Source organism: Arthrobacter sp. Soil_C_60 (genome assembly GCF_057656375.1).
This window is the reverse complement of the sequence record NZ_JBDGKM010000008.1, coordinates 1-110677: the sequence shown is the minus strand read 5'-3', so window position 1 is coordinate 110677 and position 110677 is coordinate 1. Positions and strand designations below refer to the sequence as shown.

Annotated in this window: 109 protein-coding genes, 2 tRNA genes and 1 pseudogene (1 of these 112 cut by a window edge); 56 read left to right on the top strand and 56 right to left on the bottom strand. The window is 64.6% G+C overall.

Features of this window, described 5'->3' with window-relative positions:
- Window positions 1-350, top strand: the 3' end of a protein-coding gene (locus AC3A4M_RS16165; RefSeq protein WP_498736900.1) for an NAD-dependent epimerase/dehydratase family protein. Its footprint begins 685 nt before the window's first position; 350 of the gene's 1035 nt are visible here — the last part of the coding sequence; the start codon falls outside the window, past its left edge; the stop codon is at window positions 348-350.
- Window positions 351-370: 20 nt separating this feature from the next.
- On the opposite strand, the gene AC3A4M_RS16160 is transcribed toward AC3A4M_RS16165, so the two are convergent.
- Window positions 371-2068 (bottom strand): BCCT family transporter, encoded by a 1698-nt coding sequence (locus AC3A4M_RS16160; RefSeq protein ID WP_498736898.1) that lies wholly within the window; start codon window positions 2066-2068, stop codon window positions 371-373.
- 107 nt (window positions 2069-2175) lie between these two features.
- Here AC3A4M_RS16160 and AC3A4M_RS16155 point away from each other — a divergent pair, with 107 nt between their 5' ends.
- On the top strand, window positions 2176-2784 hold the full coding sequence (locus tag AC3A4M_RS16155) for a cob(I)yrinic acid a,c-diamide adenosyltransferase (protein WP_498736896.1): 609 nt from the start codon (window positions 2176-2178) through the stop codon (window positions 2782-2784).
- Here AC3A4M_RS16155 and AC3A4M_RS16150 read toward each other — a convergent pair.
- Genes AC3A4M_RS16150 through AC3A4M_RS16135 form a run of 4 tightly spaced genes read right to left on the bottom strand, consistent with a single transcriptional unit; the run spans window position 2781 to window position 9218 of the window.
- Window positions 2781-5948 carry an alpha-mannosidase gene (locus AC3A4M_RS16150; RefSeq protein ID WP_498736894.1) on the bottom strand — a complete coding sequence of 1056 codons (3168 nt, stop codon included), beginning with the start codon at window positions 5946-5948 and terminating at the stop codon, window positions 2781-2783. The two genes, AC3A4M_RS16155 and AC3A4M_RS16150, sit on opposite strands and share 4 nt — an antisense overlap.
- Window positions 5949-5977: 29 nt before the next feature.
- Complete coding sequence (locus AC3A4M_RS16145; protein ID WP_498736892.1) at window positions 5978-6910, bottom strand: carbohydrate ABC transporter permease; 933 nt, start codon at window positions 6908-6910, stop codon at window positions 5978-5980.
- Window positions 6911-6913: 3 nt separating this feature from the next.
- Window positions 6914-7834, bottom strand: a complete 921-nt coding sequence (locus AC3A4M_RS16140) for a carbohydrate ABC transporter permease (protein WP_498736891.1) — start codon at window positions 7832-7834, stop codon at window positions 6914-6916.
- Between the two features lie 4 nt (window positions 7835-7838).
- Window positions 7839-9218, bottom strand: coding sequence for an extracellular solute-binding protein (locus AC3A4M_RS16135; protein ID WP_498736889.1), 1380 nt, complete (start codon window positions 9216-9218; stop codon window positions 7839-7841).
- A gap of 207 nt (window positions 9219-9425) precedes the next feature.
- On the opposite strand from AC3A4M_RS16135, the gene AC3A4M_RS16130 reads away from it, so the two are divergent.
- The 7 genes from AC3A4M_RS16130 to AC3A4M_RS16100 all read left to right on the top strand — a co-directional run bounded on the left by AC3A4M_RS16130 (window position 9426) and on the right by AC3A4M_RS16100 (window position 19202).
- Window positions 9426-10868, top strand: a complete 1443-nt coding sequence (locus AC3A4M_RS16130; RefSeq protein ID WP_498736888.1) for a DUF3375 domain-containing protein — start codon at window positions 9426-9428, stop codon at window positions 10866-10868.
- Window positions 10865-11488, top strand: a complete 624-nt coding sequence (locus tag AC3A4M_RS16125) for a DUF4194 domain-containing protein (RefSeq protein WP_498736887.1) — start codon at window positions 10865-10867, stop codon at window positions 11486-11488. Before AC3A4M_RS16130 ends, AC3A4M_RS16125 begins: the two co-directional genes overlap by 4 nt.
- On the top strand, window positions 11485-12819 hold the full coding sequence (locus AC3A4M_RS16120; RefSeq protein WP_498736885.1) for an ATP-binding protein: 1335 nt from the start codon (window positions 11485-11487) through the stop codon (window positions 12817-12819). Before AC3A4M_RS16125 ends, AC3A4M_RS16120 begins: the two co-directional genes overlap by 4 nt.
- The gene (locus AC3A4M_RS16115; RefSeq protein WP_498736884.1) at window positions 12806-14887 is read left to right on the top strand and encodes an ATP-binding protein; all 2082 of its coding nucleotides are present in this window, start codon (window positions 12806-12808) and stop codon (window positions 14885-14887) included. The genes AC3A4M_RS16120 and AC3A4M_RS16115 overlap by 14 nt, the downstream gene beginning before the upstream one ends.
- Entirely contained in the window at window positions 14877-16076 is a 1200-nt protein-coding gene (locus AC3A4M_RS16110) for a Wadjet anti-phage system protein JetD domain-containing protein (RefSeq protein WP_498736882.1), read from the top strand. Before AC3A4M_RS16115 ends, AC3A4M_RS16110 begins: the two co-directional genes overlap by 11 nt.
- Before the next feature lie 143 nt (window positions 16077-16219).
- Window positions 16220-17728: a sodium/proline symporter PutP gene (gene putP, locus AC3A4M_RS16105; protein ID WP_498736880.1), complete on the top strand. Its 1509-nt coding sequence runs from the start codon at window positions 16220-16222 to the stop codon at window positions 17726-17728.
- Window positions 17729-17918: 190 nt separating this feature from the next.
- Window positions 17919-19202 (top strand): MFS transporter, encoded by a 1284-nt coding sequence (locus tag AC3A4M_RS16100; protein WP_498736879.1) that lies wholly within the window; start codon window positions 17919-17921, stop codon window positions 19200-19202.
- Window positions 19203-19322: 120 nt separating this feature from the next.
- On the opposite strand, the gene AC3A4M_RS16095 is transcribed toward AC3A4M_RS16100, so the two are convergent.
- From AC3A4M_RS16095 to AC3A4M_RS16085, 3 genes are read right to left on the bottom strand one after another with little or no spacing between them, the layout of a single operon-like run.
- Window positions 19323-20669 carry an MFS transporter gene (locus AC3A4M_RS16095; RefSeq protein WP_498736877.1) on the bottom strand — a complete coding sequence of 449 codons (1347 nt, stop codon included), beginning with the start codon at window positions 20667-20669 and terminating at the stop codon, window positions 19323-19325.
- Window positions 20670-20726: 57 nt separating this feature from the next.
- On the bottom strand, window positions 20727-21740 hold the full coding sequence (locus AC3A4M_RS16090; protein WP_498736875.1) for a PDR/VanB family oxidoreductase: 1014 nt from the start codon (window positions 21738-21740) through the stop codon (window positions 20727-20729).
- A 33-nt stretch (window positions 21741-21773) separates the two neighbouring features.
- On the bottom strand, window positions 21774-22868 hold the full coding sequence (locus AC3A4M_RS16085) for an aromatic ring-hydroxylating oxygenase subunit alpha (RefSeq protein ID WP_498736873.1): 1095 nt from the start codon (window positions 22866-22868) through the stop codon (window positions 21774-21776).
- Between the two features lie 196 nt (window positions 22869-23064).
- Here AC3A4M_RS16085 and AC3A4M_RS16080 point away from each other — a divergent pair, with 196 nt between their 5' ends.
- Entirely contained in the window at window positions 23065-23676 is a 612-nt protein-coding gene (locus AC3A4M_RS16080; RefSeq protein ID WP_498736872.1) for a PadR family transcriptional regulator, read from the top strand.
- Window positions 23677-23727: 51 nt separating this feature from the next.
- Here the strand turns inward: AC3A4M_RS16080 and AC3A4M_RS16075 are convergent, their stop codons facing one another.
- Both AC3A4M_RS16075 and AC3A4M_RS16070 read right to left on the bottom strand, forming a co-directional pair.
- On the bottom strand, window positions 23728-25284 hold the full coding sequence (locus AC3A4M_RS16075) for an acyl-CoA synthetase (RefSeq protein ID WP_498736870.1): 1557 nt from the start codon (window positions 25282-25284) through the stop codon (window positions 23728-23730).
- A gap of 229 nt (window positions 25285-25513) precedes the next feature.
- The gene (locus tag AC3A4M_RS16070; protein ID WP_498736869.1) at window positions 25514-26494 is read right to left on the bottom strand and encodes an ABC transporter substrate-binding protein; all 981 of its coding nucleotides are present in this window, start codon (window positions 26492-26494) and stop codon (window positions 25514-25516) included.
- Between the two features lie 254 nt (window positions 26495-26748).
- On the opposite strand from AC3A4M_RS16070, the gene AC3A4M_RS16065 reads away from it, so the two are divergent.
- Window positions 26749-27354 carry a flavin reductase family protein gene (locus AC3A4M_RS16065; RefSeq protein WP_498736867.1) on the top strand — a complete coding sequence of 202 codons (606 nt, stop codon included), beginning with the start codon at window positions 26749-26751 and terminating at the stop codon, window positions 27352-27354.
- Here AC3A4M_RS16065 and AC3A4M_RS16060 read toward each other — a convergent pair.
- Window positions 27351-27572, bottom strand: a complete 222-nt coding sequence (locus AC3A4M_RS16060) for a PLD nuclease N-terminal domain-containing protein (protein WP_498636607.1) — start codon at window positions 27570-27572, stop codon at window positions 27351-27353. The genes AC3A4M_RS16065 and AC3A4M_RS16060 overlap by 4 nt on opposite strands.
- A 78-nt stretch (window positions 27573-27650) precedes the next feature.
- Here AC3A4M_RS16060 and AC3A4M_RS16055 point away from each other — a divergent pair, with 78 nt between their 5' ends.
- The gene (locus tag AC3A4M_RS16055; protein ID WP_498736864.1) at window positions 27651-27989 is read left to right on the top strand and encodes an antibiotic biosynthesis monooxygenase family protein; all 339 of its coding nucleotides are present in this window, start codon (window positions 27651-27653) and stop codon (window positions 27987-27989) included.
- Window positions 27990-28010: 21 nt separating this feature from the next.
- On the opposite strand, the gene AC3A4M_RS16050 is transcribed toward AC3A4M_RS16055, so the two are convergent.
- Entirely contained in the window at window positions 28011-28724 is a 714-nt protein-coding gene (locus tag AC3A4M_RS16050; RefSeq protein WP_498736863.1) for an NUDIX hydrolase, read from the bottom strand.
- Between the two features lie 98 nt (window positions 28725-28822).
- Here AC3A4M_RS16050 and AC3A4M_RS16045 point away from each other — a divergent pair, with 98 nt between their 5' ends.
- Window positions 28823-29518, top strand: coding sequence for an FMN-binding negative transcriptional regulator (locus AC3A4M_RS16045; RefSeq protein ID WP_498736861.1), 696 nt, complete (start codon window positions 28823-28825; stop codon window positions 29516-29518).
- A 59-nt stretch (window positions 29519-29577) separates the two neighbouring features.
- On the opposite strand, the gene catA is transcribed toward AC3A4M_RS16045, so the two are convergent.
- A complete protein-coding gene (gene catA, locus AC3A4M_RS16040) occupies window positions 29578-30426 on the bottom strand; it encodes a catechol 1,2-dioxygenase (RefSeq protein WP_498729529.1) in 849 nt (282 codons plus the stop codon).
- Window positions 30427-30744: 318 nt separating this feature from the next.
- On the opposite strand from catA, the gene benA reads away from it, so the two are divergent.
- Genes benA through AC3A4M_RS16015 form a run of 5 tightly spaced genes read left to right on the top strand, consistent with a single transcriptional unit; the run spans window position 30745 to window position 37331 of the window.
- Window positions 30745-32160 (top strand): benzoate 1,2-dioxygenase large subunit, encoded by a 1416-nt coding sequence (benA, locus tag AC3A4M_RS16035; protein ID WP_498736859.1) that lies wholly within the window; start codon window positions 30745-30747, stop codon window positions 32158-32160.
- Window positions 32161-32184: 24 nt separating this feature from the next.
- Complete coding sequence (gene benB / locus AC3A4M_RS16030) at window positions 32185-32718, top strand: benzoate 1,2-dioxygenase small subunit (RefSeq protein ID WP_498729531.1); 534 nt, start codon at window positions 32185-32187, stop codon at window positions 32716-32718.
- Window positions 32719-32746: 28 nt separating this feature from the next.
- Window positions 32747-33781: a benzoate 1,2-dioxygenase electron transfer component BenC gene (gene benC / locus AC3A4M_RS16025; protein ID WP_074700716.1), complete on the top strand. Its 1035-nt coding sequence runs from the start codon at window positions 32747-32749 to the stop codon at window positions 33779-33781.
- The gene (locus tag AC3A4M_RS16020) at window positions 33778-34602 is read left to right on the top strand and encodes a 1,6-dihydroxycyclohexa-2,4-diene-1-carboxylate dehydrogenase (RefSeq protein ID WP_498736856.1); all 825 of its coding nucleotides are present in this window, start codon (window positions 33778-33780) and stop codon (window positions 34600-34602) included. The genes benC and AC3A4M_RS16020 overlap by 4 nt, the downstream gene beginning before the upstream one ends.
- 53 nt (window positions 34603-34655) lie before the next feature.
- Window positions 34656-37331, top strand: a complete 2676-nt coding sequence (locus tag AC3A4M_RS16015; RefSeq protein ID WP_498736854.1) for a helix-turn-helix transcriptional regulator — start codon at window positions 34656-34658, stop codon at window positions 37329-37331.
- Window positions 37332-37403: 72 nt separating this feature from the next.
- Here the strand turns inward: AC3A4M_RS16015 and catC are convergent, their stop codons facing one another.
- From catC to AC3A4M_RS16000, 3 genes are read right to left on the bottom strand one after another with little or no spacing between them, the layout of a single operon-like run.
- Complete coding sequence (gene catC / locus AC3A4M_RS16010; protein WP_498729537.1) at window positions 37404-37682, bottom strand: muconolactone Delta-isomerase; 279 nt, start codon at window positions 37680-37682, stop codon at window positions 37404-37406.
- 28 nt (window positions 37683-37710) lie between these two features.
- Window positions 37711-38817 (bottom strand): enolase C-terminal domain-like protein, encoded by a 1107-nt coding sequence (locus tag AC3A4M_RS16005; RefSeq protein WP_498736852.1) that lies wholly within the window; start codon window positions 38815-38817, stop codon window positions 37711-37713.
- 3 nt (window positions 38818-38820) lie between these two features.
- A complete protein-coding gene (locus tag AC3A4M_RS16000) occupies window positions 38821-39711 on the bottom strand; it encodes a LysR substrate-binding domain-containing protein (protein ID WP_498736851.1) in 891 nt (296 codons plus the stop codon).
- Between the two features lie 119 nt (window positions 39712-39830).
- Between AC3A4M_RS16000 and AC3A4M_RS15995 the strand changes: the two genes are divergently transcribed.
- The 4 genes from AC3A4M_RS15995 to AC3A4M_RS15980 all read left to right on the top strand — a co-directional run bounded on the left by AC3A4M_RS15995 (window position 39831) and on the right by AC3A4M_RS15980 (window position 42433).
- Window positions 39831-40682 carry a dienelactone hydrolase family protein gene (locus AC3A4M_RS15995; protein WP_498736849.1) on the top strand — a complete coding sequence of 284 codons (852 nt, stop codon included), beginning with the start codon at window positions 39831-39833 and terminating at the stop codon, window positions 40680-40682.
- Window positions 40683-40758: 76 nt separating this feature from the next.
- Window positions 40759-41052, top strand: a complete 294-nt coding sequence (locus tag AC3A4M_RS15990; RefSeq protein WP_498729543.1) for a DUF503 domain-containing protein — start codon at window positions 40759-40761, stop codon at window positions 41050-41052.
- A gap of 85 nt (window positions 41053-41137) precedes the next feature.
- Window positions 41138-41560, top strand: a complete 423-nt coding sequence (locus AC3A4M_RS15985; protein ID WP_498736847.1) for a hotdog fold thioesterase — start codon at window positions 41138-41140, stop codon at window positions 41558-41560.
- 42 nt (window positions 41561-41602) lie between these two features.
- Window positions 41603-42433 (top strand): aldo/keto reductase, encoded by an 831-nt coding sequence (locus tag AC3A4M_RS15980; protein WP_498736845.1) that lies wholly within the window; start codon window positions 41603-41605, stop codon window positions 42431-42433.
- A gap of 8 nt (window positions 42434-42441) precedes the next feature.
- Here the strand turns inward: AC3A4M_RS15980 and AC3A4M_RS15975 are convergent, their stop codons facing one another.
- Window positions 42442-43263: an alpha/beta fold hydrolase gene (locus AC3A4M_RS15975; RefSeq protein WP_498736844.1), complete on the bottom strand. Its 822-nt coding sequence runs from the start codon at window positions 43261-43263 to the stop codon at window positions 42442-42444.
- A 367-nt stretch (window positions 43264-43630) separates the two neighbouring features.
- Between AC3A4M_RS15975 and AC3A4M_RS15970 the strand changes: the two are divergent.
- A pseudogene (locus AC3A4M_RS15970) lies at window positions 43631-44987 on the top strand (MFS transporter).
- A gap of 66 nt (window positions 44988-45053) precedes the next feature.
- Here AC3A4M_RS15970 and AC3A4M_RS15965 read toward each other — a convergent pair.
- Entirely contained in the window at window positions 45054-46151 is a 1098-nt protein-coding gene (locus AC3A4M_RS15965; protein ID WP_498736842.1) for a fatty acid desaturase family protein, read from the bottom strand.
- A 315-nt stretch (window positions 46152-46466) separates the two neighbouring features.
- Between AC3A4M_RS15965 and AC3A4M_RS15960 the strand changes: the two genes are divergently transcribed.
- The 4 genes from AC3A4M_RS15960 to AC3A4M_RS15945 all read left to right on the top strand — a co-directional run bounded on the left by AC3A4M_RS15960 (window position 46467) and on the right by AC3A4M_RS15945 (window position 49099).
- A complete protein-coding gene (locus AC3A4M_RS15960; RefSeq protein ID WP_074700699.1) occupies window positions 46467-46673 on the top strand; it encodes a cold-shock protein in 207 nt (68 codons plus the stop codon).
- Between the two features lie 136 nt (window positions 46674-46809).
- Window positions 46810-47415: a hypothetical protein gene (locus AC3A4M_RS15955; RefSeq protein WP_498736839.1), complete on the top strand. Its 606-nt coding sequence runs from the start codon at window positions 46810-46812 to the stop codon at window positions 47413-47415.
- 48 nt (window positions 47416-47463) lie between these two features.
- Window positions 47464-48150, top strand: a complete 687-nt coding sequence (locus AC3A4M_RS15950; RefSeq protein ID WP_498736836.1) for a PspA/IM30 family protein — start codon at window positions 47464-47466, stop codon at window positions 48148-48150.
- Between the two features lie 100 nt (window positions 48151-48250).
- Entirely contained in the window at window positions 48251-49099 is an 849-nt protein-coding gene (locus AC3A4M_RS15945) for a GntR family transcriptional regulator (RefSeq protein WP_498736835.1), read from the top strand.
- A gap of 48 nt (window positions 49100-49147) precedes the next feature.
- Here the strand turns inward: AC3A4M_RS15945 and AC3A4M_RS15940 are convergent, their stop codons facing one another.
- From AC3A4M_RS15940 to AC3A4M_RS15930, 3 genes are read right to left on the bottom strand one after another with little or no spacing between them, the layout of a single operon-like run.
- Window positions 49148-50584, bottom strand: a complete 1437-nt coding sequence (locus AC3A4M_RS15940; protein ID WP_498736834.1) for an amidase — start codon at window positions 50582-50584, stop codon at window positions 49148-49150.
- Between the two features lie 5 nt (window positions 50585-50589).
- Window positions 50590-51342, bottom strand: coding sequence for a maleate cis-trans isomerase family protein (locus AC3A4M_RS15935; protein ID WP_498736832.1), 753 nt, complete (start codon window positions 51340-51342; stop codon window positions 50590-50592).
- 31 nt (window positions 51343-51373) lie between these two features.
- Window positions 51374-52138 carry a maleate cis-trans isomerase family protein gene (locus AC3A4M_RS15930; protein ID WP_498736831.1) on the bottom strand — a complete coding sequence of 255 codons (765 nt, stop codon included), beginning with the start codon at window positions 52136-52138 and terminating at the stop codon, window positions 51374-51376.
- Between the two features lie 127 nt (window positions 52139-52265).
- On the opposite strand from AC3A4M_RS15930, the gene AC3A4M_RS15925 reads away from it, so the two are divergent.
- Entirely contained in the window at window positions 52266-52775 is a 510-nt protein-coding gene (locus AC3A4M_RS15925; RefSeq protein ID WP_498736830.1) for a DUF3830 family protein, read from the top strand.
- 322 nt (window positions 52776-53097) lie between these two features.
- Complete coding sequence (locus tag AC3A4M_RS15920; protein WP_498736829.1) at window positions 53098-53685, top strand: hypothetical protein; 588 nt, start codon at window positions 53098-53100, stop codon at window positions 53683-53685.
- Window positions 53686-53879: 194 nt separating this feature from the next.
- Here the strand turns inward: AC3A4M_RS15920 and AC3A4M_RS15915 are convergent, their stop codons facing one another.
- From AC3A4M_RS15915 to AC3A4M_RS15905, 3 genes are all read right to left on the bottom strand, one after another.
- On the bottom strand, window positions 53880-54773 hold the full coding sequence (locus tag AC3A4M_RS15915; RefSeq protein ID WP_498736827.1) for a ribonuclease Z: 894 nt from the start codon (window positions 54771-54773) through the stop codon (window positions 53880-53882).
- Between the two features lie 38 nt (window positions 54774-54811).
- Window positions 54812-55279, bottom strand: a complete 468-nt coding sequence (locus tag AC3A4M_RS15910) for a GatB/YqeY domain-containing protein (protein ID WP_498736826.1) — start codon at window positions 55277-55279, stop codon at window positions 54812-54814.
- Between the two features lie 441 nt (window positions 55280-55720).
- Window positions 55721-56161, bottom strand: a complete 441-nt coding sequence (locus AC3A4M_RS15905) for an ester cyclase (RefSeq protein WP_498736824.1) — start codon at window positions 56159-56161, stop codon at window positions 55721-55723.
- A 251-nt stretch (window positions 56162-56412) separates the two neighbouring features.
- Here AC3A4M_RS15905 and AC3A4M_RS15900 point away from each other — a divergent pair, with 251 nt between their 5' ends.
- The 3 genes from AC3A4M_RS15900 (at window position 56413) to AC3A4M_RS15890 (ending at window position 57938) form a co-directional block, all read left to right on the top strand.
- Window positions 56413-56691 carry a YciI family protein gene (locus AC3A4M_RS15900; protein WP_498736822.1) on the top strand — a complete coding sequence of 93 codons (279 nt, stop codon included), beginning with the start codon at window positions 56413-56415 and terminating at the stop codon, window positions 56689-56691.
- A 153-nt stretch (window positions 56692-56844) separates the two neighbouring features.
- A complete protein-coding gene (locus AC3A4M_RS15895) occupies window positions 56845-57321 on the top strand; it encodes a PGPGW domain-containing protein (RefSeq protein ID WP_498736821.1) in 477 nt (158 codons plus the stop codon).
- A gap of 410 nt (window positions 57322-57731) precedes the next feature.
- Window positions 57732-57938 carry a hypothetical protein gene (locus tag AC3A4M_RS15890; protein WP_498736819.1) on the top strand — a complete coding sequence of 69 codons (207 nt, stop codon included), beginning with the start codon at window positions 57732-57734 and terminating at the stop codon, window positions 57936-57938.
- A 558-nt stretch (window positions 57939-58496) separates the two neighbouring features.
- Here AC3A4M_RS15890 and AC3A4M_RS15885 read toward each other — a convergent pair.
- Window positions 58497-58569, bottom strand: a tRNA-Ala gene (locus AC3A4M_RS15885).
- 157 nt (window positions 58570-58726) lie between these two features.
- Between AC3A4M_RS15885 and AC3A4M_RS15880 the strand changes: the two genes are divergently transcribed.
- Together AC3A4M_RS15880 and AC3A4M_RS15875 are read left to right on the top strand one after the other, a co-directional pair.
- Entirely contained in the window at window positions 58727-59233 is a 507-nt protein-coding gene (locus AC3A4M_RS15880; protein ID WP_498736817.1) for a hypothetical protein, read from the top strand.
- Window positions 59234-59512: 279 nt separating this feature from the next.
- Window positions 59513-59983 carry an Lrp/AsnC family transcriptional regulator gene (locus AC3A4M_RS15875; protein WP_498736815.1) on the top strand — a complete coding sequence of 157 codons (471 nt, stop codon included), beginning with the start codon at window positions 59513-59515 and terminating at the stop codon, window positions 59981-59983.
- Between the two features lie 36 nt (window positions 59984-60019).
- On the opposite strand, the gene AC3A4M_RS15870 is transcribed toward AC3A4M_RS15875, so the two are convergent.
- From AC3A4M_RS15870 to AC3A4M_RS15855, 4 genes are all read right to left on the bottom strand, one after another.
- Window positions 60020-60517 (bottom strand): DUF456 domain-containing protein, encoded by a 498-nt coding sequence (locus AC3A4M_RS15870; protein WP_074700665.1) that lies wholly within the window; start codon window positions 60515-60517, stop codon window positions 60020-60022.
- Window positions 60518-60526: 9 nt separating this feature from the next.
- Window positions 60527-61093 (bottom strand): DedA family protein, encoded by a 567-nt coding sequence (locus AC3A4M_RS15865; RefSeq protein ID WP_498736813.1) that lies wholly within the window; start codon window positions 61091-61093, stop codon window positions 60527-60529.
- Window positions 61094-61215: 122 nt separating this feature from the next.
- On the bottom strand, window positions 61216-62484 hold the full coding sequence (locus tag AC3A4M_RS15860) for an MFS transporter (RefSeq protein ID WP_498737080.1): 1269 nt from the start codon (window positions 62482-62484) through the stop codon (window positions 61216-61218).
- A 152-nt stretch (window positions 62485-62636) separates the two neighbouring features.
- Window positions 62637-63443, bottom strand: coding sequence for an SGNH/GDSL hydrolase family protein (locus AC3A4M_RS15855; RefSeq protein WP_498736811.1), 807 nt, complete (start codon window positions 63441-63443; stop codon window positions 62637-62639).
- Window positions 63444-63531: 88 nt separating this feature from the next.
- On the opposite strand from AC3A4M_RS15855, the gene AC3A4M_RS15850 reads away from it, so the two are divergent.
- Window positions 63532-64392 carry an SDR family oxidoreductase gene (locus AC3A4M_RS15850; RefSeq protein WP_498736809.1) on the top strand — a complete coding sequence of 287 codons (861 nt, stop codon included), beginning with the start codon at window positions 63532-63534 and terminating at the stop codon, window positions 64390-64392.
- Window positions 64393-64412: 20 nt separating this feature from the next.
- On the opposite strand, the gene AC3A4M_RS15845 is transcribed toward AC3A4M_RS15850, so the two are convergent.
- Window positions 64413-65258: an HpcH/HpaI aldolase/citrate lyase family protein gene (locus AC3A4M_RS15845; protein ID WP_498729598.1), complete on the bottom strand. Its 846-nt coding sequence runs from the start codon at window positions 65256-65258 to the stop codon at window positions 64413-64415.
- 139 nt (window positions 65259-65397) lie between these two features.
- Between AC3A4M_RS15845 and AC3A4M_RS15840 the strand changes: the two genes are divergently transcribed.
- The 3 genes from AC3A4M_RS15840 (at window position 65398) to AC3A4M_RS15830 (ending at window position 67449) form a co-directional block, all read left to right on the top strand.
- The gene (locus AC3A4M_RS15840) at window positions 65398-65772 is read left to right on the top strand and encodes a helix-turn-helix domain-containing protein (RefSeq protein ID WP_498736807.1); all 375 of its coding nucleotides are present in this window, start codon (window positions 65398-65400) and stop codon (window positions 65770-65772) included.
- Between the two features lie 121 nt (window positions 65773-65893).
- Window positions 65894-66454 carry an NAD(P)H-dependent oxidoreductase gene (locus AC3A4M_RS15835; protein WP_498736805.1) on the top strand — a complete coding sequence of 187 codons (561 nt, stop codon included), beginning with the start codon at window positions 65894-65896 and terminating at the stop codon, window positions 66452-66454.
- Window positions 66455-66615: 161 nt separating this feature from the next.
- Complete coding sequence (locus AC3A4M_RS15830) at window positions 66616-67449, top strand: aldo/keto reductase (protein ID WP_498736803.1); 834 nt, start codon at window positions 66616-66618, stop codon at window positions 67447-67449.
- Between the two features lie 69 nt (window positions 67450-67518).
- Here the strand turns inward: AC3A4M_RS15830 and AC3A4M_RS15825 are convergent, their stop codons facing one another.
- From AC3A4M_RS15825 to AC3A4M_RS15805, 5 genes are all read right to left on the bottom strand, one after another.
- Entirely contained in the window at window positions 67519-68514 is a 996-nt protein-coding gene (locus tag AC3A4M_RS15825) for an ABC transporter substrate-binding protein (protein WP_498736801.1), read from the bottom strand.
- 64 nt (window positions 68515-68578) lie between these two features.
- On the bottom strand, window positions 68579-69034 hold the full coding sequence (locus AC3A4M_RS15820) for a MaoC family dehydratase (RefSeq protein ID WP_074700654.1): 456 nt from the start codon (window positions 69032-69034) through the stop codon (window positions 68579-68581).
- Between the two features lie 43 nt (window positions 69035-69077).
- Window positions 69078-70286: an acyl-CoA dehydrogenase family protein gene (locus AC3A4M_RS15815; protein WP_498736799.1), complete on the bottom strand. Its 1209-nt coding sequence runs from the start codon at window positions 70284-70286 to the stop codon at window positions 69078-69080.
- On the bottom strand, window positions 70283-71188 hold the full coding sequence (locus AC3A4M_RS15810; RefSeq protein WP_498736797.1) for an amidohydrolase family protein: 906 nt from the start codon (window positions 71186-71188) through the stop codon (window positions 70283-70285). Before AC3A4M_RS15810 ends, AC3A4M_RS15815 begins: the two co-directional genes overlap by 4 nt.
- Window positions 71189-71190: 2 nt before the next feature.
- Window positions 71191-72126 (bottom strand): SDR family NAD(P)-dependent oxidoreductase, encoded by a 936-nt coding sequence (locus AC3A4M_RS15805; protein ID WP_498736796.1) that lies wholly within the window; start codon window positions 72124-72126, stop codon window positions 71191-71193.
- Window positions 72127-72250: 124 nt separating this feature from the next.
- Between AC3A4M_RS15805 and AC3A4M_RS15800 the strand changes: the two genes are divergently transcribed.
- Window positions 72251-72739, top strand: a complete 489-nt coding sequence (locus tag AC3A4M_RS15800; protein ID WP_498729612.1) for a MarR family winged helix-turn-helix transcriptional regulator — start codon at window positions 72251-72253, stop codon at window positions 72737-72739.
- Window positions 72740-72810: 71 nt separating this feature from the next.
- Here AC3A4M_RS15800 and AC3A4M_RS15795 read toward each other — a convergent pair whose 3' ends face one another.
- The 4 genes from AC3A4M_RS15795 to AC3A4M_RS15780 are packed head-to-tail and all read right to left on the bottom strand — an operon-like array spanning window position 72811 to window position 76280.
- Window positions 72811-73701 carry an ABC transporter ATP-binding protein gene (locus AC3A4M_RS15795; RefSeq protein ID WP_498729614.1) on the bottom strand — a complete coding sequence of 297 codons (891 nt, stop codon included), beginning with the start codon at window positions 73699-73701 and terminating at the stop codon, window positions 72811-72813.
- Window positions 73691-74464: an ABC transporter permease gene (locus AC3A4M_RS15790; RefSeq protein ID WP_498729616.1), complete on the bottom strand. Its 774-nt coding sequence runs from the start codon at window positions 74462-74464 to the stop codon at window positions 73691-73693. Before AC3A4M_RS15790 ends, AC3A4M_RS15795 begins: the two co-directional genes overlap by 11 nt.
- Window positions 74461-75303 (bottom strand): ABC transporter permease, encoded by an 843-nt coding sequence (locus tag AC3A4M_RS15785; RefSeq protein WP_498736793.1) that lies wholly within the window; start codon window positions 75301-75303, stop codon window positions 74461-74463. The genes AC3A4M_RS15790 and AC3A4M_RS15785 overlap by 4 nt, the downstream gene beginning before the upstream one ends.
- The gene (locus AC3A4M_RS15780) at window positions 75300-76280 is read right to left on the bottom strand and encodes an ABC transporter substrate-binding protein (RefSeq protein WP_498736791.1); all 981 of its coding nucleotides are present in this window, start codon (window positions 76278-76280) and stop codon (window positions 75300-75302) included. The genes AC3A4M_RS15785 and AC3A4M_RS15780 overlap by 4 nt, the downstream gene beginning before the upstream one ends.
- 698 nt (window positions 76281-76978) lie before the next feature.
- Between AC3A4M_RS15780 and AC3A4M_RS15775 the strand changes: the two genes are divergently transcribed.
- The gene (locus AC3A4M_RS15775) at window positions 76979-77818 is read left to right on the top strand and encodes a GerMN domain-containing protein (protein WP_498736789.1); all 840 of its coding nucleotides are present in this window, start codon (window positions 76979-76981) and stop codon (window positions 77816-77818) included.
- A 397-nt stretch (window positions 77819-78215) separates the two neighbouring features.
- Here AC3A4M_RS15775 and AC3A4M_RS15770 read toward each other — a convergent pair whose 3' ends face one another.
- Complete coding sequence (locus AC3A4M_RS15770; RefSeq protein WP_498736787.1) at window positions 78216-79187, bottom strand: lantibiotic dehydratase C-terminal domain-containing protein; 972 nt, start codon at window positions 79185-79187, stop codon at window positions 78216-78218.
- Window positions 79188-79286: 99 nt separating this feature from the next.
- Window positions 79287-79421, bottom strand: coding sequence for a hypothetical protein (locus AC3A4M_RS15765; protein WP_498736785.1), 135 nt, complete (start codon window positions 79419-79421; stop codon window positions 79287-79289).
- Between the two features lie 284 nt (window positions 79422-79705).
- On the opposite strand from AC3A4M_RS15765, the gene AC3A4M_RS15760 reads away from it, so the two are divergent.
- Window positions 79706-80695 carry a helix-turn-helix transcriptional regulator gene (locus AC3A4M_RS15760; RefSeq protein ID WP_498736783.1) on the top strand — a complete coding sequence of 330 codons (990 nt, stop codon included), beginning with the start codon at window positions 79706-79708 and terminating at the stop codon, window positions 80693-80695.
- 111 nt (window positions 80696-80806) lie between these two features.
- Entirely contained in the window at window positions 80807-82060 is a 1254-nt protein-coding gene (locus tag AC3A4M_RS15755; RefSeq protein ID WP_498736781.1) for an aminotransferase-like domain-containing protein, read from the top strand.
- A 6-nt stretch (window positions 82061-82066) separates the two neighbouring features.
- Here the strand turns inward: AC3A4M_RS15755 and AC3A4M_RS15750 are convergent, their stop codons facing one another.
- The 6 genes from AC3A4M_RS15750 to AC3A4M_RS15725 form a co-directional block, all read right to left on the bottom strand.
- Window positions 82067-82282 (bottom strand): hypothetical protein, encoded by a 216-nt coding sequence (locus AC3A4M_RS15750; protein ID WP_139006979.1) that lies wholly within the window; start codon window positions 82280-82282, stop codon window positions 82067-82069.
- A gap of 45 nt (window positions 82283-82327) precedes the next feature.
- Window positions 82328-82816, bottom strand: a complete 489-nt coding sequence (gene rraA / locus AC3A4M_RS15745) for a ribonuclease E activity regulator RraA (protein ID WP_498736779.1) — start codon at window positions 82814-82816, stop codon at window positions 82328-82330.
- Between the two features lie 107 nt (window positions 82817-82923).
- Window positions 82924-84492: a dihydrolipoamide acetyltransferase family protein gene (locus AC3A4M_RS15740; protein WP_498736777.1), complete on the bottom strand. Its 1569-nt coding sequence runs from the start codon at window positions 84490-84492 to the stop codon at window positions 82924-82926.
- A gap of 15 nt (window positions 84493-84507) precedes the next feature.
- Window positions 84508-85482, bottom strand: a complete 975-nt coding sequence (locus tag AC3A4M_RS15735; RefSeq protein WP_101632544.1) for an alpha-ketoacid dehydrogenase subunit beta — start codon at window positions 85480-85482, stop codon at window positions 84508-84510.
- The gene (pdhA, locus tag AC3A4M_RS15730) at window positions 85482-86654 is read right to left on the bottom strand and encodes a pyruvate dehydrogenase (acetyl-transferring) E1 component subunit alpha (protein ID WP_498736775.1); all 1173 of its coding nucleotides are present in this window, start codon (window positions 86652-86654) and stop codon (window positions 85482-85484) included. Before pdhA ends, AC3A4M_RS15735 begins: the two co-directional genes overlap by 1 nt.
- Before the next feature lie 149 nt (window positions 86655-86803).
- Window positions 86804-87955: a histidinol-phosphate transaminase gene (locus tag AC3A4M_RS15725; protein WP_498736773.1), complete on the bottom strand. Its 1152-nt coding sequence runs from the start codon at window positions 87953-87955 to the stop codon at window positions 86804-86806.
- An 84-nt stretch (window positions 87956-88039) separates the two neighbouring features.
- Here AC3A4M_RS15725 and AC3A4M_RS15720 point away from each other — a divergent pair, with 84 nt between their 5' ends.
- The 4 genes from AC3A4M_RS15720 (at window position 88040) to AC3A4M_RS15705 (ending at window position 93815) form a co-directional block, all read left to right on the top strand.
- Window positions 88040-88444, top strand: coding sequence for a phage holin family protein (locus tag AC3A4M_RS15720; RefSeq protein WP_498736771.1), 405 nt, complete (start codon window positions 88040-88042; stop codon window positions 88442-88444).
- 135 nt (window positions 88445-88579) lie between these two features.
- On the top strand, window positions 88580-89989 hold the full coding sequence (locus AC3A4M_RS15715; protein ID WP_498736769.1) for an MFS transporter: 1410 nt from the start codon (window positions 88580-88582) through the stop codon (window positions 89987-89989).
- On the top strand, window positions 89989-92175 hold the full coding sequence (locus AC3A4M_RS15710) for a molybdopterin oxidoreductase family protein (protein WP_498736767.1): 2187 nt from the start codon (window positions 89989-89991) through the stop codon (window positions 92173-92175). The genes AC3A4M_RS15715 and AC3A4M_RS15710 overlap by 1 nt, the downstream gene beginning before the upstream one ends.
- A 20-nt stretch (window positions 92176-92195) precedes the next feature.
- Window positions 92196-93815: an FAD-dependent oxidoreductase gene (locus tag AC3A4M_RS15705; protein WP_498737078.1), complete on the top strand. Its 1620-nt coding sequence runs from the start codon at window positions 92196-92198 to the stop codon at window positions 93813-93815.
- On the opposite strand, the gene AC3A4M_RS15700 is transcribed toward AC3A4M_RS15705, so the two are convergent.
- Together AC3A4M_RS15700 and AC3A4M_RS15695 are read right to left on the bottom strand one after the other, a co-directional pair.
- Window positions 93786-95249 carry a hypothetical protein gene (locus tag AC3A4M_RS15700; RefSeq protein ID WP_498736766.1) on the bottom strand — a complete coding sequence of 488 codons (1464 nt, stop codon included), beginning with the start codon at window positions 95247-95249 and terminating at the stop codon, window positions 93786-93788. The genes AC3A4M_RS15705 and AC3A4M_RS15700 overlap by 30 nt on opposite strands.
- Entirely contained in the window at window positions 95246-95551 is a 306-nt protein-coding gene (locus tag AC3A4M_RS15695) for a hypothetical protein (protein WP_498736764.1), read from the bottom strand. Before AC3A4M_RS15695 ends, AC3A4M_RS15700 begins: the two co-directional genes overlap by 4 nt.
- 204 nt (window positions 95552-95755) lie before the next feature.
- On the opposite strand from AC3A4M_RS15695, the gene purB reads away from it, so the two are divergent.
- The 4 genes from purB to AC3A4M_RS15675 all read left to right on the top strand — a co-directional run bounded on the left by purB (window position 95756) and on the right by AC3A4M_RS15675 (window position 99284).
- Complete coding sequence (purB, locus tag AC3A4M_RS15690; RefSeq protein WP_498736762.1) at window positions 95756-97168, top strand: adenylosuccinate lyase; 1413 nt, start codon at window positions 95756-95758, stop codon at window positions 97166-97168.
- Window positions 97169-97354: 186 nt separating this feature from the next.
- A complete protein-coding gene (locus tag AC3A4M_RS15685; protein ID WP_498736761.1) occupies window positions 97355-98530 on the top strand; it encodes a metallophosphoesterase family protein in 1176 nt (391 codons plus the stop codon).
- A gap of 127 nt (window positions 98531-98657) precedes the next feature.
- A tRNA-Met gene (locus AC3A4M_RS15680) sits at window positions 98658-98731 on the top strand.
- Between the two features lie 118 nt (window positions 98732-98849).
- A complete protein-coding gene (locus AC3A4M_RS15675) occupies window positions 98850-99284 on the top strand; it encodes an acyl-CoA thioesterase (RefSeq protein ID WP_498736760.1) in 435 nt (144 codons plus the stop codon).
- A 66-nt stretch (window positions 99285-99350) separates the two neighbouring features.
- Here AC3A4M_RS15675 and AC3A4M_RS15670 read toward each other — a convergent pair whose 3' ends face one another.
- Window positions 99351-99740 (bottom strand): DUF2695 domain-containing protein, encoded by a 390-nt coding sequence (locus AC3A4M_RS15670; protein ID WP_498736758.1) that lies wholly within the window; start codon window positions 99738-99740, stop codon window positions 99351-99353.
- 258 nt (window positions 99741-99998) lie between these two features.
- Here AC3A4M_RS15670 and AC3A4M_RS15665 point away from each other — a divergent pair, with 258 nt between their 5' ends.
- A complete protein-coding gene (locus AC3A4M_RS15665; RefSeq protein ID WP_498736757.1) occupies window positions 99999-100418 on the top strand; it encodes a hypothetical protein in 420 nt (139 codons plus the stop codon).
- A gap of 15 nt (window positions 100419-100433) precedes the next feature.
- Here the strand turns inward: AC3A4M_RS15665 and AC3A4M_RS15660 are convergent, their stop codons facing one another.
- Together AC3A4M_RS15660 and AC3A4M_RS15655 are read right to left on the bottom strand one after the other, a co-directional pair.
- A complete protein-coding gene (locus AC3A4M_RS15660; protein ID WP_498737076.1) occupies window positions 100434-101597 on the bottom strand; it encodes a pyridoxal phosphate-dependent aminotransferase in 1164 nt (387 codons plus the stop codon).
- 65 nt (window positions 101598-101662) lie between these two features.
- Window positions 101663-102088 carry a universal stress protein gene (locus AC3A4M_RS15655; protein WP_498737075.1) on the bottom strand — a complete coding sequence of 142 codons (426 nt, stop codon included), beginning with the start codon at window positions 102086-102088 and terminating at the stop codon, window positions 101663-101665.
- Between the two features lie 156 nt (window positions 102089-102244).
- On the opposite strand from AC3A4M_RS15655, the gene AC3A4M_RS15650 reads away from it, so the two are divergent.
- Both AC3A4M_RS15650 and AC3A4M_RS15645 read left to right on the top strand, forming a co-directional pair.
- Window positions 102245-103423 carry an L-talarate/galactarate dehydratase gene (locus AC3A4M_RS15650; protein ID WP_498736755.1) on the top strand — a complete coding sequence of 393 codons (1179 nt, stop codon included), beginning with the start codon at window positions 102245-102247 and terminating at the stop codon, window positions 103421-103423.
- Window positions 103424-103463: 40 nt separating this feature from the next.
- Entirely contained in the window at window positions 103464-104186 is a 723-nt protein-coding gene (locus AC3A4M_RS15645) for a FadR/GntR family transcriptional regulator (RefSeq protein WP_498736754.1), read from the top strand.
- A gap of 130 nt (window positions 104187-104316) precedes the next feature.
- Here AC3A4M_RS15645 and AC3A4M_RS15640 read toward each other — a convergent pair whose 3' ends face one another.
- From AC3A4M_RS15640 to AC3A4M_RS15625, 4 genes are read right to left on the bottom strand one after another with little or no spacing between them, the layout of a single operon-like run.
- A complete protein-coding gene (locus tag AC3A4M_RS15640) occupies window positions 104317-104718 on the bottom strand; it encodes a universal stress protein (protein ID WP_498736753.1) in 402 nt (133 codons plus the stop codon).
- Window positions 104715-106256, bottom strand: coding sequence for a tripartite tricarboxylate transporter permease (locus AC3A4M_RS15635; RefSeq protein ID WP_498736752.1), 1542 nt, complete (start codon window positions 106254-106256; stop codon window positions 104715-104717). Before AC3A4M_RS15635 ends, AC3A4M_RS15640 begins: the two co-directional genes overlap by 4 nt.
- A gap of 9 nt (window positions 106257-106265) precedes the next feature.
- Window positions 106266-106835, bottom strand: a complete 570-nt coding sequence (locus AC3A4M_RS15630) for a tripartite tricarboxylate transporter TctB family protein (RefSeq protein WP_498736750.1) — start codon at window positions 106833-106835, stop codon at window positions 106266-106268.
- The gene (locus tag AC3A4M_RS15625; RefSeq protein ID WP_498736748.1) at window positions 106832-107848 is read right to left on the bottom strand and encodes a Bug family tripartite tricarboxylate transporter substrate binding protein; all 1017 of its coding nucleotides are present in this window, start codon (window positions 107846-107848) and stop codon (window positions 106832-106834) included. Before AC3A4M_RS15625 ends, AC3A4M_RS15630 begins: the two co-directional genes overlap by 4 nt.
- 154 nt (window positions 107849-108002) lie before the next feature.
- Here AC3A4M_RS15625 and AC3A4M_RS15620 point away from each other — a divergent pair, with 154 nt between their 5' ends.
- The 3 genes from AC3A4M_RS15620 to AC3A4M_RS15610 all read left to right on the top strand — a co-directional run.
- Window positions 108003-108881, top strand: coding sequence for a LysR family transcriptional regulator (locus AC3A4M_RS15620; protein WP_498729659.1), 879 nt, complete (start codon window positions 108003-108005; stop codon window positions 108879-108881).
- A gap of 167 nt (window positions 108882-109048) precedes the next feature.
- The gene (gene kdgD, locus AC3A4M_RS15615) at window positions 109049-109963 is read left to right on the top strand and encodes a 5-dehydro-4-deoxyglucarate dehydratase (protein WP_498736746.1); all 915 of its coding nucleotides are present in this window, start codon (window positions 109049-109051) and stop codon (window positions 109961-109963) included.
- A gap of 10 nt (window positions 109964-109973) precedes the next feature.
- The coding region (locus AC3A4M_RS15610) for an aldehyde dehydrogenase family protein (protein ID WP_498736744.1) at window positions 109974-110677 on the top strand (704 nt) is incomplete at its 3' end.

Genomic DNA, 110677 nt, shown 5'->3' with positions numbered 1-110677 from the left:
CCTACTGGCGGGTGGTTGACCAGCGCGCAGGCGGCGCGTTCAATGTCGCGGCGGATCCGGTGTTTACGTCCGAACTGCTCGGCGGAATGCTCGGCGCCCGGAGGGTGCTGAACGTCCCGGTGGGACTGATCCGTGCCGCCGTCGGCCTCTCCTGGGCCGTGCGCCTGCAGGCGTCGGACCCCGGCTGGATCGACATGGCCCGGAATGCTCCCATCATGAAGACGGACCGGGTCAGAACCGAGCTCGGCTGGACCCCGCGGTACAGTTCCATCGAAGCGCTACAGTCGGTGCTTGACGGACTTGCTGCCGGCCAGGGCGTTACCGGCTCCCCGCCGCTGCACCCGCGGTAGTCGCAATGTTGAGGCAGCCGTTACTTGTCGTCTGGTTCCCTTTTCGTTGGGCTGTCAACGATATCGATGGAGCCGGTTTCTACGGGTTGGCCAAAGGGAACCGTGGTCGGTACGGCAGTTGCGCCCCGGACCGGCCCCATCCGGCGTTGCCGCAACGGATCCTTCCGAAGATCAGCGTAGAGGGCGACGCAGAGGCCCATGATGATCAGCACAAACGGAGTCGCCGCCAAAATGGTGAACGTTTGCAGCGCGCCCAGCCCGCCGACAAACAGCAGGACAGCCGCCACCGCGCCGGTAAGGATCGCCCACATGATGACCAGCGGTTTCCAGGGTTCCTTCTTGCCCCGCGAGGACAAGGTGCCAAGCACTAGTGAGCCCGCGTCGGCGCCACTAACGAAGAAGACGGCCGTCAACACCATGACCACAATCGCAGCTCCCGTAAAGAACGGGTACTGCTGCAGCAGCGCAAAGAATCCCGCCGCCTCGCTGCCGGTCCCGGCTATGTCCAGCCCGCCCAGCTGGGCGTTGATGCCAGCACCGCCGAAGATGGTGAACCAGATGATGCTGACTGCAGTGGGAACCAGCAGCACGCCGAGGACAAATTCCTTGATGGTGCGGCCACGCGAGATCCGGGCGATGAAGGTGCCCACGAACGGCGTCCACGAAATCCACCAGGCCCAGTAGAAGATGGTCCAGCTTGCCAGCCAATCCCCGCCGCCGAAGACCGCAGAGTGGAAGCTCATCGACATGAGGCTGGACAGATAGGTACCGATGGAGTTCGGTAGCAGGTCGAGGATGAACACCGTAGGCCCGACGACGAAAACGAATACCAGCAGGACAGCGGCCAGGATCATGTTGGTGTTGCTCAGCCACTTGATGCCCCTGGACACCCCACTGGCGGCAGAGAAGACCACGCCTACCGTCAGGACACAGATAATGAGGATGGGCAGCGCGGCGCCTGGGTTGTCGTCGAACTCGCCCGTCCTCAGCAAGGTCAGTCCCGCGGCAATCTGCAAGGCACCCAGCCCCAGCGAGGTGGCCGAACCGAACTTCGTGCAGATGATGGCGAGGATGTCGATCGGCTTACCCCAGCCCTTCTCGATCCGCTCTTTGCCCAGCAGGGAGTGGAACGGCGAGCTCATCAGGTTGCCGCGGCCCATCCTGTAGGTGGAATAGGCCAGTGCGAGGCCCACCACGGAGTAGATGGCCCATGGATGCAGTCCCCAGTGGAACAAGGTGTAGGCCATGGCCTCGCTTGCGGCGGCGTCGCTGCCCCCTTCCGCGCCCACAAACGGCGGAGGCGAGGCGAGGTGTGTGACCGGTTCGTAGACGCCGAAGAACATCAGGCCAATGCCCATGCCTGCGCTGAACATCATGGCGATCCAGGAAAGCGTCGAAAACTCCGGTCCCTCCCCTTCCCGGGCGAGCGGGATGTTGCCGTACCGCCCGAATGCAAGGACCAGGGAAAAGGCAACGAATCCGGTGGCGGCCAGGATGAAGAGCCAGCCGAAGGTACTGGTGATCCAGCCGAGGGCCGCGCCAGCAGCCTCGTCTATGGCCTCTGTGAAAAAGATGCCGAGAATACAGACGGCGACGACGATCACCAAGGAGACGCCGAAAACAGTTTTGTCTATGCCGGCCCATCCATGGGCCGGAGTGTCGGAGACCGCATCACCCAATTGCGCTTCCGGTGATTTACCCGCTTGATGTTCACGCATGGAAACCCTCGCTGGTCCGTGTTGTTCTGCCTTGCTGCAACGGGACTAAGCCCTGTTCAACGCTTGCCACTTCTGCCCCGGAATCTATCGTTAGTATAGTTGCAGCCATGAACGAGCTAGGCTACACGCACAGCGGCGACTCCGGCCAAACGGACTTCGGCGGACATGGCACGATTCCCAAGACGGATGTGAGGGTCGTCGCGTACGTGGAGTGCGATGCGGCGAACGCCTCAATCGCCGTGACGCTGGCCGGAGGCACCCTGCCGCCGCATCTGGTAGCAACGCTGGTCAGCGTGCAGAATGACCTGTTCGACCTGGCCACGGATCTCAGCATTCCGACCAACAGTCCCACGCCGGCCATGGCCCGGATCATTCCCGGCCATACTGAGCGGATCGAGCGCGCCATTGAGCATTTCGAGCAGAGAGCCGGTGACCTGAGCGGCATGCTCCTGCCCGGCGGAACCTTGGCCGGAGCACACTTGTACCAGTCCCGCTCCGTTGTCCGGCGCGCCGAAGTTGCCGTCTGGCGTGCCGTCGAAGAACACCCGGACACGGTTAACGTGGAGTGCGCCCGCTACATGAACCGCCTCTCCGGCCTGTTGTTCGTGATGGCGCGCGGGGCCAACGCCGAACATGGCGACGTGATGTGGGTGCCGGAATCTTCCGTCTCGATGCCGGCCGAAAACCCGGAAGAGACCGGTGGTGAAAGCCTCTAGCGGCGAAACCGGAGGGTAGCCAGCTGGAAGGGTCTGAGCCGCAACCGGGCTCCGGAGCCCACGTCATTGAGCCAGCCCGCCGGAACCTCGCGCTCCAGCAGGTCAGTGGCGGCCACGCCGTCGTAATCAAAGTCGGGCTGCAGTACTGCTTCGGCCCGGGCGCCGTGCGCCTCGTACAAGCGGATCACCACATCGCCGCTGCGGTCTTCGGCCAGCTTGACCGCTTCGATGACCACGGCGGGATTATCGACGGCGAACAGCGGCTCCAGCCCGCTGCTGCCGGCATCGGTATGGGCACCGGTATCGGCCCCCCGTGCTTCGGTACCCACATCCCGGCCGCCGTTCGCTTCCGCGCCGGCCCCTGTTTCGCCGGTGGTGCGCAGCGGGAGGTTCAGCCGATACCCCTCCGCCACGGCTTCGGGTATCCCGGCGTTCGGCCGCAGCGAGAAGCGGAAGGAATGCCGCCCTTGGTCCGCCCCCGGATCCGGGAACAGCGGCGCGCGCAGCAGCGACGCCCGGACGGAAGTGTACGTGCCGGCACCGTCGGCGAGCGCGGCGCGGCCGATGTCGTAACCGTAGGTGGCGTCATTGGCCAGGGCCACGCCGTAGCCGGGCTCTGCGACGTGGATCCAGCGGTGAGCCACCGTTTCAAAGCGGGCGGCGTCCCAGGATGTGTTGCTGTGGGTGGGCCGGTAGATGTGTCCGAACTGGATTTCCGAGGCGGCGCGGTCCGCGTGCACGTCCAGCGGGAACCCCAGCTTGAGAAGTTTCTGTTGCTCGTGCCAGTCCACCTCAATTTCAAGTTCGACGGCGCTTCCGTCCTGGCTCAGCCGGATCTGCTCGGTCAGGACGGAGTTCCCGAAGGAATGGCGGATCCGCAGCCCGGGCGTCCCGTCCGTCTCCAGCGGTTCCACAAAGTCCGCCTTGCGCAGCTCTGCCACCGTCGCCTTGTAGTGCTCGTCGAGGTCCCACGCATCCCACTGGTTGGGCGTGTCGCGGAAGACCTGGAACAGGTTGCCCGCCAGCCCGGCCGGGACCAGTTGCCGTCCAGCCCCGCGGTCCAGCAGCGAGGTGAGCAGTCCGGCGTCGTCAATAATCAGTTCCAGCACTTCACTGCGCAGGGTCCACCCGCCCTCGCCATGTTCCAGCCTGACCGGCACAGGTTTTCTGGGCGCACCGCCGCCCAGCCCGGGCACCCCGGCTATCGGATAGGGACCGGCATTGACGCTGAGCCGGCCGCTGTCCCGATTGACGACGGCGGCGAGGGCCTCCGCGATCAGTCTTTCCAGCGTTTCGGCCACCTGCGCGTAGTTGCGCTCGGCCTCCTGATGGACCCAGGCGATCGATGAGCCGGGCAGGATGTCGTGGAACTGCTGCAACAGCACCGTCTGCCAGGCGCGCTCCAGCTCGTCATAGGGGTACGGCGTACCTTTGCGGATGGCCGCGGTGGTGGCCCAGAGCTCGGCCTCGCGCAGCAGATGCTCGCTGCGCCGGTTGCCACGCTTGGTCCGCGCCTGCGAAGTATAGGTGCCGCGGTGGAACTCCAGGTACAGCTCGCCCGAAAAGACCGGCGGCTCCGGATACTCCGCCTCGGCCGCGCGGAAGAACGTTTCCGGGCCGGAGATCTGCACCCGCGGCGAACCCTCGAGATCTGCCGTTCGGTAGGCCGCCGCGAGCATCTCGCGGGTGGGCCCGCCGCCGCCGTCGCCCCAGCCGAAGGGCAGCAGCGAGGTGTTGGCCGGGCCCATTTCGCGGTAATTCCGTTGGGCATGGGCCAGCTGTGCCGCGGAGATGTCCGAGCTGTAGGTATCCGCAGGGGGGAAGTGCGTGAAGATCCGCGTGCCGTCGATCCCTTCCCACTGGAACGTGTGGTGCGGGAAGCGGTTGGTGTCGTTCCAGGAGATCTTCTGCGTCAGGAACCAGCGGGAACCGGCGGCCTTGACGATCTGCGGCAGCGCGCCGGAGTAGCCGAAGGAATCCGGCAGCCACACGTCCAGCGGCTCCACCCCGAAGTTCTCCAGGAAGAAACGCTTGCCGGCAACGAACTGCCGCGCCAAAGCCTCCCCGCCGGCCATGTTGGTGTCCGGTTCCACCCACATGCCGCCGGCGGGCACAAAGCGGCCGCCGCGCACGGCTGCGGCCACCCGCTCGAACAGTTCCGGATAGTGCTCCTTCAGCCACGCGTACTGCTGGGCCGACGAAGCGGTGAAGACGAAATCCGGGTGCTCCTCGATCAGGTCCAGCACGTTGGAAAATGTCCGGGCCACTTTGCGTACAGTCTCACGTACGGGCCAGAGCCAGGCGCTGTCGATGTGGGCATGGCCGACGGCATGGATCCGGTGCGCGCTGGCATACGCCGGGGCCTGAAGCACTTCGGCCAGGCAGGCCCTCGCTGCCGGGGCCGTCGAGGCGAGGTCCTGCGGATCGGCGGCATTGAGGGCCCGTTCCAGTGCACGCAGGATCTCATGCCGGCGCGGCAGGTCCTCGGGCAGCTCGCGCATCAGCCCGTCCAGCGTCCGGAAGTCCTGCGTCAGTTCCCACACCTGCATATCCAGCAGTTCCAGGTCCGCCCGGGCCAGCACATTCTGCGGCTCGCTGCCGGCGGTGGCCTTGTCCCCCAGCGGCGTGGGCGCGAAGAGGAATCCGTCCGCGACGTTGGGGTTCGACGCCGCCTCCACATAAAACTCGATCCTGCCATCAGCTCCAGGAGCCAGCGGGACATACATGTTCAGCGGTTCAATGCCTTTGATGATGCTGCCGTCCGGGCGATAGGCCATCCCTTCGGCCTGGAAGCCGGGCAGCAGGGAGGTGCAGCCGAGGTCGATTACGGCCTCCAGCCGCGCGGCGCCCTCGCCCTCCCCTACGGGCAGCCCAACGGAACCTTCCCCGCGGAGGCGGGTGCCGCCGTCGTACTTTGCGGTCCAATCCGCGGGAACCTCGCCGGTGAACCGGAACCAGGTGGTCCCCCATGGCAACCCCCAGGGCCGGCCCACGGCAAAGGGCTCGAACTGCTGCAGCATCGCCTCCGTGCAGGGAACCGGCTCGTCCGGGCAGGCCCATGCCTCGACCCGCAGCGGTACAGCCTCCCGGTAGAGTTGTGCTGCGAGCCGCTCCGTCATGAACCGCTGGATCCGTGCCTCGACCAGTAACCGGTTGTCGTGCATAAACACTCCTTAAGGACTATTGCGACGAACTACCCCTTCATCGCACCGGCCATGGCGAACGAGCCGCCGATGCCGCGCGCGACCAGCACGTAAAGCAGGATCACCGGAATCGAATAAAGGATGGAAAAGGCGGCAAGCTGTCCGTACGCCACGGTGCCATACTGGCCGAAGAAGCGGAAGATGCTTACGGCGGCTGGCTGCTTGCCGGAGGACAGCAGCAGGATGAACGGCACAAAGAAATTTCCCCAGGCCTGGATGAAGACGAAAATGAAGACCACGGCCAGTCCCGGTCGCATCAGCGGCACCACCACATGGGCCAGCGCTTTCATCGAGGACGCGCCGTCCATCCAGGCGGCCTCCTCCAGGCTGATGGGGACCGAATCCATGAAGTTCTTGGTCATCCAGATGGCCATCGGCAGGAATGTCGCGGCCATAAAAAACGTGGTGGCCGGCAACGAGTCCAGCAGATTCAGCTGCACAAACAGGCCGTAGACCGGAACCATGATGGCGGTAATCGGCAGGCACGTGCCGAACAGCACCGTATAAAGGAACGGTTTGTTGAAGCGCAACTGGTACCGGGACAGCGGGTACGCCGCCAGCACGGCCGCAACCACAGTGAGGGCGGCGGCCCCGGCCGACAGCAGCAGGCTGTTCAGCAGCGGCACAAACGCCAGTTCCGGAGTCAGCACCGCCGCGAAGTTATCCAACGTGAAGGCCTTCGGCAGCTCGGTGGTGTAGCCTGCCTCGGGATCCAGCGACGCCAGCACCAGCCAGCTCAGCGGGATCAGGAAACACAGCCCCAGCAGGATCAGCACCGCATTGGCCAGCGTCTTCGACGCGGACCTGCGGGCGGAGGAAACGGACAAGCCGGAACGCGGACGCCGCTCCCGTCCCGGGCCAGGGGCCGGCGAAGCGGCGGCCGCGGTTGCCGGAGCCGGCGTTGTTGCTGGTGTCGGGGACATCGCTCACTTCTCCTTCAGCAGACGGATGTACGCCACGGAGAACACTGCGCCGATCAGGATCATCACGACGGCGATTGCCGTGCCGTAGCCGATGTTGCTGTACCGGAAGGCTTCCTCGTAGGCCATGACCGGCAGCGTGGCACTGCGCCGGGACGGACCGCCGGCGGTCATCACGTAGATCAGGGTGAAAACCGCCAGGGTCTGCAGGGTGATCAGCATCAGGTTCGTGGCGATGCTGCGCCGGATCATCGGCAGCGTGATGTACCAGAGCCGCAGCGCCCCGCCGGCGCCGTCGATCATCGCGGACTCGCTGATTTCCTGCGGCACATCGTTCAGCGCCGCCTGGTAGACCATCATGGAGAACGCGGTTCCCCGCCAGATGTTGGCCAGAATGATTGCCAGCATGGGATGTTCGAAGAGCCAGTCCACCGGCGCGATCCCGACGGTGGCCGTCAATTGGTTGAGGGTGCCTTCGCGGAAGAAGAACGCGTAGGCCACGAAGGCGGCCACGATTTCCGGCAGCACCCACGCCGCCACCACACAGACCCCGACGACGGCGGCAACCGCCTTGGTTGCCTTGTTCATCAGTAACGCTGTTCCCAGCCCGAGCAGGTTCTGCCCCACAATGGCCGAGGCGAACACAAACAGCACGGTCAGCCACAGGGACTGCGGAAAGTTCGGGTCGCGGAACAGGTCCGCATAGTTTTCGACCCCGATGAACTGCGGGTCCTTGGCATTTTTGCCCGTCAGCGCGGCATTGGTGAAGGACCCGTAGACGGAGAAGATGATCGGCCCGGCCAGGAAAATCCCCAGCAGTGCAATCGCCGGGGCCAGAGGCAGCAACTTCAGCCACAGCGCACCGGTCCTGCCGCTGTTCCCGTGCCCCGGTCCGTTGCCCGGCCGGAGCTCGGCCCGGGCGGTCATGTGGTCACTCTTCGACGACGTTGTCAGCTCCGACGATGTCCCGCACGGCGGCGTCATAGTCCGCCGCGGCCTCCTCCGGACTGCGCTCCCCGGTGATGACGGCTTCCGTCGCCTGCTGCGCCGCCGTCGAGATTTCCGGGTAGTCGCTGGTGGCGGGGCGGTAATGCGTCACGTCCACAACCTCGGAGACGTCGGCCACGAACGGGTTCGACTCCAGATAGGTTGGGTCTTCGGCGATATCCGAACGGACGGCGATCTGCGAGTTGTCGACCGTGTACTTCAGCAGGTTTTCCTGGCTCATCGCCGTCTTGAGGAACTCGAAAGCCAGGTCCGGGTTCTGGGAGCTGGCTCCGATGGCCAGTGTCCAGCCGCCGGACATGCTGACCGCGCCGGGCTCCTGGCCGTTCTGCGTGGGGAACGGCGCCACGCCCATCACGTCACCGGAGTCGGCCCATTCAAACATGCCTCCCTCCTGCCAGAAACTCGGCGAGTAGGAGCCCTCGACCACAGCGCCCATCCTGTCCTGGGGCAGATACTCGCCGAAGACAGCCTGCCAGATGTTCGGATCCAGCGCCTGGGCCGGGGTCAGCGCGAGTTCCTCGTCGTAGAGCGTCTTCAGGAAGGCCAGCGAATCCACAAAGCCTTGTGAACCGACCACCCATTTCTGCTGGTCCTCGTTGTAGAGCCGGCTGTCCGTGCCGTACAGCAGTTCGTAGAAACTCTGCATGACGGTGCCCTCGCCGGTGCCCGTGCCTGCGTACATATTGAAGGGGACAACGTCCGGCTGGGACTCCTTGATCTGGCGTGCGGCCGCCAGGATGTCATCCCAGGTCTTCGGTGCCCAGGGCACCTCCACCCCTGCGGCTTCCAGGACGTTCTTGTTGTACCAGATCACCCGGGTGTCGGTGCCGAGCGGGACTGCGTAAGTGGCGCCGTCGTCGGCCACGCCCGCCGCTTTGGCGCCTTCGTTGAAGCGTTCCCAGTCCGGCCATTCTGCGAGATAGGGATCAAGGTTGAGCAGGTACCCGGCGTCGACGTCGGAGCGCACCTTGAACGTATCTTCATAGAACACGTCCGGCGCGGTATCCGGCGAGCGCTGCGAGAGCGCCAGCCGGGTGGCGTAATCCTCGTCGCTGCCCTCGACCGGCTCCAGTTGGACAGTGACGTTTTCGTTCCCGGCTTCGAACTGGGTCTTGACGCCCTGCATCAATGTGTCCAGCGGCGAACCTTCACCCGACTTCTGGTACACAATGCGCAGCGTGGCCTCGTCGCCAGCGCCCGCATCCCCTCCCCCGCCGCCGGCCGAACAGCCGGTCAGCACCAGCAGGCCGGCTGCAATCAGTGACAGCGATGATTTGACGGAGGTGCTCCTGGTGCCACGCATGGTTCTCCTTTGATCCGCAGGCTGGATGCCGGTCACGATCTCAAGGGCAGCGAAGCCTGATGCGCACGATGGCTCGATGCTACCTCCATCGAATGGAGTAACCAATGGCTGGGGCCGAAACGTGATCTTGCTTCGGGGAACGGGCAAAGTGTCGTCGGCAGCACGTAGCATTGTGCCAGCACTCAACGCTTCAGACCCGGGGACCGCATGGACTACTACGCGCTCAACTCGCTGCGTGAGAATCACGCCGGCTGGGCCCTGCTGCGCGCCCAGAATGCCCCGCTGGCCCTGGCCTTTTTCATCGCCGCGTTCACCGGCCCGAACCAGCGCAATATCGGCCGCCAGGCACTGATCGACACCCTGGACGACGTCCTCTTCGGGCTCCGTGATTCCCTGGGGGAGGACAAGTTTCCCCGCCCGGCGGCCGAGTACCTGGACGACTGGGCCGCGCCGGAAAAAGCCTGGCTGCGCAAGTACTACATCGCCGGCCAGGATGAGCCGGTCTATGACCTGACCGCCACTGCCGAGGATGTAGTCCGCTGGGTGGAGAACCTCCGCGGCCGGGATTTTGTGGCCACGCAGTCCCGGCTGACCGGCATCTTCCAGCTGCTCAAGACCCTGGTCCAGGAATCCGAAACGGACCCGGAAGTCCGTCTGGCCGAACTGCAGAAACAGCGGGACGGGATCGACGCCGAAATGCAGCGGATCCGGGAGGGCCACATCAAGGTGATGAGCGGCCCCGAGGCGCTGGACCACTTCCAGCAGCTGACCGCCCTGGCCAAGGACCTGCTCGCCGATTTCCGCGAGGTAGAGCAGAACTTCCGCTCGCTGGACCGGCAGGTCCGCGAGCAGATCGCCACCTGGGACGGCACCCAGGGCGAACTGCTGGAGTCCATCTTCGCCAACCAGCAGGACATTTCCGGTTCCATCCAGGGCCGGACCTTCCAAGGCTTCTGGGACTACCTCATGTCGCCCCAGCTCCGGACCGAGCTGCAGGAGCTGCTGGAACGTGCCATGCAGATCGAGGCGCTGGCCCGGCTGGACAACATCGACGCCGTCGCCAATCTGCACCGCGACTGGCTCCCCGCCGTCGAGCAGACCCAGGCGACAGTCCGCCAGCTCTCGCAGCAGATGCGCCGCCTGCTCGATGACAAGGTGTTCCTCGAAAACAAGCGCATCATGCAGCTGCTCCGCAGCATCGAAGGCAACGCACTGGCCGTCCGCAACCAGCCGCCGTCGGGCACGTTTATCGAGGTCGATGCGCAGGCCGTCGATGTGGTGCTGCCCTTCGAACGCCCGCTGTATGAACCGAGTACCCGCGTGCAGCTGGACGACGAGGTTTTCACCGCCGAGGATGCGGAGGTGGATTCCGGCGCGCTCTTCGAACAGTTCCACGTGGACAAGGAGCGGTTGCAGGACAATATCGCCATGGTGCTGGAGGAGTCGGGGCAGGCCACCTTGGCCGACGTTGCCGATGCCTTCCCACTCAGCCAAGGCCTGGCGGAAATCGTCGCCTACTTCCAGTTGGCCTCGGACTCCCCGTGGGCGAGCATCAACCCGGAAACCAGCCAGCAATTGTCCTGGACGTTGCCCGACGGCAGCATCCGCGAGGCAACAGTTGAACAGATCATCTTTATGAGGCCTTCATGACCACTGAATCCAACGAAACGGGCCGGACCCACCCGGAGGAACTTCCCGCCGTCGTCAGCAAACTCTTCAAGGGCGTGGTGTACGCCGAATCGGATGAGAAAATCTGGCAATCGCTGCTGCCGCTGGCCTCGCATGTCCGGGATTACGTGGCGGTACTGGGCCTGGATCTGGTGCTGGACGAGTCCGAAGGCTATGCCTTTCTGACCTCGCGCCAGGATGTGGACCCGGACCTCCCCCGGCTGGTACCGCGCCGCCAGCTGACCTTCAACGTCAGCCTGCTGCTGGCCCTTCTGCGGGCGCGCCTGGCCGAGTTCGACCAGCAGACCGGCGAAACCCGCCTGATCATGACGGACCAGGACATCGCGGACATGGTCTCGGTGTTCCTGCCCGAGTCCAGCAACGAGGCCCGCATCCTGGACCAGCTGGCATCGAACATCAAGAAAGTCGTGGATTTGGGCTTCCTGCGCAAACTCCGCGGCCAGAACGGCACCTACGAAGTGGCGCGCATCCTCAAGGCCTACGTGGACGCGCAATGGCTGGAAGAATTCGACGCCCGGCTCGCGGACTACCGCGCTTCGCTGGACGGCTCCCCCGCCCAGGCTGAAAGGACCAGCGCATGACCGCCGAGCTGCAGACCAGCCTGTTCAATCTCGAAGATCTCAACAACGACGGCGGCAGGCCGGCTCCGGGGTTCCGCCTGCACCGCCTGGAACTGCTCAACTGGGGCACCTTCCATCAAGGCGTGCGCACGTTCCGGCTGGGCGGGGAGAACAGCCTGCTGACCGGCGACATCGGCTCCGGCAAGTCCACGGTGGTGGATGCGATCACTACCCTGCTGCTGCCGGCGAACCGGATTGAATACAACAAGGCCGCCGGCGCGCAGAAAAAAGAGCGCAGCCTGATGTCCTATGTCCGCGGCTTCCACAAGAGCGCCCGCAGCGGCACCGGGGATCATTCCAAGCCGGTGGCACTGCGCGGGCCCGGCTTCTATTCGGTGGTGCTTGGCGTCTTCCACAACGAGTTCCTGGGCAAATCGGTCACGCTGGCCATCACGCTCTGGGCCACGCAGGAGGCCGGGCAGCCCAACCGTTTCTACTCCTTGGCCGAGGGCGAGCAGACCATCGTTACGGACTTCGCGGACTTCGGCAAGGATCCGGCCAAACTCAAGAAGAAACTGCGCGCCGCCGGCGTCACCGTCCACGATTCCTTCGACCCGTACGCGGCCGCCTTCAAACGGCAGTTCGGCATCACCAGCAGCCAGGCCATGGACCTGTTCCACCGGACGGTCTCCATGAAGCAGGTGGAGAACATCACGCATTTCGTCCGCACCAACATGCTGGAAGAAGACAACGTGGGCTCCCGGATCAAGAATCTGATCCACCACTTCGATGACCTGAAGAAGGCCCATGACGCGGTGCTGCGGGCCAAGGACCAGATCCAGCTGCTCACCCCCATCCGCGACGGTGCGGCCAAACATGCGGAACTCGAGGAACGCGACCGGCAGGGCCGGGCGCAGCGGGACCAGCTGCATCCCTGGTTCACCGCGCAAAAACTCGAGCTGAGCCTGGAACACCAGCAGGAGCTGGCCCGTACAGGCACCCGGCTGGAGGAAGAGGGACAGAAGCTCGCCGCCGAAGTTACCCGTCTGCGGCACGAGCTGGCCGGAATCCAGGAGGACATGGAACACCAACGGCGGCGGCCGGCTGGCAGCGATCGACGCCGAGATCACGCGGCTGGAAGCGGAATCCCGGGCGCAGCGGGCACGCTTCGAGAACTACTCGCACGCCGCCGAAGCGCTCGGTCTCAAGGTTCCCGAAGACCGGGTCCTGTTCGACGGCAACGCGGCGCAGCTGGACGGCGTCGAGCGGCAGCTGGCCACGCGGGCCAGCGAACTGCAGGAACAGCGCACGGATCTGTCCAAAAAGCGGGACGCCGGGATGGTCCGCGCTGAGGATCTGAGGGCAGAGCTCAAGAGCCTGCAGTCACGGCAGAACCTGCTGCCCCGCCCGCAGCTTGAGCTTCGGCGCCGGCTCTGCGAAGGCACCGGAATCCCCGATTCCGCCCTGCCCTTTGCCGGGGAACTGCTGCGGCTGCGCGACGGCGAGTCCGCCTGGGAGGGCGCCGCGGAGCGGACCTTGCATGGCTTCGCGCTCTCCCTGCTGGTGCCCGCGGAGCACTACCCCGCGGTGAGCGGCTGGGTGGACGCGAACAATCTGCGGGCCCGGCTGGTGTACCTCAAAGTCGGCCAAACCCCTGCAATACAGGCCGCAGAGCCCGGCACACTGGCGTCGAAAATCAGCATCAAACCGGGCACACCGTTCCGCGAGTTCCTGCTCAACGAGCTGAACCACCGCTTCGACCACATGTGCTGCGAATCGTTGGAGGATTTCCGCCGCTTCCCGAAGGCGCTGACCATCAACGGCCAGCTCAAGGGTGGCCGCGGCCGGCACGAGAAGGACGACAGGCGGGACCTGCAGGACCGGCGGAACTACGTGCTGGGCTGGGACAACCACGCCAAGATCAGCCGGTTCCACACTGAACTCGAGGAAGCCCAGGGCCAGATCCGCAGCGCCGATGCCGGACTCAGCAAAGTCGACGCGGCACTCGGGGAGCTGGGCCAGCAACAGCAGCAGCTTGGCACCATCCGCGGCGTCAAGGAGTTCGCCGAGCTCAGCTGGCAGCTCACGGCACGCCGGATCGAGGAGCTCAAGGCAGAGAAAGCTGCACTCGAGGCCGCCAACGACGTCCTCCAGCAGCTTGCTGCCCGCGAGCGGGAAACCAGCGAACGGCTGGAGCGGCAGGACAAAAAGTCCAACGACCTGCAAAAACGCATCGGCGCCAACGAGAACGCCGCCAAAGAGATAGCCGAAGCGATCACTGAGTGCCGGGCCATTCTGGCCGAGACACCGCTGACCAACGACGCCGGCCTGCTGGCCGAGTTGGAAAAGCTCGCCGCCGTTGCCCTCGGCGACGAGGCAGCACTGACTTACAAAAATACCGACCGCACCGAAAGCACCGTACGTTCACGCCTCACCGCCACCATCGATGCCCTGAACAAACAGATCGCCCATTCCGCGGAACGCACGGTTGGGCTGATGCAGGCATTCCGCAACAAGTATCCGAACGAAACCACGGAGATCGACGCCGCGCTGGATGCCGCGGGCGAATACAACCGGCTGCTGGACCAGCTGGTCAGCAATGACCTGCCGCGGTTCGAGGAACATTTCAAGGACTCGCTGAACCAGAACACCATCCACGAGGTGGTGGCCTTCAACGCCTTCCTCGAATCCAGGCGGCAGGACATCATAAGCCGCATCGGGGAGATCAACCGTTCCCTGGCCACCATCGAGTACAACCCCGGCCGGCATATCCAGCTTGAACACCAGAACACCGCGGACGCGGACGTGCGCGAATTCGGCATCGATCTGCGTGCCTGTTCCGAAGGCACGCTCGGCAATGATGACCAGTACTCGGAGCAGAAGTTCCTGCAGGTGGAAAAGCTGGTGAACCGCTTCCGCGGCCGCGAGGGGCTGACCAGCCTGGACGAACGCTGGACCGCCAAGGTGACTGACGTGCGGAACTGGTTCACCTTCTCCGCCTCGGAAAAATGGACCGAGACCGGCGAAGAGCACGAGCACTTCACGGACTCCGGCGGCAAATCCGGTGGCCAGAAGGAAAAGCTGGCCTACACCATCCTCGCGGCGGCTCTGGCCTTCCAGTTCGGGCTGGGCTCCGCTCTCAAGGCCGGTGCCTCCGCGGGGAGCAACCGGAGTTTCCGTTTCGTGGTCATCGACGAAGCATTCGGCCGCGGCTCCGACGAATCCGCCCGCTACGGCTTGGAACTGTTCCGGCGGATGCAGCTGCAGCTACTCATCGTCACGCCGCTGCAGAAAATCCATGTCATCGAACCGCACGTCTCCAATGTGGGTTTTGTGGCCAACCCGAACGGGGACGATTCCCAGCTGCGGAACATGACCATCCAGGAGTACCGCGAGGAACGCGAGCGCCGTGCCGGCTGAGGCCTCAGCCCGGTGGACATCGCTCGATGATCTGCGCACTGCTTCGCAAAAGGCCTGGAACAAAGGTTCCCTGCTGCGGGAGTTGCTGCTGCCCACGGAAGCCTATCCCCGCCGTCGTGCTTTGAAACACCCGAGCGCTACCGAGCTGCGGGATGAGTACACCGCCGCACACGGCTGGGCCTCCGCACTGTATGCGGGCCTGTCCGGCCTGGCTGTGGAAACGGCCACAGTGGGCCGGACTACGGTTGGCGCCAACAGTGTTCCGGCCGCTGTGGTGTTCGAGTCGGCGCAGGACGAGATCGATTTCATCGGCAAGCGGCGGCAAGCCGGCGGGTTCCTGGGACTCGCGGCACAGCTCACCGAACTGGAGCCTGCCCTCCAGCAGTGGGCAACCAAACGGCCGCTGGTCCTGCTGGAGCTGGACACGGCCGCGCTCACCGCGGCGAAAGTTGCCCTCTGGCTGCGCGATCATCCGCAGCCGGGCATCTACCTACGCCAGCTCAGCCTGCCCGGGGTCCACACGAAATTCATCGAGAACCACCGGCGGACCATTGACGAGATGCTCTCCGTTCTTCGTCCCGCCGCTGTTATCGGCAGCGACGATCCGGATAGCGCCGGCCCCATACCGGGCACCCGGTTCGCCGCGCGGCACGGTTTTCTGTCCGCACCGGAGCTGGTGCGTTTCCGGATGCTTGACCCGCACCTGCCCCTGCTCGGAGCAGCCCGGGATCTGACCCTCACCGCTGCCGCTTTCTCCACACTCAACCTTCCGGTCCGGACCGTGATCGTGACCGAAAACCAGGTCAACTTCCTCGCACTGCCCGAACGGCCCGGTACCTTGGCGCTGTTCGGCGGAGGCTATGGCTTCTCCTCGCTCAGCGAGGCGGACTGGCTCCGGGATTGCGAAGTGCTCTATTGGGGTGACCTGGATACCCACGGCTTCCGGATCCTTGACCAGCTGCGGTCCAACCATCCGTATGTCCGCAGCGTCATGATGGATCTGGAGACGCTGCTGGCGCACAAGGATTTCTGGGGCACCGAAAGCAAGCCCTCGCGTGCCGTCCTGACCCGCTTATCCCCCGACGAAGCCGAGGTTTACGCCGCGCTGGGTAACCACACGTATGGAACCGCCGTCCGGCTGGAACAGGAGCAGATCCAGTGGGAATGGGTACGTGACCGGCTGACCTGACGGAGCTTCCGGCGTAGGGTGGCCGGTATTGGGAGCGGACGCTGGACAAGCTGCCGGGTAATCGTTATTGGCGTCACATGCAGGTCGCTGGAATACTGGACAGGCTCACTCACCCCCACCCGGTCACCCCGGAAGGACACCTCGTGAACGACCAGATATATCAGATCATCGCCATGGCGCTGTACATGGCAGGAATGCTAGGCATCGGGTGGTGGGCTTTCCGGCGCACCGACGACCTGGACGACTACATGCTCGCGGGCCGCGGCCTGCATCCCGGGGTAGCGGCACTGAGCGCCGGCGCTTCCGACATGTCCGGCTGGCTCCTGATGGGCCTGCCCGGCGCCCTCTATGTGGGCGGCCTGTTCGAAGCGTGGATCGCCATCGGCCTGACCATCGGAGCCTGGCTGAACTGGAAGTTCGTCGCTCCGCGGCTGCGCGCCTACACCGAGGTCTCCAACAACTCGATCACGGTGCCTAGCTTCTTCGATAACCGGCTCAAGGACAAGACCCATATCCTCCGGGTCGCTTCCGGCGTCATCATCCTGGCCTTCTTCACCTTCTACGTCTCCTCCGGCATGGTGGCCGGCGGCGTGTTCTTCGAGGCATCCTTCGGCTCCAGCTACCTGACCGGCATGCTGGTTGTCAGCGGCGTCACCGTGCTATACACGCTCTTCGGCGGTTTCATGGGCGCAACGTTCACGGATGTTGCCCAGGGCATCCTGATGTTCCTCGCCCTGCTGATTGTCCCGATCGTAGGCGTTTTCGCCACCGGCGGCATCGGCGCAACGTTCGACTCGATCCGCGAGGTGGATCCGGACTTCCTGAGCCTGTTCGCCGGCGGCACACTGGTGGCCGGCATCTCGGCGGCCGCATGGGGGCTGGGCTACTTCGGCCAGCCGCACATCATTGTCCGCTTCATGGCGATGCGCTCGGCTGCCGATGCCAAGGCCGGCCGCCGCATCGGTATCGGCTGGATGATCCTGACCGTACTCGGCGCCGTCGCAACGGCCCTCGTCGGCATCGCCTACTTCCAGCAGAATCCGGACGCCACGCTGGCGCACCCGGAATCCGTGTTCCTGGATCTGGCCCAGATCCTCTTCCACCCGTTCATCGCCGGCATGGTGCTCGCTGCCGTGCTGGCCGCGATCATGAGTACCCTCTCGTCACAGCTGATTGTCTGCTCGTCGGCACTGGTCGAGGACCTGTACAAGATCGTCAGCAAGAGGCAGGCCCCGGCCAAGGCGCAGGTGATGCTGGGCCGGATGGGCGTGCTGGTCGTCTCCCTCATCGCCATGGCCCTGGCCTGGAGCCAGAACGACACCATCCTTGGGCTGGTCGCCTTCGCCTGGGCCGGCTTCGGCGCCTCCTTCGGCCCGACTGTCATCCTCTCGCTTTACTGGCGCAAGCTCACCATGCCCGGGGCCCTGGCCGGCATGGTTGCCGGTGCGGTCACCGTCTTCTGGTGGGGCAATTCGGCGCTGACCGAGACCATGTACGAGATCGTTCCGGGCTTCATCCTGAACGTGATCGTCGCGGTGGTGGTCAGCCTGATCACCTACAAGCCCAATGCCGAGATCGAAGCGGAATTCGACGAAGCCGTGGGCCGGGCCAATGCGCCGGCACCGGCACCTGTGGCTGCCGCCGAGCGGTAACCGGGGGCAGCCGGCCGCTCCCGCTGAAGCGGCTTCCGGCCCTGAACCACAGCAAACGTCCGACGGCGGCACTCGCCCCCCCAAAGTGCCGCCGTCGGACGTTGTTTCCCACCAGCGACAACAAGTGATTTGATTTTCCCAATCACTTGGGCGGATACTGGTACTCCGCTCAACCATCCGAGGAACACCCATGTCCGTGCCGCGCGCTTTGCGCCCCTTTGCACACCACAACTACCGCGTGCTGATCGCTGCCCTGGCGATCTCCATTTTCGGCACCGGCATGTGGGCCGTCGGCATGGTGTACCAGGTCATCCATCTGGGCGGCGGTCCGGCCGAACTGTCCATCGTCGCCACCTGCTCGAGCGTCGGCCTGCTGGCTTTTGTGCTCCTGGGCGGCATCGCAGCCGACCGGCTGCCGCGGCGCCGGCTCATCCTGGCCGTGGAGGCAGTCAATCTGGCCGCCATCGGCGCGGTCAGCTTTTTGGCGCTCACGGACCGGCTGCAGCTGTGGCATCTGGCGGCGGCTGCCTTCCTGCTGGGCGTGGGTGCGGCGTTCTTCTTCCCGGCCTACTCGGCGATCCTGCCGCGGATCCTGCCGGCGGACGACCTGCTGGCAGCCAACGGCATGGAAGGAACCATCCGCCCGCTGCTGCAGCAGGCCGCCGGACCTGCCGCCGCGGGCATGGTGGTCGCCGCGTTCTCACCTGCCGCCGCCATCGGTTGGATCAGCTTCTGCCATCTCGCGGCCCTGGTGATCCTGTGCTTCCTCGGTGCCGAACCCGTCCCGGAAGGCGGCCACTCCGCACCTGCCAAGGGTTCCGTCCTGTCGGACCTGAAGGAAGGCGTCGCCTACACGGTAAAGACGCCCTGGCTGCTCTGGACGCTGCTGTGGGCCGTGGTCGCAACGCTCATTTTCATCGGCCCGATCGAGGTGCTGCTCCCCTTCGCCGTGGCTGCGCAGCTCGAGGGCGATGCCAGCACCTTCGGCTTCCTGCTGGGCATCTTCGGAGCAGGCGGGGCAGTCGGCGCCATGGTGACGGCCTCGCTGCCGCTCCCCCGCCGCTACCTGAGCGTGATGATCATGATGTGGGGTGCCGGCATCATGCCGCTGGCTATCCTCGGCTTCACCGACAGCTTCTGGGTCATGGCCGGCGCGTTGTTCATCATGGGTGCCACCGGCAGCGCGGGCATGGTGATCTGGGGAACCCTGCTCCAGCGCCGCGTCCCGTCCCACCTGCTCGGCCGCATCTCCAGTCTGGACTTCTTCGTGTCGCTGGCGCTGATGCCGGTGTCCATGGCGCTGGCCGGCCCGCTGGGCGAGATCATTCCGATCTGGCTGATCTTCCTGCTGGTCGGGCTGGCGTCGCCGGTGCTGTCCGTGATCGCGATTGTCTGCGGCCGGATGCTGCGGAACGAGATCGAGCACCCGTTGGAACGGACGCTGGCACCGGCAGACGAACCCGCGGAAGCGTAGGTCCAGCACCACTACCAATAACGACGACGACGGCGGCCCCTCACCTGGGTGCTGGCGAAGCCTGGACTTCGCCCGCCAAAGGTGGGGACCGCCGTCGTTATTGCCTGTTTGGTTGTTTGCCTACCTGGCGGAGGCGTCCGCCAGTTCGGGGCGGGCGGAGCTGCTCTCGCGGACCGGCCCGAGCAGGCGGACCGCGACGGCGGCAACCAGGACCACCGCGCCGACGCCCAGGTACAGCTGGACCGGGCTCCAGTCGGCGTCCAGCAGGAAGCCGGTGATCATCGGGGCAACGATGGCGCCGATGCGCCCGATGCCGATCGCCCAGCCCACGCCGGTGCTGCGGGTTCCGGTGGCGTACAGTGCCGGCGTGACGGTGTAGAGGCCGGCGATGCAGCCGTTGATGAGCATGCCGACGCCCACCCCGGCGACGAACGCGAGCACCAGGAAGCCGGCGGAGCTGATGAACAGCACCATGGACACCGCCGAGAGCACCGCGAAGCAGATAAACACGCCGCGGCTGCTCCATTTGGTGGCCAGCACCCCGTACAGGATGGAGCCGAAGGTGCCGCCGAGGGTCAGCATCAGGCCGCCCACCACGCCCTGCTCGGCGGTCATGCCGGCTTCGACCAGCAGGCGCGGCGTCCAGCTGTTGACGAAGTAGAAACCGAACATCGTGGCGAAGAACGCCAGCCAGATCAGCAGCGTGGTGCGCCGGTTCGCCGGGGCCAGCAGGTCGCCGACCTTGTTGCGTCCCTTCGCCCGCTCCGCCGCGCCGTGGGCGTCGCCGAGGTCCGTGACCGCAGGCTGGCCGATGCGGCGGGCAATCCGGTTCAGCCGCTCCACCACATTGCGCGGGCGCCGGATCAGCAGGAAGTCCACGGACTCGGGCAGGAGAACGGCCAGCAGTACAAGGGCCGCAGCGGTGGCAATGCCGCCGAAGACAAAGACCGAACGCCAGCCGTAGCTGCCCTGCAGCGACACGGCCGCCATGCCGCCCAGCGTGGCGCCGACGCCGTAGCCGGCGGTGTAGATGCCGATGCCCAGGCCGCGCCAACGGTCCGAGGAGTACTCGCTCGCAATGACGTTGGTGCAGGCCAGGATGCCGCCGACACCCAGCCCGGTGACCACCCGCCACAGCCCCAGTTCGACGGCGGAGTTGGCCAGCGCGGACAGGAACATGCCGCCTGCCGCCAGGGCCAGCGAAACCAGGATCATCGGACGGCGGCCGACGACGTCGGCAAAGGGTGCCAGCACCAGGGAGCCGATGGCCATGCCCACCAGCCCGGCGCTCAGCAACAGGCCAAGTTCGGTGCCGCTGAGGCCGAAATCGTTGGTCACGCTGGTGGCGGTGAAGGCCATGGCCATGACGTCGAAGCCGTCGAGTGCGTTCAGCAGGACGCACAGTCCGATGATCAGCCACTGGTAGGGAGACATGGCTGACTTATTGATCCGCTCGCGCAGTTCCATTCACTACTGTCTTTCTCGAAGTTTGCTCGAATTTGAAGGGCGTCCCGCTGGCTTGGGTCAGGAGACTTCGATGGTCACGACTGCCGGTCCCCGGTGCGGGTCTGCGTCCGACTTGGCTCCGGTTTTGGTGGTGACGGCGCGGGAGACGCAGCAGCACATTTTTGCCGCGGCGTGCTGCTGGCGTTCGGAGTAGAACACGTCGCGGTGGTCCACGGCGCCGTCGAGTTCCAGGATCCTGACCTCGCATAGGCCACATTCGCCCTTGCGGCAGTCGAACATCATGTCCACGCCGGCGTCCTCCAGGGTCTCCAGCATGGAGCGGCCCTGGCCGACCGTGGCCTCGACGCCGAGCCGCGGAATCCGGACGATGAACTCTTCCGGGTCGTACCAGCCGGAGTTCCCGAAGGTCTCGTAGCGCAGGTTCGGCAGGTTCAGCTCCCGCTCGGTCCAGCCGCGGCGGACCACGTCCATCAACCGGATGGGACCGCACATGTACAGTTCGGTATCCAGATCCGCCGACGCGACCAGTTCGTCCACCTTCAGCGAGGTACCTTCGTCATCGACGTGGACCACCATGTTGTCGCCGTGCAGTTCCTGCAGCTCGGGCAGGTACGCCATCGCCGCGCGGTTCCGCCCCGCATATACGAACGTGTAGTCGGCCTTCAGGTTCTTCAGCACGCGGCCCATGTTGATCATGGCCGTGATGCCGATGCCGCCGGCCAGCAGGATGTAGCGGCCGGCGCCCACGCGGAGCGGGAAGTTCTGCAGCGGCTGGGTGATCTCCAGGGTGTCGCCCGGCTTGAGCGTGTGCATGAAGAGCGAACCTCCGCGGGACTGCGGGGCCTTCATCACGCTGATGACCAGGCGCGTGCCATCCTCGCTGGACTCGACCACGGAGTAGGATCTCTTGTCCTGCTCGCCGTCGATCATGACCTTCAGGTCCACGTGCGAGCCCGGCTCCGCCTTCTTGGGAAGGGCGGGTTCCAGGACAATGCGCTGGATGTCGGTGGCGATGGCCCGGGCCTCGACAACAGTTGCCTGCTGCCAGACCTCGACGTTTGTTGCTGCCATTAGTTCATAACCTGTCTCACTTGTGGCCGGCCCCTACGCGGTGGGAACCAGGCGCCCTTCGGCTTCGAGCATGCGTTCGATCAGGCGGCGCACCCACATGCCGCCGGCGTCGATATTGAGGTTGTAGAACTCGTAGTCCGGGTTCGCGTCGATCGCCGCCTGCTGGGCCTTGAGCATTTCCTCGTCTTCACCGAACACCCCGTGCACGCCGTTGCGCAGCTGGGTGGTGATCAGCTGGCTCTCCAGCCGGTAGTTGCGCATAAACGCCCAGAAGTAGTGGCAGGACCGGTCGGTCTCCGGGGTGATGGTGTTCATGACAAAGCCGTTGACGCCCTGGCTGCGGTTGCCCTCCGGCGCGCCGGTACCGGCCTTGGCCACGCCGACGTCAATGTTGATGGTCGAGGGGGCCTGGAAGGTGATGATCTGCCACCGGTCCACCTTGCCCTCAAACCCGGGGAACTTGTCCCGCATGTTCTTCAGCCAGAACGGCGGCGCATCGATGTTGTGCATCCAGCGGGAGACCGTGACTTTGCTCCCGTCGTGGGTGACCACGAAATCGGATTCGCTGAGCTCCTCCTGGCCGATCGAGGACGAGTGCACAAACTCCTCGTGCGTCAGATCCATCAGGTTATCCAGCACCAGCTGGTAGTTGCAGTCGGCATGGATGGTTTCGCCGTCGCCGGCCCACTCCTCGGAGGACATCTGGTGCATGTCCGGCACCAGATCCGGATCCGCCTTGGTCGGATCGCCCAGCCACACCCAGACATAGCGGTAGCGCTCCACCACAGGGAAGGACGGCACCGTGGCGCTGGGGTTGATGGTCTCCTGCGCCGGCATGGACACGCACCGGCCGGCCGAGTTGTAGACGATGCCGTGGTACGGGCACTGGATCCCGTCCTTACCCATGGTCTTGCCCATCGACAGCGGCGCCAAACGGTGCCAGCACGCATCCGCCAAGGCCACAGCCTTGCCGTCCTCCGTGCGATACAGCGCCAGCGGACGGTTCGCGACGCGGCGCGACATCGGCTTCCGGGTCACCTCGTGGTCCCACGCCGCCACGTACCAGGCGTTCAACGGATGGCCCAGGACCTTGTTGGTCGTGGAACTGGTGGACTGCACTGCGGTCACGGTGATTCCTTCCGGTCACCGGGCATCCCATCTGCTACGACAGAAGGGACCCGGAATTGAATAAGTACAAGATGAATAAGAGTTGGGTCGGCACTATCCGGCTGATCCACTATCTATCTCCATAGTTAGTGCCGTGGGACACAGCATATCTATGGATATAGTGGTTTGCAACACACCGACGAGAAAAGGTTGACGCGTGAGTCTTCGCTACGCCCTGCTGGCGCTGCTGACAGTTGAGCCGATGACCGGCTACGACCTCTACAAGGAGTTCGAATCGTCGGTTGGCCACGTCTGGCATGCACCGGATTCGCAGATCTACCCGGAGCTGCGGCGGATGGAGAAGGACGGACTGCTCGAAGGCGAGGAGATCAGCTGGGGCCAGCGCGGCAAAAAGCGGCAGTACCACATTACGGAAGCCGGAGTGGAGGCCTTCCGGACCTGGATGAACGGAACTTTGGACTATGCGCGCGTGCGGGACCCCGCGCACCTGAAGGCCGCATACCTGGAGTGGGCGGAGCCGGACGCAGCCCGGGAGCAGATGCTGGCACATATCCGGCACCATGCGGAGTTGCTGCAGCAGTGGCACGACAAGGTGCGCGAAATCGAAGAAGGCGGCAGCCCCATGCTCAACCGGCGCCTGGCCAAGGTTCCGCCGGAGCAGCGCCGGAAGACAGCCGCGTTCAAGAAGTTCACCTACGAGGGCTTGATAGCGCGGGCCGAGCAGGAGATCGCCTGGGCCAACCGCGGCCTGGCCCTGATCGACGAGCTGTATGCGGAGCCGGAGACCCCGGACGCAGGGAAAAGCTGACCCTGCCCGGCCGGCAGGATCAGCTCCCCTTGCGTCACTCTCCTGACGGAATCAGCTGGAGTACTGTTTGCGCAGGTCGGCCTTGCGGATCTTGCCGCTGGCCGTCCGCGGCAGGTCCTCCACGACCACCATGCTCTTGGGAATCTTGTAGCGCGCCAGCCGGTCCCGCAGATGGTTCTGGACGTCTTCTTCCGACAGGTTGAAACCTTCCCGGACCGTCACGATGGCCCGCGGCACTTCCCCCCACTTCGGATCCGGAACACCGATCACCGCAACGCTGCTGACGGCTTCGAGCTCCACAATGATCTGCTCGACCTCGGCGGGGTAGATGTTTTCGCCGCCGGAAATGATCATGTCCTTGAGCCGGTCCGAAATGAACAGGTAGCCCTCTTCGTCCACATAGCCCATGTCCCCGGACTTGAACCAGACGTCATCTGCATAGCTCTCCGCCGTGGCATCCGGCCGGTTCCAGTACTCCTTGATGACGTTCGGTCCGGAAATCTGGATTTCGCCGACCTCGCGGGCGGGCAGGACCGTACCGGCAGGATCCGCAATGCGGATGTCGCTGAAGAAGTGGGGCAGTCCGGCCGACCCGGCCTTCTCGCGCGATTTGTTGGGAGCGAGGCTCGTGGCGCCCGGCGCGGTCTCCGTCATGCCGTAGCCGCCGGAGAAGGACAAGCCGCGCGATTCATAAGCTTCCAGCACCCGCATCGGCACCGCGGAGCCACCGCAGGTCAGCTTCTGCAGCGAGCTGATGTCCGTCTTGTCCCAGTCCGGATGCTCACAGAGCAACTGGTACGTGGTGGGCACGCCGCTGATGCTCGTCGCTTTGTACTGTTCGATCAACTGCAGGGTCCGGCCCGGTTCGAACTTGGGCTCCAGGACCACCGTGGCCCCCTTGAGCAGCGCCGGCAGCACGCCCATGCCGAGCGAGGCGACATGGAACATCGGGGCGATCATCAGGGCCACATCGGTGCTGGCCATGTCATAGTCCACCAGGACGTTGAAGCTGTTCCAGGTCATGTTGCCGTGCGTCAGCAGGGCGCCCTTGGGCCGGCCGGTTGTCCCCGACGTGTAGAGAATCATCGCCGGATCATCCAGCGAGACCTCCACATCACGGTGTTCGCCCGAGCCCGAAGCGATGGCATCTTCGAAAAGTTCGACGGCGGTGCCGGATTCGATCTCGTCATCCGGCGATACAGCGGCCGGCCCGTCCTCGACGACCAACCGGTGTGTCACCGCCGTTTCCCGGCCCCCGCGGACGGCAAGACCCTCGAGCGTGCGCGCATGGACCAGGATTTTGCTGCCGGAATCCTGCAGCGCGAACTGTATCTCCGGCGGCGCCAGACGGGTGTTGAGCGGGACGAAAATTGCCCCCAGGGTTCCGCAGGCGAAGAACGTCTCCAGGAAGGCTGCATGGTTTTCGCCCAGGTAAGCCACCCGGTCACCCTTCGCAACACCGCGGTCGGCAAAGGCACTGGCAAGGCGGTCCACGCGAAGCGCAAAGTCGTCATACGCCAACTGACCCGCACTGCTGATGATGGCGGTTTTGCCCGCAGACTTAACGCGGCGCTTGTGAATCCATGAACCCAACCCTTGGTTGTGCATCCTTACACGTACCCTTCGCAATGTTCCGAAACCGGAAACTTCCCTCAGCCAACAGATCCCGTGAGCGCAGTCACAGGAGGATACCCCCACGGTAGAACCAATTCGTTGAAAAAGTCAATAGTTGTGAAAACACCAGCGACTCCCTCCACGAGGCGCGGCAATGGGCACCAAAGCTGTCTGCTTCGATGCCCATTGAAGGGACTCCCGGCGAACCGGATGTGCGCTTCGGTTACCGCGGAAGCAGTGCCTCCATGTCCGGAATCTCCTCGATCAGACCGCCCTTGAGGGAGATATCAGCGATCTCCTGGATGGATTCCGCGTTCACTTCCTGCGCGAACTTCGGCAGGGTGAGCTCCTCGATGATGGCGGGATCAATCTGCGTGTACTCGGGGAGGATTGCACGCACCTTGTCCGGGTTCTCTTCGGCGAACGCCTGGGATTTCTTCATCGCGCCGATGAAGGCCTCAGTGACTTCCGGCTTCTGCTCGGCAATCTCGTCGGAGGTGAAGTAGACAGCCACCGTCAGGTCCTGCACCGGATGCGCGTAGTTGGAGAAAACCGGAACGGCCCCGTCCTGCCGGGCAAGTGTCAGGAACGGTTCCACTGCGGCGATGGCGTCGACGTTGCCCTGCTCCAGGGCCGCCCGCATATCCGGGAACGGCATTTCCACATAGTCCACTGTGGAAGGATCGCCGCCGGCCTCTTCGACGGCGGCGCTGATAGTGGAGTCGGAAATGTTGTTCAGCGTATTGACCGCGATCTTCTTGCCCTCCAGATCCGTGATCTCCTCGATCCCACTGTCCGGCTTGACCATCACGGCGGCGAAGTCCTCGTTTTCATCGCCTGTGGTGGACGAGCCGCTCGCGACCATCTGCATGGGCAGCCCCTTGGACCGGGCAACGATCAGGGAGGTGACATTGCTGAAGCCGAAGTCCATCTGGCCGCTGGTGATGGCCGGGACAATCGCCGCACCGCCCTGCGCCTGGGTCAGCTCAAGGTCCAGTCCGGCTTCTTCGAAGAAACCTTCCTTTTCACCGAGGTAGATTGGCGCGACGTCCACAATGGGGATGACGCCGACGTTGACCGGAGTCAGCTCTCCGGCGGCACCGGGCGATCCGCCGCCGCCCTCCTCGCCAGAGGGGCTGCCGCCGCCACAGGCGGTCACGGCCAGCACGGCTGTCAGGGCAAAGGCTGCACGAAGTTTCTTCACTTGCTTCTCCAAATCCCGGGTTCCCAACAAAGCATAGACACAGCCGAAGACTTCCACGTGTGCCCCGCATCACAATATCTATGGCCATAGTGCTGGTCAACGGTCCGTGGCGGATCTTGTCCGCATCGTGACGCACCCGCTCGGGAGAAAACCCCTACTCGTCGTCGTCGAACGTAGAAAACTGCGGTTCATGACACCACTGACCGGTCTCGAATCACTACGCCGGATGTGCGTGGCTGTGGTCTGATGAAACCATGCGAGTCGACTTCTCCCCTGATGACCTCGGCCCCCGGGACTTCTACAAGTTCCTGACCTCCGTGGTCATCCCGCGCCCCATCGCCTGGGTCTCAACGCTCAGCGCCGACGGCACTCCCAATCTTGCCCCGCACTCCTTCTTCACAGTCGCCTCCACCGATCCGCCGATCGTCCAGTTCACCCCAACGGCGCGAAAGGACTCGCTGAACAACGTGGAGGCCACGGGCGAATTCGTGGTCAACTTCGCCTCGGAAGACCTGTTCGCGGAGATCAACGGCACGGGCACCAATTTTCCGGCGGACATCAACGAGTTCGACGCCGTGGGGCTGGCGATGGAGCCGAGCCGCACCGTGCGTCCGGCGAGGGTCGCGGACTCGCCGGCAGCACTTGAATGCAAGCTGCACCGGATCATCCCGGTGGGCAATTCGTGGCTGGTCCTCGGGGAGGTGAGCCACGCCGTCGTCAATCAGGAGATGCTGGACGGCAGGCATCCGGAGGCACGCAGGTTGAAGCCCCTGGCCCGGCTGGGGCTCAACGAGTGGAGCCGGCTGGGACAAATCCTCACGATCGACCGGATCCCCTACCGCGACTGGCCGAAAAGCTAGACCTTCCTGCGGCCGAAAAGGAAGTAGGCAATGGGGCCCAGGAAATTAACGAACGTACCGGCCACCCAGGCTGCCTTCGGCCCGTTCACCTCCGCGGCGGAGCGGCTCTTCAGGTCCTTCAGTGCCACGGCCTGCAGTCCGAGCTGGATGCCGATCATCAGCGCACCCTTGGCCTTCTGACCGCTGTTGAGTTCCTTCCACGTTTTCTTCCGTGCCATTGTGCGCTCCTGTCATAAAGGGCCGTCATATAGGGCTGGACCCAGTCTATGGTCAGGGGTGCCGAGCATAATAGGCCCATGAGCATCGTGAAAATCAACGCCATTACCGTACCCGCCGACTCCGGAGACGAGCTGGCCAAGCGCTTCGCGGCCCGCGCCGGCGCCGTGGACAACCAGGACGGCTTCGAGGGTTTCGAACTGTTGCAGCCGACCGACGAGCGCAACACCTGGCTGGTCATTACCCGCTGGCGGGACGAGGAGTCCTTCGAGGCGTGGAAGAGCTCCAAGGCGTTCGGCCACGGCCACTCGCAGGAAGGCAGTGAAGGCGCCCCTGCGCAGAAGCCCGTGGGCATGTCCGCGGAGTTGTGGAGCTACAAGGTCTCCGGAGGCAGCGGGGGCAACACCGCCGGCGCCTGATTATTGCGGAAGCGGGCCTGGCTAGCTCCGCTCGTAGATCCAGTTCAGGCCGTTCATCGTCAGCCGGTGCCTGCCGGTCGCCTGTACCGCGAGAGTGTCTTGCTCGTATTCCGCGTCGCCGGCCCAGACGATCACCTGGCTGCCGCCGCTCGCCGCCAGCCGTCGGCTCTGGAAGGTCTCCGGTTTGCCCGAAGCCGCCCGCTCCAAGGCCGCGGCTACGGTCGAGTCCTGCAGCAGTAGGTGCAGTGTCACCCAGGTTGGCGTAACCAGTTGCATGGTTGCTGCCTGATGGCGGCGCAGGGCTTCGGCAGGGGTCAGCCAGGCGTAGTCCATCAGCTCGCCCTCGTTCAGCCTTATCTCCTGCCCGGGGGCGGGCGCGAGGAAGAACCAGGTCTTGAGCCGCTTCGTCGCCTCGGTCGGCGGGATCCAGCAGGACACGTGGACCAGTCTCTCCGGCGGAACCACTACGCCCGTCTCTTCCTGGGTTTCCCGCACCCCGGCACGGCGGGCAGCAGCCAGGTCGTGCGCCTCATCCCCCGGCCTGTCCGCGCCGCCGTCGTTATTGGCATCCGCGGAAGCACCAGCGTAGTCTTCCGGATCGACCCGGCCGCCCGGAAAAACCCAGGCGCCGGCGAAGGATCCGGTGTGCCGCGGCCGCTCGAGCAGCAGCACTTCCAGCCCGGCCAGGGAATCGCGCAGCAGCACCACCGTCGCCGCAGACCCCACTAAAGTCATTGCCGGCCCCTTCCTCTACCGCCACTGCGGCGGCAACTGTCGCTATCAGCTTTGACCGTATCGCAGACAATGCAGGAACAGCAGCGTACCCTCGATCCATGATGGTGCATTCCTGGGATGCGGCGAAGAACGACACCGAATGGCAGGACTGGCTGGCGCAGGGCCGCGATTTCGGCACGCTGGTCGCCAATAGTGCCGGCGGCGGGTTTCCGGAGGTGGTTCCAGCGCACTTCTTTTTCGATGACGACGGCCGCCTCATCATCCACCTGGCCCGGCCCAACCCTGTTTGGAAGGCCATTGCTGCCAACCCGAGCGTGGCCTTCAGCGTGATCGACGATTATGCCTACATCCCGGGAACCTGGGGGCTGCGGACCGGTGCGCCGGCCGATTCCGGCGTGCCCACCAGCTACTACAGCGCCGTCATCTTCCACGGCACAGCCTCCATCGTTTCCGACGCCGGGGAGAAGGCCGCGCTGCTCGCCGAGCAGATGCGCCGCTTCCAGCCCGAGGGCGGCTACGGCCCCATCGCGGCGGATGAAGGCCCTTACGCGCGGATGTTGCCAGCAATCCAGTTCGCCGTCATCGAGGTGGCGCAGGTCCTGGCGAAGTTTAAGTTCGACGACGACAAGGACCCGGAGTTCCAGCAAAGGATCATTCCGCGGCTGGAGTCACGCGGCCGACATCTGGACCGGTCGGCGCAGGCCCAGCTTGAGCGGAGAATGAGCCTACGGCTGGCGGGTGCTCCGGAGTCCGGGTCTGCCGTCGAGCCGGACACAACCGCTCCGCAGGCTTAAATGCAGCGGCACCGTGAACGGATCACTCCGTTCCCGGTGCCGCTCAGTCTGGGCCAGGTTTACTTAGCCGGGTCCAGCACGAAGTTGTAGGTGACTTCGCGGCCGGTGCCGTCCGCCTTGTCCTGCGGATCCAGGACCAGTTCAGGCTTCACGGCCGAGGCGATGTCATCCGAGAGGTGCTCGTCGCCCACGAAGTACAGCTGGGCGGTGATGAGCTGGTGGTCGGCAGCATGCACCTTGACGTGGATGTGCGCGGGACGCCAGGCGTGCCAGCCGGCGGCGGCGATCAGCTTGCCGCAGGCGCCGTCCGTCGGAATCTGGTACGGGGCGGGCTGCATGGTGTTGATCTGGTAGAAACCGTCGGCATCGGCAACCACGGTGCCGCGCAGGTTCCACTCGGGCAGACCCGGCGCGAACTGGGAGTAGAAGCCCTGGTCATCTGCGTGCCAGATCTCCACAATGCCGCCGGCCAGCGGTTCGCCGTCGACGTTGGTGATGCGGCCCTGGAACAGCAGCGGCGTGCCTGGCTCGTCGTCGCGCATCGGCAGAGTGGCCGGGGTCTGCTGTTTCGGGGAATCCGGAACGTAGTACGGGCCCTCGATGGTGCCCTTGCTGCCCTCGCGGTCTTCGCTGGCGACCTCTTCGACGGAGTGCTCCACCCACACGTCGAGGAACAGCGGCCATTCGCCGTCTTCGCCGACCTGGATCAGCCACGCCTTCAGCGCGTTGTACTCGTCGTAGGTGACCTTCTCTTCCAGGATCGTGTCATTGATCGCCCCGATCACGCGGGAAGCCAGCAGGTTGACGCGTTCCTTGCTGGTGTCAGCGGCGAACTTCTTGTTCTCGCGGAAGCGCTCGGTTGCATTGGCACCCGAGGCGGCGGCGGTGGCCTGAATTTCCTGTGTCATGTCGTTTCCTTCTTTTCCCTTGGCGGTACCGCTGCCGGTTGCGGCCCTGTTTCCCCAAGCCGCGCCCCGCACTGCTGGGTGAGCAGCGATACAGAAAAACGTGTTGTTGTAACCCTAACCACATTGTTTAGGACGGACAAATACGAAAAGCAGCAGTATTGATATGCAGATCGTTTCAATACCACCCTTGGCCAACCCTAGGGGCGCCCCTAGTGTGAGCTGCGCCTCCGGCTGGAAGAGTAGTCGCTAAATGTCAAGACCCCGCGTGACAGCGACCACATGGTTGCGTGGCCGCGGACATAGATGAAGGAGACGAAGATGACCCAAGCACTTAGCGATGTCAGCGCTACGTTGGACGATGCCGTCGTCGAGGATCACGAGAACGGGATCCACCGGGCCAAGCGCAAGATCTTCACCGACGAGGAGATCTTCGAGCTCGAGATGAAGCACATCTTCGAGGGTAACTGGGTGTACCTGGCGCACGAGAGCCAGATCCCGAACGTGGGCGATTACTTCACCACCTACATCGGCCGCACCCCGGTGGTCATTTCCCGCTCCAAGGACGGCGAGCTGAACTGCCTGGTCAACGCGTGCAGCCACCGCGGCGCGATGCTGTGCCGGCGCAAGACGGATAACCGGAACAACTTCACCTGCCCGTTCCACGGCTGGACGTTCAACAACAAGGGCAAGCTACTCAAGGTCAAGGACTCCCGCGACGCCGGCTACCCCGAGCAGTTCAACAAGGACGGCTCGCACGACCTAACCAAGGTCGCCCGCTTCGAGTCCTACCGCGGCTTCCTCTTCGGTTCCCTGAAGGAAGACGTCAAGCCGCTCGAGGAGCACCTGGGCGACTCCACCAAGATCATGGACATGCTGATCGACCAGTCCCCGGAGGGCCTGGAAGTGCTGCGCGGCGCTTCGACCTATACCTATGACGGGAACTGGAAGGTCCAGGCCGAGAACGGCGCCGATGGCTACCATGTCTCCGCCACGCACTGGAACTACGCCGCCACCACCTCACGGCGCGGGACCGGCGAATCGGCCAACGAGACCAAGGCCATGGACGCGGGCACCTGGGGCAAGCAGGGCGGCGGCTACTACTCCTTCGAGCACGGCCACCTGCTGCTGTGGATGTGGTGGGGCAATCCAGAGGACCGCCCGCTGTACGAGCGGCGCGAAGAGCTCGCGCAGGAGTTCGGCGCCGACAAGGCAGAGTTCATGGTGGGCGCTTCGCGCAACCTGTGCCTCTACCCGAACGTCTACATCATGGATCAGTTCTCCTCGCAGATCCGCCACTTCCGGCCGATCTCGGTGGACCAGACCGAGGTGACCATCTACTGCATCGCGCCGAAGGGCGAGTCCGACGCCGCCCGCGCGAACCGGATCCGCCAGTACGAGGACTTCTTCAACGCCTCCGGCATGGCCACCCCGGATGACCTGGAGGAGTTCCGCTCCTGCCAGAAGACCTACCTGGCCGAAACCGCTCCCTGGAACGACATGAGCCGCGGCGTGACCCACCAGCTGAACGGGCCGGACGAGCAGGCCAAGAAGATCGGCCTGAACCCGCTCTCCAGCGGCGCCAAGACAGAGGACGAAGGCCTCTACCCCGTCCAGCACAGCTACTGGGCCGAGACCATGCACACCGCCGTCGCCGCCGAGGAACGCGAGGTGGCTGAGCGCGCCGCGAACCCCGCCGCCGCACAGGCCGGCACGTCCACTGGCTGCGGACACTAGAGCGAGAGCGGAAGGAACACCACTATGAGCACCGAAACAACCACCATCAGCCTGAGTGCCGAGGAACAGGCGGTCGAACTCGAACGGATCCGCCAGTTCCTGTACCGGGAAGCCCGCTTCCTGGATGACCGCGAGTTCGAGAAGTGGCTCGACTGCTACCACCCCGACGCCGAGTTCTGGATGCCCGCCTGGGCCGATGACGACGAGCTGACGGAGGACCCGCAGCGCGAGATCTCCTTGATCTACTACTCCAACCGCGGCGGCCTGGAGGACCGGGTCTTCCGGATCCGCACCGACCGTTCCAGCGCCACCAGCCTGCCCGAACCGCGCACCGGCCACAACATCACCAACGTCGAAATCATCGAGCAGCGAGGCGATGTCATCGACATCCGCTTCAACTGGTTCACCCTGTACTACCGCTACAACAATGTGGACACCTACTTCGGCACCTCCTTCTACACGCTCGACTGCAGCGGCAGCCAGCCCGTCATCACCAAGAAGAAGGTCGTCCTGAAGAACGACTACATCCACCACGTCGTGGACATCTACCACATCTGATCTGAAGCATCCGGAAAGGAACACCCCCATGACCTACAAGGTTGCACTGAGCTTTGAAGACGGCGTCACCCGCTTCATCAACTGCGGTCCCAACGAGACCGTCGCGGACGCCTCCTACAAGGCGCGCATCAACATTCCGCTGGACTGCCGCGACGGCGCCTGCGGTACCTGCAAGTCCCTCTGCGAGTCAGGTACGTACGACGGCGGCGACTACATTGACGAGGCGCTCACCGACGACGAGGCGGACGCCGGCTACGCGCTGCCGTGCCAGATGACGCCGAAGAGCGACCTGGTGCTGCAAATCCCCACCACCTCGGACATGGCCAAGACCGGTGCCAGCACGCACACGGGCACGGTCACGGACATCAAGCGCTACTCGCCCACCACCATCGGCTTCAGCATGTCCGTCGGCGACCGCGCCGCGCTGGCCTACCTGCCCGGCCAGTACGTCAACATCCAGGTGCCCGGCCGCGGCGTCGAGCGTTCCTACTCCTTCAGCAACGGGCCGGACGTGGAAGAAATCTCCTTCCTCGTCAAGATCACCGACGGCGGCGCCATGTCTACCTACCTGAGCGATGAAGCCAAGGTCGGAGACACCCTGGAGTTCACCGGCCCCATGGGCAGCTTCTTCCTCCGCGAACCCAAGCGCCCGGCCCTGCTGCTCGGCGGCGGCACCGGCTTGGCCCCGCTGCTGGCCATGCTCGAAACCATGACGACGACGGCGCCCGGCCAGCCGGTACATCTCATTCTCGGCGTGACCACCGATGCGGATCTGGTGGAACTGGACAAGCTGCGCCACTACGCCGAGACGATCGAGGGCTTCACCTGGGACTACTGCGTGGCGGATCCGGACAGCGAGGCCCCGAACAAGGGCTACGTGACCGCACTGATCGAACCGACGCATGTCAACGACGGCGACGTCGACGTCTACCTTTGCGGCCCGCCTCCCATGGTCGAGGCCGTACGCGGCTACCTGAAGTCCGAAGGCATCACCCCGGCGAACTTCTACTCGGAAAAGTTCGCCCTGGCAGTCGCAGCGGACCTGGTCGGAGCCTCGGCATGACCGGTGCCCCGGAGGCAAGGCCCGCGGCTGCGCCCAAGGTGTTCCCGGGCCGGTTCGACGGCAAGATCGCCGTCGTTACCGGCGCCGCGCAAGGCATCGGGCTGGCCGTGGCCCGCCGGATCAGTGCGGAGGGCGCCGCCGTCGTGCTGGTGGACCGCGCCGAACTGGTCCATGAGGTGGCCGCGGAGCTCCGCGCCAACGGTGCCAAAGCCAGCAGCGTGACGGCCGATCTGGAACAGTTCGACGGTGCGGAGTCGGCGGTGGCCGAAGCCGTCGCCGCCTTCGGCCGGATCGATGTGCTGATCAACAATGTCGGCGGCACCATCTGGGCCAAGCCGTACGAGCACTACGCCGCCGAGGAGATCCAGAAGGAAATCCAACGCTCGCTGTTCCCCACCTTGTGGACGTGCCGTGCGGCTCTGCCACAGCTGATCGCGCAGGGCGCCGGCGTGATCGTCAACGTTTCCTCGGTGGCCACGCGCGGTGTTAACCGGGCGCCGTACGCGGCGGCCAAGGGCGGCGTCAATGCCCTGACCCAGTCGCTGGCGCTGGAAGCCGCACAGCATGGCGTCCGCGTTGTCGCCACGGCTCCGGGCGGCACCGAGGCCCCGGCCCGCAAAGTCAAACGCGGACCCGAACCGGAGCAGGAACAGGAAAAGGCCTGGTACCAGCAGATCGTCGACCAGACGGTGGACTCTTCGCTGCTCAAGCGCTACGGGACCTTGGACGAGCAGGCCGCGGCCATCATTTTCCTGGCCTCGGACGAAGCGTCTTACATTACGGGCACCATCCTGCCCGTGGCCGGCGGCGATCTGGGCTGATCGGCGCCATCGGCGCCATCGGGCCAAGCTCGAGCGGGCTAAGCTCGTAGGCGATGGTTTACCGGAATTACGACAGCCTTTTTGTCGGACGTTTGCAGGAGCTCTCCGTTCTCGAGGAGCTCCTGCAGGACGTTAAGCAGGGCAGGTCCAGGACTGCGGTCCTGTCCGGCCCCGGCGGTATCGGCAAGAGCGCGCTACTGGAAAAATTCCTGGCCGGCCATCCGGAACTGCAGGTCCTGCGTTCCGGCGGGTTCCAATGGGTCGAGTCCGCGCCCCGGTCCGCCCTGTCCCGCCTGGCACACGGCAGCGATCCGGCGGACCTGCTCGACCGGCTCCGGGAAGACGGACCGGCCGCCGTCGTTCTTGAAGATATCCAGTGGGTGGACGCCGAATCCGTCCACGAGCTGCTCCAGCTGGCGGAAGACCCGGCTTCGGGTCCGCTGCTGGTCCTGCTGACCCTTGACAGCACCGCCGCGATCGACCGCGCCACCGCGCGCCACCTGTCCGGCCACCGGATCACCCGGCTGCTGCTTGAGCCGCTGTCCCCCGGAGAAATCCGCGAACTGCACGAGCACCTCACAGGCCGGGAACTGTCCGGGCCGGCCGCGCAGCAGATCCGCCGCCACACCGGCGGCCTGCCCAGCTATGTCTGCGAGCTGCTGCCGGAACTGCCCGCGCGTGCCGCCGGGGACGGTCTCAGCCGGTTGCCGGCCTCGACCTCCGTCGCCGCCCAGGTAGCGCACCAGCTCGAAGAAGTTCCCGCCGCCGTCCGAGCACTGATCGAGGCAACGGCGATCATCGGCCAGTCCGGCGACCTCTTCGACATCGCCGCAATCGCAGGGGTTTCCGATCCCCTGGCCGTCATGGATGCCGCCGTAACGACAGGCCTGCTGCGGACCGAGTTCTCCGACAATGCACACCTGCTCGACTTCCGGCTGCCGCTCTTCCGGGCCGCGGTCTATGATCAGCTGTCCGGACTGCGGCGCGCCGAGCTGCACCGCCAGGCCGCCGAGGTACTGCCGGATGAGGCCCTGCATCTGTGGCATCTGGCGCGGTCCGCTCCGGCGGCGGACGACGAACTGGCGGACAAACTGGATGAATTTGCTTCCACGCAGGCCTCCATGGGAGCGTGGGCGGCTGCCGCCGACGCGCTGCTGGAGGCCAGCAGGCTCAGCACGCAGGCGCGCAACCGGCAGGGCCGGCTGGTGCGGGCGGCCGACGCGCTGGTCGGTGCTGGACGCCTGGTCCGGGCCATCCGACTGCTTCCGGCGCTTGAGAGCATGCCCGCCACGGCCGAGCGCGACGGGGTGCTGGGCTACCTCGCCATCTGCCGCGGCCGGGAGGCCGAGGCGCAGTTCCATCTGGACAATGCCTGGAAGCGCCGGCCGCCCGAGGACCGGGCGATCGGCGCCCAAATCGCCCAGCGCCAGGTCATTCACGCCTTGGCACGGTGGCGGGGCGCCGACATCATCGAATGGGCCACCCGTGCTGTGGATCTGGCCGCGCCGGGCAGCCCTACCGCTATCGAAACGGAGGCGATCATCGGTCTGGGGTTGGCGGCCTCCGGCCAGCCCGACGCCGCCCACCGGCACTATGAGCACGTGCTGGCCGATGCCCCTCCGGGCGCCCACAGCCAGCGGGTCCTGCTGGGCAGCGGCTGGGCCCGGCTCGCCCTAGACGATCCGGAAACCGCGCGCATGCAGCTGGAGGCCGCCGTGCCCACGGAGTACCGTTCCGGATCGCTGCGCATCTCGCTGTGGGCCAGCGCCTGGCTGGCGCGCACGCACTTCACGCTGGGCGACTGGGACGCCGCCCTCGCCACGGTCGGCGCGGCCACGGCGAAACTGGAGCGGGCACAACTTGATCTGTTGCGGCCTCTGCTCCACTGGACCGGCGCCCAGATCCATGCGCTCCGCGGCAACCCGGACCAAGCCAGAGAGCATCTCCGGCTCGGATCGGCCTCTGCGGAGAACTACGAAAGCATGCTGAGCCCTGCACTGCTGGCGCAGGCCCAGCTGCTGGAGGCCGGTACGGATTACCAGGGGGTTGTCCGGGTACTCGCGCCGCTGGCGCAGACGCACACCGCCCGGCGGTCCGAACCGTTCTTCTGGATCTGGCAGGATACGTATGCCAATGCCCTGGTGCTGCTCGACCGGCTGGACGAAGCCTCGGCGTTCCTCGCGCCGTACGAGAGCTTGGCCGCGGAGCGCCGGCACCGCACCTCGCTATCCCAGCTGAGAGCGGTACGCGGCCGCATCCATGCCGCGCGCGGCGACCTCGACGCCATGCGCCGCTCCTTCGAAGGCGCCTTGGGGCAGCTGGCTCCGCTGTCCGCTCCCTACCACCGTGCCCGCGTGCAGTACTCCTATGGCCAAAGCCTGCGGCGCGCGGGCAAACGGCGCGAATCAGCGGAGCAGTTAGCCGCTGCCCGCCAGGCCTTCGCCCTGCTCGGCGCGCAGGCCTATGTGGCTCGCTGCGACCGTGAACTGGCCGCCAGCGGCGTGGATGTCCAGCGCCGCGACGACGCGGATGGCAGTTCGTTGACGGCGCAGGAACACGCCGTGGCCCTGCTGGTCGCGCAGGGCAGGAGCAACCGCGAGGCGGCGCAGGAGCTGATCGTCTCGGTCAAAACGGTGGAGTACCACCTGACCCGGATCTACGCGAAGCTCCAGATCCGTTCGCGCACAGAACTGGCGGTGCGGTACCGGCCGGAAGGCCAACGCCCCTAGCTCCGGCAAGGCAACGCCCCCTGACTCCTGTGGGGAGCCAGGGGACGTCGGCCTGCCGCTAGCAGCGGCGTCCTACTTGATCGAGGACGGGTGCTTCGCCAGCGGAATCACGTCAATGTCCATGTACGGGAACAGCGGCAGCCCGGAGAGCAGTTCGTGCAGCTCATCGTTGCTTTCGACGTCGAACACTGAGTAGTTGGCGTACTCGCCGACAACGCGCCAGATGCTGGCCCAGCGTCCGTCCTGCTGGAGTTTCTGCGAGTACGCCTTCTCGGTGGCCTTGATCGAGGCGGCTTCCTCGGCGGGCATGTCGACGGGAATATTGACGTCCATTCGGACCAGATACAGCATGGGATTCCTTCGGTTGGGAACGGCTTGGTTACTTGTTGTCCTGGCGGTAATGCGCCAGCTTGGCTTCATCAATGGCGGCCCCCACGCCCGGGACCTGGCGGACGCTGATCTTGCCGTCCTTGATCTCGAGCGGCTCGGCCAGCAGGTCATCGCTCATGTCCAGGAAGTTGGACAGCTCGCCGGCGCGGCGCGAAGTGGCTTCGTGGGCGGCACCGAAGGTCACGGTGGCAACGGTGCCGATCTGGGTATCGATCTGGTTGCCCATAACGACGTCGACGCCGAGGCCCGTGCACAGGCCCAGGATCTGCTGGGCCTCGGTGAAACCGCTGCGGGCGGTCTTGATGCTGATCGCGTTGCAGCCGCCTGAGAGCAGCTCGCGGGAAACATCCCCCGCCGTCGGCACGCTTTCATCTCCCACCACGGGAATCGGGGACTTGTCCACCAGCCGGCGCCGGCTCATGGCTTCCTTGGCGTCGCACGGTTCCTCGAGCAGCGAGAGCCCCAGGCCGTCCGTCTGGCGCAGCACTTCCATCGCCTCGTTGGCGGTCCAGCCGCGGTTGGCGTCCAGGTACAGCTCGGTGTCCTGGCCCAGCCCCTCCCGCAGGACATGGCAGGCCTCGATGTCCAGCGCGAGCGGCCGGCGTCCGACCTTGAGCTTGAAGGTGTTGATGCCGTAGTCGCTGCGGAAGCGCAGGGCCTCGTCGAGCAGTTTCTGCGCGGGCTGGAAGCCGAGCATGTGGGAGACGTCCATGGCATCGGTGTAGCCGCCCAGCAGGGAACTGACCGGGGCGTTGGCCGCCTGGCCGATGACGTCCCAGAGCGCGATGTCCAGCCCGCCCTTGGCGGTCTGGTTGTGGATGGTCCGCGACAGGATGGCCTGGATCTTCTGCCGGTCCATCGGATCAAGACCGACGACGGCGGGTGCGAAGATTTTCGTGACCACCGAAACGATGGAGTCCTGTGTCTCGCCGTAGGTGTAGGGCCGCGGCGGGGTGTCGGCGGTGCCGACGATGCCCTCATCGGTGTGGACCCGGATCAGCACGTGGTCCGCCTCGGTGACCTGGCCGCTGGCAAACTTCAGCGGTTTGGCGTACGGAATGGAATAGGGAATGGCCTCGATGCGCTCGATTTTCACGGGTCAACGTTCCTTTACGGGCTGGGTGACGGATTGCAGAAGTTCGGTGAAGCGGGCGACCAGCGGCCGCGTGTCGGCGCCGCGCCAGGCCATAGCCAGGTCGACGATGGGCGCGTCCTTGAGCTCGCGGAAGACGGTGCCGCGGATGGAGAGGGTGCGTGTGGTGGTGGGGATCAGCGCCACCCCGGTGCCGGCAGCGACGAAGGAAAGCAGGGTGGACGTTTCGCGGGCTTCCTGTACAACGTTCGGGTAGAAGCCGGCTTTGCGGCAGGCATCGATGAAGGCCTCGTTGACCGCGGAATTCGCCGGGTAGCTGATGAACCGCTCCCCCGCGAGCTGTTCGAGTGAGACTACTTCGAAGGCGACCAGCGGAGAATCATCCGGCAGCGCCACCACCAGTTCGTCGTGTTCGAGGAACTTCAGCTCCAGGCCTGCGGAGCGCACCGGTGGCCGCAGAATCGCCACATCAAGACTGTGGTCTTCCAAGCCGTCCACCATCTGCGGCGTCAGCATCTCGCCGCGGACCTTGAGCTGGACCCCGGGCAGCTTGTCCTTGGCTTCCCGGACGATCTGCGGCATTAAGCGGTAGGTTGCGGAACCGGCAAAGCCGATCCGCAGGATGCCCTGCACACCCGTGCCCACCTGCGAGACATCGGATTCCAGTGTTTCCAGGTCTTCGAGGATCCGCCGCCCGCGCTCCAGGAGCATCTCACCGGCCGCAGTGAGCTCGACTTTGCGCGTGGTGCGGGTGAAAAGCAGCGTGCCCAATTGCTCTTCAAGCTGCTTGATTTGCTGGGAGAGAGGCGGCTGGGCCATACGCAGACGATCTGCCGCGCGGCCGAAATGCCGCTCCTCGGCGACGGCAATAAAATAACGCAGGTGCCGGGTTTCCACTACGCACCTCCGTTTCTTCTTCGCGTCCTGATGCCTACCACCGCATCCAGATTAGGACGCAGTCATTACTAATGAGAAATACATATTAGGCCATTATTCATATTCAGAACATCCTAATCGTGGCCAAGCTCGACCTGACCCGCCCTCCGCAACCAGCGCCGTCACGTCCAAACCCGCTGGTGCGGCAGTTGGCCCTTCTCCCCCGCGCGGAGCCGTGCGAAAGTGGCCGCATGGGAGAAATGGTCGAGCTCGGCACCGGCGAGAACGCTCTGCCGGTCTACCAGAGCAGCCCCGGCCTGGATATCAAAGGCGGCCTCATCGTCATCCACGAGGTGTGGGGCCTGAGCGATCATGTTAAGGAGGTAGCCGACCGCTTCGCCGCCCAAGGCTACTTTGTCATCGCCCCTGACCTGCTCTCGACTACGGGACTGGACGTCAACGTGGCCGCCCGACTGGGCGAGGCGATGGCGTATCCGGAAAAGCGCAGCGCCACGCAGCCCCGGATACGCCCTTTCCTGGCCCCGCTGCGATCGAAGAAGACAGCCGCCGGTATTGTCGCCAACGCGAAGCGCTGCTTCGACTACCTGAAAGGCAACACCGCCGTTGCCGGACGCATCGCAGTGACTGGTTTCAGCTTCGGCGGCACCTACGCCTGGTCGCTGGCGGTGCACGAACCGGAGCTGAAGGCCGCAGTACCCTTCTACGGCCACGCAAACTTCACCCTGGACGAGTTTCGCAACATCCACTGCCCGGTACTCGCGTTCTACGGCGAGCGCGACACGCGGCTGATCGAAAAACTGCCGGAAGTCGAGGCCGGCCTGCAGGAAGCTGGAATCAGCTTCCGTTCGGTCGTCTACTCAAATGCCGGCCATGCCTTCTTCAATGACCGCAACCCGAACGCCTATAACGAAGCCGCCGCAACCGATGCCTGGAACCGCTCCCTGGCGTTCCTCGACCGGCACCTGAACTGATTCCGCCGCGGGACCGCGCCTTCGGCTGCCCTAGGGAACCAGCGACAAATCATCCGAGCCAAGGCACCATGGGTATATGTGGATCGGCTGGATCGAATTCGACCTGCTCCTGGGAGACGTCCATTCCCTGAAGGAGAAACGCTCTGTAGTCCGGCCCGTCATTGCCGAAGTGCGCAAACGCTTCGACGTTTCCATCGCCGAAGTCGACCATCACAACCTGCACCGGCGCGCAGGGCTCGGCGTCGGACTCGTCGGAGCGGACCGCGCCCACATCGTCGAAGTGCTCGACGCCGCAGAGAATTACGTGGCCTACCGTCCCGGAGTGGACCTGCTCAGCGCACGCCGGCAGATCCTCTCCAGCGACGACTGACTTCTTGCAGCGTCCTCGATCGGGCTGTCTCTCCGATACGGTTGACTTCGAGACCCACGCCACTGTCATGGAGGAAACTGTGACCATGCCCGCAGCCAAAGATTACGAGACGGTCGAAGACCGGATCCGCCACCTCTACTCCTTCGATAAGTCCTCGCAGCATCTGGGCATCGAGGTGGTGGAAGCCGAAGCCGGCCGCGTGGTCATGTCCATGGCGGTGCAGGACAGCATGCTCAACGGCCACGGCATCCTGCATGGCGGCTATCTGTTTACCCTGGGCGACACTGTTTTCGCGTTCGTCTGCGAATCCCTCGGACACCCCTCCGTTTCCCGCCAGGCGGAAATCACCTACATCGCACCGGGAGCGGCCGGCTCGAAACTGCTCGCCACCGGCGTCGAGCGTACTCGCTACGGCCGCAACAACATCGTGGACATCACGATCGAGGACCAGGACGCGCAGCATTTGGCCGAACTGCGAGTCTTCGGCGTTCACGTACCCAAAAAGTAGCCCGCGAAAGAGCCTCTCCGTCTACCAGTGAAGGAAACCACCATGGCCACTGTGCCCGCGATCGAACTGAACAACTCCGTCTCCATCCCCCAGCTTGGCTTCGGTGTCTTCCAGGTGCCGCCGGCCGAAACCCAGCGCGCCGTCGAAGCAGCCCTTGAAGCGGGCTACCGCCATATCGATACGGCTGCGGCCTACCGCAACGAGTCCGGTGTCGGGGCCGCCCTCAAGGCCAGCGGCATTGCCCGCAAAGACCTGTTCATCACTACCAAGCTGCGCAACGGCGAGCAGTCCATGGCGCGTAAGGCGTTCGATAACAGCCTGCGCGAGCTCGGCCTGGACTATGTGGATCTGTACCTGATCCACTGGCCGGTTCCGGCGCAGAACCTCTATGTCCAGGTCTGGAAGGAACTGGAAAAGATCCAGGCCGACGGCGGCTCCCGCGCCGTCGGCGTCTCGAACTTCCTCCCGGAGCACCTGGAGACACTGCTCTCAGCAGCGGACCTTGTCCCGGCCGTCAATCAGATCGAAATCCACCCGACACTGCAGCAGGCGGAGACAGTGGAGCTGAGCCGCAAGCACGACATCGCCATCGAGGCCTACAGCCCGTTGGGACAAGGCGCGGACCTGAACCACGCTACGGTCACCGATTTGGCGGCCAAGCACAACGCGGCGCCGGCGCAGATTGTCCTGGCCTGGCATCTGGCGCAGGGCAATATCGTCATCCCCAAGACCGTGAGCCCGGAGCGCATGGCTGAGAACCTCGCTTCAGCCGAGCTGACGCTTGCCCCGGACGAGGTCAGCGCCATCACGGCGCTGGAAGCCGGCAACCGGATCGGGGCGGATCCGGCCACCGCGGCCTTCACCCAGATGTAGGGTTTCGGCTATCGGGACGGTTCCCCGGTTGAGGGCATCGGGTGGCGCATAAACGAGTTGAGGGCCGAGGCGACCTGGGCGGTGTGGGTGATGGCCAGCGAATGATCGGCGCCGTCCACCACGACGTCCTCGACATCCGGGAACCAGTCCAAAATGAGCCGGCGGACCTCGGCGAACCACGGTCCGCTGGCGGTGCCACCCACGTGCAGGACTGGGCATTTGATGCGGTTAGCATCCTCGGCCGAGAACTGCCAGGCTAGCAGCGCGGGCATGTCGACGTCGAAGAACGTGCGCGAGTCCCGGCTCATCTGCTCGACCGATCCGGGCAAGTATCGCTCGATGTCCGTGCGCCAGTGCGGGCCGATGACCTGCGTCAGGAATTCTTCGAGTGCCGCGTCGAGACCGCGGGCACGGCGGGCTGCGAAGAGCTGCTCGTTGGCGGTGCGGAATTCGGGAGCACTTGGGACGTGCACCGGTGGTGGTTCTACCAACGTCAGGCTGCGCACTTTCTCCGGCGCGTCCGCGGCAAGCTGCATCGCGACCGCCCCGCTGTAGGAAAACCCCACGACGTGTGCCTGCGGGATCCCTAACACTTCGAGCAGGGTGCAGCAGTCGGCCGCGTCCTGCGAGATCGATCCCGGGCCCGCAGCTGGGGTACTCTCTCCGTACCCGCGCCGGCGGTAGACAATCGTCCGGAACCGGTCGCGCAAACGGTCGGCCACGGGGAGCAACTCGTCCGCGGTGAGCGCGGTCTGGACGAAGACCACGGGCTCACCCGAGCCCGCGTCGAGAACCTCCAGCCGGGCAGCTCCAACTGCGGCCATACTCATCGCCGGGCCTTGACCCCGCTGATGAGAGTCGCGCGCACCCATCACGGTGTCTCCCTCCGGTCATCTCAGGTTAGTCTCCGGTCCGTCATCACTCCAGTGCCAGCGAAGGTGTCATCTGCGTGCACATTTAGTCGGCAAGAGTGCAGTTGGATCCATCTACAATCAGCGCAGCGTCGGCCAGTGCGACGTCAGTTCGGATTCGACCGTACTTGAGCCCTTGTACCGATGACTTTTGTAGAGAATGTCCGCATCGTTTTCTACGTTTCGTCCCTCTTGACGCGGCGGCGTTGCAAGCGGACAGTAAAACTGCGCGGCCGAACGCCACCGCTCGGCGCAGTCATCGGCCGCACAGGAACCGACAGCCGCCATGAAGAAGCTTTTCGCACAGAAACAGCGCGTGAGTACTGCTGCGCACCGGCCCGGGGCCGGTAGGCTCCGGGCCTTGAGGCCGCTGGGCCGGCACGACTTCCGGATCCTGATCACGGCCCTGTCCATCTCCATCTTCGGCAGCGGCATGTGGGCGGTGACCATGGTCTACCAGGTCATCGCCCTCGGCGGCGGGCCGGCAGAGCTGTCCCTTGTGGCCGCGCTGGCGGGTCTTGGGCTGGTCTCCTTTGTGCTCCTCGGCGGCATTGCGGCGGACCGGCTCCCCCGCAGGCTGATCCTCATCAGTGTGGAGGCGGTAAACCTGCTGGCGCTGGCCTCCGTCACGCTCCTGGCCCTGACCGGGCGGCTGCAGCTGTGGCAGGTGGCAGCCGCGGCGGCGATGCTGGGCATCGCGTCGGCCTTCTTCTTCCCGGCGTACTCCGCCATCCTGCCACGCATCTTGCCACCCGAGGAGCTTCTCGCCGCCAACGGCATGGAGGGCACCATCCGGCCGGTGCTGCAGCAGGCAGCCGGTGCTGCAGCAGGCAGCCGGTCCTGCGGTAGCGGGCATGATCATCGCGGCCACCAGTCCGGGGCACACCGCTGCCCTCATCGCTGCCGCACACACCATCGCCTTCACCATCCTGCTGCGTCTGCACTCGGATGACGGCGGCAAACCTTCCGTGCCCGCCCGACCCTCTGTGTGGGCTGACCTGCGCGAAGGAGTTGCCTACACTGTCCGCACCCCGTGGCTGTTGTGGACGCTGCTGTACGCCATTGTCCTGTTGCTGCTGCTGATGGGGCCGCTGGAAGTGCTGCTGCCGTTCGCCATCCGCCAACAGCTCGGCGGCGGGGCCCAGACGTTCGGATTCATGCTGGCGATGTTCGGCATCGGCGGCGCGGCCGGCGCGCTGACCGTGTCCAGCTTCCGGCTGCCCCGGCGTTATCTGACCCTGATGATGCTGCTGTGGGGTTTCGGAACCGTGCCGATGGGCATTCTCGGGCTGACCAACAGCTTCTGGCTCATGGCTGCAGCGCTTGCCACCTGTGGCTTCACCTGGGGGGTGGCGCAGGTCATCTGGGGAACGCTGTTGCAACGCCGGGTTCCGTCCCATCTGCTCGGCCGCGTTTCCAGTCTGGACTTCTTTGTCTCGCTGGCCCTAATGCCGGTGTCGATGGCTCTCGCCGGTCCGGTCGCCGAATTGGTGCCGATCTGGCTGATCTACGTGGTGGTTGCCGTGGCGTCACCTGTGCTCGCAATCGCTGCCATTCTTATTGCCCGGATGCCGCAGGATGAGATCGCGCATCCACTGGACACGCCCGAAGGAGCGACACAACGCCGGCAGGCGCCGTCGTAAGCCGCACTTAAGCCGAAAACGGCGGCGCCTGCCAGGCACCGCCGTCGTTGTTTGAAGGTCTGGAGGTTACCGCGGGCGGTAGGTGTTGACCATCGGGCAATCGAACGGATCCCGCGCCGACAGGCCCACCTTGTTCAGATAGTTGATCACGATGCCGTACGACTGCGGCAAGGTGGTCTCTGTGTAGGGGATCTTGTGCGTGGCGCAGTATTCGCGGACGATCTCGCTGGCGTGGGCCAGGTTGGGCCGCGGCATGCTCGGGAAGAGGTGGTGCTCTACCTGGTAGTTCAGCCCGCCCATGAGGCCGTTGACAAAACGGTTGCCCAGCGGGGTGCGGCCGATGATGTTGCGGCTGGTCAGGACCTGGCGGCTGAGGAAGTCCACCTTGGAGTCCTTCGGGATCAGCGGCATGCCCTTGTGGTTCGGCGCGAAGGACGCACCCATGTAGACGCCGAAGACGGCCAGCTGCACGCCGATGAACGCGAAGGCCATGCCGAGCGGCAGGAAGTAGAAAATGGCCGCGATGTACAGGGCCAGCCGGGCGAAGACCATGCTCAGTTCGCGCTTGCGGCCCTTGACCGTCTGGCGGGAGAACAGGTACCGGATGGAGGTGGCGTGCAGGTTCAGGCCCTCGAGCGTGAGCAGCGGGAAGAACAGGTACCCCTGGCGGCGGGTCATCCAGGCCATGAAGCCCTTGCGCTCGGCGACCTGTTCGGGCAGGAACGAAATGGTGTCCTGCTCGATGTCCGGATCCTTGCCCAACGTGTTGGGGTTGGCGTGGTGGCGGTTGTGCTTGTTCATCCACCACTGGTAGCTGATGCCGACAAAGACATTAGCCACCACTCGGCCGGCACGGTCATTCGCGGGGCCGGATTCGAACACCTGCCGGTGCGAGGCCTCGTGCGCGATGAACGCCAGCTGCGTGAACAGGACTCCCAGCACACCGGCGATGATCAGCTGGAACCAGCTGTCGCCCAGCAGCACAAAGCCCGTAGCGGCGCCTGCCAGCCCCAGGCAGAGGGCCACGAAGAGGGTGATGTAAAAAGACGTGCGACGGCGCAGAAGGCCGGCTTCGCGGATGGTCTTGATCAGATTCGAATAGCTGCTCGAGGCAGAGGTTCCGCGGGTTGTGCGGGTATTACCCGGTGACGTTGTTATGCTCATACGGCCTTCAGGGGGATTGGGTCCGACTTCCCAGCCGTGTGATAAACGGGCGTATGCCCTGCAGATACGTTTCATTGTAACCGGCGAAACTGGACGGCGGCTGAACGCCCGCGAAGCAGCGGTAGAAGCAGTGGTAATTGACCCCCTGAAACATCCTGTACAGTTATCCCTGTAGTTGTTGTGTTGCGCATTTGATTTTTAGCAACAGGTTCCTCCGCCGGAGTGACTTGTGCTTCTCTGAACGGCCGTAAAGAACACCGCTGCGAGGGGTCCCGAAAAGCGGGATCTCATTCAAGGCTCTAGAGGAGTACAAAAATGGCAACAGGAACTGTGAAATGGTTTAATTCCGAAAAGGGCTTCGGCTTCATCGCTCCGGACGATGGCTCTGCCGACGTTTTCGCTCACTACTCGGCTATCGAAGCCAATGGTGGCTACCGCGAACTGCGCGAAGAGCAGAAGGTCGAGTTCGAGACCACCCAGGGCCCCAAGGGCCTGCAGGCAGCGAACATCCGCGCCCTCTAAAGGTGGCTGCGGCTAACGCCGCACACTGATTTCCAAAACGGAGCCGGTTTCTTCTCACGAAGAGACCGGCTCCGTTTTTCGTTGCCCGGATCACGCCACTAGCAAGAAGCAGACCCGGGAGGGCAGAATGGTTGTTATGCTCCCAACCACCGTTGACCCCAGTGCCACCGAATTTGTGACCGAGGTAGTGCCGCAGATCCTGCTGATTGGCGGCGCCGTGGTAGTTGCCATGGGTCTGGCATTCGCCGTCACGTGCTGGCTGGTGGTGCGCCGGATCCGGCGTTCCGGCGTGGTGCAGCGCGGGGTGCGGAAGGGCAGCATGGCCGTCCGGTCGGTCGCCGCGGACGATGCCGGACGCAAACTGGCGCGGCTGAGAATGCAGCTGGAGCGATCCTCCGAGGCAACCGTCCGCTCGCTCGCTGCCGCCGATGGTCAGGGCCGGCCGCTGGGCGATCTGCCGGCGGTAGCTGCCAATCTTGCCCGCGCCGAACGCGCCTTGGACGAACAACTGCATCTCGCCCAGCGTGAACCGAATCCGCAGCTGCGCAAGACGCTGGTCCCGGGACTTGCCGAGCAGGTTGAACGGCTGTCCGGATTGTCCGCGGAGCTGCGCCAGTCGCTGCTGCAGAACGGACATACCGTCAGCACCTCGCAGATCGAGCGCGTCAGTACGCATCTGGCGATGGAAGTGGATGCCCTCCGGACTTGGAACACGGCCTACGGCTCGCGGCAGCTCCCCTGACCACGGCCCTGACCCTGCCCAGCTCCTCTCACCGCTAAGGATCCTGCCATGTCGATCGGACGACGCCTTTCCCGCATCATCCGGGCCAAACGGTCGGCTGCTAACCAGGAACCCGAGAACCCCATCAGCTCTCTCGATGGCGCCCACCAGCAACAGCTGGACCTGCTGGACCAGGCCCGCCGCAGCGTCGCGGACGTCGCCGCAAACCGCCGTCGCGTGGAGCTGCTGGCCGAGCAGGCCGCCGCTGAGGTGGCTTCGCTCAACCGCTCCGCTGAAGAAGCGGTGCAGGCAGGGAACGACGACGGCGCGCGGCAGGCTCTGCAGCGCAGCATCGCCGTGGGCAAGCGGCTGGAAACCTTGACGGCACAGCGCCAGCAGCTGGACGCTCAGGTGCGCGGGCTCGAACAGACTTTAATGCGGCTGGAGCACGGGATCGAGGACTCCAGGCTGCGCTACCAGTCCCTCAAGGCAGACCATAACGCGGCGCAGGCGGCCCTGGGAATGCGCGAAACCCTGACCGCGTCCGGCCAGCAGGCCGCCGCTGCCAACGCCGCCGCAAGGGAAGCGGAGCAGGAGGCCCGCCGGATGCAGGCCCAGGCCGCGGCCTACGAAGAGCTGGCCTGGTCGGACCCGAACTCGCCGCAGGTACTGCAGGCCTTCGAGGAACTGGAGACCAGGCTGGGCGCGGAAGAGGAACTCAGGCAGCTCAAGGAGCGCAGGAATCCCGGCCAATAGCATTCTTGATTGTTGACAATCCACATTTGCCAAGCCCGACGACCTAGAATGGTCGTGATGACATTAGCGAATGGTCAACAATCGACGGAGGGCTTCCAACATGCCTGGACTTGACGATCTGGCGGCGTTGGAGGAGCGTCCCACCGCTGTCCTGATCGCCAACCGGCTGCGGAACCGCATCATCAACGGCTCCTTTGAGCTGGGCGAGCAGGTCACCGAGGCTGCCATCGCCGCGAAGCTCAAAGTGTCCCGCGGGCCTGTGCGCGAAGCACTCCAGCGGCTGAGCCAGGAGGGCCTGCTCGTGGGCCACCGGAACCGCGGAGTCTTCGTCCTGGAGCTCACGCCGAAGGACGTCCATGAGATCTACATCGCCCGGCGTGCTGTGGAAACGGCGGCCGCGTCCGAGATCATCGGAGCCGGCGACAAGGCCGTCAAGCAGGCCGCACGAAAGCTGACCACTTTGGTCCGGAAGCTGCCGGACGCCGTGGCGGCGCGGGACTGGAGCAAGGTCGCCGAACTGGACCTGAAATTCCACGAAACACTCGTCGCGGCCTCGGGCAATTCGCGTCTCTCACGCATGTTCGTCACCCTGGCGGCCGAATCCCGGATCTGCATGGTCCACGTCAAGATCTCCTACCGCCGGATCGACATGCTGGTCGAGGAGCACCAGCAGATGATCGACCTGCTCGTCGCGAAGGACGCCGAGGGCCTGCATGCCGCCATCGTGAACCACATGGATACAGCGACGGTGGATCTCACTGAGTCCATGGAGGAAATGCTGCGGCTGCAGGAAGCAGACATAACAGCTGCCGAAGCCGACGCCGACGCGCCTTCGCCTGACGGACAGACACCTAGTCGCGATGGGAAGACACCGGCCGGAGCGGCGGCAAAGCCGGCCGCTGTTTCCAAGCCCGACGCCGCAGCAGTCCCGGCGCCGGCCAGCGCCTAAGCACTCCGCCGGTTGAACAGTCCGTCAGCTGAACGCTCCGGCGCCGGACTACTCCCGTCGCTCCCCTGCCGCAAGCACCGGCGGCCGCCCGAATTCCCCGCGCGCCTGCTCATACGCCGCGGCAGCCCGAAGCACCAGCGCGTCGGCGTGCCGCGGGCCCACAATCTGCAGCCCCACCGGCAGCCCCGAGTCAGTCAGACCGCACGGCACGCTGATGGCCGGCTGCTGGGTCATGTTGAACGGGTACGTGAACGGGGACCACTGGGCCCACCGCTTCAGGCCGGATCCCGGCGGAACTTCACAGCCGACGTCGAACGCCGGAATCGGCATGGTTGGCGTGACCAGCAGGTCATACTGCTCGTGGAAAGCGCCCAGCCGCTGGCCCAGCTTCGCCCGGACGGCGTTGGCGTCCAGGTACTGGTCCACGGTCAACGCGTGGCCCTGCCGGCAGACCTCCAGCAGTCCCGGGTCGAGCTCGCCCCAGCGCGCCTCGTCATAGGCACGGATGACCTTGCCGGCCCCGGCGAACCACAGCGCATGGTACTCGTTGATCGGGTCTTGGATGCCCGGATCGACAGTCTCGACCTCCGCGCCCAGCGTGGCCAGAAGGTCAACGGCCCGGGCCACCAACCGCGCCACTTCCGAATCAACGTCAGCGAAACCCAGGTCCGGGCTGAAGGCGATCCGCAGCCCCTTGATGCCGTCGTGCAGCCCCTCGGTGAAGGACTGCCGCGGCGGCGCCAACGCGGACCAATCCCGCGGATCGGAGGCGGCGAGCACATCCAGCAGCAAGGCATTGTCCAGAACCGTCCTCGTCATCGGTCCGGCGTGCGCCAGCGTGCCGTACGGGGTCGGCGGGTACAGCGGAATGGTGCCGTAGGTCGGCTTCATGCCCACAATCCCGGAGAACGACGCCGGAATGCGCACCGAGCCGCCGCCGTCGGTCCCGACGGACAGCGCGCCCATGCCCAGTGCGACGGCGGTTGCCGAACCGCCGGACGAACCGCCACAGGTCTTGGACGCATCCCACGGGTTGCCGGTGTTGCCCGTCAGCGGATTGTCCGTCACGCCCTTCCAACCGAACTCCGGCGTGGTGGTCTTGCCGACAAACACGGCACCGGCCGCGCGCATCGCGGCGACCACCGGAGCATCCTCGTTCCAATCCTGGTCGGGGCTGATCAGCTTGGAACCGCGCAGCGTCGGCCAGCCCTTGGTCAGCAGCAGGTCCTTGATCGAGGTCGGCACGCCGTCCAGCGGCCCGGCCGGCTTGCCCGCGGCCCAGCGTTCCTCCGACTCCCGTGCTGCCGCCAGCGCCTCATCCTCCGCGACGAGGCAGAATGCGTTGAATTCGGCGTTGTGCGCTTCGATGCGCGCCAGGCTCGCCTCAGTGGCCTCGACCGGCGAAATTTCCCTGGCCTTGTACCCCTGAAGGAGTTCCGCCGCGGAGAAGTCGGCGAGCGCCGTCGTCGTTGTTTCGGTGGTCATGGTGATCAGCTTCCTGCCGGAATTCGGATGGCTTCGGTGGAGCGGAACAGGCTGCCCAGGCCGCTGAAGTTCCGCAGCAGGCCGGCGATGCGCAGCCCCTCCCAGACGGTGACCTGGTTGGCCGTGAGCACGGGCTTGCCGACGGCGTCCTCGAGTTCGTCGAGCCAGGCCAGCGAGTGCATGGCGGTATCCGGGATCAGCACCGCCTCCGCTTCGGGACGGTCGGCGGCCGCGGCCATGCGGGCGATGTCGTCCAAGCCCATCAGGCCCACCTCCCCCGCCGTCGCTATCCCGCTGCTGCCCAGATGAACGACGTCGATGCTTGCGTCCGCGAGGAAGCGCCGGAAGTGCCGGGCCAGGTCTTCGGGGTAGCTGGCGGCAATGGCCACCCTAGACAACCCGAGGTGCTTGACCGCGTGCGCGAAGGCCAGCGAGGTCGAGGATGCCGGCAGGCCCAGGTCTTCGCCGATCCGGCGGGCCTGCTCCTGCGCGCCCTCCCAGCCGTACACGAAGGAGCCGGAGGTGCAGGCCCACATCACCGCGTCGGGCTGGTAGGCAGCGACCCGGCGCGCGCCTTCAAGCAGGTTTGCCGAACTGCCCACGCTCAGGAGAGTGTCCACCGTATGGAGCACGTCGCCGCCGGCCGTCGTGACCACCGGCAACCGAAGCTGGCCCGCAAGGCGTTGTTCCAGCCGGGGGAAGTCGTCCTCGGCTCCGACTCCGGGGTAGAGCAGTCCGATGGTGGGCACTCGGGTCATGTTCTGCACCTGCTTTCTTTCTTTCGGTGTTCTATCGTTCAGTAGGGTGGACGGCCAGGAGCCGCTGCCCCGGCCCCACCGGCGCCAGGCCAAGATGGTGGAGGGCGGCCCACATGACGGCCTGGTTGGCGGTGATGATGGGCTTGCCGAGCAGGCGCTCCAGCGGCTCGATCAAGTGGTAGGTCGGCAAATTGGTGCAGGCCACCACGATCGCCTCGGCATCAGGCCGGTCCGCGGAAACGATCAGTTCGGCTGTGTAGGAGTAGGGGACCTTCCAGATCTCACCCGACAACCCAAGCATCGAGACGTGCCGGACGTCTATCCCACCCTCATTCAGGAACTTCACGAAGCGTTCGGTGACGGGTGCTGTGTAGGGCGTGGCGACGGCGATGCTGTGCAGATCGAGTGCCGCCAGGGCCTTGAGGATGGCGCCGGAAACGGTGAGGACATTGGGCACGCCGTAACCCTGCACGGCCGAGACGAATTCCCGTTCACCCTGCAGGCCATGGATAAAGCTGCCGGAGGTGCAAGCGTAGATATAGCAATCGGGTGATACGGCGCTGATCCGCCAGGCCGTGTCGGCGACAATGTCCGGCCGGCTCACAAGCTCGGCCTGTTCGACGCCGACCAGGACAGGCTCGAAGGGCGAGCGCGCGAAATAGAGGTCAGCGCGCCCTTCGGCCCAGCGCGCCATCTCGTGGTCCAAGGCCATGTCATAAGGGGCGACAACGCCGATTTTGTTCAGCACTAGCGGTCCTGCCGGGACAACACTTGCGTAGCTCGCAACTGAAGTCATTTTCCCCTCCCCCACGCGTCCTGTAATGGTTGATTGTTGACAATCGTAGGGCATGATCGGTTACGCTCGCATTAAGAATTCGAGGAAATTTTTTGTGTATTTTTTCTGCCCGAGCAAGGAGAATCACGTGGCGCGGTTTATCAAGGTTTCGCTGGAGCAGCGGCAAGTCTCCTGCATTGCCAGGCTGCTTGATGAAGAGGCTCCGAGGACGGCAGCAGCAGTTTGGGATGCGCTGCCACAATCCGGCCAGGTCTTCCACGGCAAGTATGCGCGCAACGAGATCTACAACCTGCTTCCGGCGTTCGCGCCGCAGGAGCCCGGGCCGGAAAACACCACCATCACCCCGATCCCCGGCGACCTGTGCTACTTCACCTTCAACGCGGACATCCTTCACACCCCTGCGTACGGCTACAAGGACGACGACCGGGTCCAGACACCGGAAGCGATCATCGACCTGGCGTTGTTCTACGGCCGCAACAACCTGCTGATCAATGGGGACCAGGGGTGGGTACCGGGAAATGTCTTCGGGACCGTGGTCGAAGGACTCGAAGAAATGGCCGCTGCCTGCCAGAGCATCTGGATGGACGGAGCGCGCGGAGAGACGCTGACGTTCTCGCGCCACGAGCCCGCCAACTGAGGTTTGAACAAGGCCCCCCAATTTGCGGGAGTGCCCGGGAGGTTCTGCGCGGCCTAACGGCTGAAGTAAATACCCAATTTCGGGGTTGTAGGCGAGTTATTGCAGGCCTACTGTTACAGACACACCGCAGAAGCACGGTGTAGGGGCAAGCTCCTTGGGGAGGGCTTCACCAGTTGAAGCAAACTGGGAACTGTGTACGATAACGAGCCGGTCCGAGTGATGCCGCGATCGGTCTTCGCACAACATGAACGGCACGCGATGATGCGCGGCCGGGGGCCTGTGCCGTTTTAGGGAAACGAGGCGAACGCCCGAGGGGTTCGCTGTGCCCGGCAAAAACCAGGAAGTAAAAGTCATCATGAAAAAGTCAGTAACTTGGCGCGTGTTTACTCTGATCACAGGCATGTTGCTTGGACTCCTCGCAGGACTGGGATTTGCAGCACCAGCCAGCGCAGACACCGGATCCGCCACCGTTGCGGATGGGCCAGGTCGGGGCGACGACGGCCGGGGCCACGACGACGACGACAATCGGCGTGACTGGGACGACGACAATCGGCGTGACTGGGACGACGACAATCGGCGTGACTGGGACGACGACAATGGGCGTGACTGGGACGACGGCGATAATGACGACGCTGAACTGGATATCGAAAGGATCCGGAACAGGGCCGTCGAGGTCACCGGCGAGAACTACGAAGACGACCAGAGGGTAACCGTCTACCTTTTCCGTAACGGACATTTCGTGGAGAAGGACCGCGTATGGCTCGACGACGATGAGGAAGACTTCACCGTCAAGTTCCGCGACCTACGTTGCGGTCGCTATGTGGCCTTCACCCACAGTGAAGAAGAAGGCTGGGTACGTAGCGACGACTCGGTCCGCATTTGTAACCGTGATCGCGACGGCAAGCATTAATTAGGATCAACAAGAAGCGCGGCGTCAGGCTGTGCGTGGAGGGCCGGCTCGTCCCGGTCCTCCACTTCGCGCTCCGCTGCCTGCGGATATAGCCGGACCCCGGCAGCTGGGGCGAGCTGTCGGGGTCCGGGGCCTTTGACCATCTGGGGTCTCTGACCACTAGTTACTTTCGTATACGAGGCTTGGAAAAACCTCTAAGCAGATTGCCGCCGTCGCTTGGGGAAGGCGATCCGGTCAAAGTCATTTGCGGCTTGGACAGCTGCTCCGCCCGCCTGCGCCCGCGCCTGTTCCGCCAGCGGGCCAACGTCGACATAGCGCGACGAGAAGTGGGTCAACACCAGCAGCCCGACCCCGCCGGCAGCCGCTAGTGCACCTGCTTGTCCGGCGGTGAGGTGGCGGTACTGGGCGGCCAGCTCGGCGTCGTCGTCGTCAAACGTGGACTCGGCCACCAGCATGTCGGCGCCGGCCGTCAGTTCCTCGGCACCCGCACAAGGAGCCGTATCCATCACGAAGGCGAAGCGCTGGCCAGCCCGTGGGACACTTACGTCCTCCAGGCTCACGCCGCGCAGCTTCCCCTCGCGCTGCAGCCGTCCGACGTCGGGCCCTGAAATTCCGGCAGTTGTGAGTCTCTCCGGCAGGAGGGTCCGGCCGTCAGGCTCGACGAGGCGGTAGCCGTAGGTTTCGATGCGATGATGCAAGCGCCGCACCTCGAGTCCCGGCGCGATCGGCCCAGCCTCCGTGTGCGGATGCAGTCGCAGATCGATGCCCGGGGACGAAACGGACACCAGCGCTTTGACAACTTCCTCGCCGGAGGCCGGATAGTGCAGGTGCACCGGGTGGGCGACGCCGTCCAGCGCCATGCGCGACAGCACGCCGGGCAGGCCATAGCAGTGGTCGCCGTGGACATGGGTAAGGCAGATGCGCGTGATCTGACCGGCGGAAACACCGGCATGAATCATCTGCCGCTGCGTGCCCTCCCCCGGATCGAAGAGCAGCCCCTCGCCGTCCCAGCGCAGCAGGTACCCGTTGTGGTTGCGGGTCCGCGTAGGAACCTGCGAGCCAGTGCCGAGGACAACGAATTCACGCATGGAACAGAGTGTGCCACTTATCGGTGGCGTGCGGGCAGCTACTGCGCGAGACGGGTGCGGACGATCTCGCTGACAGCCTTGCCGTCGAAACGGCCGGCGACCTTGGCAGTGACCGGCTTCATCACCACGCCCATCTGCCGCATCGAGAGCTCGGCGCCGTCGGCCTTGAGGCTGGCTATGACCTCGTCCACGATGGCCTCCACGTCAGTAGCCGTGAGCGGCTCCGGCAGGTAGGCCTCGATGATCTCCGCTTCGGCAATCTCGGCGGCAGCGCGGCTGTCCTGTCCCGCTTCCGTGTAAGTATTGGCGGTGTCGCGTCGCTTGGCTGCTTCCTTCTGCAGGAGGGCAGTCACCTGGGCATCATCCAGTTCCATGGGTGTCTTGCCCGACTTCTCGCGCGTGGCGATTTCCCCCAGAACGTTGCGCACGGTGGTCAAAGCAACCTTGTTGCCTGCCTTCATATGTACGACGACGTCAGCCTGGAGCTGTTCTTTGAGCGTGGTCATAGTGTTCCTCGATTCGATAGCCGAACGTATCCTGCCTCCACAATAAGTCCTCCTCGCGCTTAGTCTTTGCGACCCGGCTTCGGGAACAGCTGACTGCGGCAGCGCCCAACGTGGTGGCGCGCAAAGAAGCCCCGGCCGAATGCGACCGGGGCTTCTTCTAACTGCTCGGAGGAGATGTCCTAAACCGCCGAAACGATCCAGATGATCAAGGCAATGGCTGCCAGGACGCCTACGATGGTCCAAATAAGATTGCTTCCACGCATGTTGCTTCCTCCATTCTGTTTGTACTCCCCATTATTTGCACAGGAGAAACGTTTTAAGGGGGGAACGGCAATATCCGCTTGGTGGCTTGCCTCACGACAGCCGGCTATCCGGCGCCGCCTGCGCAGGAAGTCTTGCCCGCCCAGGCGAACTTGGACGAACTGCTCCTGGTCAAAGGGGCTAGAGGGTTCCGGGATCAGGTTCCGGCAAAAGTCCCAGCTGCATCATGAAATCAAGCTGGTCCCAGTAGAAGTGGTGGGAAGTTATCAGGCCGCCTTCGGCTCGGGCAACATCACAGCTTCTAAGCCTCAGCTGCCGGCCAGTCGGCGGCACAGTCTCACCTGAGGGCGTGTGCATTTGGCCGGTGTGGGTCCCGATGAAATATCCCTCGTCGATTGCGACGCTTCCAGCCTCGTGCCTTTCAATAGACTCGTAGACGGCGTCCGGAAACGCCTCTGTCAGCTGCGACATGTAGCTGCGGATAGCGTCACGTCCGCTGAGTTCGCCCTGGTCAGGTGTAACGGCCACCGCATCCTCCGCGTAACAGGCAGCTAACGCCGCTAAATCCTTCGACGTCATGGCCGCGGTCATCCTGTCCAAGATCTCCCGCACCTCACCCATGGGTTCCTCGCTCCCGGCCCTACCGCATGCGCTCGGGCCACTTGCCGGCATGGCGCCTTTCCTGCCGGCGCCCGTTCATTTCTAGTACACGCCCGGGATCAGGGCAGGTCAATGGGGCGGCGTCCTGCACGAAAGGGACCAGTGTCATGTTCGCCGGTCCTTCACCCGCAAGCGTCCAGCCAGCCCTTGACGAGATGGCATGCGCGTAGATAATCTTCCGTGCTACCTAAGCCGCCGGTAGGATCGCGTCCATGGAATACGTCGTGATGTACAGCCTGCGTGATGGCATCGACCTCTCGCGCGTTATAGAGACGTTTCCCCGTCACAAGACCTACTATGAGGCTTTCCGTGCCGACGGCGGCGGGCTCATTGCTCTCGGCCCGTTCCAGACCGCCGATCCTGCCGGCGCCTCGATGGGAATCTTCACTTCGCGGGAGGACGCTGAACGTTTCTTCGCCGATGATCCGTTCGTCACCGAAGGTCTTGCAGAACCGCGAATCCTCGAGTGGGACGTTGAACGCTTCGAGTAGGCGGCACGTCCTGGCCGACGCCTGCTGTCTCAGCCACCTCCAGTACAGGATTGAGCTCTAGCGGCGGGCAGACCTGGCGGGCAAGGTCTTTTTCTCCGGACCGATTCGGAGCCTTCTGCTCTGCAGACGACGCACCCATGGGAGGATTTCCCCATGGGGAGAAGGATCGATGCCATCCCGCTGTGGGTGCGGCGGACCGGCGTCGAGGTGCTCGGCTGGACCCTCATCCTGGTTGGTGTCGCGATGCTCGTACTACCGGGCCCGGGCCTGCTTGCCATCGTGAGCGGCCTGGTGGTGCTCTCGGTGCACAACGCCTGGGCAAAGCATCTGGTTGGCCGCGTCAAGATCCGCGCGATCAGATTAGCGATGGCGGAAGTGCAAACGTGGCCCCGTATACTAGCCGGCGCCATGGGCGGGCTGATGGTTGTTGCGACAGGAGTCGTATGGACTGTCCGACCGTCCATGCCGGACTGGTGGATGTTCGGTGAGCAGTGGTGGTTTCCCGGAGGATGGGGCGTCGGACTCGCCTTGATCTCCTCCGGCCTGATAGCACTGCTCATCCTCTTCTACTGCTTTCGCAGGTTCCGCCGGCCCCGTTCCTCGTCACCCCGCGGGGGATCAAACCCATAGGCCTCTGCCCCTTGCCAGGGCAGGGATCGGTTTCAGCGCCGATGTCTTTCCGGATTACGAAGGCGACCGCGACGGCGACTCGCATAGCGTGGTTCAACCGTAGCCTGCACCGTTCCGGATGCCGTGCTGATCAACCTGTTCGCGCCTCCGAGGACGTCATCGGCCAGCTGGAGGCCCTGCAGAAAGTCGCCGAAGAACGACTCCTCCCCCGGGACACCTACGGCATCACAGGCTTTGGGCTCCACTCCGTCCGATATGGGAACTTGCCCCTCTGGCCCTGCAGGAGGGATTGGAGAAGCTGGCGCGCGGGCAACTGGATCTGGGCAAGCAGCGCGAATAAATTGGGAGCTTGTTCGGAGGTGAGGGGCTTGAGCCTCCCAATGGTCATGGTTCCTAGCTCGGCTGCCGTCATGACAACGCGTTCGCTGCCCGTCGCCGCCACGGCCATCCTGCTGCTGTCGTTGACGGCTTGCGTGGGCGGCCACTCAGCCGAGTCGGCAAGCCTGCACAGCGATCCGGAAGCGTGGGCGCAGAAGGTCCTCGGTGGGGACCTGTGGCAGGCGGAGGGGTTTCGGCAGGCGCCGGCGGTATCGCACCGGGTGGTGACGCCGGGATGACCTTCTTACCGGGAGGTCCCGGTTGGAACGCATCACCATGGCCTGCAAGGCCTTAGCTCCATGTCGGTGAAGATCGCAGGGGCCGATGGTGAGATCAGTTCAGGCATCGCTCCCTGCGGCACACCGGTCGCCAACACCGTGGAATTGCCTGCCGGCCAAATTGAAAAGTGGGTGCGGTGAACGCCACGGGGATGTGGGCCCTAGCCATCGCGCCGACGGAAGCTCCGTAGCCACATACCCCGCTCCGGCTAAACCATGATTGCCCTTGTCAGAGCACGCCATTAATGAAGATTAGAGGTTTGGTGCAGCCATCCCCGCTTCAGCACGCAAGAATAGTTGCGGGACCTGTGGCCGGGGTGGAACACCCGAGAACCGCGACAGCACAAGGAAATGGCTTGAAGCGAATTGCCGGGGGAGGCCTGACTTCAGTCCGTATCTCTCTGAGCCGGTAAAGCCGTCCTAGCGGCCCGTTCGTGCGATGACAATGGCATTTCAGACTAGCCGAAGAGACATAGTGAGGGGTAATCCCCGGAGCGAGGCAATAATCCCCGTCAATAGTGGAGCTTAGGGGAATCGAACCCCTGACCTTTTCATTGCGAACGAAACGCTCTACCAACTGAGCTAAAGCCCCGTGCCACTGCGTTCGATCATATGGCGGCTGGCGGCTTCGGAACAAGCTGAGGCGTTAAAAACCTTTACGCGGCTGCAGGCCACGGACGGCAATAACGAATCGGGAGCACTTCTCCCGCGGCCACGCTCGCAACCGGCAACAGACCTAGAATCTGCTCATGGACGACAAAGTACTCAAGGCCGTTTACACGGTCTTCCTCGGGGTCATTCTTGCGTTGTTCGTCGGTCTCGGCGTCCGCACCTTTTACCCTCCGCCCGAGATGCCGGAATTCCCGATCGAATTGTCCGTCCCGACGAATGCGGCGCCCACGGATGAAGAGCTGGCTCAGCAGCAGGAGGCCCAGCAGGAATACGAGATCGCGAACCGTGCCTGGATGGAGGAAAACGAAGCCTACAACCGCAATGTCACCACGGTATCGCTGGCAGCATCGGTGGTGATGCTCGGGCTCAGCCTGCTGCTTGAGAAGCGGAACAGGGTTCTGGCCAACGGCGTGATGCTGGGCAGCCTCTTCACCCTGATCTACAGCATCTTCCGCGGCTTCCTGTCCGGAGACACCACGCTCACGTTCATCACGGTGACCATTGGACTGGCCATCGTGCTGTTCCTTGGTTACCGCCGGTTCTTCCAGCCTCGGGCCCAGACCCCGGTGGAGGCCTCCGGCTGACGCCCGCCCATCCAGTGCGCCTAAACAGCAAGACCCCTGTATCTGCCAGGATCGGCGGATTCAGGGGTCTAAAGCTGTGTGAACAACAAGGTCGGTGCCTTGCGGGCTCCTTTGACAGGTTCGCGGCGGGTTGTGCCGTTTCTCCTGCACCTCACGGGCACTTGCTTGTGGCGCGGCCCGTTCTGGAATCCATTTCAACAGGGCTCGGACAATCCGTGCAATAGTTGGTTTATTAGTTGGTCAAACTGATCAAAGTAAGCAGGCTTGGCAGGACAGGAAGTGGTCATTTTGCAGCAACTCGACCAGACGGACCGCAAAATCCTCCTTGCCCTCGATGAGGATCCCCGGATTCCCGTCATGCTGCTCGCGCAGAAGCTCGGGCTGGCCCGCGGCACGGTGCACTCCAGGCTGGAACGCTTGGCTGCCGCCGGCACGCTGCGTCCGAATTCGGCCCGGGTGGTTCCCGAAGCTGTCGGACGCGGAGTCACGGCCATGGTCAGCGCCGAACTGGACCAGAGCAAGCTCAATGACGCCATCGACGCCTTGCGGAACATTCCGGAGGTGCTCGAATGCCACGCGCCGGCCGGAGACACCGACCTGCTGCTGCGGGTGGTCGCAAAGAGTCCGGATGACCTGTACCGCGTCAGCGAGGAAATCAGGCTGTGCCCGGGCATCACCAGGACGTCCACACAGATGTTCCTGCGGGAGGTCATCCCCTACCGCATCACGGGTCTGCTCCACGAAGAGTAAGGCGGTGGGCGAGCCGCCCGGCGGAAGGCCGCGGGGTCAGAAGAAGAAGTGCAGGATCACGCCGATGCTCCAGATGCTGCCGGCCGCAAAGGCGCAGCCCAGCTCGATCAGGATGCCGATCCCCATCGCTTTCAGCGCAACGGCACTCGAGTGCAGGGCGGGACGGAGTTCCCGCTGGCGCAGGTACTCGCTGAGCAGCAGGCCTACCGTAAAACCAACAAACAGGCCCACCACTGGGATGACGAACATTCCCACCAGGCCAACCACCACGCCGACCACAATGGAGCGGTTGGGAATCTGGCGGCCTTTCAGTCGCTTGCCGGTCAGGACGGCGCTGGCCAGCATGCCGGCAACCACCAGCACTGCGCCCAGACCGAAGACCACCCATCCCACCGTATTCTGCAGGACTAGCGCCCAGATGAGCAGGCTGACGCCGATGGTGATGGCACCGGGCAGCACGGGAACAATAATTCCGGCAACACCGACGGCGATGAGCAGGCCGCAAACGAGCGTGACGATGATCTGGGCTTCCATAGCCCCAGCCTATGCGGAACGGTCCGTGTGGTCCGGTGGCGCCGCACTGAATGTTGGATCGGATGCGCCCTCGGCGGGCTCCGCCGTCGTTAGTTTTTCCGGTTGCGGGTTCTGCCGCTTGCCGCGGTTCCTGCGCCAGATCAGGAAGCCCAGGATTCCCAGAAGCACCACCACAATAACGACGGCGGCGGCCGGGGACGCGAGCACCAGCGCCACCCAGGCCGCGATCGCCGCCATCCCCACGGTGGCGTAGACGATGGCCCAGAGGAGACTGCCCAGCACGACGGCGGGCAGGAACCGGATCATGCGCATCCTCGCGATTCCGGCGCTGCTGACCACCGCGGTCTGGATGCCGACCGTGAGGAAGCACAGCGTGACGGCGAAGGGTCCGAAAGTGTTCATGAACCGCTCGGCGCGCTTCATGACGGTGCCGTTCAGGTGCCGCTCGAACCGCGTATGGCGGCCGCCGGCGGCGATTCCGCGGCCGATCCAGTAGGTGGCATTGGCGCGCATCATTGCGACGCAGAACAGTGCCAGAATCGCCCAGCCCAACGGAAGGTCGAGGAAAATATCCACAAGCTTCCTTTCGACGCTGCCGTCCTGACACCTAAATTCTACAGGCCGTAGAAACAATGGGGAACGGGGTCCCCACACCGCGTAACGGCCGGTTCCACCCGGATTATTCCGTTACTGCCCGCCTACTGCACGCCCTTGATCTTCACCACGAACACGGCCCCGAGCAGCCCCACCACCGCAGCGAGCACAAACAGTGCGGTGTAGCCGCCCAGATACAGCACCACGGGGGCCGCCACCAGCGGAGCGAAAACCTGCGGCAGCGAGTTCGCCACGTTGATCACGCCCAGGTCTTTGCCCCGGTCCGCCGCGTTGGGCAGCACCTGGGTCAGCAGGGCGAAGTCGACCGCCAGGAACATGCCGAAACCGGCGCCGAGCACCGCCGCCGCCACAAGGGCCATCGGCCAGCTGGGCCAGAACGCCACTAGGAGGGACGCCGTCGCAATGGTCACCGCGGAAGCGATGACAAACGGCTTCCGGCGGCCCAGCCGGTCGCTCCACGGTCCGCCGATGACGGCGGTGATCATCACCATCACCGCGTAGATGCCCGTCAGGATCAGCACGCCGGCGGCCGGATCGGTGTGGCCCACTGCGTCCTGCAGGAAGAAGAACAGGTAGAGCGTGAAAAGGTTGTTGCCCAGGTTGACCAGGAACCGCGTCAGCCACGCCCAGCCGAAATCGGGGTACTTGGCCGGGGAAATGTAGAAGCTCTTCAGGAACCGGCCCCACACAAACGGCGGGCGGAGGGCCGGATCCAGCGGGATATCCCGGCCCTTGACCAGGAACGCGATGATGCTCACGGCCAGGAACACGGCGCAGTAGATGTAGCCCAGGACAAAGCCGCCGGCGAGATTGGCCAGCACCACACCGAAGACGATGCCCACGGTTTGGCCCATCGCGGCCAAGCCGCCCACCTGTCCGCGCTGCAGCGTGGGCACCTTGTCCGGAATGGTGGCCGTCACCGCGGCGTAGGCGCCGTTGCAGCCGGCCTGGACCAGGCACCAGCCGATCACCATGACGGCGATGTTCGGGGCTCCGGCGAGCATAAGCAGGGCGGCGAAGGCCAGAATGGTCCCGCCGAGGACCCACGGGACGCGGCGGCCCAGCCGCGAGGTAGTGCGGTCGCTCAGCGCCCCGGCGATCGGGTTGGCCACCAGCGATACGGCCGCGCCGAACCCGGTGGCCAGCGCCAGCACGGCTTCCTTGTTGGCGGCGTCGAAACTTTGCGACTGCTGGGCCAGCAGCACCTGCAGCGAGGCGAAGAGGACCGCGTTGATGCCGAGGTTGGTCAGCAGGACGGCGGTGATCCAGCCCGGTCCGACCTTGCGGGTGGGTTCGCTGTAAACGTCCGGGGCCGCGGGAAAGGCCTGCCCGGTCTCGCCCGGATCCTGGATTGCCACCTCTTGCTGCGCCCCTTACTGCCCGGCCAACTGCGTGATGAAGCCCGCCCCGATCGTGGCCACCATGGCCACAACGACGAGCCAGACGAAGGGTGTTTTGAATCTGCGCATAGTCTTCATGATGGAACCAGTTTAGGCCCCGGGGGTCAGCCGACCGGCGCGCGGCCGGATTGTTTAGCGAGCTTCTTCAGCCCCACCGAAACCTGCACCGGCTCCGGCCAGCGCGGCGGCAGGTTGTCCCCCAGCGTGACGCCTTTAAGCTTGCGCCCGAACATCGGCACCACCCAGTCCCGCAGCCAGGCCCGTTCCGCCCGAGCCAGCTCCCGCCAGCCCGCGCGTTCCAGCGGTTCCAGTTGCTTGAGCTTGAGGGTGTGCCGCACGCCGAGCGCCGAAAGCACCTGCGCGGCCATGTATTTGTGCCCCACCGGGGACATGTGCAGTTTGTCGGTGTCCCACATCCGCGGGTCCTGGTAGATCTCGAACGCCCAGTGGTCCACCAGCAGCGCCTCGTACCGGCCGGCAATCTCGCGCACCGCCTCGTTGTACAGCCAGTTGCGGCGCCGCATCGGCTCAAGCACCGGCGGCAGCATCACGTCGAACCCGGTGAACAGCAGCAGCTGCGCGCCGGTGGAGGCCAGCCGCGCCACCGCGTTCTCGTACTGCTGCAGCAGGGCGTCCATGTCCTTGCGCAGTTCCAGGATGTCGTTCCCGCCGGCATAAAAGGAAACCAGCGTCGGCTTCATTGCCACGGCGGGTTCGATCTGGTCCGCCACGATCTGGTGCAGCCGCTTGCTCCGCACCGCGAGGTTGGCGTAGCGGAACTCCGGGTCCTGCTTGCCCAGCTGCTTCGCCACCCGGTCCGCCCAGCCGCGCACCCCGTTGGGGAACTTGGCGTTGCGGTCCCCCACACCCTCCGTGAAGCTATCCCCGAGCGCTACAAATAGACCTGCCACCCGCCTCACGCTAACCGTGTGCGGCAACGGCCGGGCAAACACCGGATGAACTTCCGTGCCCCGAGGCGGAGCGGAATATGCTGTACCCATGAGCGCTCAATCCAGTCCCGTGTCTGCCGCCGAAACCGCCATCACCGGAGCCACCGGCTCCCTGGGCGGCATGGTTGCCCGGCTGCTCTCCGAGGCGAGGCTGCCGACACGGCTGATTGTGCGTGACGAAGCCAAGGCTCCGAAACTTCAAGGAACGACGACGGCGCAGGCCGACTTTGGCGACAAGGCCGCCTCGCGCCGTGCTTTGGAAGGCATCAAAACGCTCTTGATGGTTTCCGCCTCCGAATCCTGGGACCGCCTCGAGCAGCACCAGACGTTCATCGACGCCGCCGTCGAGGCGGGTGTGGAGCACATCATCTACACTTCGTTCTTCGGCGCCGGACCGGAAGCCACCTTCACCCTGGCCCGGACCCACTACGCCACCGAGCAGAAATTGCGGGAAACGGGCCGCAAGCACACGCTGCTGCGGAACAATTTCTATGCCGACATCCTGCCGCACTTTGCCGACGAGAACGGCGTCATCCGCGGCCCGGCCGGCGACGGCAAGGCCGGCTTCGTAGCCCGCGAGGATGTGGCCCGCGCCGCGGCGGCGATCCTGCAGCAGCCCATGGCACACGCCGGCTTCGCGTACGAGCTGACCGGCCCGGAATCAATCAATCTGACCGAAGCGGCAGCCATCATCGCCGACGCTACGGGACGGCCGACGTCGTTCCTCAATGAAACGGTGGAAGAAGCGTACGCCTCCCGGGCGCACTACGGCGCGCCGGACTGGCAGCTGGATGCGTGGGTGAGCACCTACACGGCGATCGCCAACGGCGAGCTGGACAAGACGACCAACGACGTCGAACTGCTCACCGGCCGTCCGCCGCTGAGCCTCCGGGACCTGCTGATCCAGTAGGTCCCGGACGCCCGAAAACCTTACGCGTTCCAGAGTCCGTAGGAGTCGGCCAGCGAGGAGATCTTTTCGGCGCGGGCCAGTCGCGGCAGGTAGGAGCCGTCGCCCACCACGGCCCCGGCGGCATGCGCTTCCAGTAGTTCGTGCGCCCAGCGGATTTCGGACTCGCTCGGCGAAAGCGACTTATTGATGGTGTCCGCGGCTTCCAGCAGCAGGCACAGCTTGCCGGTCATGCCCATGGACGCAGTGACCTTGCAGGCCTGCTTCAGGTCATCGCCCAGCGCGCCCACGGTGGGGCCGTCGATCGGGCCGGGCAGCTGCCCTACGCGGGACGCGACGACCAGCCGGGAGCGCGCGTAGGCGAGTGCCATCGGATCGTCGCTGGCACCGGTGTCCTTGCGGAAGTCGCCCACTCCGAAAGCCAGGCGGAAGGTGCCCGGAGCGCGCGCAATGTCCGTGGCGTTCTCAATGCCGATGGCCGACTCGATGAGCGCGAGCACCGGTGTGCCGGCCTGCAGCCGCATGGCGGTATGGGTGACCTGGTCTGGCCGCTCGGTCATGGCCAGCATGACGCCGCGGAGCCCCGGCGCCTTGGACAGCGCCGCCAGGTCATCGGCCCAGTACTCGGTGTCGATGCCGTTGACGCGCACCCAGGCCGTCATGCCGGTGGACAGCGCTTCCACCACGCGTTCGCGCGCTTCAGCCTTGCCCGGGGCCGGCACTGCGTCTTCCATGTCGAAGATCACCGAGTCGGCTTCCGACGCCAGCGCTGGAGCGAAATTGGCTTCATCAGCGGCCGAGGCGAGGAGCCAGGAACGGGAAAGTTTTGCAGGAAGTGCTGCGGCGCGGCTGTTTCTGAACGTGGGCATACCTAGAGCCTACTTAACGCAGGCGCAACCGGCTAACTTCTTGGATGAAGAATGCGGCCAACATCACGCGGTTCACGCGCTTTGTGCGCCTACGGCCCGGCGCCCCGCCTGTGCAGCAGCTGTGGCTTAAGGTGTGACTATGGCGCAGTTGAAACCCCGCACCACCGACGCTTTGTCCGACGCCGAGACCAAGCGGCTGGCCCGGGCCCTGGCGGACAGCGATGATGTAACCGTTTTCGTCAACGGCACCACGGTGAAGCTTCCCGCCCAGGCGCGCGACGCCGTCGTCGATGTTTTGCAGCGCTTTGCCCAGGGCGACGCAGTCATGGTCAGCTCGGCCGAGGACCTGCTCAATACCTCGCAGGCAGCCGAAGTCGCCGGCGTTTCACTCACTTACATGCGGCGGTTGACCGATGCCGGGACCATCCCGGTGGAATACCGCGGCACGCACCGGCGCATCAGGCTGCGCGATGTGCTCGCCTGGCTCGAAACCCGCGAACAAAAGCAGGGCTGAGCGAACGGGCTTCCCAGCCTGCCGTGAGCGGAAACACAGGGCGAAACAGCCGGTGTGGGGAATGGTTGCGGGGAAGTACGTGGTTACCGATGGTGCACGTACTACTTTGCTAGGAGATTTCATGAGCATCAAGGTCCTGACCCTCGTCGGCAGCCTTCGCAATGGTTCCATCAACCGCCAGCTGGCCGAAGCCGCCGCAACGGTCGCCCCGGAAGGTACCGACGTACGGATCTACGACGGCCTCGAGAACATCCCGTTCTACAACGAGGACCTGGACGTTGAAGGCTCTGTTCCGGCAGCAGCCGAGGCACTGCGCGAGGCCGCTAAGGAGTCCGACGCCGTGCTGCTGGTCTCCCCCGAATACAACGGCACCACCCCGGCCGTGCTGAACAACGCCATCGACTGGCTGTCCCGCCCCTTCGGCACCGGCGCGCTGAACGGCATGCCGGCCGCCGTCATCGGCACCTCACCCTCCCCCTATGGTGCACAGTGGGCGCACGACGACGCCCGCAAGGCACTGGGCATCGCCCAGGCCAAGGTGCTCGAGGACGCCAAGCTTTCCATCGGCGCCCGCTTCGAGGTCTTCGCCACGACCCACCCCAAGGACCACGCCGAATCGGCCGCCGAAGTTGCCGGTGTCGTCTCCGCCCTGGCCGGCGCGGTGGAACTGGTCAACGCGTAAGCGTCTTCACCAGGCATCGAGCGGAGAGCGGCTGTTAACTGGCACCAGCCAGGGCAGCGGCTCTCCGCTTTTGCTTTCCGGGTTCAACCCGAGCGCGGGAGCCCTTAGGCTGAGGGTCTGGCAATACCGCCGATGCTTCAAAAACGATCACAGGAGGTCCCGTGAGCGTAGAACTTGCTCCGATCATTGAGCTGCGGAACGGCGCCAAGCTGCCGTTTCTTGGCCTTGGCACCTGGCCCATGGACAACGCGGAAACAGCCGATGCCGTCGAGGCTGCCCTGAAAATCGGTTACCGGATGATCGATACCGCCGAGAACTACGGCAATGAACAAGGAGTCGGCGAAGGCCTGCGGCGCAGCGGGCTGGACCGCAGCGACGTCTTCCTGACCAGCAAGTTCAACAAGGAATGGCACAGCTACGACGGCGTTGAGCAGGCCTTCGAAGCCAGTGCCCGCCGGCTGGGCGTCGAGTACATCGACCTGTTGCTCATCCACTGGCCCAATCCCGCCCAGGACCGGTACGTCGATGCGTTTGCGGGCATGACAAAGCTGCTGTCGGACGGCCGGGTCCGGGGCATCGGCACCTCCAATTTCAAGCCGGCCCATCTGCAGCACCTCTTCGATTCGGGCCTGGTGCCTGAGGTCAACCAGATCCAGCTGGATCCGCGGCACACCCGGCAGGACATCGTCGCCATCCACCAGGAACGCGGGATCGCTACCCAGGCCTGGAGCCCCATTGGCCGCGGCGGCGAGCTGCTCAAGGAGCCTGTCATAACCGAGCTGGCCGAAAAGTACCAGAAGACGCCGGCCCAGATCGTGCTGCGCTGGCACACTCTGCTGGGGCACGTCGTCATCCCGAAGTCGTCGAATCCGCAGCGGCTGGCAGAGAACTTCAGCATCTTCGACTTCGTCCTCACCGGTGACGAGTTGCGCCGCATCAGCGCCCTGGACACCGGCGACGACGAAATTCTCGACGCCGACAGGTTCGGCCACTAGGCTGCCGGACACACAGATGGGCGGCTCCCCGTGCAGGGAACCGCCCATCTGTTGGACATGTGCCGGCTGTTATTGCACGGTCATGGCAGCGACGTCGGGCGCGCTGTCCACGTACTCGTACTTGACCATCAGCTCGCCCATGTCGTTGAGCACTTCGGTGCGGACTTCGCCGTCGAACTCTTCCATCTTCAGGTTCTTGGCGACCTCCTCCGGCATGCCCATGAACTCCGGCAGGACCGCGCGGACGCCGTCGGTGTCGGCCTCTGCGGCGGTCAATGTTTCGGTCACCGCCGCCTTGAAGTCCGCCACGATCTCCGGGTTCTGCTCGGCATAGCTGCCGCTGGTGAAGGTCACCATGGTCGGCAGACCCGGCAGCGTCTTCTGGTTCGGATAGCCCAACAGCTTGTAGTTGTCGTTGGACAGCGCCCGTGACTGGAACGGCTCCGGAACCCAGATGGCGTCCACGTTGCCGCGCTCCAGCTGTGCTTCCATGTCCGGGAACGGCATTTCGCTGAAGTTCAGCTTGGACGGATCCGCACCGTCCATCGCGGCCGATTCCATGATGGTCAGGTCGCCCTGGGTCTTGAGTGTGTTGACCGCGGTGGTCTTGCCGGCCAGGTCGGCAAAGTCCTCGATGCCCGAGTCCGCCTTGACGATGACTGCGTTGTTGTCCTCGCCCTCGGCCCGCGAGTTGCTGTAGCCGGAGACGATCTTCATGTCCAGGCCCTTGTTCGCGGCGGTCATGACTGAGAGCGGGTTGCCCACCGCAAAGTTCATGGTCCCGGTGGAAACGGCCGGCAGCATGGCCGCACCGCCCTGCCCTGTCTGCAGTTCCAGTTCGAGGCCGTGCTTCTCGAAGATGCCCTCCTCGATGCCGTACTGCATCGCGCCCGACGGGGCGATCGAAAGCACGCCGACCGTGATCTTGGTGAGGTCACCGCTGGCGGCGCCGGTCTCGCCGGCAGCGCCGCCACCGGTGCCGGATGGAGAGCCTGAGCCACAGCCAGTCAGGGCAAGGGCGATGATGGCGCCGCCGGCAAGAACTTTGGAGAAATGCCTTTTCATAACGAGCCTCTTCCTTGAGGTGGGTGTTGACTTCGCCCGGACGCTGACTTGTCCTGGCGTGGGGTTAGGCGTAGAACCGGGCGAGGAATTCCGCGACGACGGCGGGACGTTCTTCGCCTTCGATCTCGATGGTATTGCTGGTCTTGATCTGCACGCCGCCCTTGACTTCGGTGACTTCGGCGATGACGGAGTGCAGGCGGACCTTGGCACCGACCTTGACCGGGTTGGTGAAGCGGACCCGGTCAAGCCCGTAGTTGACCTTGGTCTTGACGCCTTCGACGTCGAACAGTTCGCTCCACAGCGGGATGATGAGCGACAGGCTGAGGAAGCCGTGCGCGATCGGGGCGCCGAAGGGACCGTCCTTGGCCTTCTCCGGGTCGGTGTGGATCCACTGGTGGTCGTTCGTGGCGTCGGCGAAGGTGTTGATCTGGTCCTGGGTGATCTCAAGGTAATCGGTGTAGCCGAGGTCCTTGCCGACCAGCCCGGACAGTTCTTCGAAAGTGACAACGAGGTTGCTCATAAGATGCTCCTGAAAGGTAGATGTTGAGGGTATTGACGAATATCTAGCGGAAGGCGCCCTTGCCCGTGATGGCCCGCCCGACGATCAGCGCGTTGATCTCATGCGTGCCTTCGTAGGAATAGACGGCTTCTGCATCCGCGTGGAAACGTGCGACGTCGGTGTCCAGCGTGATCCCGTTGCCGCCGACCACTTCGCGGGCCAGGGCGACGGTTTCGCGCATCCGGGCGCAGCAGAACATCTTGGCCAGCGCGGAGTTCTCATCCGCGTAGATGCCCTGTTCCTGCTGCTGGGTCAGCCGCACCACCATGCCAAGGGAAGCGGTGACGTTGCCCAGCATGGTGGCCAGCTTCTCCTGGACCAGCTGGAAGCTGCCGAGGCTCTTGCCGAACTGCTGGCGCTGCTTCACATACCGGACCGCCGCCTCGTAGGCCCCGGCCTGCAGACCCGCAGCAATCCACGCCACGTCCGAGCGCATGTTCCGCAGCATGGAGGCGACGTCGGCAAAGGAGTTGACGTTCTGCAACCGGGCGGATTCCGGCACGGTCACATCGCGGAAGTCGATATCGGCGTTCTGCATCAGGCGCAGCGAGGTCTTCCGGTGGATCTTGGAGATGGCCACGCCCGGCGCGTCGGTCGGAACAAGGAAAGCCTTGACCTGCTGGTCCGCCTCGTCCCGGGCGAAAACCGCGAGCACGTCGGCGGAGGCCGCTCCCCCGATCCAGCGCTTGGCGCCGTTGATGGTCCAGGTGTCCCCGTCCCTCCGGGCGCTGGTTTCCAGCCCGCCGGCGATGTCCGAGCCGTGGTCCGGCTCGGTCAGCGCGAAGACGCCCTTGTACTCAAAGGAGCGGATCTTCGGGTCCAGTTCCGCCGCCTGCTCGGCGCTGCCGCCAAGATTGACAGCGGTCCGGAACAGGCCGGACTGGGCATTGTAGAACGTCGCCACAGAGGCATCAGTGCGGGCCAGTTCAAAGTTCCGGAAACCCACATAGAGCCCGCTGGCGGCAGCGCCGCCGTCCGGCTGCGAGGGTTCCATCAGGTTCAGATCGAACAGCGGCTGCGCAATCTGGTAGGGAAACTCTCCGGCCTCCCAGTAGTCGGCCAGCAGCGGCTGGACCTGCTCGTCCAGCACCTTGCGCAGCCGCCCCAGCACCGCGAGTTCATTCTCGGTAAGCAGGGACGAGAAGGCGTACTGGTCCGAGGGGTAGAACCGTCCCGCCGCGGCGCCGGTCCGTACGTCTGCGGCCACACTCATGCCTTTCTCCCAGCCTCGAGGCCCAGCAGCTTCACGGCGTTGGCCTTCAGGATCTTCGGCCGGACTTCGTCCTTCAGCGGCAGGTCAGCGAACGCGCTGAGCCATTTCTGCGGGGTAATCAGCGGGTAGTCGGTGCCGAACAGGACCTTGTCCTGCAGCACCGAGTTGGACATCTTGACCAGCGACTCCGGGAAGTACTTCGGAGACCAGCCGGAGAGGTCGATGAACACGTTTGCCTTGTGCGTGGCAATCGAATTCGCCTCGTCCTGCCAGGGCACCGAGGGGTGGGCCATGATGATCTGGAACTCCGGGAAGTCCGCGGCGACGGCGTCAAGCAGCAGCGGATTGGAGTACGCCAGCTTGATGCCGTAGCCGCCGGGCAGTCCAGCGCCCATGCCGTTCTGGCCGGTGTGGAAGATTGCGGGCAGACCGATTTCCTGCAACGCCTCCCAGAGCGGGTAGTACTGCTCATTGCTCGGGTCGAAGCCCTGCAGGCTGGGGTGGAACTTGAAGCCGCGCACCCCGTAGTCGCCGGCCAGCCGCTTGGCCCGGTCGATCGCGTCCGCACCGGTCAGCGGGTCAACGGAGCCGAACGGGATCAGCACGTCGTTGTTCCGCGCCGCGCCCTCCACGATGTCCTCGATGCTATTGGGTTCGCGCTTGAGCTTGGTTCGCGCGTCTACAGTGAAGACGACGGCGGCCATGTTCAGCGCCCGGTAGGTTTCCGCGATGCTGTCCAGAGACGGTGTGCGTTCCTCGGCCTTGAAGTACTTGCTCGACGCGTCATTCAGCGCCGGAGGCAGGGACACGTGGCCGCAGTTGTCGATCTCTACGTGCACGTGCATGTCTACCGCTTCAATCGCCGAGGCGTCGATCCCGAGTTCGTATGCCGTCGCCGCCATGTTTACTTCGCTCCCGCAGCCTCGGGCTGCAGCTCGACAGGCAGTTCCGGGAACTCCTCGCCCACGCTCTGCAGCCGCTCGCCGAAGAGATCATCGAACCGCTCCACCAGTTCCTCGTAGCTCCAGCCGCCGTCCTTGTACTCGGTGGCCACGGCCTCCGGGTGCGACCAAAGCTGCAGGCGGTCGCCGCCGACACCGATCGCCTGGCCGGTCACCTTGGCCGCGGCATCGGAGGCGAGGAAAGCCACCAGGCCGGCAACGTCGTCGGCCGTTCCAAAGCCCAGGTCCTTGCGGAAGAAGTCCGGCATGGCCTCGCCTCGCTCGTCGGCCTCCACCGCCTTCTGGAAGAACGGCACGGTCTTGGTCATCGCCGTCGCCGCTACCGGGATGATGGCGTTGGCGGTGACGCCGGCCTTCTTCATTTCCAGCGCCCAGGTGCGCACCATACCGACAATGCCGGCCTTCGCGGCGGCGTAGTTGGTCTGGCCGAAGTTGCCGCGCTGCCCGGTCGGGGACCCGATGGTGATGATGCGGCCGGCAACGTTGTTTTCCTTGAAGTAGGCGTAGGCCTCGCGGACGCAGGTGAAGGTCCCGCGCAGGTGCACGTTGATGACCAGGTCGAAGTCCTCGTCGGTCATCTTCAGCAGGGACTTATCCCGCAGCACGCCGGCGTTGGTGACCAGGATGTCCAGCCCGCCGAAGGACTCGACGGCGGTCTTGACCAACTGCTGGGCGGTCTCGGTGGAACCAACGGGAGCGACAACGGCTACAGCCTTGCCGCCGGCACCGGTGATGCTCTCGACGGCCTCGCGGGCCACCTGCTCGTCAACATCATTAATAACGACGGCGGCACCCTGGCGGGCGAGCTCCTGAGCATAGGCGAGACCCAGTCCGCGTCCGCTGCCGGTAACAATGGCTACTTTTCCTGCCAGTGACATTTAAAGCTCCTTCGCTTCCACCGGCCTCAGGCCGGTGTTTTGGGGTTATCCTGAACTAATATCAATGACAACGTATATCATTGAAAAAGTCAACAGTATTGAACCAATCAACGGATGAGGAACGATGTCCGCACAAACAACGACCAGGGGCAACGACGCCGACCTGGCCGAGAACGCAAACGGGGCCCAGCGTCTCCACACCACCGAACTGGCCAACGAGATCGAGTTCCTCACGGCGCGCGCCCGGTCCCTGGGGTCAGGACGGGCCAACAACATGCTCGCGGAGCTGGACCTGAAGGTCCGTTCCTATTCGGTCCTCTCCCTCGCGTGCAGTGGCGAGAATCCTTCACAGCGCGAACTCGCGGACTTCCTGAGCCTGGATCCCAGCCAGATCGTCGCCCTGGTGGACCAGCTGGAGCAGCGCGGCGCCGTCACCCGCGAAACGGACCCGCGCGACCGGCGCTCCAAGGTCATTGTGGCCACCACAGCGGGCCGGAACCTCTACAAGCGGGCCGAGGCGATTATCCGCCGCGCGGAGGACCAGTCCCTGTCAGCGTTGACGCTGCAAGAACGCGAAGCCCTTCGCGATCTGCTCAAGCGCATCGCGTTCTAGACACTTCGACCTCGGAAAGCGCCGGCCTTCCCCTGCGGGGAGGTCGGCGCTTTCCGTTCTGGCAGGACGTATCAGGCAGTGGCGGAACCTGCGCCGGAATCGGTCTGCACCGCAGCCGCGGGGCGGTGGCCCTGCTTGGCGAGCTGGATCTGTTCGTAGACGTGGTGGCGCAGTTCGGTGAAGCGCGGCAGCGAACGGGTGTTGAGCTGGTCGCGCTCGTCCGGCAGGTCGATGGCCAGGTCTTCTTGGATGACCGTCGGCGAACTGGAAAGGATGATCACCCGTTCGCCGAGGTAGACGGACTCGTCGATGTCGTGGGTAACGAACAGGACCGTGACGCCGAGTTTGCGCCAGACGGTGCGGATCAGGTCTTCCAGGTCCGCTCGGGTCTGAGCGTCCACGGCCGCGAACGGCTCGTCCATGAGCAGCACCTCGGGCTGGTACGCCACGGCGCGGGCGATCGCCACGCGCTGCTGCATGCCGCCGGAGAGCTGCCAGGGGTAGGACTGCGGCACGTGGGACAGTCCCACGGCCTCCAGCGCGTCGTCGACGAGCTTGTCCCGCTCGGCACGGGGCACGCCCTGGTTCTTCAGCGGCAGCTCGACGTTTTCGCGCACCCGCATCCAGGGGAAGAGGGAGCGGCCGTATTCCTGGAACACGACGGCCATCTTCTTCGGCGGCCCGGAGACTTGTGTGCCGTTCAGGAGCACTTCGCCCTCGGTCGGTGCCATCAGCCCGGAGATGCACTTGAGCAGGGTGGTCTTGCCGGAGCCGGACGGGCCGACCAGGCAGGCCAGCTCGCCGGCCTTCAGGTCGAAAGTCAGGTTCCGCACGGCCTCGATATCGCCGCCGTCGGTCTTGTAAACCTTCTTCAGGTTCCGGACCGAGAGCATGGCCTCGTTCCCGGGCAGGGTCTTGCCTGCCGGGGCGGGGGTGGTTCCGGGTGTTGTTTCAGACTGCATTTTCTACCTCTCGCAGGCCGTGGTACCAGCGCAGCACACGCCGCTCGGTCCACTGGAAGATGAATGACAAGGCGACGCCGATCAGGCCCAGGACCACAATGCCGGACCACATTTCCGGAATCGCGAAGGACCGCTGGAACTGCACGATCGTGAAGCCGAGCCCCGAGGACGAGGCGAACATTTCGGAAATGACCATCAGGATCAAACCGATGGACAGGCACTGGCGGATACCGGCCATAATCTGCGGCCCGGCCGAGGGAAGCACCAGGTACTTGACCCGCGCCCACCCCTGAATGCCGTACGTGTGCGCCGAATCCGAGAGCACCCCATCAATGGCGCGGACACCTTCGATGGTGTTCAGCAACACTGGCCACACGCAGCCCGAAATGATCACCGCGACCTTCATACCGTCCGTGATGCCCATCAGCAGCATCAGCACCGGCACCAGGACCGGCGGCGGAATGGCGCGGAAGAATTCGAGCACCGGTTCCGTCAGGTCCCGAAGCCACTTGACCGAACCGATCAACAGGCCCGCGACAATGCCGATGATGATCGCCGAGACCACCCCGACGACCAACCGCCCGATACTGGGCAGCACATCAGAGAGAATCCGCTCCCCGAACCATGTCTCGGCAAATGCCTCCGCCAGCAGGGCCGGAGTCGGCACGAAGAAATTCGTCTCCCCCAGCGTCGAAGCCCACCAAATTGCAACCAGGATCAGAGGCAGCGCCAGCACGTATCCGAGAGTCTTCAAGAACCTCATACGATCACCTCCGAACGGATCGAGGAATGCCAGGACAGGGTCTTGCGCTCAATGAAACGCATGACCAGATTAATGACGACGCCGATCAGGCCGGTCGCGAGTACCAGCGCGTACATCCCCGAGATCGCGCCGCCGGACTGGGCCAGGGCGATCTCCCTGCCCAAACCGGGGGAACCGATCACCAGTTCGGCCGTGATCGCCAGGATCAACGCCACGGAGGCTGCAAGGCGGATGCCGGTCATCAGGTACGGCAGCGCCGTCGGGAACACCACGTGGCGGACCCGGGCCATGGCGCCCAGGCCGTAGGACTTTGCGGTCTGCATCGCCACATTGTCCACATCGGCCACTCCGTAGAGCACTTGGATGAAGACCTGCCAGAACGATGCGTAGACCACCAGCATCAGGGTTGATTCGATCTTCACGCCGAACAGCAGCACGGCCAACGGGATCAGCGCCACCGACGGGATCGGGCGGAGGAACTCCACGGTCGAGTTGGTGAACTTCCGCAGGAACATCGATGAACCGATGATGAAGCCCAGCACCACGGCCAGCACGATCGCCATCACCAGACCGATCGCCCAGGCCAGCATGGTCTCGCCTACCGCAACCCAGAACGCCGTCAAACCGAAGTCAGTGATCAGCGCCGCGATGACCTCACTGGCCGGCGGCAGGAAGCGGGGCTCAACGATGCCCACCCGGGGAACCAGCTCCCACAGCAGCAGGAACCCGATAATGCCCGCGATCCCAAGCAGCTGCTTCGACGGCAGCTTCTTTGCTGGCTGCTGTCTGCCCCGTGGGATGGGCGCAGCACTGTTTGTTGTTACGGCTTCTTGGGTCATGGCAGCAGCTCATCCAGGTTCGGGGCCTCGCTCAACGTGCCGTATTTTGCGGCCGCTTCGCCGAGCGTCTGGGCCGCTTCACGGCTGAATTCCGGGCGGTATTCCGGCAAGGTCAGCTCTGCGAGGGTTTCAGCATCGATTTCGGTGTAGGTTCCCACGATGTCGCGGACTTCCTGCGGGTTCTCCTGCGCGTATTCAAGGGACTTGTTCATAGCCCTGGTAAACTTCTCCACCAGTTCCGGTTCGCTCTGAACCTTTTCGGAAGTCGTAAAGTAGCCGGCAATGTCGAGTTCCGGGTGCATCTCCGTGAAGTTCCACGACACCACACGGGCCCCCTCGGACCGCGCCTGTGTCAGGAACGGATCCAGGATCCACGCGGCATCGACCTGGCCGTTTTGGAGTGCCGCCGGAGCGTCCGGGAATGCTACTTCCACGAAGTCGATGTTGTCCGGATTCCCGCCGTCCTGTTCAACCACGTGCTTGATGGTCGTGTCGCCGATATTGGAGAGGTTGTTGACCGAAACAGTCTTGCCTTCGAGGTCGGCCGCGGACTGAATATCGGAATCTTCAGGAACGACCACGGCACCGAAACCTGACCCTTCTTCACCGGTTGTGGAGGCCCCGTTGGCAACGAACTGCAGGTCCAGTCCTTTGTCGTTCGCCACCATGACCGAAATCAGGTTGGAGAAAGCGAAGTCAAAACTGCCGCTGACCACGCCGGGAACGATCGCGGCTCCGCCGGTAGCGGTCTGCAGGTCCAGCTCTAGACCTTCTTCGGCGAAGAAGCCCTTCTCGTCACCGAGCCAGATGGGTGCCGTATCCACAATCGGGATCACCCCGACGGAGATCTTGGTCAGTCCGCCGCTACCGGCGTCGGCGGGAGCCTCGGAGCCGCCACCGCTCGGGGAGCCACTGCCGCAGGCAGATAGGGCGAGCACTGAAACTGCGGCCACAAGCGCGGTCAGTCTACGTTTCATTTCTACTCCTTAGTGATCCCCTGGAGACCCGGGATAACCTGAATGTTCGCGTAACGAACGGGTGTTCACCCATCAGTCTGCGCGACTCGTTTTGTGACGTCAAACACATCACTTCATCGTTATAGACACGATACTCGGTGACGCACCTCAGCGGCACTGAATTGAACTTTTCAACGAATTGTGAAGCGGGACAACAAACGGGAGCCCAAGACTATCCGGTGTCAGAACTGTGTTGATCGACGAGTCCGGGACGTGACAAACCTGCAACGGGATGGTGACCGGAAACCCGTTTGTGGCTGGTTCTTTCGCGCGTATCGTGAGTGATAACCACAGGCCACCGGCCCCTGAGCGGATGCATGAGCATCCTCGTCCCGGCGGCATCACGTTTCCAGGGGGTCAACATGAGCAAGCAACGGGTTCTGGGGACCGCATCGGCAGCACTGCTGCTGGCTCTGACAGCGTGCAGCCCTCCGACCGGTCAAGGGCAGTCGCCAACGGCAAATCCACCGGCCACGGTCGCTGCCGAGCCGCAGGCCATTGCCCCGCCAACGGCTCCGGCTCACGGCCCATCAGCACCGCCAGCGGCATCGGCACCATCTGTGAAGGCCCCCGCACCGACCGAGGAAACGGCTGCAGCGCCCGTCGCCCAGCCGGAAATTTCGGTGAGGTCCGAGAACGGGGCAGGAGTTCCGTTGACGATGTATTACATTGCCGTAGAAGACGGCGGAGTCTCTGGCGCGGAGATCGGCTGCAGGGACAGCCTCGTCGCCACGTATACGGAGCCTGTCAAGACTCAGGATCAGGTGCAGGCCAGCATCGAGCGCCTGCTCGCCGAGAGGGACAGATTGCATGGATCATCCGGGCTTTACAACGCCCTCCACGAATCCACGCTGACCTTCGAACGCGCCAGGATCAATGGCGACACCGTCACCGTCCACCTTGCCGGCGAGCTCAAATCCGGAGGCTCGTGCGATGACCCGCGCTTGGAATGGCAACTAAGACAGACCGCAGCCACTGCCGCCGGAGTTGGGGAGGCCATCATCCTGGTCAACGGGATTCGGATTGAGGATTACCTCAGCGGACGCGGACCTGCCGTTCCCGAAGCACCAGCGCCAGCTGCACAGGCCCCCATTACAGTTCCCTTGACCGTCTACTACATCGGGCTTGCCGGCGAGGAGACCTCAGGCAGCGGTATAGGGTGCGGAGACAGCCTCGTTGCGACCCTTACACAACCTGTAACATTCACCGATCAGCTTGGGGCGAGCATGACACACTTGTTAGCAAACAAGCAGGAGTTTCTAAGCGAGTCGGGCCTCTATAACGCGCTGAGTTCCTCCGCGTTGTCTTATCAGAGCGGTAGTCAAGACGGCGATACCGTGACAGTTAATCTGTCCGGTAGTGTCACCGTCGACGGAACCTGTGATGGTCCTCGCATTGAAGCTCAGCTGGAACAGACCGCCGCCACAGCCGCCGGTGTTGCCGAAGCCATAGTGCTGGTTAACGGCATCCCAATTGAAAAACTCCTCGACGTGAAGTAGTCATCAGCCAGCGCGTATCCGGGGAGCGTGCTGATTGGCCCCGAACAGCTTACTGGCCGGAACCGTTGGGGGCAGTTCCGGCCAGTAAGCCTTGGGGGAACTGGCCGGAACCGTTGGGGGAAGTTCCGGCCAGTAGTATTTTTTGGGGGGTAACTGGCCGGAGCCGTTGGGGGAAGCTCCGGCCAGTGGTTTATGGGGTTATGGTGCGGGATTTACTGCCAGGCGTGGTCTGCCCAAGCTGCATCTCGCGAGTAATCGCTCCCAGTCAAGTTCCACAGATCGCCATCCTGGCCGTGGGCTCCCACGACTCCGATCTGGTCGAGTGCTGAAGCCGGGCCTTGTTCTGCGTTGCCGGGTGCCAGAGGGCCCACGGGCGCCGATTTGATGCCATAGGGAGTCATCGTCTTCTCTTCTCCAACAGAGCGGACTCAGTTTCCGGGGTCCAGGCGCGGGCATAAATTCCCAAAGCCGCCTCTTCCCACAGTGTGAAGCCCAAGCGGTTCATCATCAGATGTGACTGGCTGAAAGTCAGATTCTGTGCACCGCGGCTAACCCTCGATTTATCTGCCCGGTACAGGTAGGCGTCAATAGCCCGCTTCCAGCGGCGACGCCAGTTTTGCACGCTTCCTTCGGCTGCCGTAGCGGCCATGAGTCGGTGCATCGGTGCGGTTTTCGGCGCCAGGGTGGCAGTCAAACCGAGGCGGGCCTTGGCAGCGCCACGTCCAAGTTCCATGGTCGAAACACGAAGGTGGTTGTCCCAGCAGTAATCCCAGGAGAGCCGGCGGCGGTCGGGCCACTGCGGAGCCTTCGGCCCGTTGAGCATGGCCCAAGCCGCATCGGAGAGCAATAGGGCACCAAGGGCAGTGCGGCCCTGCGACTTGTTGAACCGTTGCGCTGCCCAGCTACCAAGTTCAGAAGACAGTTCAAAGACCTCTTCGGCAAGTTCAAGCCCTTCGAGCCCGCCGAATCTGTCCAGATCCGATTCCTGCACTAAAGCGACAGAATCCGATCCCAGAGCGCCGACCAGATCTATATTGTCCGGCGACACGACATAGTGCTGCTGGACTCGAACTGTTGGCAGGATTTCAAGGAGCCGGTTCCGGGCCGCCAGCTCAAACCTTTGGAGGCTATCAAGGGCTGAGCGATGGCCCAGGAACCGGACCTTTATGTGAGGCCCCACCTCATCAACATGGTGGCTGAAGTACCAGCGGCCCACGCCTTCGCGGCGAGCGTGGGCCACCAGTGGTGTAACCAGTTCTCCTATGACGGCTTCGGCTACGTCTTGTCTACCCGTGTAAATAGACAGGACCCACCAGTAGCGTTTGAGACTGAGCTTTTCCGAAGAGCGTACGGCTGTCAGCTGGCTCATGCGCTTCTCCTAGATCTGCTCGCTGGTGGTTGGGGAGGAATAGCCGTTGCCGTCCTGGTTACGGGATCAGCGGGTATGCTGTTGCGGTGGGGCAGCTTATTACCAGTCCCAGGCAGCCGTAACGATTGCGTTGGACTGCTGGCTCTGGTCGACTGCCACTGCAGGAGTGGCCGCCGAGACCGCGCCTACAGCAAGCAGTAGACCTGCCGTTATGCCGGCGATCTTCTTGAACATGTCATTCCCCTTCGATGTGAGTGGCAATCCATCGAGTATCGTTCCCCCGACTCTTCAAGAGTTCCGCGTCGCCCTGCATGCTGTCCAGTCAATATGGGGGCAACATCATGACATGCCCTTATCGGGACGAGTCCCGGCGTTCATGAATGTCCAAACGCATGGTCAAAACCGCGGATTCCCGCCTGATTCAAGGATTTTCCAACATGAGTATGATTTGAGTATGACCACTACAGTTGGGTGGCATATACCGGACATGGCAAATAGTTACATGCCACGAATCATGCTTGAGGGGGCACCAGATGTTGAGTGGGACAGCCTTTGAGCTTTATGAATATGCGGTAACCCACCCGGACTGGACCAAGGAGTCCGCTTCGACTGCACTCGGCTACACCATTCGGGATCTCAATAGCGCCATTACTGAGCTCACCGGACGACGCCTGTTCCAACAGCCGGCGCCTGATGTGGACTGCTTTACGGCCATCTCTCCGGACGTGGCCTTGGCGCAGCTAGTCGAGGCCGACGAACGCCTTCTTATCGATCTACGCGCCAAAATCAGCGGCCACCGGAGCGATATGGCTTCGCTGGTCCCCACATATCTTGCGGCACGAAAGCGAATCGCTCTCGATTCGTCCATCGAAATACTCGAAGACCCTGGGGTAATTCGAAAGCTGCTGATGGACTATGGGCGGGATGTCACAGAACAGGTCCTGATCAGCCAGCCTGGCTCAGGATCTACGGCCGAGGTTCATGAAGAGGGCATCCAGAAGGACCTGGAACTGCTGGAACGCGGGATTGTCAGAAAAAATCTCTACAATGCCAGCACACTGGATCACGTTCCTACCCGGAAGGCGGTCGCCGCCACAGCCCCTGCGGGCCTGGAGTATCGGACTTTGCCCTACGTGCCACTGAAAGTCCTGATCTTCGACCAGTCCTTGGCACTCGTAGCCCGCCAATTGGACGCGGACGATCGAGCGGCTCTGGTGGTGCGTGACGTCAATCTGATCCATGTATTCACGCAGCTATTCAATGTGGCATGGGAACTGGCCACCCCCTACGGCTGGGAGACGGAAGGCCGAAACCCTGCTGACCTCAATAGCATTCAGCGGTCCGTTCTCCGGGGCATGGCTGCCGGTTACTCCGACGAAGTGATTGCACGAAGGCTGGACATCAGCGTGCGGACCTGCCGCCGGCATATCGCATGGATGCTCGAAGAACTGGGCGCCGAAAGCCGCTTCCAAGCAGCGCTAAAGGCCAAAGAAGCGGGCTGGCTGTAGTCGCGAGGCACGAGGCCAACAGCACAAATAGAAAACAGCTGTTGCCTTGAGGGCAACTGTTCGGGTTATCCTGTGTGAGTGAGAACACAGGAATCTTCAGCTTCTGCCGACATGCCAACCGAAACCGAAGTTGCCCTTGAGCGCGCGGTCACTTCGCACCGGCACCATAGCCTTTACTCCGACCGGGCAGCTAAAATCAAGCAATCCGCCGTTCGCGATGTCTTCGATATTTCGCTACAGCCTGGCCTCGTCTCTCTTGCCGGGGGGAATCCGTTCCTGCAGTCCCTGCCCCTGGAGAAGCTCGGCGGGATGGCCTACCGCCTCATTACCGAGCAAGGCCTAACAGCCCTCCAGTACGGCGGCGGCCAAGGAACCGAGCGGCTTCGGGCCCAGGCCTGCGAAGTCATGGCCGAGGAAGGCATTGAGGATGCGGACCCGGCAAACGTGGTGATCACCACCGGTTCCCAGTCCGCCCAGGACGTCGCCTGCAAGGTCTTCTGCAATCCCGGCGACGTTGTGCTTTGCGAAGACCCGACTTATGTGGGTGCCCTGAACACTTTCGAGGCTTATGAAGTCACGGTGGCGGCCGTGGCTATGGACGGGCTCGGCCTCGTTCCCGATGAACTGCAGCGGCGCATTGATGAGGTCCGTTCTGCCGGCGGCAATATCAAGTTCCTTTACACCATCCCCAACTTCAACAACCCGTCGGGCATCACGCTCGCCGCAGAGCGCCGGCAGCGCATTGTTGAGATCTGCCAGGACGCGAACATCCTGATTATCGAGGACAACCCGTACGGCTTGCTGCGCTTCGATGGCCATCCGATCGCCCCGCTCCGCGCGGGCAACCCGGACGACGTGATCTACATGGGTTCGTTCTCGAAGATTCTCGCGCCCGGTCTGAGGATCGGCTGGGCCCTGGTTCCGGCGCACTTGCAGCGGCGTTTCTACCTGGCCAGCGAGGCAGTCACGCTCTGCCCGCCCACACTAAACCAGATGCTCATCTCGGAGTACCTGGACGGCCACGATTGGCGCGGCCAGATCACCACGTACCGCAGCCTCTATTCCGAGCGCTGCGCAGCCATGCTCCAGGCGCTCGAAGACTTCATGCCGGAGGGCGTCAGCTGGACGCAGCCGCAGGGCGGTTTCTTCGTCTGGGTGAGCCTGCCGGAGGGAATCGATACCTATCCGCTGCTGTACAAGGCCATCGACGCCGGCGTCATCTTCATTCCCGGTGCCGCTTTCACCCCCTCTGATGATCCCTCCAGCAAGCTCAGGCTGGCATTCAGCGCGGTGTCCACAGAGAACATCCGCGAGGGCGTGCGCCGGCTGGCGCCCGTGTTGCAGGAGGCTATGGGCGTCCGGTAGCAGCTATCAGCGCTTCTTGAGGTACTTGTAGTAGACATAGCGGCCGCCGAAGTAGAGACCAAGGACCAGGATGATGCGCAGAATGCCGTTCATGCCCGGGAACAGAAATATGAATACATAGCTCAGCAGGAATATGACGGCCATGCCCCAAAGGGTGCGGCGCCAGTCGATTTTAGGCACGTCGGGACGGTTGCCGGACCCTGAAGGTCGGTTATTGCTCATGGCCCAAGTCAATCACAGGCGCAGGCGGTCCCCGTTTTCGAATGGTCAGCGCTCGACGAGGATGCCATCCGCGTCGGCATAAACCATGGCACCTGGCCGGAATGCCACACCAGCGATCTCGACGGGCACATCCACCTCGCCGAGAGAGTCCTTAGCACTCTTGCGCGGGTTGCTTCCCAGTGCCTTGACCCCCAGCGGCAGTTGCGCAATGGCAGCGCGGTCGCGAATGAGCCCATTGATGATGACGCCGGTCCAACCGTTTTCCACCGCTGCTGCGGCGATCATATCCCCCATCAAGGCGGTGTTGAGCGAGCCGCCGCCGTCCACCACGAGAACCGAGCCTCCGCCTGCTGAATTCAGAACGGATTTCACCAATCCGTTGTCCTCATGGCAGCGAATGGTACGGATGGGTCCGCTGAATGCCACGTTGCCACCAAGGTCCTGGAACTGCAGCGGCACCGACTGGAGGTCCTCGCCTCGCTCGTCATACAGGTCCGCGGTGGAAACAGAACCGGACAGATCAGTGCTGGTCATCGGGATGGTCTCCTTTACGCCACATGCGCTCGATCATAGCCCACGGCAGAAGGGATCCATCGTGCCTCCGTCGTGGATCCCGTCGACGACTACGCGTTCCGCGGCACTTAATCGAGCAGAAGCGCGGGTTCTTCCATGATCGCGGCAACGTCGGCCATGAAACGGGCGGAAAGGTCGCCGTCCACCACACGATGGTCGAAGGAGCCGCCAAGAGTAGTGATCCAGCGAGGAATGACTTCCCCGTCCAGCACCCAGGGCTTCTGCTTGATGGTGCCGAAGGCCACGATCGCGACTTCGCCCGGATTGATAATGGGCGTGCCGGTGTCGATGCCCAACGCACCAACGTTGGTGATGGTCAACGTGCCGCCCTGCATCTCGGCAGGTTGGGTCTTGCCCGCGCGCGCTTTGGTAGCCAACTCGTTGAGGGCGATGGCCAGTTCCTTCAGGGACAGATCCTGTGCATCCTTGATGTTCGGCACCATCAGACCGCGCGGCGTGGCGGCGGCGATCCCAAGATTCATGAAGTGCTTGATCAGGATCTCGTCATCGGTCCACGTGGCGTTGACGGAGGGGTTCCGCGCTGCCGCCCAAATCACCGCTTTAGCCAGAATCAGCAACGGTGAAATCTTGATGCCTTCGAAGTCGCGGCTGACCTTAAGCCGCTTGACGAACTCCATGGTCCGGGAGGCGTCCACATCCACGAAGATGCTTACGTGCGGAGCGGAGAAGGCCGATTCAACCATGGCCTTAGCCGTGGCCTTTCGGACACCCTTGACCTTCACCCGTTCGATGCGCTGGTTCTGCGGCTTCTTGCTCGGCGCCCAAAAGGTCTCGGCCTGGTCCAGTTCGGCATCCCGCTGTGCCTGATAGCTCAGCAGGTCCGCCTTGGTGACCTCTCCACCGCGGCCTGTGGGGGTGATGTCCGCCAGATCGATCCCCAGATCCTTGGCAGCCTTGCGGACCGGCGGCTTCGCCAGCACGCGGGTCAGCAAGCGGTTCACCGCGGCCTGGACAGCCTCGCCGCGCTGTTGTCCCTTGGCACCGTCCCGGATTAGTCCGCTTTCGACGGCGGAGTCAGGGGACGCTGCCGAGGGAACCGGCGGCACGTGCAGGGCATGCTGCTGTGGCGCCGAACCGGAGACGCCGTGGTGGTGGGGAGCCGCCGTCGTTGTTTGGTCCGTAGTTGGGCTGGGGCTGGGGCTGGACGTGCGGCGCGGGCGGCGCTTGACGGCATCTGCCTTCGGTCCTGAACCGACCAGTGACCCGCTGACCATGCCCGGTTCACTGGCTGCCGGCGCTGCCTCGACTGCGCCCGCCAGCGGATCGCCCTCCGTTTTCGCGGGCGCTTCCTGCGGCAGGGCAGCGCTGTCCGGACGCGCGGACGCCTGGAGCGCGTCCCCGGTGTCCTTCACGGGTGCGGGCTGGCCGGCACCGCCGACGTTCACGGAGATGATCGGCGTGCCCACCTCAATGGTCTCGCCCTCGGGCACGAGCAGTTCCGCCACGACGCCCGCGTACGGGCTGGGCAGCTCTACCAGGGACTTGGCCGTTTCAATCTCCACGATCACGTCGTTGACGGCGACGGTGTCCCCGGGCTTGACCTTCCAGGAGACGATTTCGGCTTCGACCAGGCCTTCGCCGACGTCCGGGAGGTTGAATGATTCGATGTTCGACATGGAAACTCCGATGCGTCAGTAGGCGAGGGAACGGTCGAGGGCCTCAAGCAGGCGGTCGATGTCCGGAAGATAGTGCTCTTCCACCTTGGCCACGGGGTAGGGCATATGGAAACCGCCCACCCGCAGGACCGGGGCCTCGAGGCTGAGGAACGCGCGTTCGGAGATGCGTGCGGCGATCTCGCCGCCGACGCCGCCGAAAGTGGGTGCCTCGTGGGTGACGATCAGGTGCCCGGTCTTGTGCACCGACGTCGTGATGGTGTCGAAGTCGATCGGCGAGATGGATCGCAGATCGATCACCTCCACGCTGTTGCCGTCCTCCTCGGCGGCCTGCGCCGCTGCCAGTGCGACCGGGACGAGCGGGCCGTAGGCGACGATCGTGGCGTCCGTTCCCTCGCGGACCACCTTGGCGCTGAACGCGTCCTGGCCGGGACTCTCCGTGTCCACTTCGCCCTTGAGCCAATAGCGGCGCTTGGGCTCGAACACGATGACCGGGTCGTTCGACTCGACGGCTTGCTGGATCATCCAGTAGGCATCATGCGGATTGGACGGTGTAATGATGCGCAGCCCCGCGGTGTGCGCGAAGAGCGCCTCCGGCGATTCGGAGTGGTGCTCGATGGAGCCGATGCCACCGCCGTAGGGAATGCGGATGACGACGGGCGCGCTGAGATCGCCGGAACTGCGGGCGTGGATTTTGGCCAGCTGCGTGGTGATCTGGTTGAAGCCCGGGAACACGAAACCGTCGAACTGGATTTCGCAGACCGGCCGGTAGCCGCGGAACGCCAGTCCGATTGCCGTGCCGATGATGCCGGATTCGGCCAGGGGGGTGTCGACCACTCGGGTCTTGCCGAATTCGGCCTGCAGGCCTTCGGTCACCCGGTAGACGCCGCCCAAAGCGCCGATATCCTCGCCCATGAGCATGGTCTTCGGGTTGTTCTTCATCGTTTCGCGCAGGCCGGCGGTAATGGCCTTGGCGATGGTCATGTTGGCCACTAGTTGCTCTCCCCTGCCTCGTCGGCGTCCGCGAAGCCCGCCTCGTACTCCCGGTGCCAGGCGAGTTCTTCGGCGACCAGCGGGTGCGGGTCGGCGTAGACGTTATTGAAGCTCTGCACCATTTCGGGACCGGTCATGGCCAGGACCTCGGCTCGGACCTTGGCAGCCAGCTCGTCGCCCTGGACCGCGACCTCCTCGAAGAAGGAGTCATCCGCGGTGTTGCTGGAGCGCAGATACCGGTCCAGGCGCTTGAGCGGGTCCTTTTCCCGCCAGGCGTCCTCCTCGGCGGAGAGCCGGTACTTGGTGGGATCGTCCGCCGTGGTGTGCGCGCTCATCCGGTAGGTGAACGCCTCGATAAGCACCGGGCCACGGCCGGAACGGGCATGCTCCAACGCCCAACGCATGACGGCGTGGACGGCAACCACGTCATTGCCGTCCACCCGGATCCCCGGGAAGCCGTAGCCGCTGGCACGGTTCGACAGCGGGATCCGCGACTGCACTTCGGTAGGCACCGAGATGGCCCAGTGATTGTTCTGGCAGAAAAAGACCACCGGAGACTGGTTCGAGGCCGCGAAGACCATCGACTCATGGACGTCACCCTCGGAGCTGGCGCCGTCGCCGAAATAGGCGACACTGACGCCGTCTTCGCCGTCCCGCTGCAGACCCATGGCGTAGCCGACGGCGTGCAGGGTCTGGGCGGCGAGGACCAGCGTGTAGAGGTGGAAGTTCTTTTCCCGGGGATCCCAGCCGCCGCTGGAAACACCGCGGAAGAGCTTCAGCAAGGCGGACAGTTCGAGCCCGCGGGTCAGCGCCACACCGTGCTCGCGGTACGTCGGGAAGACATAATCGTTTGCCTGCAGTGCCGTGCCGGAACCGATCTGGGCGGCCTCCTGCCCCAGCAACGGCGGCCACATAACCAGTTGCCCCTGGCGCTGCAACGCCACGGCTTCCTGGTCGAAACGCCTGACCAGGAACATGTCCCGGTACAGCCCGCGCAGTGCCTCGCCGTCCAGATGCGCGGCGTAGGGCCCGTACTGGACGTCCTCCCGCAGCGTTCCGTCCGAGGCAAGTAGCTGCACCATTTCCGGAGCGTCTGCGGGGTCGCTGGAGGTCATGGACTGCTCAAGTTCCTCAATGTCGAATTCAGAGGTGGGCAGGTGCTCAGCGCCCATACGAACTCCTCGCCGGCATGCCGCCCGTCGACGGTTACCTTAGCTGCTGATATATGCCTTGAACGGAATGCATTACCCGCGAGGCATATATTGGTCGGTTTTCTGTTCCAGCCTAACGATACCGGGCCTCAGCCCCGCTGTTGTTACGGTCAGGAAACGCCGGGGCCTTTTGTATAGTTCGCACACAGAGCGAGGAAACGGGTATTGGCCTCCACCTCGCCGATGCTGACCCGGACTCCTTCGTTCGGGAAGGCCCGTACGGAGAGGGCTTGCTCCCCCGCGTAGGCGGAAAAGTCCTGGGCGTTCTCGCCCAGCGGGAGCCAGACAAAGTTGCCCTGGGACTCCGGGATCTTCCAGCCAAGCTCGCTCAGGCCGGCCACCACGCGGTCGCGTTCGTCCACGAGGCTTTGTACCCTTTCCACAACCTTGTCGTAGTGCTTCAGCGAGGCAATTGCCGCATCCTCGGCCAGGCTGGACACGGCGAAAGGCGTGGCGGCGACCCGCAGGTGCTGGGTGAGTTCCGGGTTCGAGACGGAGTATCCAACGCGGAGATTAGCCAGGCCATGGGCCTTGGAGAAGGTGCGCAGGACGATGACGTTCGGGTACTTCTTGTACACCTTGATACCGTCCACCACTTCCGGATCCCGGACAAACTCGGTGTAGGCCTCGTCGATGACCACCACCACGTCCTGCGGGACCTTGGCCAGGAAGTCCTCCACCTGGACCGTGGTGAGGGCCGGACCGGTCGGATTATTCGGGGTGCACAGCAGGACGACTTTGGTCCGCTCGCTGATTGCGGCCACCATGGCCTCAAGGTCGTGCGAGCCGTCCGCCTGATTGGGGATCTGTACGCTGGCTGCGCCGGAGAGGCCGATCATGATCGGGTAGGCCTCGAAGGAGCGCCAGGCGTAGACGACCTCGTCCGCCGTGCCGTCCTCGCTCTGGCCGGAGAAGGTCTGCAGGATCTGGACCAGCGCGCCCAGGCTGCCGGCACCAGTGACGATGTCCTCAGCCGGCACATCCAGGAACCGGCTCAGTTCGGTGCGCAAGGCTGTCGACAGCGGATCCGGGTAGCGCTGGATGTTGTGCTGGGACTGGATAGCCTCCAGCACCTCCGGGATCGGCGGGAGTGGATTCTCGTTGGAGGAGAGCTTGTACGGCTGCAGCCCTTCAATAACGGCCGGCGGTTTGCCCGCTGCGTACTTGGGCAACCGGTCCATGACCGGGCGGGGACGGATCTGACGGTCCTGGGCTGCCGTCTGAACCGCAGCTACGTTGGTGGGGTTCTGGGTAGAAGTCATGGGTTAAAGAATACGGTGATGCAACGAGGCGTTTGTCACGCCGGTCAGGTGCCCCCGGGATCAGCGGTATGACAGCATGAAGCCATGGGAAAGTTCATTGTGCGTGTTCTGATCAATGGCCTGGCGCTGTGGATAGCAAGCTGGGTCCTGCCGGGCATTACCGTGGAAAGCGCAGCGGCAACGGAAGTTGCGCAGGGAAACTCAACGGCCGGCGTCGTACTTGCGTTCCTCTTTATCGGGCTCATTTTCGGGCTGGTGAACGCCATTGTGCGGCCGATCGTCAGCTTCCTGTCGCTGCCCGTCACGATCCTGACGCTGGGTCTGTTCACCATCATCATCAACGCACTCATGCTGATGCTCACGGCCTGGCTCTCTTCCTACACACCGGTGAACTTTGTGGTGGATTCCTTTTTCTGGACCGCGGTGCTCGGCTCGCTGATTATCAGTCTCGTGTCCCTGATCGCCGGATCGATCACGCGGACCCGGTAGCGCGTTGCCTCACCGGCGGCCGGCAGCGCGGTGAGGCACTTTTGATCCGCCCGTAACCTCCGGCCACTGCTACCGAAACACGCCGTTCCTACAGTCTTACCAACAGGGTGAAACCGCTCCCTTTTGGAGGACTGAATGAGTGTTGACCAGATCAGGACCACCGGCGCCGCACGCGCCGACGCCGGGGCACATCAGCGGCTTCGGATACGTCCGGGCCGGTGGGTGGACGGCTGGGATCCGGAAGACAAGGACTTCTGGGAAACCGAAGGCCGGCCGATCGCGCGGACCAATCTGAACTGGTCCATCTTCTGCGAGTTTCTGGGCTTTGTCGTCTGGCAGCTGTGGTCGATCATGGCCGTCCAACTCCCTGCGGCGGGGTTCGACTTCACTAACTCGCAGATCTTCTGGCTGATCTCGATTCCGAGCCTGGTCGGAGCTACCCTGCGGATCCCGTACACCTTCATGGTGCCGAAGTTCGGTGGCCGGAACTGGACCGTGATCTCCGCCCTGCTGCTCCTGGTCCCGTCCATCGGGCTGGCCGCGTGCGTGGCCAATCCCGGGACGCCCTTCGGCGTGATGCTGCTGATAGCGGGTCTCGCAGGCCTTGGCGGCGGCAACTTCGCCAGTTCGATGGCCAACATCACCTACTTCTACCCCGCGGCTGAAAAGGGCTACGCGCTGGGGCTGAATGCCGCCGGCGGAAACCTTGGCGCCGCCGTCGCGCAATTGGTGGTGCCCTTGGTGATCACGCTCGGCGCGGCCGCTTCGCTCAACCTCCCGCTGGGCGGACTGATCTGGGTGCCGCTGATTCTGCTGGCGGCCTGGGGTGCTCGGAAGTACATGCACAATCTCTCGCATGCGAAGGGCGATGCCGCCGGTTCCGTGGCGGCCTTGCGCGAGCCGCACCTGTGGATCATGGCGCTGCTCTACATCGGCACCTTCGGCTCCTTCATCGGTTTTTCCGGTGTCTTCCCGAAACTCATCCACGACGTCTTCCCCGGGTTCTCCTCCTTTGCGGTGGGCTCGGCCGCTCTCTCGCTGGCGTTCCTGGGTCCGCTGGTAGGATCGCTGGCCCGGCCGCTGGGAGGCAAGCTGGCGGACCGCTTCGGGGGAGCAAGGATGACGGTAGCTTCGTTCGCAACCATGGCGTTGATTGCACTGGCCGTGGTGTGGACGCTGCCGCTGGCGAACTTCTGGCTCTTCCTGCTGCTGTTCCTGGCGCTGTTCACCGCGAGCGGCTTCGGCAACGGCGCCACCTACCGGATGATCCCGCGCATCTTCGCCATCCGCGGCCGGACCGGGACTGCCCGCGGCAGCGTGGACGTTGGCAGCGAGCGCAAGGCGGCTGCGGCGCTCGGCCTGGTTTCCGCGATCGGCGCGTACGGCGGTTTCCTGATTCCGCAAGTCCTCAACGCCTCCAGTACGGCCACCGGCAGCTACACCGGCGCGTTCTACGGATTCGTGGCGGCTTACGCGGCGATGCTGGTGGTGGCGTGGTTCTGCTACCTGCGGCCCGGATCCGAGATGGCCCGGGGCGGTGTCTGATGGCCGTGGATACGCACTGCCCCTACTGCGCGCTGCAGTGTGCGATGCGGTTGGCGCCCCATGAACCGGCGGCCGCAACCGTGGCTACCAAACCAACTTACGACGACGGCGGGGGGCCGGCTCTCCCCGCTGCCCGGACGCCGCTGGAAGCAGCCGGCCGGGACTTTCCCACGAACCGCGGAGGTTTGTGCAGGAAGGGCTGGACTTCGCCGGCGCTGCTGGATTCGCCGGAACGGCTGACCGAACCGCTGCTGCGCGGCGGTGACGGCAGCTTCCGCCCGATCGGCTGGGATGAAGCCCTCGACCTGGCGGCGGCGGCCATCGGCAGTTCCCGCTCGCTGCACGGGCCGGACTCGGTGGGGGTCTTCGGCAGCGGCGGCTTGACCAACGAAAAGGCATACCAGCTGGGCAAATTTGCACGGCTGGCCTTGGGCACCTCCAGGATCGACTACAACGGACGGTTCTGCATGTCCTCCGCCGCAGCGGCGGGGAACCGGGCGTTCGGCGTGGACCGGGGGCTGCCGTTTCCGCTGGCCGATCTGGATCAGGCCCACACCGTCCTGCTCCTGGGCTCCAACGTCGCGGACACCATGCCACCGTTTGTCCAGCACCTGCAGGGCGCCCGGGCTGCGGGCGGCCTCATCGTGGTGGACCCACGGCGTACTGCCACCGCCGCGCTGACGGAGGCCGGCGCCGGGCTGCACCTCCAGCCGACACCGGGTACGGACCTGGCGCTCCTGCTGGGCATTGCCCACGTCGTCGTCCATGAGGGACTCGCCGACCAGTCCTTTATCCGAGACCGCACCACAGGCTTTGAGGCACTGCGGCGGAGCCTGAACCACTGGTGGCCGGCACGGGTCCAGACCGTGACCGGTGTTCCGGCGGAACTGATCCGCGAGACGGCGCACCGGTTGGCATCCGGGGCACGGCCTGATGCGGCCGGACAGGCGACCGGCGGGACCTATGTCCTCACGGGCCGCGGTGTTGAGCAGCATGTCGATGGCACGGACACCACCACCGCGGCCATTAACTTGAGCCTGTTGCTGGGGCTTCCGGGCAGCAGCCACAGCGGCTACGGCACGCTGACTGGGCAGGGCAACGGGCAAGGCGCCCGCGAGCACGGCCAGAAGGCCGACCAGCTGCCTGGCTACCGCAAGATCACAGATCCGGCCGCCCGGAAACATGTGGCCGGTGTCTGGGGTGTGCGGCCCGAGCAGATCCCCGGGCCCGGTGTTCCCGCCGTCGAAATGCTCCTGGGCCTTGGCCGGCCCGGCGGCGTGCGCTGCCTGCTGGTCCACGGGTCCAATGTGGCAGTTTCTGCCCCTGATACCGGTGCCGTCATCTGCGGGCTGCGCAATCTGGACTTCCTCATGGTTTCCGACTTCTTCCCGTCCGAGACCGCCGCCGAAGCGGACCTCGTGCTGCCCGTCCTGCAATGGGCGGAGGAAGAAGGGACGATGACCAACCTTGAGGGGCGCGTGCTGCGGCGCCGCCGGTCCATCGATCCACCGGCCGGGGCACGCTCCGAGCTGTGGATCATGGCCGAACTGGCCCGGCGGCTGAACGCACCGTCGAGCTTCAGCGCTGAAGCCGCAACCGTCTTCGAGGAACTCCGGCGTGCTTCTGCCGGCGGTCCGGCCGACTATTCGGGCATCAGCTACGAGAAGCTCGACGCCGGCGCGGAGGCCTATTGGCCGTTCCCGACCGGGTCCGCGGGTACGCCGCGGCTGTTCCTGGACCGCTTTGCGCACGACGACGGCCGGGCCAAGCTGGTGCCTGTCTCGCCCACGGCACCGGCCGAAGCCCTGAACGAGCCCGGCAGCCTCATGCTGGTGACCGGCAGGCTGCTGGAGCACTACCAATCCGGCGCCCAGACGCGTCGGGTTGCCGAGCTCGCCGCTGCACAGCCCGAAGCACGCCTGCAGCTGCATCCCGTAACGGCGCAGGGCCTGGGTGTCGCCGATGGAGACCTGCTGGAAGTCATTGGCGACCGCGGCTCGGTCCGGGTCAGGGCCGATGTGACCATCGCGATCAGGCCGGATACGGTCTTCCTGCCCTTCCATTTCCCCGAGGAGCAGTCGGCCAACATCCTCACGTCCGCGGCCACCGATCCCATTTCCGGCATGCCCGAATTCAAATCCACCCCCGTACGGGTCCGCGTGCTGGCGAAAGCAGGGGCCCTGTGAGCGGGCAGAACGTCGAGGGGATTGTCGAACGCGTTGTCATTGTCGGCTTCGGTCCGGTGGCAGTCCGCCTTGTTGACGAGATCCTCCCCGCGGTCCGCGAGGGCCGGCTGGACCTGACGGTCATCGGTGCCGAAGGTGTGGCGGCCTACAACCGTGTCCTGGTTGCCGACGTCGGTACGGGGCGAACTACCGGCGAAGCCATCGGGCTGGCCGATGCCGCCCAGCTCCGCGGCGACGGTGCCACGGTGCTGCTGGGCCGCACCGTCCGGCGGATCGACCGGGCGCGCAGGACCGTGCTGCTGGACGACGGAACACAGGAGCCCTTCGACCGGTTGGTGCTCGCCACCGGGGCGCAGGCCGTGGTCCCTACGCTGGCCGGCCTGAATCCGGACCCGGCCGCCGTTCATTTGCTGCCGCCCAGGGTGACGGCCCTGCGGGATCTGGAGGATGCGGCAAAGCTGCGTGCTGTTGTCGGTTCCTGCGGCCGGATCGTCGTTCTTGGCGGCGGGATTCTCGGCATCGAAGCGGCGCTGGCCGCGGCCGAGGAAGGAGCCGATGTCACCGTGGTCCATCACGGATCGCACCCGCTGGGACGCAATCTTGATCCCGGCGGCGGACGGATGCTGGCCGCCGCGCTGCACGCCAGCGGAATCCGGCTGGCGTCCGATGTCCGTTCCACCGCAGTTGCTTTCCGTCCGTCCGCGGGAGGCCGCCACCAGTTCCGCGCGCTGGTGCTCGAGGACGGCACCGAAATTCCCGGCGATCTTCTGCTCCTCTCCTGCGGGGTGCGGGCGAGGACCGAGCTGGCTGTCGGCTGCGGACTGGGTGTGGACAAGGGCATTCTGGTGAACCACAGGCTTGAAGCCGATGTGGAAGGGCGGATATTCGCCGTCGGCGACTGCGCCCAGGTGGCGTGCGGCGATGGCGGCTGCGCAGGCTGTTCAGGCAGCAATGCGGGACCTGCCGGTCTGATCGGCCCGGGTTGGCGCCAGGCGGAATACGTTGCCCGGCGTTTGCTGGAGCTCGCGCCACGGCGGCAGGTGGCCGTGGCAGGCGGGACAGCGGCGCAGACCCAGGCGGCGCCGCTGGCACCGGAACGGCCCGGCGTCCTGCTGCTCAAGGCGCGAGGACTGGACCTGGCCTCGGCGGGGAACATCTCCCCCGAGCTCTGGGACGCTTGGCGGCCGGAACGGGATAGTGGCGGGGATCCGCCAGCTTGCCCTCCCGTTCAGGTAGCCCAGTGGGCCGACCCGGAACATGGGCGGTACGCGAAAATGGTGACCCGTGCCGGGGTGCTCGAAGGACTGGTCTGCGTCGGCATGCCCCGGACCGCGGCCGAACTGGTGCTGTTGTATGAGCGCGGCGCCGAACTGCCCGCGGACCGTACCGCCCTGTTCCGGTTGGATGCGGTCGACCAGCAGGATGACGGGCAGGCGCCTGCCGATCCGGACTCCACTTTGTGCCGCTGCAGCGGGGCAACGCTCGGCGGGGTGGAGAACGCGATAGCCGGCGGCTGCAGCAGTGTTGACGAGGTTTCCGCCTGCACCCGGGCGGGCACCGGCTGCGGCGGCTGCAAATCACGCATTGGGGATTTGATCGAGGCGTATGCGTCAGTAGCCGTGCGGGCGGTTCCGCAATGAGTACGATGCCCGCTTATGCGGCGGCAAGGGTTCGCGGGCAGGTACCTGGCGGGTAAGGGTGAACAGGTGCCGGCTTGCCAGGCCTCCGCCTACAGCGGCGCCGAGCGTCAGTCCGGCATCTGTCACCGAGACATCCGTGCTGTCCTGCAGCAGCTGGGCTCCGGCCACGTAGTTCCCGAAGTCGTGTCCGGGGCCAAGGCCGCCGTCTTCTCCGTCGGGCGTCGCTACTTCGTTGGTCAGGGTCACGGTTACCCGGTCTCTGGTATCCGGAATGGACTGTCCATCCGCACCGGGCACCCAGTCCTGGATATGCTCCAGGTGCAGGCTTCTGAGTCCTTCCGGCAGATTCACGTCACCGACCGGGGAGCCGGCCGTGAGCACGTAGGAAACGTTGTGCTCGGCCAGGAATGCCTTGTCTGCGGCCATGTTCATGGCGTGGATCCCGCCTTGGCTATAGCCGACCAGGACCACCTGGTCCGCGGCCTCCGCGCCGGCTTCCTCCAGCGCCGCCGAAACCGCTGCGGAGACATGGCGGCTGTCATAGGCGAGTGCTTCGGCTACCCCTGTCTCATCGAACGGATTGGCCGTTGCCTCCGGCCCCTGGGACTGCGTTCCCGGCAGTGAGACAACCCAGCTCTTGCCGGTGGCCGCTTCCGTTTCCAGAATCTCGATGGTTCCCGGCCCGGCAGCTGCCGCAGCACCGGCACGCGCGAGCAGTCCTGCCGGCGTGGCGTCCAGCGGCACCGCCCCGGCCGCAGGTTCTCCTCCGGGTCCGTTTCCGGCACCGGCGCGGCGGGTTACCGAAATGGGAGCCGGCTGCAGCAGGCCCAACCCATTCGCGGCCTCGACGAGGTTTGGAACAAGACGCTCGGTAGTCGATGCCGGTCCTGAGCCGGGGTAGCGGGGATCATCCGGTGGTCCGGGTATCGGCGGCAGCGCCAGCAGGCCGCGGGTTCCGTGGTTGATCAGCCGCTCCGTGCCTCTCAGCGTAGGCCGCAGCTCGTTTCCCATCGCGCCCAGGGGCGTACTCAGCCACCAGGTTCCTTGCGCCAGTCCCTCCAGGGCAGCGTTGGCGGCAGCCTCGGCCCGACCGTAGGCTTCCTTCGCCCTGGTTACCTGGTCCGCTATTTCGCGGACGTCGTCGGCTGACGCTTGAATAGCCTCCAACGCCCGCCGCACGGCCTCCTGCGCAAACGCCCGCCCGGGCACCATGAAGAGGCCGCTGTCCAGGATGGTCAGCTGCAGTGCATAGATGTCGAAATAGATTCGATCCGCATCCGCGGCCACGGACCCCAGCCGGACCGCGGCGTCCTCAAGTTCTTCCCATTGGAAGGCTGCGCCGCCGATTCCGCCCGTCACACGAAAGCCGCCAAGGTCCCCGGAGCTCCCATCCAGCCGGGCCGGGGCAGGCAACCACTCGGGATCGCCGATCATGGGCCCGGCTGGATGAGGGCGGCCGCTTCAACCGCTATGCCAAAGGCATTGACGGCCATGGCCGCCTCCCTGACTTCTGCTGCCGCATTGTCCATCCGCAGCTGCCGTTCCACCAGGCTGCGGCGGAAGGCCTGCCCGGCCGGCGACACCCAGGCCGCCAGCTCCAGTCCCGCCAGCCGACCGTTGAGCTCCAGCAATGCGGTCTCGCAGGCGTACAGCCGCTGCGCAGCCAGCCGCAGATCGTCGGCTCCCGTCGCGCCGGCCGCAAGCCCCGACGTCGTACTCTGCAACGAACTGGCCATCACTCTTCCTTCCCTTGCATCGACGCTAAGTCCGCGGCACAAGATGGCAGGCAGGCCAGTTCAGGTATGTGCGCAAAGGCAGCCGCGGCGGTGCTGTGGAGATCGTGTCCTCCGGCACGCAGCGGCCGCCAGCCAAGAAACCGGTGCGGTGAAGATAGCGGACAGGTTAGGGAATCGTGCCCGACTCTTGAAAGAATGGGGTCCATGGCTGAAACTCCCCGCGTCTCCCTGGCAGACGTCACTCCTGCAATCGCCCTTGGCCCCCTTGACGGCCGCTACCGCTCCGCCGTCGCGCCGCTGGTCGACTTTCTCTCCGAGGCAGCGCTGAACCGCGACCGCGTCCACGTGGAAGTCGAGTGGTTGATCCATCTCACCAGCCAGTCCGTCCTGCCGGGGGCCGGACCGCTCAGCGCCGAGCAGCAGGCCGCGCTACGCAAGATCGTCACCGATTTCGACGGCAACTCCGTCCGCGAACTGGCCGAAATCGAGGCCGTCACGGTCCACGACGTGAAGGCCGTGGAGTACTACATCGGCCGCCGGCTGGAAGACATCGGCATCGATCACCTCAAGGCCATGGTGCATTTCGGCTGTACCTCGGAGGACATCAACAATCTCTCTTACGCCGTCGGCATCAAGAGTGCGGTAGAGCAGGCCTGGCTGCCGGCCGCCCGATCGCTCGTGGCGCAGATCAGCGATATGGCGGAGGCCAACCGGGATGTCCCGATGCTCTCGCGCACCCACGGCCAGCCGGCGACGCCCACCACGCTGGGCAAGGAACTGGCGGTCACCGCGCACCGGCTGAGCCGCCAGCTCGAGCGGATCGGCCGGACCGAATACCTGGGCAAGATCAACGGCGCCACCGGCACCTACGCCGCCCACTACGCTTCGGTGCCAGGCGCCGACTGGCAGGCCGTTTCCAAGAGCTTCGTCGAGGGTCTGGGCCTGACGTGGAACCCGCTGACCACGCAGATCGAGTCGCATGACTGGCAGGCCGAGCTGTACGCGGACATCGCCCGGTTCAACCGGATTCTGCACAACGTTTGCACGGACATCTGGAGCTACATCTCGATCGGCTACTTCGCCCAAATTCCGGTGGAAGGCGCCACCGGTTCCTCCACCATGCCGCACAAGGTCAACCCCATCCGGTTCGAGAACGCCGAGGCCAACCTGGAGATCTCCAACGGCCTGCTGGACACTCTGGCCGCTACCTTGGTTACCTCCCGCTGGCAGCGCGACCTGACCGACTCTTCCTCACAGCGGAACATCGGCGTGGCCTTCGGGCACTCGATGCTGGCCATCTCAAACGTTGCCAAGGGTCTGGAGCGCCTCGATGTGCCGGCCGAGGTGCTGGCCGCGGACCTGGACCAGAACTGGGAGGTGCTCGGCGAAGCGATCCAGATGGTCATGCGCGCCGAAGCCATCGCCGGTGTCAAGGGTATGGACAACCCCTACGAACGGCTGAAGGACCTCACCCGCGGCCACCGCGTGGACGCCGAACGCATGAAGGAATTCGTCTCCGGTCTGGGACTGTCCGCCGAGGCTGAAGCCCGCCTGCTGGCGCTGACCCCGGGCAGCTACACCGGGATTGCCAATCAGCTGGTGGACCATCTCAAGTAGCCCGAACAAACCGTAAGTACGACGCCGGAGCTTAATTCCGGCGTCGTACTGCGTTGGGAAGCGCTCCACCCGCCGGCAACCTGCCGGCCATTTCCGCTGCCTAAAGTCGCAATCCCGACTTGCCCGCCCTCCCCCGGGCCGGCCACCGAGCTGCCCCTGCAGTCGGGATGCATGAAAGGCACGAAAATGAGCACGAACTCCCCCAATCTTGGACGCCGCGGACTGATCGCCGGCGGCACCGGCGCGATCTTGGCCGGCATGCTGGCCGCGGCCCCAGGCGCCAACGCCGCAGTCCCCGCCCAGCGACAAGGCAACGCGAAGATGCCGCTGGCGTTCGGTCCCGACGGCAAGTTCCGCGTGGTCCAGTTCAACGATACCCAGGATGGGCCGCGCACCGACCGGCGCACCGTCGAGTTCATGGGCAAGGTCCTCGACTCCGAGAAGCCCGGCTTCGCCTTGATCAACGGCGACGTGATCAACGGATCGCCCAAGACGGCCGAGGAAGTGCGCCAGTCCATCAACAACGTGGTGCAGCCGATGGAATCGCGCGGCATCCAGTGGGCCGTCACTTTCGGCAACCACGACGAGGACTCGATGGCGAACGGCACCGGCATGACTGAGGCCAAGATGCTGGAGTTCGTCCGCGGCTACCAGCACAACGTCAACGTCCGGCCGGAGAAGGGCGTCGACGGCTCGTCCAATGCGCAGCTGCTCATCCGCTCCGCCAGCAGCAACAAGCCGGCCTTCGGCATCTGGCTGCTCGACTCCGGCCGGTATGCACCTGAGAACCTCGGCGGCCAGGACTTCGAAGGCCTGATGGGCTACGACTGGATCCGCCCCAGCCAGATCCAGTGGTACCGGGAAGCGTCCGAGGCCGCCGAAAGGCAGCACGGCAAGATCCCTTCGCTGATGTTCTTCCATATCCCGCTCTTCGAGCACCACCACATGTGGTTCGGCTCCCAGTTCAGCTCCGACGACGCCGACCACGCGGCTGCAGTGACGAAGCACAGCATCGTCGGCGTCAAGAACGAAAGTGTCTACACCGGCGCCTTCAACTCTGGCCTTTTCAGCGCCCTGCAGGAGCGCGGCGACGTCCGCGGTGTCTATGTGGGCCATGACCACATCAACACCTACTCGGGTAACTACTTTGGAATCGAACTGGGCTACGGACCCGGCACCGGCTTCGGCACTTACGGACTCGGCGGCGCCAAGGAACACCATCTGCGCGGTGCCCGCGTGTTCGAACTCGACGAGCGCGAAGAGCAGGTCTACAGCGCGACCAGGACCGTGTTCGCGAAAGACCTCGGCATCGACATGGACCCGAAGAGCCAGCCCCTGGACGAACCGCTCCCGCTGCCGTAGACCGTTCCGGAATCAGCTTGGCGTGACGACATGCTGCCTCACGAATCTGGCCGGCGGGCGCGGATTCGTGAGGCAGCTCACCAAATTCGTCGTTTGGGCGCTAAGGGGTCTAGAGTCATAACTACGCCGCGGGGTGGAGCAGTTCGGTAGCTCGCCGGGCTCATAACCCGGAGGTCACAGGTTCAAATCCTGTCCCCGCAACGAAAAGGAAAGGCCGTCAGTCCGCATTGCGGGTTGGCGGCCTTTCTGCTTCCACCGGCCGAAAAACAACAGCGGGTTGCAGAAGTTATCCACAGCCTGCATCGGTTAGGGTCAAGTCATGAATAATGGCGACATCACCTTCCATACCCGCAAGTGGGTGCGGCCCGAAGACCTCAATGCCAACGGCACGCTCTTCGGCGGCAGCCTGCTGCGCTGGATCGACGAGGAAGCCGCCATCTACGCCATCGTCCAGCTCGGCAACGGGATGGCGGTGACCAAGTACATGTCCGAGATCAACTTTGTCAGTTCCGCCCAGCAGGGAGACCTGATCGAGATGGGGCTGACAGCCACGCATTTCGGCCGGACCTCGCTGACCATGCGGGCCGAAGTACGCAACATGTTCACCCGCCAGTCCATCCTGACCATCGAGAAAATCGTCTTCGTCAACCTCGGCCCGGACGGCTTGCCCGCGCCGCACGGCTACACCGAGATCACGTATGACCGCGATCGGGTACCGTCCCAGCACCTGGACCGCATGCCGCCTCAGCACTGACCCAGGCCCGGTTCCGGCATCAACCAACTGACGATGGCGGCACCCAGGCCACATCCCCGGAGGCACTCACCAGCGGGGAACCGGCCGCCAGAGCGGGCACGGCTTCGTTGTCCCGGAGCGCACGCTCATGCACACCGGAACAGCCTGTTCGGCCACGTCGGCCAACTCGTCGATATGGAAATACAACGGATCCACCTCATATGCGAAACAGAAAATCTCGCAGTCGCAGTAGGCGCCCATTCGCCCCAGGCGCCCTTCCAAGACGGTGGCGCGCGGAGCTGTAATCTCACGGAACCTGGCAGCCCAGCGCAGTCCCCGGCACCCGTTTTCAAGCATGCGCCAGACGTAGCAGGCCAGGCATTCTCCAGTGCTTGGCTCAGTCATCCACCGACCGACGGCGGGCCCTTCCGGCTCGATACGTCCACCACCCGCCATCGCATACCGGCCATCATCCATGGCGCTTCTTCCTTTGCATATCCCAATGCTTCGTTGAGCAGCCGGGACGAGACAGGGGCGCTGGCCCGAATGTGCGTCAAGAGCCGATATCGAGGGGCTGTGGAGGGAGTGCGTGCGATCCGCCGCACTGGCAACAGTTCGCGGGCCCAAACCGCTTTCCCGCCAACAACGTCACCAAAACGAAACCTGGCAGCACATCAAAGCTGCACCGGTTCGGGCTAGATTCAGGTGAAACGCCAACAGGGAAAGGCAGATCCGATGCGAAAGCTCATCCTGTCCGTCAGCGGAGTCCTCACGGTACTGGCATTGGCGGGGTGCAGCGGCGGCCCGGAGGGCGTTGCCGCACTCCAGCAGGACGCCACGGCAGGAGATGCCCTTCCGGCCTACGTGCAGGACGCGCGGATCAACACCGCTTCCTCACGATTGTTAGGAGAAGCAGACGAGCTCTCGTTCTATTTGGCAAAGCCAGCGGATGCGTCCGCTGCATCAGCCGTCTGCGTCATCGTGGACCGCGGCCGTGAGCAGGACTGGGGATCGGGATGCTCACAAAGCGCTCCAGTCTCCCTGATGACCGGCGGCGTCGAAGCCATGCTGGTGCCCGATGGTTTCAATGCCGAGAAGCTCGTGGACGAAGGCTGGGACCAGCTGCACGCCAACCTCCTCGTGGCCGGCTTATAACTGACCCGGTGCCCTTCAGGCCTGGCTGCGGCTCTCCTGGAAGCGGATGATCCGCTCCACGGCTTCGGCCACGGCCTCCCGACCCGCAGCAAAAGAGAGCCTGACGGACCGGCGGCCGCGAACGGCGTCGAAATCGGAGCCCGGCACCAGCGCGACACCTTCCTGCTCCAGCAGCGCCCGGCAATACTCGCCGGAGTCCGCGAAACCGGACAGCTGGTCCCCCAGCTCGGCGTAGAGATAGAACGCCCCGTCGGCCGGCGCGGCCGTTCCCCACTGCAGCCTGGCGAGGTTGTCCAGCAGGATCCGCCGGATCGCGGCGAACTCGGCCACGGCAGCCTCGGCCTGGCTGTAGGAGTCCTCGCTGAAGGCTTCGACGGCCGCCAGTTGAGCCGGCGCAGGCGGGCACAGCGCCACATTGCCGGCGAGCGCTTCCATCGCCGGAGCCAGATCCCGCGGCATCAGTGCCCAGCCAAGCCGCCAGCCGGTCATCCCCCAGTACTTCGAAAACGAGGAAATGACGACGCCGGTCCGGTCCAGTTCCCAGGCACACACACCTCGGGCGTCGGGCGCCTGGGGGTCGGCGGGATAGGTGATGCCGTGGTAGATCTCGTCGCTGACCAGCCGCACCCCGTTGGCCGCACACCACTGCGTCAGCGCCGCAAGCTCCGCACGGGAGACCATCGTCCCCGTGGGGTTCGCCGGCGAGGCAAGGATCAGTCCGGCGAGCGGACCGTGGGCGGCGGCTGCAGCATCCAGCAGGGCCGGCGTCGGCTGGAAGCGCTCGGCCGGACCGCAGTCGATCTCCACCACTTCGCAGCCCAGCGAGCTGAGGATGTTCCGGTAGGCGGGGTACCCGGGCCGGGCCAATGCAACGCGGTCGCCCGGGTTGAAGGCGGCCAGGAACGTGAGCATGAACGCCCCCGAGGAGCCGGTGGTGATGGCCACCTCGTCGGCTTCGACTTCCAACCGGTACCAGCGGCGGTAGTGCCCCGCCACGGCTTCGCGCAGTTCGCTGATCCCCAACGCGCTGGTGTACGTCAGGGGTATGCCGGACGCGTGAACCTCCGCAGCCTTTGCCGACACTCCCCGAGGGGCCCCGCCGGAGGGTTCGCCGGCGCAAAGCGAGATCACGTCCCGTCCCGTCGCCCGCATCTGGGCGACCCGGTGCAGGATCTTCATGACTTCGAAGTGCGGAACAAGGGCGCGGTCAGCCACCTTCAGCGGGTTCAATCAGGTGCCCGCTCTCAGGAGTCGGTCTTGGCGATGTACACGTCGCAGGACGCGCGCTGCGCCACGGACGTTGCCACGCTGCCGAGCACCCGTCCCAGTCCCTTCATCCCCACATTGCCCACCACGATCAGCTGCGCGTCCACCCGCTGGGCCTCCTCGATCAGGACGTCCTGCGGCTTGCCGTGCAGCGCGGCATAGCTGGCATGAAGCCCCTCAGTGGCGAGATCCTCGGCAGCCTTCTTGGCCACTTTTTCGGCCGTTGCCGAATCCGACAAGTACCACTTGTCATTCCCGATGCGCACCACCTCGGCGTTATCGGTCGCATGGGCGGTGACCACCCTCAGCTCCGCCGAGAGTCCGGCGGCAAGCTGTGCGGCAGTTCGGGCGGCCTTCATCGAAGTTTCGCTGCCATCCACGCCAACAATGATGATTCCTGCCATCGGGGTCTCCTCTTCGAGAATGTCATCGGGACCGCTCAGGGGCGGTTTGAAACCAACATACATGCGTTCCCGCAGTGCCTGCCGCAGAAAGTACTTGTAGTACAAGTCTGGCACTTGTACTATTTCAAGCATCGCCCACCCGATTAAAGGACCCCGATGACTGCCACTACCTTCTCCAATCCTCTCGCCGCCATCTCGGGCGGTGAAGCCACCACTGACCGCATCCGGCATGTGAAGCTCTCGACGCTGACACTCCCGCTGCAAACGCCAATCAGCGATGCCAAAGTTCTGACCGGCCGGCAGAAGCCGATGACCGAGATCGTGTTTCTCTTCGCCGAGATCACCACGCAGGACGGCCACCACGGAATTGGCTTCAGCTACTCCAAGCGCGCCGGCGGCCCCGCTCAGTACGCCCATGCCAAGGAAGTCGCGGACAATCTAATCGGCGAGGACCCCAATGACATCGGCCGGGTCTACCAGAAGCTGCTCTGGGCCGGCGCCTCGGTGGGCCGCAGCGGCGTCGCCACCCAGGCCATCGCCGCGCTGGACATCGCGCTCTACGACCTTAAGGCCAAGCGGGCGAACCTCCCGCTGGCCAAACTGCTCGGCGCCTACCGCGATTCCGTGCAGACCTACAACACCTCCGGCGGCTTCCTGCAAGCCCCCATCGAGGAGGTCAAGGAGCGCGCCAGCGCCTCACTGGCCGCGGGCATCGGCGGCATCAAGATCAAGGTGGGCCAGCCGGATACCAAACTTGACCTGGCCCGCGTCACCGCCGTGCGCGAGCACCTCGGCGACGACGTGCCGCTGATGGTCGATGCCAACCAGCAGTGGGACCGGCCCACGGCCATGCGCTTCGGCCGGGTGCTGGAGCAGTTCAATCTGGTCTGGATCGAGGAACCCCTGGATGCTTACGACGCCGAAGGCCACGCCCAGCTGGCCAACGCCCTGGACACCTCGATCGCCACCGGCGAGATGCTCTCCAGCGTCACCGAGCACATCAGCCTGATCAACAACCGCAGCGTGGACATCATCCAGCCGGACGCCCCGCGGATCGGCGGGATCACGCCCTTCCTCCGCCTGGCAGCCCTGGCGGACCAGGCCGGGCTCCAGCTGGCACCGCATTTCGCCATGGAGATCCACCTGCACCTGGCCGCGGCCTACCCGCGCGAGCCCTGGGTGGAGCACTTCGAGTGGCTCAACCCGCTGTTCAACGAGCGGCTGGAAACCCGCCACGGACGCATGATCGTTCCCAACCGGCCGGGCCTGGGCTTCACGCTCAGCGAGCAGGCCCATGCCTGGACCACGGACACGGTAGAGTTCGGCACGAACTAGCCCGCCCAGAACCACCCCGCCGAGAACCACAAGGACATCTATGGCCGAGCCCGCCGCCGTCGACCGCGGTTCCTCCCGCAGCCTCACCCACTCCGTGGTGGAGCAGATCAGGAGCAGCATTGTCGACGGCGGCATCGGCCCGGGCGACAAGCTGCCGTCCGAAAGCGCGCTCATGGAGCAGTTCGCCGTCAGCCGCACCGTCATCCGCGAGGCGATCTCGCGGCTGCAGGCGGCCGGGCTGGTGGAAACCTACCGCGGCAAGGGCACCTATGTGCTGACCCGGCCCAGCGAGGAGTCCTTCACCGCCGGGCCGGAGCAGATCCGCACCCCCGAGGACCGACTGCAGCTGCTCGACTTCCGGCTCGGCCTGGAGGTGGAGGCCGCGGCTCTGGCCGCGCTGCGCCGTACCCCCACCCAGCTGGCCAAGATCGACGGCGCGCTGGCGGACTTCCGCGCCGCCCGGAACAAGCCCAGCGAGGCGGTGGAGGCGGACTTCCGGTTCCACCGGGCCATTGCCGTGGCCACCAACAACCGGTTCTATGTGGATCTGCTCGCCTCCCTCGGCCCCGCGATGATCGCCATGCCCCAGACCCGGCTGCTCGCGAACAACGACGACGGCGAGGAGACGCACTTCTCCCGCGTCGCCTTCGAACACGAGACCGTCTTCGACGCCATCGGCCGGCAGGACGCACAATCCGCCGCCGCCGCCATGCGCGCCCATCTGGCCAACTCCCGCGCCCGGCTCGCCCGCCGCCCTGTCTAGCTCGCTAGGCCTGACCGCACAAAACTCCAATAAGCCGGGCCGTTCAGCGCGCCCTGCAATTCTCCCAAGCACAACGGCGGCTGCCGGCCTTTCGAACGAAAAGGCCGGCAGCCGCCGTCGTACGTGGTATTTAGAGGCCGTCCGGGGCCTTGACCGCGAGTACCGGGCGGTCCGTCTGGAGCAGGATCCGCTGGGCCTGGCTGCCCATGATGAACTTGCCCACCTGCGAGCGTCGGCGGAGGCCGATGACGATCAGGGACGCGTTGACAGCCTCTGCCACGTCCATGAACTCGTCCGTCAGGTCATCGGTGTGGCCGGGCTGGCGGACGGTGGCGGTAATGCCCGCGTCCGCGGCCCGCTGCACCAGCTCGGCAACCTGTTCGGGCGAGGCCAGTGCGGCATCCACCGGGGCTCCCTTGCGCGGAGAATTGAGGATCACCATGTCCAGCCCGCGCAGCTTGGCTTCTTCAATGCCAGCCGTCAGCGCGGCTTCGCCTTCGGGGGTGGGCAGGTAGCCGACCAGAATACTCATACTGATTCCTTTTCATTCTTCCGCGACGGATCGTCGGTGTTTGCGGCCTTTTTGGCGCGGGCTTTCTTGAACAGAGTCTGGATTAGCGGCAGGAAAATCACCATCAGGAAGACCAGCAGCAGCACGCCGGAAATAGGACGCGTGACAAAGCCGGCCGCGTCGCCGCCGAAGACCAGCAGCGAACGGCGCAGGTTCTCTTCCAGCAGGGCGCCGAGCACAAAGGCCAGCACCAGCGGCCCGGGTTCGAAGCCGAACTTCTTCATCAGGTAGCCGATCACGCCGAAGAAGATGACCAGCCAGATGTCGAAGACGCTGTTGCGGATGGTGTAGACGCCGATCAGCGTGATTAGCACTGTGATCGGGGCCAGGATGGCGGCCCGCACGCGCAAGATCTTGACGAAGACGCCCACCAGCGGGATGGACATGATCAGCAGCAGGATGTTCCCGATGTACATCGAGTTCACCACGCCCCAGAAGAGTTCCGGGTCGTTTTCCACCAGCTGCGGACCGGGCGTGACACCTTGGATCAGCAGCGCGCCGAAGATGATCGCCATGGTGGCGTTGGCGGGGATGCCCAGGGTCAGCAACGGGATGAACGACGACGTTGCCGCCGCGTTGTTGGCCGATTCCGGTGCGGCCACACCTTCAACCGCGCCGCGGCCGAAGCGCTCGGGGTTCTTGGCGCGCTTCTTCTCCATGGCGTAGGCCGCCAGCGAGGAAAGCGTGGCACCGCCGCCGGGAAGGATGCCCAGGAAGAACCCGAGGATGGAGCCGCGGCCAATGGCGCCGGAGGACTGCTTGAGGTCCTGCCGAGAGGGCCAGACGTTGGCCACCTTCGCCGGAGCCTGCACTTTATTGTGGCGCTGCTCCAGGTTGTAGAGGATTTCGCCGAGCCCGAAGATGCCCATGGCGATCGGCACGAAGTCCAGGCCGTCGGCCAGCGAGAGGCTGCCGAAGGTGAAACGGGATTCGCCGGTGAAGCCGTCGCGGCCCACCGTGGCCAGCAGCAGTCCGAGGCCCGCGGCAATGACGGACTTGAGCTTGCCGCCGTTGCTGACCGTAGCCACCAGAAGGATGCCCAGCAAGGCCAGGGCGGTGTATTCCGGCGGGCCGAAGTCCAGCGCGAAGCCCGCAACGATGGGGGCCAGCAGGGTCAGGCCGATGATGGAGACGGTGCCGCCGATGAAGGATCCAATGGCCGCGATGCCCAGCGCCGTTCCGGCCTTGCCTTGTCTAGCCAGCGCGTAGCCGTCGAACACCGTGACAACGGCGGAGGCCTCGCCCGGCAGCCGCAGCAGCACGGAGGTGATGGTGCCGCCGTACTGCGCACCGTAGAAGATGCCGGCCAGCATGATGATCGCGGTGACCGGCTCCACGCCGTAGGTCAGGGGCAGCAGGATCGCGATGGTGGCGGCGGGGCCGAGGCCAGGCAGCACACCGATCAGCATGCCGATCATGACGCCGAGCAGGCAGTACAACAGGTTCATCGGTTCCAGCACGACGCCGAAACCGTTGATCACCGGTTCAAAAAATTCCATGAGTCTTCCCTAGAACAAATGCGGGACGGGCACGCTGAGGGCCACGACGAAGATCAGGTAGAAGGCGGCTACAACGGCGAAGCTGAGCACCGTGGACATCCGCCAGGTTTCCTTGCCCAGGAACCTCAGCCAGACGAAGGTCAGCAACAGCGACGGGATCTCAAAACCGATGGTTCCCACCAGAAGCACGAATCCGATCAGCGTGCCGACACCGGCGAGCACGGCCCAACTGGAGGAGGAGAATTTCTCCGCATCCAGCGTCTTCCGGCCAAAGACTGCGAGCGCAACGGCCAGGACAACCAGCACTACGCTGATGATGAACGGCCACATACCCGGTTCGGGCGCCTCTGGCGTCCCCAGCCCCATGGCCAGGGAGAGGAAAATGCCGGCCACTCCAATAACGACGACGACGGCTGCTGCCGCAATGTTCGCCAGCGGGCCTGCCGCAGGGGGCTTGTCCTCGTCCCATTCGGCCGCGATCTGCTCCGGCGTCAGGTCGTCAAGCACGGAGCCCGCCTCGGCGGCAGCACGCACGTCGCTGCCGCCGAGGTTGGAACCATCACCGGTGGGTGATGTCACTTCGTGCCTCCGAGATCAACGCCGTATTCCTCGGTGAGGGCCTTGTACTTCTCGGCGTATCCCTTCCAGTCTTCGGCCAGCTGCTCGCCATCGATCTCCGTCGGCGTGAACAGGTTCTGCTCGTTGAATTCCTTGTAGGCCTCGGATTCGAATGCCGCGGTGAAGGCTTCCTTCAGCTCGGCCAGAACCGGCTCCGGGGTGCCCTTCGGTGCGGCCACGGCGCGGTACTGGGACACCGGAACGTCGTAACCGGCCTCGATGGCGGTGGGTGTGTCCGGCAGGTACTGGTTGCGCTCTTCGGAGAACGTCACAATCGGGGTCAGTTTGCCCGCCTCGATCTGGGGCATGGCCTCGCCCAGCTGGATGGTCGCCAGGTCCACCTGGTTGCCCAGCAATGCGGTCATGGCCGGGGAGCCGCCGTCGAACGGAACATCGGTTCCCTCAACCTCGGCCTGCTTGAACAGCAATGCTTGGGCCAGTTGGCTGCCGGTGCCGACGCCGGTGGTGGCGAAGTTGAAGTTCTTGTCGGCGCTGGTGATATCTTCCATGGTCTTCAGGCCGGACTCGGCGTTGGCCACCAGAACGTAGTCGTCCTGGGAAATGCCGGTGATGACCTCGACGTCATCCAGCGAGACCGCTTCCTCTTCGCTGACAGCCAGCGGCGTGATCGTGATCAGGGAGGCATTGAGCAGAATCAGGTTCTGACCATCCGGTTCCATACCGGCAACTTCCTTGGTAGCCAGGGCGCCATTGGCGCCGGGCTTGTTGACCACGGGAATGGCAACGCCCAGCGGGTCGGCGGCATTCTCGGCCAGCGCGCGGCCGATGAGGTCGGTGCTTCCGCCCGGGTCCTGGCCGATAGTCAAGGTAACGGGGCCGGATGGGAACTCGCTGCCGTCTCCCGTTGCCCCGGAATCGGCGACATTGCCGCCGCAGGCGGTCAGGCCCAAGGCAAGCGCCAGGCCCGCACTCGCGGACACGGCCGCGCGGCGGGTGAGCTTGGATGCGAACATTTAAGTCTCCTCTTAGATGGTGCAGGGTGTCGCTGCGGGCCCCGTGAACGGTTGTGAGGCCCATCACCACTGCAAAGTGCTTCTGGAAGCCTAGGGACAGTTCATGATACTTGTCCAAGCCCAATAAGGCATGAAGTGATACCCTCTGTGCATCATGTACTCACTCGACCAGCTTCGCGGCTTTGTGGCCGTTGCCGAAGAACTCCACTTCGGCCGCGCCGCGGAACGCCTCAATATGACCCAGCCTCCCCTGAGCCGGCAGATCCAAAAGCTTGAGCGGGCCATCCAGGTACAGCTCTTCGAGAGGGACAACCGCCGGGTGACGCTCACGTCGGCCGGCGAGGCCTTCCTCGTCGAGGCACACAAACTGCTCGCCCTGGCGGACAGCGCCCCGGATCTTGCCCGCCGGATCTCGGCCGGCGCGGCAGGCACCATCCGCATCGGCTTCACCGCGGCCTCCACCTACGGACTGCTGGGCGCCCTGCTGAACGAGATCGGGACGCACCTGCCGGAGATCGACGTCGAGCTTACGGAGATGGTGACGCGCGAACAGATTCCGGCCCTGGTCAAGGGTGAGATCGACATCGGCCTGGCCCGGCCGCCCTTTGATGAGGAGCTGTTCGATTCGCGGCTGCTGTACCGGGAGCCGATGGTGGCCGCCCTGCCGGCGGGACACCCGCTGGGGCGGCTCGGGCGAGCTATCACCGGGGAGGACCTGCGCAATGAAGACCTGATCATGCACTCCCCCACCCAGGCGCGCTACTTCTACGACCTGGTGGTCAGGACCCTGCCGGTGACCAACACGAACTTTGTCCATACCGTGAGCCAGATCCTGACCATGGTGCTGCTGGTGGCGGCCGGCCGCGGGATCGCGCTGGTCCCGCAGTCGGCCAGTGTGCTGGGCATCGATGGCGTGGAGTACGCACGTGTCGAGGGCTTCGGCGAAGACCCCGTGGAGCTATATGCCATTTGGCAGCGCGATGCCCGGAATCCGGCGCTGCACCGGGTGATGGACCTGATCGAGCAGGCGTGATTCATCCGCTGCGCCGCGGGCTCCGCCCTCGTAATGCAGGGAAGGTATCAAACCATACAAAAACACTCTTGGACATGCATCGAAAGTGTTCCTAGGCTGGCAGCAATGCAACCCCCCTTTCGGCGCTAAGGCAAGGACCTGGCGCCGCCGACCTAAGGACACAACACGTGGCACAGCTGAACCCGGCCGAATTGGCAACCCAGATCAAATCCGGTCTGCTCTCTTTTCCGGTAACGCACTTCGATGCGGACCTGCAGTTCGATGAGGCCCGGTACCGCGAGCACCTCGCCTGGCAGGCCGGCTACGACGTGGCGGGTCTCTTCGCCGGCGGCGGCACGGGTGAAGGCTTCTCCCTCACCATGGCGGAAATGGACCGCCTGGTCCGGGTTGCGGTGGATGAAATCGGCGGCAAGGTCCCCGTCCTGGCCTCCGCCACCGGACCGACCTTCCAAGCCATCGAGCAGGCGAAGTCTGCCGAGGCCGCCGGTGCGGACGGGCTGCTGCTGCTGCCGCCGTACCTGACCGAGGCGGACCAGGAAGGCCTGATCGAGCACGTCAGCGCCGTCTGCCGCGCCACCAACCTGGGCGTCATCGTCTACAGCCGGGCGAACGCCGTCCTGACGGACACCTCGGTGGCCATCCTGGCCGAACGCAACCCGAACCTGATCGGTTTCAAGGACGGCATCGGCAACATCGAGCAGATGACCCGGATCTACGCCAAGGTGGGCGAGCGCCTCGCCTACATCGGCGGACTGCCGACGGCGGAGACCTTCGCGCTACCGCTGCTGCAGCTCGGCGTGAGCACCTACTCCTCGGCGATGTTCAACTTCGTGCCCGAATTCGCGCTCGGTTTCTACCAGGATGTCCGCGCCGAAAACCGCACGGCCGTCTACCAGAAGCTCAACGACTTCGTCATTCCGTACCTCGACATCCGCGACCGGGTGAAGGGGTACGGCGTGTCCATCGTCAAGGCCGGCCTGACCGCCGTGGGCCGCGACGGCGGCAAGGTCCGCCCGCCGCTGCAGGACCTTACCGAGTCCGACCTGCACGAACTGACCACCCTGATCAACAAAATCAGCTAGGAGATTGCCCGTGCCCATTACAGGAAATTCCATCATCGCCGGCACCCCGGTCAACGGGACCGACGGCGAGGTCAATGCCATCAATCCCGCCACCGGCGAAAAGCTTGAGCCTGCCTTCGGCATGGTCAGCGTGGCACAGCTCGAAGACGCCACCAAAGCAGCCGAAGCAGCCTTCGACACCTACCGCGCCACCTCCCCCGAGGTACGTGCAGCGTTCCTTGAGCGCATCGCCGACAACATCGAAGCCATCGGCGCCGAGCTGACCGAACGCGGCACGGTCGAAACCGGCCTGCCCGCCGGCCGGCTGGAAGGCGAACGCGGCCGTACCATCGGCCAACTGCGGATGTTCGCCGCCGTCGTCCGTCAGGGCGACCACCTGCAGGTCCGCATCGATCCGGCGCAGCCGGACCGCAAACCGGCGGCCCGCCTGGACATCCGCCAGCGCCACATTCCGCTGGGCCCGGTGGCCGTGTTCGGTGCCAGCAACTTCCCGCTGGCGTTCTCCACCGCCGGCGGGGACACCGCTTCCGCTCTGGCCGCCGGCTGCCCGGTGATCGTCAAGGCGCACAACGCCCACCCGGGCACCGCCGAACTGGTGGGCCAGGCCGTGGCGAAGGCCGTCAAGGACAGCGACCTACCCGACGGCGTCTTCTCGCTGCTCTTCGGTGCCGGCCGCTCGGTCGGCCAGGCGCTCGTGGCGGATCCGCGCATCAA

Excerpts from the sequence above, each read along its gene's own strand:
- AC3A4M_RS15755 (WP_498736781.1), top strand. The coding sequence starts at position 80,807 with ATGCCAACCGAAACCGAAGTTGCCCTTGAGCGCGCGGTCACTTCGCAC.
- AC3A4M_RS15685 (WP_498736761.1), top strand. The coding sequence starts at position 97,355 with ATGAGCACGAACTCCCCCAATCTTGGACGCCGCGGACTGATCGCCGGC.
- AC3A4M_RS16145 (WP_498736892.1), bottom strand. The coding sequence starts at position 6,910 with ATGTCCCCGACACCAGCAACAACGCCGGCTCCGGCAACCGCGGCCGCC.
- AC3A4M_RS15790 (WP_498729616.1), bottom strand. The coding sequence starts at position 74,464 with ATGAGGTTCTTGAAGACTCTCGGATACGTGCTGGCGCTGCCTCTGATC.
- AC3A4M_RS15750 (WP_139006979.1), bottom strand. The coding sequence starts at position 82,282 with ATGAGCAATAACCGACCTTCAGGGTCCGGCAACCGTCCCGACGTGCCT.
- AC3A4M_RS16120 (WP_498736885.1), top strand. The coding sequence starts at position 11,485 with ATGACCGCCGAGCTGCAGACCAGCCTGTTCAATCTCGAAGATCTCAAC.
- AC3A4M_RS15765 (WP_498736785.1), bottom strand. The coding sequence starts at position 79,421 with ATGTTCAAGAAGATCGCCGGCATAACGGCAGGTCTACTGCTTGCTGTA.
- AC3A4M_RS15985 (WP_498736847.1), top strand. The coding sequence starts at position 41,138 with ATGCCCGCAGCCAAAGATTACGAGACGGTCGAAGACCGGATCCGCCAC.
- AC3A4M_RS16075 (WP_498736870.1), bottom strand. The coding sequence starts at position 25,284 with ATGCACAACCAAGGGTTGGGTTCATGGATTCACAAGCGCCGCGTTAAG.
- AC3A4M_RS15625 (WP_498736748.1), bottom strand. The coding sequence starts at position 107,848 with ATGTTCGCATCCAAGCTCACCCGCCGCGCGGCCGTGTCCGCGAGTGCG.
- AC3A4M_RS15665 (WP_498736757.1), top strand. The coding sequence starts at position 99,999 with ATGCGAAAGCTCATCCTGTCCGTCAGCGGAGTCCTCACGGTACTGGCA.
- AC3A4M_RS15785 (WP_498736793.1), bottom strand. The coding sequence starts at position 75,303 with ATGACCCAAGAAGCCGTAACAACAAACAGTGCTGCGCCCATCCCACGG.
- AC3A4M_RS15810 (WP_498736797.1), bottom strand. The coding sequence starts at position 71,188 with ATGGCGGCGACGGCATACGAACTCGGGATCGACGCCTCGGCGATTGAA.
- AC3A4M_RS15815 (WP_498736799.1), bottom strand. The coding sequence starts at position 70,286 with ATGAGTGTGGCCGCAGACGTACGGACCGGCGCCGCGGCGGGACGGTTC.
- AC3A4M_RS15715 (WP_498736769.1), top strand. The coding sequence starts at position 88,580 with ATGAGTGTTGACCAGATCAGGACCACCGGCGCCGCACGCGCCGACGCC.
- AC3A4M_RS15700 (WP_498736766.1), bottom strand. The coding sequence starts at position 95,249 with ATGATCGGCGATCCCGAGTGGTTGCCTGCCCCGGCCCGGCTGGATGGG.
- AC3A4M_RS16045 (WP_498736861.1), top strand. The coding sequence starts at position 28,823 with ATGATGGTGCATTCCTGGGATGCGGCGAAGAACGACACCGAATGGCAG.
- AC3A4M_RS16095 (WP_498736877.1), bottom strand. The coding sequence starts at position 20,669 with ATGGAACTGCGCGAGCGGATCAATAAGTCAGCCATGTCTCCCTACCAG.
- AC3A4M_RS15835 (WP_498736805.1), top strand. The coding sequence starts at position 65,894 with ATGAGCATCAAGGTCCTGACCCTCGTCGGCAGCCTTCGCAATGGTTCC.
- AC3A4M_RS15775 (WP_498736789.1), top strand. The coding sequence starts at position 76,979 with ATGTATTACATTGCCGTAGAAGACGGCGGAGTCTCTGGCGCGGAGATC.
- AC3A4M_RS15800 (WP_498729612.1), top strand. The coding sequence starts at position 72,251 with ATGTCCGCACAAACAACGACCAGGGGCAACGACGCCGACCTGGCCGAG.
- AC3A4M_RS15975 (WP_498736844.1), bottom strand. The coding sequence starts at position 43,263 with ATGAGTATGGCCGCAGTTGGAGCTGCCCGGCTGGAGGTTCTCGACGCG.
- AC3A4M_RS15820 (WP_074700654.1), bottom strand. The coding sequence starts at position 69,034 with ATGAGCAACCTCGTTGTCACTTTCGAAGAACTGTCCGGGCTGGTCGGC.
- AC3A4M_RS15895 (WP_498736821.1), top strand. The coding sequence starts at position 56,845 with ATGGGGAGAAGGATCGATGCCATCCCGCTGTGGGTGCGGCGGACCGGC.
- AC3A4M_RS15635 (WP_498736752.1), bottom strand. The coding sequence starts at position 106,256 with ATGGAATTTTTTGAACCGGTGATCAACGGTTTCGGCGTCGTGCTGGAA.
- AC3A4M_RS16100 (WP_498736879.1), top strand. The coding sequence starts at position 17,919 with ATGTCCGTGCCGCGCGCTTTGCGCCCCTTTGCACACCACAACTACCGC.
- AC3A4M_RS15945 (WP_498736835.1), top strand. The coding sequence starts at position 48,251 with ATGCCTGGACTTGACGATCTGGCGGCGTTGGAGGAGCGTCCCACCGCT.
- AC3A4M_RS15905 (WP_498736824.1), bottom strand. The coding sequence starts at position 56,161 with ATGGGTGAGGTGCGGGAGATCTTGGACAGGATGACCGCGGCCATGACG.
- pdhA (WP_498736775.1), bottom strand. The coding sequence starts at position 86,654 with ATGGGCGCTGAGCACCTGCCCACCTCTGAATTCGACATTGAGGAACTT.
- benB (WP_498729531.1), top strand. The coding sequence starts at position 32,185 with ATGAGCACCGAAACAACCACCATCAGCCTGAGTGCCGAGGAACAGGCG.
- AC3A4M_RS15990 (WP_498729543.1), top strand. The coding sequence starts at position 40,759 with ATGTGGATCGGCTGGATCGAATTCGACCTGCTCCTGGGAGACGTCCAT.
- AC3A4M_RS15955 (WP_498736839.1), top strand. The coding sequence starts at position 46,810 with ATGCTCCCAACCACCGTTGACCCCAGTGCCACCGAATTTGTGACCGAG.
- AC3A4M_RS15795 (WP_498729614.1), bottom strand. The coding sequence starts at position 73,701 with ATGCAGTCTGAAACAACACCCGGAACCACCCCCGCCCCGGCAGGCAAG.
- purB (WP_498736762.1), top strand. The coding sequence starts at position 95,756 with ATGGCTGAAACTCCCCGCGTCTCCCTGGCAGACGTCACTCCTGCAATC.
- AC3A4M_RS16135 (WP_498736889.1), bottom strand. The coding sequence starts at position 9,218 with ATGCGTGGCACCAGGAGCACCTCCGTCAAATCATCGCTGTCACTGATT.
- AC3A4M_RS15695 (WP_498736764.1), bottom strand. The coding sequence starts at position 95,551 with ATGGCCAGTTCGTTGCAGAGTACGACGTCGGGGCTTGCGGCCGGCGCG.
- AC3A4M_RS15725 (WP_498736773.1), bottom strand. The coding sequence starts at position 87,955 with ATGACTTCTACCCAGAACCCCACCAACGTAGCTGCGGTTCAGACGGCA.
- AC3A4M_RS15840 (WP_498736807.1), top strand. The coding sequence starts at position 65,398 with ATGGCGCAGTTGAAACCCCGCACCACCGACGCTTTGTCCGACGCCGAG.
- AC3A4M_RS16125 (WP_498736887.1), top strand. The coding sequence starts at position 10,865 with ATGACCACTGAATCCAACGAAACGGGCCGGACCCACCCGGAGGAACTT.
- AC3A4M_RS15910 (WP_498736826.1), bottom strand. The coding sequence starts at position 55,279 with ATGACCACGCTCAAAGAACAGCTCCAGGCTGACGTCGTCGTACATATG.
- AC3A4M_RS16020 (WP_498736856.1), top strand. The coding sequence starts at position 33,778 with ATGACCGGTGCCCCGGAGGCAAGGCCCGCGGCTGCGCCCAAGGTGTTC.
- AC3A4M_RS15640 (WP_498736753.1), bottom strand. The coding sequence starts at position 104,718 with ATGAGTATTCTGGTCGGCTACCTGCCCACCCCCGAAGGCGAAGCCGCG.
- AC3A4M_RS16150 (WP_498736894.1), bottom strand. The coding sequence starts at position 5,948 with ATGCACGACAACCGGTTACTGGTCGAGGCACGGATCCAGCGGTTCATG.
- rraA (WP_498736779.1), bottom strand. The coding sequence starts at position 82,816 with ATGACCAGCACTGATCTGTCCGGTTCTGTTTCCACCGCGGACCTGTAT.
- AC3A4M_RS15720 (WP_498736771.1), top strand. The coding sequence starts at position 88,040 with ATGGGAAAGTTCATTGTGCGTGTTCTGATCAATGGCCTGGCGCTGTGG.
- AC3A4M_RS15650 (WP_498736755.1), top strand. The coding sequence starts at position 102,245 with ATGACTGCCACTACCTTCTCCAATCCTCTCGCCGCCATCTCGGGCGGT.
- AC3A4M_RS16140 (WP_498736891.1), bottom strand. The coding sequence starts at position 7,834 with ATGACCGCCCGGGCCGAGCTCCGGCCGGGCAACGGACCGGGGCACGGG.
- AC3A4M_RS16055 (WP_498736864.1), top strand. The coding sequence starts at position 27,651 with ATGAGCATCGTGAAAATCAACGCCATTACCGTACCCGCCGACTCCGGA.
- catA (WP_498729529.1), bottom strand. The coding sequence starts at position 30,426 with ATGACACAGGAAATTCAGGCCACCGCCGCCGCCTCGGGTGCCAATGCA.
- AC3A4M_RS15675 (WP_498736760.1), top strand. The coding sequence starts at position 98,850 with ATGAATAATGGCGACATCACCTTCCATACCCGCAAGTGGGTGCGGCCC.
- AC3A4M_RS15845 (WP_498729598.1), bottom strand. The coding sequence starts at position 65,258 with ATGCCCACGTTCAGAAACAGCCGCGCCGCAGCACTTCCTGCAAAACTT.
- AC3A4M_RS15825 (WP_498736801.1), bottom strand. The coding sequence starts at position 68,514 with ATGAAAAGGCATTTCTCCAAAGTTCTTGCCGGCGGCGCCATCATCGCC.
- AC3A4M_RS15850 (WP_498736809.1), top strand. The coding sequence starts at position 63,532 with ATGAGCGCTCAATCCAGTCCCGTGTCTGCCGCCGAAACCGCCATCACC.
- AC3A4M_RS15805 (WP_498736796.1), bottom strand. The coding sequence starts at position 72,126 with ATGTCACTGGCAGGAAAAGTAGCCATTGTTACCGGCAGCGGACGCGGA.
- AC3A4M_RS15960 (WP_074700699.1), top strand. The coding sequence starts at position 46,467 with ATGGCAACAGGAACTGTGAAATGGTTTAATTCCGAAAAGGGCTTCGGC.
- AC3A4M_RS16160 (WP_498736898.1), bottom strand. The coding sequence starts at position 2,068 with ATGCGTGAACATCAAGCGGGTAAATCACCGGAAGCGCAATTGGGTGAT.
- AC3A4M_RS16050 (WP_498736863.1), bottom strand. The coding sequence starts at position 28,724 with ATGACTTTAGTGGGGTCTGCGGCGACGGTGGTGCTGCTGCGCGATTCC.
- benA (WP_498736859.1), top strand. The coding sequence starts at position 30,745 with ATGACCCAAGCACTTAGCGATGTCAGCGCTACGTTGGACGATGCCGTC.
- AC3A4M_RS15770 (WP_498736787.1), bottom strand. The coding sequence starts at position 79,187 with ATGAGCCAGCTGACAGCCGTACGCTCTTCGGAAAAGCTCAGTCTCAAA.
- AC3A4M_RS15655 (WP_498737075.1), bottom strand. The coding sequence starts at position 102,088 with ATGGCAGGAATCATCATTGTTGGCGTGGATGGCAGCGAAACTTCGATG.
- AC3A4M_RS15890 (WP_498736819.1), top strand. The coding sequence starts at position 57,732 with ATGACAACGCGTTCGCTGCCCGTCGCCGCCACGGCCATCCTGCTGCTG.
- AC3A4M_RS15870 (WP_074700665.1), bottom strand. The coding sequence starts at position 60,517 with ATGGAAGCCCAGATCATCGTCACGCTCGTTTGCGGCCTGCTCATCGCC.
- AC3A4M_RS15880 (WP_498736817.1), top strand. The coding sequence starts at position 58,727 with ATGGACGACAAAGTACTCAAGGCCGTTTACACGGTCTTCCTCGGGGTC.
- AC3A4M_RS15660 (WP_498737076.1), bottom strand. The coding sequence starts at position 101,597 with ATGAAGATCCTGCACCGGGTCGCCCAGATGCGGGCGACGGGACGGGAC.
- AC3A4M_RS15670 (WP_498736758.1), bottom strand. The coding sequence starts at position 99,740 with ATGGATGATGGCCGGTATGCGATGGCGGGTGGTGGACGTATCGAGCCG.
- AC3A4M_RS15940 (WP_498736834.1), bottom strand. The coding sequence starts at position 50,584 with ATGACCACCGAAACAACGACGACGGCGCTCGCCGACTTCTCCGCGGCG.
- AC3A4M_RS16015 (WP_498736854.1), top strand. The coding sequence starts at position 34,656 with ATGGTTTACCGGAATTACGACAGCCTTTTTGTCGGACGTTTGCAGGAG.
- AC3A4M_RS16090 (WP_498736875.1), bottom strand. The coding sequence starts at position 21,740 with ATGGCAGCAACAAACGTCGAGGTCTGGCAGCAGGCAACTGTTGTCGAG.
- AC3A4M_RS15935 (WP_498736832.1), bottom strand. The coding sequence starts at position 51,342 with ATGACCCGAGTGCCCACCATCGGACTGCTCTACCCCGGAGTCGGAGCC.
- AC3A4M_RS15980 (WP_498736845.1), top strand. The coding sequence starts at position 41,603 with ATGGCCACTGTGCCCGCGATCGAACTGAACAACTCCGTCTCCATCCCC.
- AC3A4M_RS16065 (WP_498736867.1), top strand. The coding sequence starts at position 26,749 with ATGCGAGTCGACTTCTCCCCTGATGACCTCGGCCCCCGGGACTTCTAC.
- AC3A4M_RS15620 (WP_498729659.1), top strand. The coding sequence starts at position 108,003 with ATGTACTCACTCGACCAGCTTCGCGGCTTTGTGGCCGTTGCCGAAGAA.
- AC3A4M_RS15930 (WP_498736831.1), bottom strand. The coding sequence starts at position 52,138 with ATGACTTCAGTTGCGAGCTACGCAAGTGTTGTCCCGGCAGGACCGCTA.
- AC3A4M_RS15900 (WP_498736822.1), top strand. The coding sequence starts at position 56,413 with ATGGAATACGTCGTGATGTACAGCCTGCGTGATGGCATCGACCTCTCG.
- AC3A4M_RS15950 (WP_498736836.1), top strand. The coding sequence starts at position 47,464 with ATGTCGATCGGACGACGCCTTTCCCGCATCATCCGGGCCAAACGGTCG.
- AC3A4M_RS15780 (WP_498736791.1), bottom strand. The coding sequence starts at position 76,280 with ATGAAACGTAGACTGACCGCGCTTGTGGCCGCAGTTTCAGTGCTCGCC.
- benC (WP_074700716.1), top strand. The coding sequence starts at position 32,747 with ATGACCTACAAGGTTGCACTGAGCTTTGAAGACGGCGTCACCCGCTTC.
- AC3A4M_RS16155 (WP_498736896.1), top strand. The coding sequence starts at position 2,176 with ATGAACGAGCTAGGCTACACGCACAGCGGCGACTCCGGCCAAACGGAC.
- AC3A4M_RS15645 (WP_498736754.1), top strand. The coding sequence starts at position 103,464 with ATGGCCGAGCCCGCCGCCGTCGACCGCGGTTCCTCCCGCAGCCTCACC.
- catC (WP_498729537.1), bottom strand. The coding sequence starts at position 37,682 with ATGCTGTATCTGGTCCGAATGGACGTCAATATTCCCGTCGACATGCCC.
- AC3A4M_RS16060 (WP_498636607.1), bottom strand. The coding sequence starts at position 27,572 with ATGGCACGGAAGAAAACGTGGAAGGAACTCAACAGCGGTCAGAAGGCC.
- AC3A4M_RS15710 (WP_498736767.1), top strand. The coding sequence starts at position 89,989 with ATGGCCGTGGATACGCACTGCCCCTACTGCGCGCTGCAGTGTGCGATG.
- AC3A4M_RS16130 (WP_498736888.1), top strand. The coding sequence starts at position 9,426 with ATGGACTACTACGCGCTCAACTCGCTGCGTGAGAATCACGCCGGCTGG.
- AC3A4M_RS15965 (WP_498736842.1), bottom strand. The coding sequence starts at position 46,151 with ATGAGCATAACAACGTCACCGGGTAATACCCGCACAACCCGCGGAACC.
- AC3A4M_RS15740 (WP_498736777.1), bottom strand. The coding sequence starts at position 84,492 with ATGTCGAACATCGAATCATTCAACCTCCCGGACGTCGGCGAAGGCCTG.
- AC3A4M_RS15915 (WP_498736827.1), bottom strand. The coding sequence starts at position 54,773 with ATGCGTGAATTCGTTGTCCTCGGCACTGGCTCGCAGGTTCCTACGCGG.
- AC3A4M_RS16115 (WP_498736884.1), top strand. The coding sequence starts at position 12,806 with ATGGTCCGCGCTGAGGATCTGAGGGCAGAGCTCAAGAGCCTGCAGTCA.